The sequence below is a fragment of the Streptomyces flavidovirens DSM 40150 genome, from assembly GCF_000429085.1.
GTDB classification, from domain to species: Bacteria; Actinomycetota; Actinomycetes; order Streptomycetales; family Streptomycetaceae; genus Streptomyces; species Streptomyces flavidovirens.
Map to the genome: position 1 here is coordinate 113,985 of NZ_AUBE01000004.1, position 114,686 is coordinate 228,670.

Sequence of the window (114,686 nt, forward strand, 5' to 3'; positions counted from 1 at the left end):
CTGGGCGCTCGTCCCGATGTGGGCGGCCGTCCTGGCGCTCGGACTCTCGTACGGGGCGTACGGCGCCGAGGTCGTGCGCGGCGCCCTGAACTCGGTGGCCCCGGCGCAGCGCGAGGCGGGCGTCGCGCTCAGCTTCACCCCCTGGCAGCGGATGCGGCTGATCCTGCTTCCCCAGGCGGTGCCCGAGATGATCCCGCCCTTCAACAACCTCCTGATCGAGCTGCTCAAGGGCACGGCGCTGGTCTCGCTGCTCGGTGTGGCCGACACGTCGTTCTCCGCGTACCTGGTGCGCCTGGCCACCCAGGAAAGCGTGGAGATCTACTCGGTGACCCTGGTGATCTACTTCGTGATCGCCTTCGTCCTCACCCGCGGCATGCGGGTGCTTGAGCGCAAGACCAAGGCCGGTATCGGGATCACCGCCGGAGCCGCCGGAGCCGGAGGGACGCGATGAACAACTGGGACTGGTCCGCGGTCGCGGACTTCATGCCGGCGTTCTGGGACGGCCTGCTCGTCACGCTCCAGGTTTTGGTGCTCGGCTCGCTTCTCTCGTTCTCGCTCGGCCTGGTCTGGGCGATCGGATACCGGGGGCCGCGGTGGGTGCGCTGGCCGGTGAATCTCTTCACCGAGTTCATCCGCAACACCCCGCTGCTCGTGCAGCTCTTCTTTTTCTTCTTCGTACTGCCGGAGTGGGGCGTGCAGGCCCCGGCGCTGACCACCGGCACGCTCGCGATCGGGCTGCACTACTCGACGTACACCGCGCAGGTCTACCGGGCCGGCATCGACGCCGTTCCGGCCGGTCAGTGGGAGGCGGCGACGGCGCTCAGCCTGCCCGCCTCGCGCACCTGGTTCGCGGTGATCCTGCCGCAGGCGATCCGCCGCATCGTGCCCGCGCTCGGCAACTACGTGATCTCCATGCTGAAGGACACGCCGCTGCTCATGGCCATCGGCGTACTGGAGATGCTCCAGCAGGCCCGGCTGGCGAGCGCGCACAGCTTCCAGTACGCCGAACCGCTGACCGTCGTCGGTGTCGCCTTCATCCTCATCGCCTACCCGGCTTCTCTTCTCATGCGAGCCCTGGAGCGTCGTCTTGTCCGCTGACCCGACCCCCAACGAGCTGATCCGTTTCGACAACGTCACCAAGCGGTTCGGCGACAACACCGTCCTGGACAACCTCTGCTTCTCGGTGCGGACCGGAAAGCACGTGACTCTGATCGGCCCCTCGGGGTCCGGCAAGACCACGATCCTCCGGCTGCTGATGACCCTGGTAAAGCCCGACGAGGGCGTGATCAGGGTGAACGGCGGGCAGCTCTTCCCGGCGGGCGAGAAGGAAGTGCGCCAGGTGCGCAAGAACATCGGCATGGTGTTCCAGCAGTTCAACCTCTTCCCCCACATGAACGTCCTGCGCAATGTCACCGAGGCGCCGGTGCGGGTCCTGGGCATGCCGAAGGACGAGGCCGCGGAGCGCGCCAAGGGCCTGCTGGATCTGGTCGGGCTCAGCGACAAGCACGACGTGAAACCCACCCAGCTCTCCGGCGGTCAGCAGCAGCGGGTCGCCATCGCGCGGGCGCTCGCGATGCGCCCGCAGGTGCTGCTCCTGGACGAGGTGACGTCGGCGCTCGACCCGGAGCTGGTGGCGGGCGTTCTCGACGTACTGCGTGACATCGCCCGTACGACGGACATCACCATGCTCTGCGTCACGCACGAGATGAACTTCGCGCGGGACATCTCGGACGACGTGTTGATGTTCGACGCCGGGCGGGTCATCGAGTCCGGATCTCCGGAAAAGATCTTCACCGATCCGGAGCACGAACGTACTCGCGAATTCCTCGGCGCGGTGCTCTGACCTCTCGATCCATCCGCAAATCGTGACTCTGGCATATGCCACAGCGGCGCGCCCCTGCTTATGCGGCGGGGCGCGCCACAATGTCGTCAACACCTGCACTACAAAGGGGTATTGGCGGCTATCGTGGAGTGGATGCAAGCGGTCACAACCTGGTAGGGGGAAACCGTGGCGCTGAAGCCGGAGCCGACCACACCGTTCCATTCGGTGCAGTACGCCCTGCGTGTGCTGGAGACGGTCTCCAGGCACGGGAGCGGGGTGACCGACGTGCAGATCGCCCGCGAGACCGGACTCCCGACCGCCCACCTCGCCTCCCTGCTGCTGATGCTGCGCCGCGAGGGGTACGTCGAGCAGGTGACGGACGGCGCGTATGTCGTCGGTGACTCACTCGTCCTTCTCGGGTCGGGCTCCACCCGGCGCGAGGCACTCCAGGCCAAGCTGCAGCAGACCCTCGACCAGCTCCGCGACACGGTGGGCGCGGCGATCTACCTCAGCCGTTACATCGACGGTGAGATCAAGGTCACGCAGGTCGCCGAGGGGCCGCGTACACCCAAGGTCAACGAGTGGGTGGACTTCAGGTCGGCGGCCCACGCGAGCGCGATCGGCAAGTGCCTGCTCACCCAGCTCGACCAGAACGGCCGCCGCGACCACCTGTCCCGGCACAGGACCGCCCGGCTCACCTCGAAGACGATCACCAACGAGCGGGTCCTCTTCTCCACACTGGACAGCCAGCCGCCCACGGTGCCGGTCCTCGACCTCCAGGAGTACGCGGTGGGCACGGTCTGCGCGGCCGTGCCGCTCACGGCCGGCTCCTCGATGGGCTGCCTGGCCCTGTCCCTGCCGGTGGAACACGCCCACCGCCTGCGCGCGGCGGCGGACAGCCTGAACCGCAGGGCCGCGCCGGTGGCGCTCTCGCTGGCCTTGTGACGACGGTCACTGAGCGTGGTGCGGGGCACCCCTGCGGACCAGGTACTATTGACGAGTCAAGCGCCGCTAGCTCAGTTGGTTAGAGCAGCTGACTCTTAATCAGCGGGTCCGGGGTTCGAGTCCCTGGCGGCGCACAGCGAGGCAATCGCCTGACCTGGGCGCCCTTCCTTCGGGAGGGGCGCCCATTGGCGTTTCTGGGCCTCGGGACCGGCCAGAACGGATCGCCTTCACCCGCGGGGGCTTTCACATAGCTATGCGGCAAACGTCATCTTTACGGTCATTGTTACAGCCCTGACGCCGCCCTTGCGAACGCCGTTGCGGTATCAGTCCTCTTCCCCGTCGTCGCTTTCGCTGATGCTCACCGAGTTGCTCGGGGAGGCGCTGTTGGCGTCGCTGGCTGAGGCGCTCATCGAGTTGCTGCCCGTGGGGCTGCCGGAATCGGTGTTGCTTACAGAGTTGCTCGCTGAGTCACCGTCGACCATGGGGGCCGCCAGAGGCTCCGCGGCCAGCGTGGTCGGCTGGACCTCGCTGAGCACGATGGGGGCGGCCACGGAAGCCGGTACGGCGATGGCGAGCATGACTCCGGCGAGCGCTGATGATCCCGCGATCTTCCATCCATGCGGTCCCATGATGGTTCTCCTCTCGCCGTTTACTCCAGTCTGCGCCGTTGCGCCCAAGGTGGCCAACTCGGCTCAGGGGGCCAGCAGGTACTCGGCCCGCCGCACCAGGCGGTCGGTCAGCTCGGGCCACTGCGCGTCCAGTGCACGGAAGGGGCCGGTGGCCAGCCCGACCAGGACCACGGCCGTGCGGAGCACGAGTTCCTGGGGGTCGACGCGGGTTTCGAACCGCGCTCGCAACTGAGCGGCGAACGCCTCCGTGCGGGTGCGTGCCGATGGCTGCTGGGCGCGGGCGATCTGGTCGAGGTGAGCCAGCAGCATGGCGTAGTCGTCGGCCTGTACGCCACGGCCGGCGCGATCGACATCCAGCAGGCCGGTCACCACGTCGGTCGTCAGGAGCTGGGCGGGGTGCAGGTCGCCATGGACCGTCGCGGTCGGCTCGGACGGGAGAGTCTGGGCCGCGGCCACGATACGAGCCAGTGCGCCGGTCAGTCCGGGACGCAGTGCCGCGACGGTGCGGGCGTTGCGTTCGACGCTCTGCGCCGCGCCGATCGCTTGAGTGGTGAGTGGCACCCGCGCGACACGGTCGCAGAGGGACAGGATCGAGTCCGGGCGGGGCAAGGGCGCCTCGGTGAGCATCAGTTGTTCCTTCAACGTCCTTCCCGGCGCCGCGGGCAGAGCGACGATGCCCAGCGCCGGAGACCAGCCGAGGGCGGGCGGGACAGGCAACTGCGCGGCGAAGGCCGTCTGGGTCGCGTGCAGAGCTTCGCCCGTGGCCGGACGTACGACCTTGAGGAACAGACGCTGGCGATCCACCCGCGCCTCCACAACGGCCCGCCGTTCCGCCCGGTAGGAGCGGATCGCCAGCACGGGCCTGCCCGCGACGGCGCCGAAGACGTCCAGTACTTCGCGCACGCGGTCGGGGTCCATCGCCGCGGGCAGGCCGGGCAGGAACGGATCGTACGGGAAGCGCCAGAGCGCCACCCGGATGGGACCGCGCTCCAGGACGAGCGTGCCCTGCGGCGCGTCCCCCGTCACGGTCCTGGCGATCAGCGTCCAGGTGACCGGCTGTCCGCCCCCGGCGTCGGCGTCGGTCTCGGCCGGGCGGTCGACCCGGCACTCGTAATGGACGAGCAGCTTCCGGCCCGGTCGGTAGCTCGCCTGAACCGGGCGGTACGCCAGCAGCCGAGCCCCGGCTCGCTCCACGACTGCCCTGAGCATCGGCCCGGCGTCGTCACCCAGCAGGGTCGCGGCGGCGGGAAGCGCCGGGTCTTCCGGCATGAAACAGCTCATATCGACACGAGGGTAGAGCACACCACCCTCAGCAGCAGCCGTCGCGGCGCATCTGGTCCCCGGCCGTCGCCCAGCCGCCGGACGTGGCGGCCGTCGCACGGGTGGCCGGCCTCGGTCAGTGGTACGTACGAGCCGGGCTCCCGCGCCCACCGCACCGGGTCCCCGCAACGACGGCGGCCCCCGCGAGGGCCGCCGCGCTGAGCCACAGCGGGAATTCCGGCGAGTTGCCGGGCAGCACGGCGACGTGCGGCTCGGCTCCCCGTGGCGCCGGAGGTTGGCTGACCAGACGTCAGAAGCGGACGTCGGAGCAGGCGTAGAAGGCGTTCGTCGTGTCCGCGACGTTCCAGACCGCCAGGATGATGTGCCGCCCGGTCTTCGCGGCCGGAACCGTGCCCTGGTGGGTCAGGGTGGACGGCGGTTGCTGGCCGCCGTACGGGACGGTCAGGAACGGCTGCGATTCCAGGGCCGCGCGGGTGAGCGGCTTGCCGGCGTCCCAGCCGTTCTTGGTGATGTAGTACCTGAAGTCGCTGGTCGCGTGCCTGGCGGTGAACTGCCAGCGGAAGCCGTAGCCCTGGCCCGCGGTGAGCTTGGTGGCGGGCCAGGCTCCGCCGCGGGGGTCGTCGAGCTGGGCGAACTGGCTGTTGCCGCCGGCGCAGATCTTGCCGTCGGCCGGACCGGAGGTGGGGAATCCCTTCGGCCCTTCGACGCTCTGCGGTTCCCATTGGATGTTGCCGCAGCCGGTCACTGTGCCGTTGGCACAGAGTTTCTGACGGCTGATGGGTGAGTCGGTGTAGCCGTGACTGCTCGCGCTGCCGGTGCCCAGAAGGGACACCCCGGCTATCGCGAGGCCGACGACGGCCGCACCTGTCTTTATTCGCATGCTTCGCTCCTGAACGTGGGGGCAGTTCTGTGAGCTGTGCTGCGCGCGCATTGTGCGGTCTAGACCAAGTCTCAATGTATTAACGCCAGTTGGCTGTGTCCATATCAAAGACGTGTCTGAAAACAAAGACGTGTTCAGACCAATCGCGGACCTGTCACCGACCGTCCCCACGGCCCGTGTAGAACGCCACCGTCAGATCCTTCACGAGCGCCTTGCGCTCGTAGTCGTCCAGCTCGACGAGCCCGCGCGAGGTCAGCCGCGTCACCGTGTCGTCCACCGCGTCCACCACCGACGACAGCACACTGTCCCGGTGCTGCGCGTCGAGCGCCGCGACCCGCCTGCGCCGCATCGCCGCCGCCACCTCGGGGGCGTACTCGATCCGCGTCGGCTGCGCCGAGAAGACGTCGATACCCACCGGCGCCGCCTCCGCCGCCAGCATCCCGGTCAGCGCGCCACCGACCGCCTCCGCGTCGCGCAGCGTCGGCGCGGTGTCGTGGAACGCGTCGGCCGGCAACTGTGACAGCACCCGCGCCATCGCCGCCTCCACCTGCTCACGCAGGTACTGGACGTGGTCCTCGACGGCGAGCACCGCCCGCGCCGTGTCCCTGATCCGCCACACCACGAGCACCACGACCCGCAGCGCGACGCCGTTCGCGTCCACAGCCTCCATCGGCTCGCTGCGCCAGTGCCGCAGCCGTACGTCGACCCGGCGGCGCAGCAGCAGCGGGCTCACCCACACCAGGCCGCTGCGCCGCACGGTGCCCCGGTAGTCGCCGAACAGCGAGAGCACCCACGCGTATCCGACCCGCCCCCGGGCCAGACCGCCGAAGGCGAACAGCACGACCGTCACCAGGACGGCCAGCACCGCCCAGGTCCCGAGCGGGATTCCGTCGTACGGGCGAAGGGGCAGCCCGAGCAGTACGGCGGCTGGCCGGGGCACCGCCCCCGTCCACCACACCAGCGCCGCGCCCGCCACGAGCGCCCCCGCCCCCACGACGACCCCGCACCAGCCGGGCAGCGCGGGGCCCGGCCGCTCCGAGAGGCACGGGTCGGCGGGCGCAGCGGGCCGGGGAGCGGTCCGTACCCGCGCGGGCGCCGGGTCAAGCGCTTCCGGGGCAGGCCGCGGGGCGGCGGCACGGCCGTCGATACGCGGCTGCTCGCCGGTGCCCTTCCTGCGGCTGATCACCGAGGCGCCCGGCGGCAGCGTCAGCGCGCCCGGTCCGTGGTCGTCGCGGAACAGCAGATGCACCGGGATCTCGACGGTGGACTCGTTCCTGATGACGGGGGCCCGCGGCGCGGACTCGGTGTCCGGCAGTCCGGGAGCCGCCGGTGCGGTGGAGCCGTCCGGCTCCGAGGTCTCTGAAGTCGTGGTGCTCATCGTTCCTCCGTCATGCCGTCATGCGAAGAGCCGCCGCCAGGTCTGCGGGCCTGGGTAGCCGTCGGCCGCCGCGCCGCGCCAGCCCTGCGCGCGCTGGAACGCCTCGACGTTGCGCCGGTCCGCCTCGGTCCAGCGGGGTCCCGGCCCCGCCACGTAGTGCTTGCCGTAGCCCTTCTTCACCAGTTGTCTGCCGAGCTTCTCGACGTACTCGTTCGACTGGCCGGGCCTGAAGTACTGCCGGCCGGGGAACGCGGTGACGCCGACCGTGGCCCCCGTACCGCTGCCACTGCCGCCGCTGTCCGCCGGCGGGATGTCGTTGCCCTGGTTCTGCACCAGCAGCCGCCAGGTGTGCGGCCCCGGCAGTCCGTCGGCCTCCGCGCCGCGCCAGCCCTGGGCGCGCTGGAACGCCTCGGTGGCGCGCCGGTCGGCCTCGCCCCAGGCGGGCCCGGGGCCCACGCTGTAGAACCGCTTGCCGCCTCGGGCGACGAGCATCTTGCCGAGCTGGGTGACGTACCTGTTGTTCGCGCCCGGCCCGAAGTACTTCGCGCCCGGATAGGCCGTTGTGGTGGAACCGCCGCCGGCCGCGCCGTCGGCGATTCCGTTGTAGCGGTAGCCGACATAGCGCGAGGAGTTGTTCCAGTAGGCGTACGGGGTGGCCTGCATGCGGGTGTGCGGGCGGGTCTGCTCGTACGCGATGTAGTGGGTGCGCGCGGAGTCGGTCCAGCCGCCGAAGATCGTGACGTGCGAGCCCTTGTTCGGATCGGCCGGATTGTGGAAGAGGAGGATGTCGCCGGGCTCGAGCTGGTCCTTCGGCGTCTGCGTGCCGAACTGGGCCAGGCTCCCCGTCCATTCGTTGCCGTCGAGGTTCCAGGCCATCGAGACGTAGCCCGAGCAGTCCTGCCGGTACCCGTCGCTCCAGTACTTCTCCATGCTGTACGGGACCTTGGCGTCCACCCAGCGCTTGGCCCGGCTGATGATCTCGGCCCTGGTGATGAACCGCAGAGCCGGCCGCGCGGCCGTCGGAGTCGCGTGCGCGGTCTGGCCGTCCTGGCCCGGCCGCCCGCCGTGCAGCGGGCCGGGCCCGCCCTGCGGGGTGTCCGGGTCGTGGTCGGCTCCCGTACGGGCGGGCGCGTGCCCGGGGCCGGCGGCGCCCGCCGCGCCGGCCGCGCCGCCGCCGAGGACCACACCGGCGGCGGTGGCGAGCACCAGCGCGCGGCGGGCCCCGTGGGCGGCCGGGTGGCCGCCGGCCGCGACCGACAGGCCGAGGGCGGCGGCCCGGCGCTCCTGGGCGCAGCCCGGACAGCCACAGTCGGCCGCGGGCTCGTACTCCTCGAAAACCGGCATCGTCATGCGGTTCCACTCCCGTGGGGTTTTTTGGCGCGTCTGCACGGGTGACAGTGTTTCAACTGTCCGGACATAACGCATGTTGACGGTCCAAATGATAACCAAACGGACAGTACGCGGTGTGGCCGGTCCGGAGCACCCGCGACGGTCGGGTAAAGTTCTCGGAGTCAGACAGGCGCCGCTAGCTCAGTTGGTTAGAGCAGCTGACTCTTAATCAGCGGGTCCGGGGTTCGAGTCCCTGGCGGCGCACACGACGTCGAAGCCCTCTCACCGAGCGTGAGGGGGCTTCGGTGATTTCCGGACAGCTCACACCCCTGTCGCGCCCGTGAGGCAACCCCACCGAACCCATGTCGCAGGTGGTCCTCAAAGCCCGCGTATGACCGGTAAACACCTTGTTTCGCCCTTGCGATCAAGGCGGGGGTCATAGACCCTGTCCTGGAGCCATTGGCTCCCATGGGCCAGGCGGTTTCGGCGAGTTGGGGGCAGCCGACAGCCGGGGGGCTGACGGCGCACAGGGGGCGGGGGCCCCGTTCATGAACAGATCCCGGGGCGGGCATCATGCAACCGGAAGGTTGTCGTCCCATGTCTGAAGGGATGACAGCAGGACACCTGTGCGTCCGGGATGGTCGAGGGGGACCGGCACCGGGCGAAGAGACCGACGAACACACGCAGCCAGCATGCGTGCGGGGGGATGACCAATGACGTCGACGCCGACCGGCGCCCGGCACAACAACGACCCTTCCCGGACGGCGCAGCTTCGGGTACCCCCGCAGCTGCGGACCGGCGGGTCGCGCATACGAGCGAAGAAACCGCTGCCGAGGTACGACTACGAGCACTACAGCCGCCTCGCCGGGCCGCTGACCCAGCCCGACCCGGCCAAGCCGTACACCGTGCAGTACCGCTCGCTGCTCTCGCAGGAGCCGCACCGCATCCGCGCCGCCCTGCTGCTGTGCGCCGCGCCGCTGCTGTCGCTGGGGCTGTTCGTCTGGCTGATGCAGCCGGAGCACTGGACCGAGCGCGACCCGAACCTCAAGAACGACACGCTGCTGATCCTCGACATCGTCATGCTGGTCTCGATCGGACTGATCGAGCTCTTCCGCACGATGAACGTGCTGTCGAACGCGCACGCGACCCTGGTCGCCCGCGACCCCGTCCCCGTCGTGCCCGAGACCGGCACCCGCGTCGCCTTCCTCACCTCCTTCGTGCCCGGCAAGGAGCCGCTGGAGATGGTGACGAAGACTCTGGAGGCGGCCGTCAGGATCCGCCACCGCGGCCTGATGCACGTATGGCTCCTCGACGAGGGCAACGACCCGGCGGTCAGGGAGGTCTGCGAGCGCCTCGGCGTGCACCACTTCTCCCGCAAGGGCGTCGCGAAGTGGAACCAGGCCAAGGGCCCGCACCGCGCCAAGACCAAGCACGGCAACTACAACGCCTGGCTCGACGCGCACGGCGACAACTACGACTTCTTCGCCTCCGTCGACACCGACCACGTGCCGCTGCCCAACTACCTGGAGCGGATGCTCGGCTACTTCCGCGACCCCGACATCGGCTTCGTCATCGGGCCGCAGGTGTACGGCAACTACGACACCTTCGTCACCAAGGCCGCCGAGTCGCAGCAGTTCCTCTTCCACGCCCTGATCCAGCGCGCGGGCAACCGCTACGGCGCTCCGATGTTCGTCGGCACGTCCAACGCCGTACGCATCAGTGCGCTCAAGCAGATCGGCGGCCTGTACGACTCGATCACCGAGGACATGGCGACGGGCTTCGAGATCCACCGCGCCACGAACCCGGTCACCGGCAGGAAGTGGCGCTCCGTCTACACGCCCGACGTGCTGGCCGTCGGCGAGGGACCGACCGCCTGGACCGACTTCTTCACCCAGCAGCTTCGCTGGTCGCGCGGTACGTACGAGACGATCCTCAAGCAGTACTGGAGGGGCTACGGCTCGCTGCCCGCGGGCAAGCTCTTCAACTACACGATGATGATCATCTTCTATCCGATGTCCGCCATGAACTGGATCCTCGCGGCGCTCAGCTGCGCGCTGTTCCTTGGCATGGGTGCCTCGGGTGTGCAGATCGACCCGGCCATCTGGATGATGCTGTACGGCAACGCCTCGGCGCTCCAGATCGGCCTCTACATCTGGAACCGCCGCCACAACGTCTCGCCGCACGAGCCCGAGGGCTCCGGCGGCCTGGCCGGCATGGTGATGTCCGCCCTCTCGGCGCCGATCTACGCGCGCTCCCTCATGGACGCCGTACTGCGCCGCAAGTCCGGCTTCGTCGTGACGCCCAAGGGCGACTCCTCCAGCCCGGACACCCTCTTCGGCACCTTCCGTATCCACCTGTTCTTCATCCTGGTCTTCGGCGGGTCCCTCGTCTCCTCGTTCTTCTTCGGCCACAACCACCCCGCGATGATCACCTGGGCCACGCTCGCCCTGCTGATCACGGCGGCGCCGATCTTCGCCTGGCGCTGGTCCATGCGCCAGGCGAAGAAGAACAAGAAGAATCCGGACCGGCACGGGCCGCCGCCGAGCCAGTCGGAGCCTCCGGCCGGTCCCCCGCCGGAGGCCCACTCACCTCAGCCGAAGCCCACCTGGGCCGCTTCCGACCAGACCATGCAGATCGCCCTTGGGGGACGTAAGAAATGAACTACCGTCCGAGCCGCCGCACCCGCCGCCTGGCGATAACGGGTGCGGTGGTGCTCGCTCTGGCGGGGATGAACGGGCCCGCGCTCTACCGCTTCGGCTCGGAGCAGTACCACGACTACAAGATCAACCGGCCCGAGTACAAGGCGGAGAACGGCCACTGGGACTTCCTCGACGTCCCGTCCGAGTTCCGCATCAACACGATCCACGCCGCGCTGCTGCACACCGGCAAGGTGCTGCTGATCGCGGGCTCGGGCAACAACCAGAAGAACTTCGACGCCAAGAAGTTCGAGTCGGTGCTGTGGGACCCGAAGACCAACACGTACAAGAAGATCCCGACGCCCAAGGACATGTTCTGCGCCGGGCACACCCAGCTTCCCGACGGGAAGCTGCTCGTGGCGGGCGGCACCAAGCGGTACGAGAAGCTCGAAGGTGACGTCACCAAGGCCGGCGGCCTGATGATCGTCCACAACGAGGACCCGGACGCCCCCAAGACGCTGCCCGCGGGCACGATCTTCACGGGCAAGAAGAACGGCAAGACGTACGTCTCCAAGGACCCGGTCCTGGTGGAGAAGGCCAAGAAGATCTTCGACAAGCAGACCGGCCGGTTCCTGCGCACCGAGGCGGGGCTCGGCCGGATCTACGTCGAGGCCAAGGTGTCCGGCAAGAAGTACGAGTCCGGCACCGAGGACAACTACCGGGTCCACGGCCTGTCGGGCGCCGACGCCAGGAACGTGTACGGCATCGCCCAGAAACTCGCCCTCGACAAGAAGGACTTCCAGGGCATCAAGGACGCCTACGAGTTCGACCCGGTGGCGGAGAAGTACATCACCGTCGACCCGATGAACGAGGCCCGCTGGTACCCGACGCTCACCACGCTGGAGGACGGCAAGGTCCTGTCGCTGTCCGGCCTGGACGAGATCGGCCAGATCGTCCCCGGCAAGGATGAGATTTACGACCCCGTCACGAAGAAGTGGGAGTACACCGGGGTCATCCGGAAGTTCCCGACGTACCCCGCCATCTTCCTGATGAACAACGGCAAGCTCTTCTACTCCGGCTCCAACGCCGGGTACGGGCCCGCCGACGAGGGCCGTGAGCCGGGCATCTGGGACCTGAAGACCAACAAGTTCAAGAAGATCCCCGGCCTCAGCGACCCGGACATGATGGAGACCTCCGCGACCGTGCGGCTGCCTCCCGCCCAGGACGAGAAGTACATGGTCATCGGCGGCGGCGGGGTCGGCGAGTCGGAGAAGTCCAGCGAGAAGTCGCGCCTCGTCGACCTCAAGGAGCCGAACCCGCGCTTCGAGGACGGCGACTCGCTCGACGAGGGCACCCGCTACCCGAGCGCGTCCCTCATGCCCGACGACACCGTCCTGATCACCGGCGGCTCCAGCGACTACCGCGGGCGCGGCGGCTCGGACATCCTCCAGGCGCGGCTGTACGACGCCAAGACCGGCACGTACCGCCGGGTGGCCGACCCGGCCGTGGGCCGCAACTACCACTCGGGCTCGCTGCTGCTCCCGGACGGGCGCGTCATGATCTTCGGATCCGACTCGCTGTACTCCGACAAGGCCAACACCCGGCCCGGCGTCTTCGAACAGCGCATCGAGATCTACACGCCGCCGTACCTCTTCCGGGACGCGCGGCCGAAGCTCACCGGCGGCCCGAAGACGATCAAACGCGGGGGTACGGCGACCTTCAAGTCGGCGCACGCCGCGTCCGTCAAGGATGCCAAGTTGATGCGTCCCAGCGCTGTCACTCATGTCACCGACGTCGACCAGCGCACGGTCGCGCTGGAGATGAAGAAGACGAAGGACGGCATCTCGGTCACCGTGCCGAAGAACCGGGCGCTGGTCCCGTCCGGTTACTACATGCTGTTCGTGACGGACGATCAGGGCACGCCGTCCGAGGGGGTCTGGATCGAGGTGCCGTAAACCCTGGACAGTAAGGGAGGGCTGCCCCCGCCGGGCGGCCCTCCCTTCCTGTCCTGCGGCGCGAGAGCTACTTCGCGTTGCGGGCCAGTTCGAGCGCGTACTCCTCGTACCACTCGCCCGCCTTCGGGCCGCCCTTGCAGTCACCGTCCGACTCACCGGGACGCTTGATCCACAGGAACGCGTCGACCAGGTCGTCACCGGTCTTGGTGGTCGGCTTCTCACCGAGCGCGCGGCCCGGCGGGTTGCACCAGTTCTCCGCGGGGTCGCCCCCGGTGTACGGGCCGTTGCCGTTGCGGCTGGTGTCGATCACGAAGGGCTTGTTGCCGACCTTCGCCGAGAGCTTCTTGCCGAAGTCCTTGCTGACCTCGGTGGTCTGGAAGTTGGAGACGTTCACCGAGAAGCCGTCCGCCTTCGCGATCCCCGCCCGCTGAAGCGGCTCGAACAGCGAATCGGGCGACTTCCAGCCCGCGTTGCCGGCGTCCAGGTACACCTTGGCCTTCGGCTGCTGCTTGAGCCGCTCGATGGCCCCCTTGAGGAGGTCGTACCGCTCCTCGTGGAACTCCTCGGGCGTGCACCCGTCGACCAGGTGCAGCAACGCGTCCGGCTCCAGGATCACGGTCGCCGGGCGGTCGCCGATGCCCTTGGCGATCTCGTCGACCCACGCACGGTACGCGTTGCCGTCGGCCGCGCCGCCCTTCGAGAACTGCCCGCAGTCGCGGTGCGGGATGTTGTAAAGGACCAGCAGCGCGTCACGGTCGGCCTTCTCCGCCGCCTCCGTGTACCCCTTGGCCTGCGCCTCGGCGTTCTCCGGAAGAATCCACTCGGCGGCCGGCTGCTCGGCGATCTTCCTGATCAGCGCGGCCTTCTCCTCGTCGCCTTCCCTGGCGTACGCCGCGGCCTGCTTGGCGGCGCTGCCCTCCGGATTGACCCAGTACGGGTCGCTGCCCTTCGGCTGCTGCTTCAGCGGCGGCTGGTTCGTCTCCTCGCCCCCCTCACCACCGGACGAGGTGCAGCCCGTCAGCAGCAGCGCGGCTCCCACAGCCCCCACCGCGGCCAACCGGACACCCTTGCGCCTACGGCCGCTGTAACTGCCGTACATCCACTCCCCCTTGGCCGTACTCACGATGCACTGAAAAACTGAGAACACGAGGACCCCCCGGCCCCTCTCCCCGGACACATCCGGTCGAAACCATCCTGACACACCGGTCCGGAGCAAGGGGCGCACCGGCGATGGCCTGTTGACAGTGCTCAGCCAGGCTGGGACTCTCCGCAAGACAACTCCACACACATCGAGGCGACGGTGGACAGGAACCCGGTGCGAAGCCGGGACGGTCCCGCCACTGTGACCGTACGAGAGCCCAAGGCCCCCGTACGGAAGTCAGGAACTGACCCGTCGTCCTCCTGCATTGGGGCGTGGAAACCCCAGAAGGAGGCACACCGGTATGTCACTGCACACTGCGCAGCACACCGACACCGCGGCGGTCGAGTCCGCCACGACCACCACCCGCGACTGGCTGATCATGGCCGCCGCGGCGATCATCGCCGTGATCGCGCTCTACGCGGTCTTCATGGACAACGGCACAGTCGTCTCCGCGACGGGCGACTACCTGCACGAGTTCTCGCACGACGGCCGGCACCTCTTCGGTGCCCCCTGCCACTGATCGGGGCCGTCGCACCATGTCAACACCTGTACTGCCCCTGCTCGGACGCGGGCTCGCGGCGGGCGGGGTGGCCGGCCTTGCCGCCGGTCTCTTCTCCCTGCTCCTCGCAGAGCCCCTGATGGACCGCGCGATCCGGCTCGAAGAGGCACGCTCCGCCGCCGAAGATCACTCGCACGGGGCCGCCGCCACGGCCGTCCAGCACCACGAGGAACTGTTCTCCCGGTCCACCCAGCACTTCGGCCTGGTCGTCACGGCGGTCGTGGCGGGGCTGGCGCTGGGCGTGCTCTTCGCCCTCGCGTACGCCCTGGTGCACCGCCGTACGGGCCTCGGCGAACGGCCGTGGCCCCGCGCCCTGGCCTTCGGCGCGGCCGCCTTCGTGGCGGTCTCGCTGCTGCCGGGACTGCGCTACCCCGCCAACCCGCCGGGTGTCGGCGACTCCGGCACCGTCGCCAACCGCCAGTCGCTGTGGCTGGCCGCCGTCGTGATCGGCGTCCTCGGCATGGTGCTGGCCTGGCAGGTGTACGTACGCCTCGCGGACCGGTCGGTTCCGGTGCGCCACGTCGCGGTGGCCGTCACGGCGGTCGCCACGCTCGCGGTGCTCTTCGCACTGCCGGGCAACCCGGACGAGGTCCCGGTGGCGGCGACGCTGCTGTGGGACTTCCGCATGCTGTCGCTGGCTTCGCACGCGGTGCTGTGGGCGGTGTTCGCGGGGGTCTTCGGGGCGCTGGGGCTGCGGGCCGAGGCGCGCACGGCTCCGGCCGCGGCGCCGGTGGCGGCGTAACGGCGTAACGGCGTCCGGTCAGCCCTTGCCCGTACCCGTACCCGTGCCCGTCAGGTAGGCCGAGACCACGACGTTCGCCGTGTACGTGCGGGCCTTCTTGTCGTACGTGCCCCCGCAGGTGATCAGGCGCAGTTCCGCCCGGTCGCTTTCGCGGGGGCCGTACACCTTCCTCGGGTCGAAGCGTTCACGCGTGAAGACCTGGATGTCGTCGATGGTGAATTCCAGGCGTTCGCCGCCGGCCCCCGTCACCCGGATCTTCTCGCCGGGGCGCGCGGCGCTCAGCCCGTAGAAGACGGCCGGTCTGCTCTCGGTGTCGACATGGCCGACGAACAGGGCGACTCCCGGAGCACCCGGCAGGGCCCCTTCCCCGTACCAGCCGACCTTCGAGGACTGGTGGTACGGCGGCGGATCGACGGCGCCCCACCGGTCGAGCCCACGGCGCACGACGGGCGCCGTGATGCCCAGGGAGCGCACGTCGAGGTGGTGCGGCGTCGCGCCGTCGACGGGTGGGTGCGCGGGAGGCAGCGGCGCTCCCAGCGGACGGCCGACAGCGGCCACGTCTCCGGTGGTCGGCGCCGAGCTGCCGCCGGGGCCTTCGGTCACCTCGCGGCCCCACAGCCACAGCCCGAGCAGCAGCACCGCCCACGCGACACCGGTCAGCAGCCGCCCACCGCCGCTGCCACCGCCGCCGTCGGCGGGACGGTCCTCGGCGGACATGTCAGTCCGAGTCCGTACGACGGCGGCGTACGCTCCGGTACGCCACGGCGACGGCCGCCACGCCTGCCAGTACCAGGCCGATCACGGTGTGCGGCGTTCCGGGCCCGCCCTCGTCGACCGCAGCGACTTCGGCCGTACCGCCGCCGCCCGCGTGCACGGGTGCGACGGGCGTCGCGTGGTGGGTCGGGTGGTGCGTGGGCTCGTGGTGGTGGACGACCGTGACCGTGCCGCTCGCCCGGCCGCCGTCCTTGCACTTCACCCGGATCTCGTAGTCCCCGGCCTCGGCGTCCGAGCGGATGCGGGCCTCGGCGAAGAGGTCGCCGCGGTCCGCCGCCGGGCTGAAGTGGGCGGGCGACGAGAAGGCGTCGGACGTACCGGTGGCGTGTCTGCCCCCGCACACGTCGACCCGCAGATCCACCTCCCCGCCCGGAGCGATCGTGGACGGGGTGACGACGACCCGGCCCCCGGCCTCGTTGCCGGCGTGGGCGGCGGCTGCGGGCGCAAGGACCGCCGCGGCCGCCACGCCGGCACAGAGAGCAAGTTGCAGTGAGCGCATAGTGAACCTCCTGGTACTACGAAGATTCACCGGTACGGCCGGTTTCCGCATCTCCAGGGGCCCGCCACTGCGCCGTACGGACCCCTGGAGCGATCACCGACCCATCACCGACCGGTCAGACGCGGTCGACGAGATCCGCGATCGAATCGACGATCTTCGAGGGCCGGAACGGGTAGCGGTCGACGTCCGCGGGCCCCGTCAGACCGGTCAGGACCAGGAACGTCTCCATACCCGCCTCAAGGCCCGCCAGCACATCCGTGTCCATCCGGTCGCCGATCATCGCACTGGTCTCGGAGTGCGCGCCGATCGCGTTGAGCCCGGTCCGCATCATGAGCGGGTTGGGCTTGCCGGCGAAGTACGGGTCCTTGCCGGTCGCCTTCGTGATGAGCGCGGCGACGGCGCCGGTGGCGGGCAGCGGGCCCTCGCGGCTCGGGCCGGTCTCGTCGGGGTTGGTGCAGATGAAACGCGCGCCGGCGTTGATGAGCCGGATGGCCTTGGTGAGCGCCTCGAAGCTGTACGTACGCGTTTCGCCCAGCACCACGTAGTCCGGGTCGTGGTCGGTCAGGACGTAACCGATGTCGTGCAGCGCGGTGGTCAGTCCCGCCTCGCCGATGACGTACGCCGTGCCGCCGGGCCGCTGGTCGTCGAGGAACTGCGCGGTGGCGAGCGCCGAGGTCCAGATGTTCTCGACCGGCACGTCCAGGCCCATGCGGAAGAGGCGGGCGTGGAGGTCGCGGGCGGTGTAGATCGAGTTGTTCGTCAGCACCAGGAAGGGCCTGCCCGACTCGCGGAGCCGCTTGATGAAGGCATCGGCTCCGGGGATGGGCGTTCCCTCGTGGATGAGGACACCGTCCATGTCGGTGAGCCATGATTCGATCGGCTTGCGCTCTGCCATGTGCCGGACTCCTGCCGTACGCAAAAAAACGCTGGGGCGCCCGGACCACACCGTCCGGGCGCCCCCAGCCTAATCAGGCTGCCGTGATCTTGACCCCGTCGATCACCCAGTACCAGTTGTTGCTGCCGGTGTAACGGAAACGGAAGCTGACGCTGGTGGCCCCGGAAGGGACGTTCAAGGTCAGCGACTGGGGCTGCGAGATGACGTCCGAGGTGTACGACGTGACCGCGACCGGAGTCCCGCCGTTCCAGGAGGCGAGGATCTGGGCGCTCTGACTGCCCTCCTGGCGGTAGAAGGTGGTGAAGTCGAGCTTCACGGTGGCTTTGCCGCCGACGGCGTACGCCGGGGTGACGAGCGTCGAGTCGTACGTACCGGAGAAGGCCTTGTCCGCCCACTCGTCGGAGTCCGCGACGGCGAAGACGCCGCGCGCTCGGACGTTGAGCTCGCGGGACTGGTCGCGCTGGGTCCTGGACCAGAACTCGTCGGTGGCGAAGGACCAGCCGCGCCACTCGGTCATGCCGCCCGTGCCCATGGCGTTGTTGATGACGGACCAGCCGCTGGGCGCGGTGTGCGTGAAGCCGAGGACACCGGCCGGGATGCCGGTCTCGTCGACGCGGGCGGAGAGGGAGGTCTGCAGGGCGTCGAAGGGGTCGGTGGAACGCTCCTGGACGGGCTTGCCGTCCAGACCCCAGGCGGGGTCGGGCGTGATCCCGAGCTGCTTGAAGACGGTGGCGGCGACATCGACGAGGCGGGTGTCGACGGGCCGGGCGCCGGCCGCGATGCCGGGACCCCGGGCGAGGATGAACGTACGGCGTTCCTCGATGGCGCTTCCGCCGTGGCCGCCCGCGTCGGTGTGGCCGTGGTCGGTGGTGACGATGACGGTCCAGCGCTCGGAGGCGTACGTCGGGCGTGCCTTGATGGCGGCGAGGAGCCGGCCGACGTAACCGTCCTGTACGTCAATGGCTTCGAGGTATTTCGGGCTGGCGGCGCCGGAGTTGTGGCCGACGATGTCGGTGTTGCCGAAGTAGACGAAGAGGACGTCGGGGTTCTGGTAGCGCAGGACCGACTCGGTCTCGGTGGCGATGGTGGCGTCGTGGCCGGTGTAGCCGTCGGCGTCACCGTCGAGTACGAGCTTGGCGTCGGCGCCGGGGGTGACCGTGCCCTGGGTGTCCAGGGGCTTCCAGTCGACGGCGGCGTACGTGGAGAGGCCGGGGCGGACCTGGGCGAGGCGGGCGAGGAAGCCGGGGTACTTGGCGTAGTTCTTGCCGGTGAAGGAGTTGTCCCGCACGCCGTGCTTGTCGGGCCAGACTCCGGTGGAGATGGTCGACCAGCCGGGGCCGGACGAGGTGGCCGCCATCGGGTTGGCGTACAGCAGCGAAGTGCCGTACGTGCCGTTCGCCATCAGGGACTTGAGGTGCGGGGCCTTGGCAGCAGTGATTCTGTCGTGGCGCAGGCCGTCCATGCCGATCACGAGCACCTTGTCGAGGCTGGTGCCGTTGGGGAGGGTGGGCGCGGCCGCGGCGGGAGTAGCGGTGAGCGATCCGGTGGCGGCGACGGCGGCTGCTGCTGTGCCGGCGGCGAGGACGGAACGTCTGGGTATACCTCGGGACATGTGATCCTCCAAGGAAAAACACGGGGGTCCGGACCAGACCCGTTACCTTCGCGTGATGACGGAGGCCGGTCCAGACCCTCGCAGCCAAGCTTGGCCGAATGGTTACTGATCAGCTTCCAGTTGCCGACTTCCAGGCGTCGACGTAGTCGTCGAGGTTGGCGCCGATGTCGTTCCAGTCCGGCTCGAAGACATCAACTCCCTTGAGCAGCTGGGTGAGTTCGGTCGCGTTGACGCCCGTGCCCTTGATGTCCGAGCGGGCCGGGAAGCCGCCGCCGACATCGCTCACCTGTTGCTGCGCGCCCTCGGCGAGCATGAAGTCGAGGAGCTTCTTGCCGTTCTCGGTGTGCGGAGCCTTGTTGACCAGTCCGGCGGCATACGGCAGCGCGAAGGTGGTGGGCTTGCCGCCCTCCTTCGCCGGGAACCAGATGCCCAGGTTCGGCATGGACTTGGACTGCGCGAAGTTCATCTGTACGTCGCCGTTGGCGACCAGGATCTCGCCCTTGTCGACCTTCGGCGCGAGCTTGGAGGTGGAGGAGGACGGGCCGACGTTGTTGGCCTGGAGCTTCTTCAGGTACTCCATCGCCGGCTCCTTGCCGCCGAAGTCGTGCATGGCCTTGATGACGACGGCGGTGCCGTCACCCGCGACTCCGGGCGTGGAGTACTGGAGCTTGTCCTTGAAGAAAGGATCGAGCAGATCCTCCCAAGTCGTGGGCGCGTCGGCGCCCTTGAGCTCCTTGGTGTTCCGGATGAACCCGAAGTAGTTGTTGACTACGGAGGTCCACTTGCCGTCGGCCGCCTTGTTCGCTGCGGCGACCTTGTCGGCGCCCCGGGGCGCGTACTTCTGGAGCAGCCCTTTGGCGTCCGCCTGCTGGATGAAGGGCGGGAGGGTGACGATGACGTCGGCCTGGGTGTTGGACTTCTCGCGAACGGCGCGCTGCACCATCTCGCCGGAGCCGCCCTCGACGTACTTGACCTTGATGCCGGTCTTCTTCTCGAAGTCCTTGAAGACCTGGTCGTACCAGCCGTCGCCGTTCTCGCCCTTGAGGCCGTCGGCGCTGTAGACGGTGACGGTCTTCTCGTCGGAGGCGGCGGAGGCGCCACCGCAGGCGGACAGGGAGGCGGCGAGGACGAGGCTGCCGGTGACGGCGGTGACCGGCTTGATGGGGTTACGGGCCATGACGTTTCGCATCTCCTTCAGGAGGGTCGTGTCAGCCAGGAGGGTCGTGTCAGCGGAAGGAAGCTCTGGTACGGATACGGGAGACCGCGAGCAGGACGAGCAGCGTCGTACCCATGAGGACTACGGCGACTGCCGAGCCGGTGAAGAGGGAGCCGCGGTCGGTGGCGGTGAAGATCTGGACCGGGAGCGGCATCCAGTCGGGTGGGTAGAGCATCATCGTGGCGCTCAGCTCGCCCATGGACAGGGCGAAGCAGAGCCCGGCGGCCGCGTTGAGCGACGGCAGCAGGAGCGGGAGCTTCACCTTCCACAGGACGTACGAGGGGCGGGCACCGAGGGATGCGGCTGCCTGCTCGTACACCGGGTCCAGACGCAGGATGGCGGCCGAAACCGACTGGTAGGCGAACGCCGTGACGAGAACGGTGTGCGCGAGGATCACGATCCAGCGCGTTCCGTTGAGCAGCATGGGCGGCTGCGAGAACGCGACGAGGACGGCGAGGCCGACGACCACGGACGGCACCGCGACGGGCAGCATGAACAGCGCGTCGAGCACCCGCTTTCCGTTCTTCTTGAGCGCGGCGGCGGCGAGGGCCGCCCAGGACCCGGCCGTCAGGGCGAGCAGGCTGGCCGCGAGGGCGGTGACCAGGCTGGTGGTGAGGGCCTGCAGAGACTCTCCGCGTACGGCGGAGGTGTAGTGCCCGGCGGTCGGTCCCGAGGGGAAGGCGCCGGACCAGTTGGTGGCGAAGGACGCGGCGAGGATGACGAGGAGGGGGAGGGCGAAGAGGGGAACGAAGAGGACGAGGAAGAGCGCCCGGGCCGCCCACTTTCCCGTACGGCTATGCACCAACACGACGGCTCACCACCCGGTAAAGGCTGTAGAGGCCCACGGAAATCGCGATGTTGACGACGGCGACGACGCAGGCGGCGGGGTAGTCGGATTCGAGGATCGCCTTGCTGTAGACGAGCATCGGCAGGGTTGTGACGCCCTTGGCTCCCGTGAAGAGCACGATCCCGAACTCGTTCAGGCACATGACGAGGACGAGGCTGCCGCCGGCCGCGAGGGCGGGGAGCGCCTCGGGGAGGATCACCTGCCGGATGATCCGTGCGGGCTTCGCACCCAGCGACGAGGCCACTTCCAACTGCGCGGTGTCGAGCTGGGAGAAGGCGGCGAGCAGGGGCCGCATCACGAAGGGCGTGAAGTACGTGATCTCGGCGAGGAGTACGCCCCAGGGTGTGGTGAGGAAGTGGAAGGGCCCTTCGGCCGCGCCCGTGACGTCTGTCCAGACACCGTTGGCCATCCCGACGGTGCCGTAGATGAACAGCAGCGCGAGGGTGATGAGGAAGGACGGAAAGGACAGAAAGACATCGATGAACTTCGCGACCGCTTTGCCGCCGGGGAAGGGCACGAAGGCGATGACGAGGGCGAGTACGAACCCGAGGACGAGACACCCGACGGTCGCCCCGACGGCCAGCCATACAGTGGTGGACAGCGCTTCACGGAACGCCTCGGAGGCGAAGACCTCGGCGTAGGGCTCGACGGAGGGCTCGACGGAGGTGCCGCCCTCGTCGGGCGAGAAGGACTGCTGGACGACGAGGCCGAGCGGGTAGAGGAAGCCGAGCGCGAGCACGGCCACGGGCGGAAGTGCCCAGATCCAGCGGGGGGCGGCGCGGGGCGACTTGGCAGCGGGTCGGCCGGGGCGATGCGGCTCGGCAGCCGACCGGGCGGGGCGGTGGCCGACGGGCCGGCCGGCGGGCGCGGCGCCGCTGGGCCGCTCCGGGTGGTGACCGGCGGGCCGGCCGGCGGGCGCGGCTGCGACGGGCCGGTCAGGTCCGTGGTCGGCACGCACACCACCGCCGGGAGCAGCGGGGCGGTTGGCCGTGCCTGGTTCGGGCCGGTCGACGGGCCGGTTCTCGCGCCCAGCGCCGGGCGCGGGACCGGGGGTCGCGGGCCGGGCGTCGGCACCTGCCGCGGTCCCCGACGGCGTGGTGCCGCCCACGAGGGTACCCGCGCCTTCTCCGCCATCCGCACGAGTGGTACGGATGCGTACCCCCGCACGACCGGAGGCTGGGCGGCGGCCCGCAGGCAACGGATTCGCGTCAGCCATCGGACACCCCCGCCCCCAGCAGCACCGCGTCCTCAGCGGCGAAGTGCACGGTGACCTCCTCCCCCAGCTCCGGAGTCGCCCGCAACTCACGCAGGTCCGCCTTGAGGCGGTGACCGCCCACATCGACGTACAGCCGGTGCGTGGCACCACGCCACTGCACCTCCGTGACGGTGCCGCGCAAAGCGTTCGGCCCCTCGCCGAGCCCGACGAGATGCGGGCGTACGCACAAGGTGGCTGTCGCCCCACTCGTCGCACCCCCGGTGGCGACGTTCAGCGACGTACCGGCAAAGGAGACAACCCCCGCGCCCTCCCCACCGACCGTGACCGGCAGCAGATTCGCGTTGCCGACGAACGAAGCCGTGAACTCGGTCGTCGGCCTGCGGTAGAGCTGCTGCGGCGTACCGCAGTCCTGGAGCCGCGCCTTGTCCATGACGGCGATACGGTCCGCGAGGGTCAGCGCCTCGACCTGGTCATGGGTGACGTACAGGATCGAGACGTCGGGCAACTCCCGGTGCAGCCGCGCCAGTTCGGCCAGCATCCCGGACCTGAGCTGCGCGTCGAGCGCCGACAGCGGCTCGTCGAGAAGCAGCACGCCGGGCCGGATGGCGAGCGCGCGGGCGATCGCGACGCGCTGCTGCTGCCCGCCGGACAGCTCGCGCGGATAGCGCTTGGCGTACGACGCCATGCCGGTCATGTCCAGCGCCTCGGCGACCCGCCCGGGGATCTCGTCCTTGACGGCCTTCTGCGCCTTCAGCCCGAAGGCGACGTTGTCCTCGACGCGCAGGTGCGGGAAGAGCGCGTACTGCTGGACGACCATGCCGATGCCGCGCCGGTACGGCGGCAGCCGTGTGACGTCGCGCTCCCCGATGAAGACCCGCCCCGAGACGGGCTGCACAAACCCCGCGACAGCGCGCAGGGCGGTGGTCTTGCCGGACCCCGAGGGACCGAGCAGGGCCATGACCTCACCCGGTTCGACGGTCAGGTCGAGGGAGTCGAGCACGGTGTTCCCGCCGTACGCCACCGAAACGTTGTCGAAGCGGATGCCGCTGGTCATCAGCCCTCCCTCGCCGGCAGGCCGGCCAGCAGACCGGGCAACTCCCCGACGGAGCCGAGGACGTGCGTGGCACCGTGCGCGAGCAACTGCTCCCGGCCGTGCGCGCCGGTCAGGACGCCCGCGACGACGCCGGCGCCGGAGCGGACGCCGCTGAGCATGTCGTACGACGTGTCGCCGGCGACCGCGATCTCCCGCACCCCGTCGGCGGCCCCCGTGCGCAGCAGCGCGGCGAGCACCATGTCCGGGTACGGGCGGCCGCGGCCCCCCGCGTCGGCCGGGCAGAGCGTCAGTTCGACGAGCCCCTGCCAGCCGAGCGCGTCGAGGATCGCGTCCTGTGTGACGCGGGCGAACCCGGTGGTCAGGACCACGCGTCGGCCGTCGGCACGCAGCTTCTCGATGGTCTCGCGGGCGCCGGGGACGGGCGCGATGTGCCCGGCGTCGACGAGGCTGCCGTACGCCTCCTCGAAGGCGGCGTTGGCCCGCTGGGCCATGCCTTCGTCCCCGAAGAGGTGCCGGAAGACGGAGATCTTGGACTCGCCCATGGTGGCGCGTACGTAGGCGAGCTTCGCGGCGTGATCGTCGGATCCCGGCTCGACACCGAGGCGCTGGGCGGCGGCGGAGAAGGCCTGCTCGACGAGTCCGCCGTCGGCGACGGTGGTGCCGGCCATGTCGAGGACGACGAGCTTTACGGTGTGCGTGTCATTCATGTGTGTGTTGTTCATGTGCGTGTCACCAGCCCAGTTCGTTGGCGGTCGTTTCGGCGATGGCCGGCGAGCAGGTCATGCCGCGACCGCCGGGCCCGGTCACCAGCCACACGCCGTCGCGCACCTGCTGACGGTGTACGACGCGTCTCGTGTCGGTGCACTGCGCGTAAACGCCCGCCCAGCGGTGCCGGATCTTGGGGAGCGGGCGGCCGAGGAAGGACTCGGCGACCCGGGCGACGTGCTCGTACGGCTCCTCGACGACGTCGAAGGCGAAGGGGTGCTCGTACTCGTGGGTGTCGCCGATGGTCAGTCCGCCGTCGCGGCGCTGGACCATGAGCAGTTGCATCTTGTGCGCGGCGGCGGTCGGCTCCTGGGCCTGGGCGGCGTTCAGGGCGTCGAGGGCGGCGCTCGCGTACGCGGGGTAGTAACGGAAGCTGTCGGCGTCGGCGACGGAGGTGGTGAGGGCCTCACCGAGGGGCTCGGTCTGCATCATCTGGAGGCGGACACGGCGTACGGGGAGGTCGGGAACGAGCTCCTTGACGAGCCCGCCGAGCCAGGCGCCCGTACAGAGGATGACCGCGTCGCCGGTGTGTACGTCGCCGTGGTCGTCGCGGACGGCGTTCCGCCCCACGACCTCGCGGACTTCGCGCCCGCCGAGGAAGGTGTAGCGGCCGGACTCCAACAGCGCTTGCTTGAGGGCGAGTTGGGCAGTGCGCGGCTCGACGGCGGCGTCGCGCTCGCACCACAGTGCGGCTTCGAAGGCACCGCGCAGGGCGGGGTTGACGGCGCGGGCCTCGTCGGCGGTCAGCAGCTTGTAGCCGCGGGCGGCCGCGTCGGGGCGGTTCAGTGCGGCCTCGGCGACGGCCAGCTCCAGGTCGTTGCGTACGGGGGTCAGCGAGCCGATGGCCCGGAAGCCCAGCTCGGGAATGCGGGCCCCGATGCCCTCCCACAGCTCGCGGGCGCGCAGGGCCGTCTCCAGCTCCTCACCGCCCGCGCGACCGCTGACCCATATCTGACCGAAGTTGCGGAGGCTGGCCCCGCGGGCTTGCGTCTCGCGCTCGATCTGGACGACCTCGTGGCCGCGTTCCACTGCGTGCCAGGCGTGCATGGTTCCTACGACGCCGGCTCCTACGACTATGACTCTCACGGCGGCCACGCTCCTTGCGGCGAGTGGCCCGTTCGAATCCGCCCGGCAACGACGCGGTGAACAGCCCCCCAAGGATGGCCTAGACCCGTTACCTTTCCGTGATATAGCGCCGAGGCCGGACACCTCGATGAGGAGCCCGTTCTCGCCCTCGGCGGGGGGCTCCTCCCCAACTGCGCTAACCAGTCCCTTACTGGTCCCGCCCGCCGAGCCGCACCGTGAAGCTGAAGCGGTCCCCCCGGAAGAGCGTCCGGACCCTCTCCAGTGGCCGTCCCTCCACGTCCCGTGACAGCCGGTGGATCAGCAGCATGGGAAGCGCCGGCGGCGTACCGATGAGCACCGCCTCGCGAGGAGTCGCAAGGACCGTCTCGATCCGCTCGTCGGCGTCGCCGAAGGACACCCCGACGTGATCGTGAAGGTAGGAGTAGAAGGACGAGTCCGGCTCGAAGTCGGCGTCCAGGCGCGGGACGCGAGAAACGGCGACGTACGTACTCTCCAGCCCCACCCGCTCGTCGTCCGCGAGGAGCACCCGCTCCAGGTGCCAGACCGGATCACCCACCTCCACCCCCACATCGGCCGCCAGGGCCGCGGGGCACGGGAAGCGGTCGAGCCCAATGAGATTACGGCCGGGCCGCCGGTTCTGGCGGCGTACGCCCTCGGTATAGCTGGCCAGGGCGAGCGGCTGTTCCAGCTTCGGCCCCGCCACGACCGTGCCGCGTCCCTGCCGGCGCAGGCGCCCCTCCATGAGCAGCTCGCGCAGCGCCTGGCGTACGGTCTCGCGGGAGACTTCGTACCGTACGGCGAGATCCCGCTCGGTCGGCAGCAGCCCGCCCTCGCCCAGCTCTCCGATTAGGGCGGCGATTCGGGCTTTGACGGCGTAGTACTTGGGAACACGGCCATGCTCCGGGATGCCGGAGCGGATCGGCGCTCCAGGGTCCTGGTCGTGCGTCGCGTACGGGTAGTCCTTCGGGTAGTCCACGCAGTGGATGTTCGCAGACGATGTTGAAGGCTCCCCCGCGAGCGGCGCGCGACGGTGGCCGGACCAGCTCGCCGCCCGGCGCCCGCCGCCTGCCGCCCGGCGCCCGGCGACGGGCGACGGGCGACGGGCGACGGGCGACGGGCGACAGAGGCGCGCTCACTCGCGACGCTGCGGTGCGCGGAGGCGCCGGGAGCCGGCGACGAGTGCTCCGCCCGCGAGGAGCAGCGCGCCGGCGGTGGCGCCGAGGGCGAGCAGCGGACCGGGGTCGCGGCCCGTCATGGCGAGCGCGTGGGGGTGCTCGCGGATGCGCGGCGTACCGTCGTCGAGGGTGATGTCGGGCGCGGGATCGTGCTCAGGGGCCGGGGACCGGTCGGGGTCGGGGTCACGGTCGGTGTCGGTGTCGGTGTCGGTGTCGGTGTCATGGCCTGTGTCTCGGTCACCGCCTCGGCCCGTGATGGTGAAGCGGTAGTCGTTCGACTCGCCGACCCACTCGCCGTCGTCGCGCTGCCGCTGCACGACGGCGGCGTTGGCGACGGCGCGAGCGGGGGCGGTGTCGGAGTCGAAGGCGAGCCGCACCTTGACGGTGACGGTGCGGTCGGCGGCGACGGTGAAGCCGGGGAAACCGCCGTCGAAAACGCCGATGTGCTCATCCTCGTCAGTGGTGTGGAAGGGTACGTCGATCCACCGCCCGGCACCGTCCTGGAACTCCAACTCCACCTGCCCCGAGTCCAGTTCACGCTCGCGGTCCATGAGGACGATGACCGGGTGGATGTTGCGGCAGCTCTTGCCGGTGGTGTTGGTCAGCTCCAGCGACCATTCGCCCGCCGCCCCGCCCGCGCGGTAGGTGTCAGGGCCGCCGCGCAGGCGGGTGGTGATGGGGAAGTCGGACGAGGCCGGGTCGCCGCAGGAGGGGCGCTCGTCCGGGGCGGCGCGGAAGGGCTCGGCGAAATGCGCGGCGCCCTCATCGGCATGGGCATGGGCAGCGACGGCCCCGGAAGAAGCCAGGGCGGCTGCCGTAACTCCGAGGGCGAGGGCAATGCGCAGTCGCATGAGAAGCCTTTGCAGGTCGGGGTCACCCGGTCATCGTCCGTGACCCTGCCACCCCCGCACGACGGCCCCTCGTACGCCACACCCCAGTACGTTCATATGACCACGACGAATCCCCCCAACGGCCCACTGCCGACCGCTCACGCTCCGTTCCCTCCACTGGGGAACGCGACGTTCGCATGACCGAAAACCGGCGCCAGGACGAGCTGCGCCGCCCCGTCGGCAACGGCGCGCCCGTCGCCACCCGCCGCGGCCACCGGCACCGCGGGCCCGCTGCCCTCGCGCCGGGCGAGCTCGGCCAGCACCGCCCCCACACCCCGTACGAACACGTCCTCTTCCGCGGCCACGACCCGGCCGCCGAGCAGCACCCGGTCGATGTCCAGCAGCCCGACGAGGTTGGCGGCCCCGGTCCCGAGGAGCCGCGCGGCCCGCGCGATGTCGCCGCGGGCGACGGCGGCGAGGCAGAGCGCCTCGATGCAGCCGCGACCACCGCAGGAACAGGGCGGCCCGTCCATCTGGAGGGTCTGGTGCCCGAACTCCCCCGCTCCGGTGCGCGCCCCGCGATAGAGCGCCCCGCCGAGCACGAGTCCGGCACCGAGCCCGGTACCGAGGTGGAGGTACGCGAAGGACCCGCCGGCGGGGCGGGCCCGCAGTGCGAGCCCGAGCGCGGCGGCGTTCGTGTCCTTGTCCAGCACCACGGGCAGCCCGAGCCGCTCGCTCAGCACGTCCCGCAGCGCGAACCCGTCCCACTGCGGGAACCCCGTCACGCGATGCAGCACCCCCCGCCCGTGATCGAGCGGCCCGGGCGCGGCGACCCCCACTCCGAGCAGCCTCTGCCGCCCCGACGGCCCGGGCGGGGGAAAGCCCAGCGCGGCGACCTCGCGGGACGCCGCCTCCAGCACCACCTCCGCACCCGCGCCCAGGTCCAGCGGCGCCCGCCGCGTCGCGACCGTCGTGCCCGCCAGGTCCACCAGGACCGCCGTCAGCTCGTCACGGTCCAGGTGCAGCCCGACCGCGTACCCGGCGTCCGGGACCAGCCGCAGCACCGTCCGGGGCTTGCCGCCCGTCGACGGGCGGTGGCCGGCCTCCGCCGCCAGGCCCTCTGCCCGCAGTCGCGCGGTGATCTTGCTGACGGCCTGCGGCGTGAGGCCGGTGCGCTCGGCGAGCTCCAGGCGGCTGATGCCGGCCTCGCCCGCCGTACGCAGCAGGTCGAGGACGAGGGCGGCGTTGTGGTTGCGCAGCGCCGGCAGGTTCGCGCCTGTATTGCTCCTGTTCACGGACCCATTGTCCACCGCGCTTGCACTTTGGCAACAGCGTTGTTTAAGTGGAAGCCATGACCACGACTGGCACCGGCACCGCCAACGGCACCGAAACCCGCGCCCCCCACGCCCCCTTGCGCGTCGGGCTCGTGGGCTACGGCCTCGCGGGCTCCGTCTTCCACGCCCCCCTCATCGCCGCGACCGAGGGTTTCACCCTCGATACGGTCGTCACCTCGAACCCCGAGCGGCAGGAGCAGGCCCGCGCCGAGTTCCCCGGCGTCCGGCTCGCGGCCTCCCCCGACGAGCTGTGGACGCGCGCGGACGAACTCGACCTGATCGTGATCGCGTCCCCCAACAAGACGCACGTCCCGATCGCCACCGCGGCCCTCAAGGCGGGCCTGCCGGTCGTCGTGGACAAGCCCGTCGCCGGCACCGCCGCCGAGGCGCGCGAACTCGCCGCGCTCGCGGAAGACCGCGGCCTGCTCCTCTCCGTCTTCCAGAACCGCCGCTGGGACAACGACTTCCTCACTCTCCAGCGGCTGATCGCCTCCGGTGAGCTCGGCGACGTACAGCGCTTCGAGTCACGTTTCGAGCGGTGGCGCCCGCAGATCAAGGGCGGCTGGCGGGAGTCGGGCGACCCGGCGGAGATCGGCGGGCTGCTGTACGACCTGGGCAGCCACGTCGTCGACCAGGCGCTGGTGCTCTTCGGCCCGGCGGTGCGGGTGTACGCCGAGTCCGATGTACGCCGCCCCGGCGCGGAGGCGGACGACGACACGTTCATCGCGATCACGCACGCGAACGGCGTCCGCTCGCACCTGTACGTGAGCGCCACCACCGCGCAGCTCGGCCCGCGCTTTCGCGTGCTGGGCTCGCGCGCGGGCTACGTGAAGTACGGCCTCGACCCGCAGGAGGGCGCGCTGCGCGAGGGCAAGCGGCCCGCGGCGGACGGGCACTGGGGCGAGGAACCGGAGGCGGCGTGGGGCCGCATCGGCGCGGGCGAGTCCCCGGCGACGGGCGGCGGCAGCCCGGTCCCGACGCTGCCGGGCGACTACCCGGCGTACTACGCGGCCGTCGCCGCCGCCGTGCGGGCGGGCACCGCTCCGCCGGTCACCGCCGCGCAGGCGGCCGCGGCACTGGACGTACTGGAGGCGGCGCGCCGCTCGGCCCGCGAGGGCGTAACGGTGGAGGTCCGGTCATGACATCTACGAGCCCGGGCCGACCGAGCGCCGAACTGCCGAGCGCCGGCCAGCTGAGCGCCGAACTGCCCACCGGGCCGCCCGCCTCGCGGCCCACGTTGCCGCCCACCTCGCGGCACACCGAACAGCCCACTGAACAGCCCGCTGAACTGCTCACCGAACTGCTCACCGAGCTGATCGCCCAGGAACGCCGCCTGATCCTCCCCCGTTTCACCCACGAGGACGCGTGGGCGCTCGGCAGCCTCCTGGTCGGGCTCGCACGCGAGCGTGACGCCCCGGTGGCGATCGACATCCGGCGCGGCGCGCAGCAGCTCTTCCACTGCGCGCTGCCGGGGTCGAGCGCGGACAACGACGCGTGGATCGACCGCAAGCGCCGGGTCGTGGAGCGGTACGGCGAGAGCTCATACCTGGTCGGCACGCGTTTCCGCGCCAAGGGCACGACGTTCGAGGAGTCGTCGCGCCTGGACCCGGACGTGTACGCAGCGCACGGTGGCGCGTTCCCGATCGCGGTGGAGGGCGCGGGCGTAATCGGCACGGTAACGGTCTCCGGCCTCCCCCAGGCGCAGGACCACGCACTGGTGGTGGAGGCGCTGGAGCAATTCCGGTCCTGAGGGAGGGGCGCGGAGCCGGCGGGGCTTCTGCCTGGGCGGGGCCCGGCCGGGTCCTGCGCAGTTCCGGTCGTGAGGGAGGGCTGGGGCCCGAGCGAGGCGGCTTGCCTGGGCGGGGCCCGGCCGGTCCTGGCGAGGGCCCGGTGACGGCTCGGCGGGGCCCGGCGGGGGCCCGGCGGGAGCCACCATGGCGGGAGCCCGGCGGCAGCCCGGCGGGGGGCCTGGCGGCAGCCCGGCGGGAGCCCGGTGGCAGCCGGTGGGGCCCGGCAGGGCCTCTTCCCCACCCCGCCCCTTCCCGGCCGTGACACTTTGCGGCTCCGCCGCATGGGGGCAAACCTCAGCCCCCCGGACACCCCCCCCGGCGTGTCCTCCGGGCGGTGTCCGCAAACGCCGGACGGGCTGGATTTCTGCCGCAGCGTGGGCTGGATGGTTGCCGACCGGGCGGGCCGAGTTTTGCGGCCAGGGCCGCAAAACTCGCCCCTGCCCGGTACGTCCAGCCCCTCCGGCGTTTGAGGAGCGGGGTCTGGGGCGGAGCCCCAGTTCGGGAAGGGGCGGGGTGGGGAAAGAAAGGCTTGGCCCGGCGCCAGCACCCCCGGCCACCGCTTCGACGCCCCCCGCCGGGAGGCGACTACGCGTCCTTCAGCTCCTGCCGCTGCCGCCCCAGCCCCTCCACCTCAAGCTCCACCACATCCCCCGACCGCAGATACGGCTTCGGCTCCGCCTGCCCCATGGCCACACCGGCCGGCGTCCCCGTGTTGATCACGTCACCCGGATACAGCGTCATGAACTGGCTGACGTACTGCACCACTTCACCCACCGGGAAGATCTGCTCAGCGGTAGTGCCGTCCTGCTTCAGCTCACCGTTCACCCACAGCTTCAGACCCAGCACCTGCGGATCCGGCACCTCGTCCGCCGTCACCAGCCACGGACCCAACGGGTTGAACGTCTCGCAGTTCTTGCCCTTGTCCCACGTGCCGCCGCGCTCGATCTGGAATTCGCGCTCGGAGACGTCGTGCGCGACCGCGTACCCCGCGACATGCGCGAGCCCCTCCTCGGCCGAGTCCAGGTAGCGGGCGGTACGGCCGATGACCACGGCCAGCTCGACCTCCCAGTCGGTCTTCGTGCTGCCGCGCGGTACGAGAACCGTGTCGTCGGGACCGACGACCGTGTCCGGAGCCTTGAAGAAGATGATCGGCTCGGCAGGTATCGCCGCCCCCGTTTCGGCCGCGTGATCGTGATAATTCAGCCCAATACACACGATCTTGCCGATACGCGCGAGCGGCGGTCCGACCCGCAGCGTCCCGGCCGCATCGTCGATCACCGGCAGCTCACCGCCCGCCGCAGCCGCACGAACCCGGCCCAGCGCCGCCTCGTCGGCGAGCAGGTCGCCGTCGATGTCGGTGACGAGACCGGACAGATCCCGCAGCTTCCCGTCCTGGTCGAGCAGTGCCGGACGTTCGGCACCCACCGTTCCCACACGCAGCAGCTTCAAGGTCAGTCTCCTCTGGTCGAGAGTCGCGTTCGGCCCCGGCCGATGGGTGCGGCCATCGGAGGATTGGCCGATCCTCCAAGGTCGAGGTCCAGTCCGCAAGACCCCGTTCACGGACTGGACCCTTACCGGGCGGTAGCCACGGCGCCCCCACCAGCCGGTATGTCCCGGTACAGCCACGCCCGCTCCACCGCGCTCCACGTCGTACTGGTGACGACGTACAGCGCGGCGGCCAACGGCACCACCGCCACCGTGATGAGCGTGGCGAAGGACATCAGCGGCATCACCTTCGTCATCGCCCCCATCGCCCCCATCGCCCCGGCGCCCGGCAACTGCGCCCCGTCCGGGCCCGCGACCGGCATACCGGGGGACGCCGCCATCTGCTGCTTCGTACGCCGGTAAGTGAACGTGGCCACCGCCGCGACGACCGCGAACAGCGCGACGTACAGCAGCCCCTGCGCCCCGACCACCCCGCCGTCCGCCAGTGCGTCGGTCCAGCGGTCGCCCAGCGGGCTGGCGAAGAGGGTGTGGGTGAGGAGTTCGTTCGGTTCGCCTCCGATCTGCTGGTTCGAGAAGAGGTGGTACATCAGGAAGAACGCCGGCAGCTGGAACAGGCTGGGCAGGCAGCCCGACAGCGGCGAGACCTTCTCCTTGGCATGCAGTTCCAAGATCGCCTTTTGCAGGCGCTCCGGGTTCTTGCCGTGCTTCTTGCGCAGCTCGGCGATCTGCGGCGCGAGCTTGGTGCAGGCCTTCTGGCCCCGGGCCGTCGCCCGCGACAGGGGATGGATGGCGAGTCGTACGCACGCCGTGAACAGGACGATCGCGGCGGCTGCGGCAGAGGCGTGGAAGAACGGTTCGAGCAGGTCCGCGAGGCGTGCGACCAGGCTGGCGAAGACGGACATGGTGAGCCCTCCGAGGGTCTCGTCGTGCCGGAAGAGAGACAAATCGGCATGACGACCCACGCGAAGTACGTACGCGAGGCACGCACGCGATGCAGGTAAGTGCACGTACGCGAGCAGCGGCTCAACGGCGTCGGAAAGCGGCGCGCCCTATGCGGTGGTCGTCACAGGACGACGACACCCGGCGCCCGGGGCCTGGTCCGCCCCCGCGCATCAGGATCACGCTGCGGCAGAAACGCGGTGCGTTTCTCCCGGTCCCGTATCGCCGTACGCACCCGCGTGCGGGGCACGGCGGGAACGGAACGCGCCGCGACGAGCGCGCAGGCGGTGAGGGCGGAACCGGCCGCCGCGGTGGCGGCGAGCGCGACGGCGGCGGAGAAGCTGCCGTTCTCGACAAGGAGGACTTCGGTCACCAGGAAGAGGACAAGACCGACCGTGCGCAACAACCGCGCCGAACAACTGATCATGGTCCCCCCTCTCAGTGACTCAGTAACCCACCGGCACATCGACCGGTTCTCCGACGATGCTAATGCCCGGCACTGACAACGCCCCCTGCCGGTCCCCTCACCCCCGCCGGACCCGAGGCAAGAGCAAGGGCAAGAACCTGCACACCGGGCTGCGAGTCAGAATCCCGCGGCCCGTAATGACTGACGCACAACGCGACCACCAAGTTCCCCGCGAGCGCCACCTGCGAGGCAACGCCGCCGCGACCCCGGTCACCCCACCGCCCAGATCGACATGAATCGACCTAATCGACCTAATCGACCACGAAAACGACTGCCCCGACGTCAGCGAACTTCCAGAGGGCGTCACCGTCGCCGGCGCGCACGCGGATCCCGCCCGTCCGAACACCGGGGGCGGGCTCCGGCGACGAGCCGTCGACGGCATTGGAGAAGGCGATGGAAACGCCGGAGTTCGTGGAGAAGTAGACGACGTTCTCGATCTTCACCCCGTCAGACCCCGTCCCTTCGGGCCGCCGGAAGGAGACCAGGTGGGACCCCTTCACCGGACTCACCGATCCGGGCCAGACACTGAAAGAGCGACGGGAAAGGTTACTGGCATCGACCAGCCAGACCCTTTTCTGCCCGAGCGAATAAACAATGCGCCTGCCGTCGCCCGAATTCACCGGCACCTCAGCCCGAGGCGGCTTGCGCGGCGGAGTGGACCGGCGCGTTTCCGGCGACGGCGCCGCGGTGGGCCGCGACGCGAAGGGCGCCGCGCCCGGCGGCTTCGAGCGACCGGCCTGCACGGCCAGCACGGTGACGACCGCGAGGGCCGCCACGGTCAGTGCGGCAACCCAGGCCCACGAGGGCAGCCGGCGGACATGCACGCGCGCGATTCTCCTCAACTCCCGTGCCGAAAAGGGGCAATTCGATCATTGCCCGGCACGAGCCCGGCCCTACCCAGAACGTCCGATCATCGTACTCCCACCAGGTACGTTCCCCCAGGCCGCAGCGGCCCGCCACAGTCCACAACGGGGCCAGTCCCCAGCGCGGCCATCCGAGCCCTGGGGGAACTACCGGGGCCGCATCGCCGCCAGCTTCCCCCACACCACCAGCCGGTACTTGGACGTGTACTCGGGCGTACACGTCGTCAGCGTCAGGTAGTACCCGGGCTCCCCGTACCCGGCTCCCGTACGGACGTTGCTCCTGGGCACCTTCGCGATCACCCCGACATCGCGCGCGGAGGTCTGCGCGAGCCCCTTGTCGACGACGTACGTAAAGACGGCTTCCCTCGTCTCGACCTCTACCTCGTCCCCGGCCCGCAGCCGGTTGATGTAGCGGAACGGCTCGCCGTGCGTGTTGCGATGCCCCGCGAGCGCGAAGTTGCCGGCCCCGCCGGGCTGCGCCGTCTGCGGGTAGTGCCCGACGTACCCCTTGTCGAGTACGCCGCCCTTGCTGACGCCCTGCGCGACGGGCGCGGTGACGCCGAGGCGCGGGATGCGGAGGATGGCGTACGCCTGATCCCAGCGGGGGCCCGACGGCTTACGGTCGCCGCCGCGCGGCCGGGGCGTACCGGCGCCTCCACCCGCCGCACCGGAACCAGGCGCCTCACCCACCTCCCCGCCACCGGACGCCCCGCCACCGGGCACCTCCGCCGCCGGCGCCGAGGGCGCGGGGCCACCCTCCCCCTCCCCCCACTCCCTCTCCAGCGCCTGCACTTTCCGCTCGGCGCCGTCGCGGGCCTGCCGGTTGGTCCACCACAGCTGATGTACGACGAGGAGCAGCACGACGACCCCGAGCGTCACCGCGGCCTCAGCACTCACCCACAACCCGCACACAGCCACCGCACGCCCTCGCGAAGCGCCCCGCACCACCACCGGGACCCGCCTGCGCCCGCGCTTCTGCCCGCGCCTCCGCTCCCGCTCCCGCACGGCGGGCACGATAGGCGGTACGCCGACAACTCTCCAGAGTCGCGCCCATCGCGTCCGCCTCCCATCGCTCCGCGCTCTCTCACCTACACCCCGTACAGCAGTACGGTGTGGACCATGCGCCCCGACACGTCTGCCGATCACGCCGATCACACCGCCGAAGCCGAGCGCCTGCTGCGTACCGCGGCGCAGTATCCCGAGGACAAGGAGCCGCTGTACCTCCAGGCCGCGGCCCACCTGGAGCTGGCGGGCGACCGCGCCCGCGCGGCCACGCTGTACGACCACCTCCTGGCGAAGTCTCCGGACAACCCACCGCTCGTGAAGGCCCTGAAGGCGGCCAACCTGTGGGAGTACGGCCACGAGGCGGAGGCCCGCGCGATCATCGACGGCATCCGCGCCGCGGCCCCGCGCGAGGCGGCGCCGTGGGAGATCATCGCCGAGGCCCTGGAAACCCACGACGAACTCCAGGCGTCCCACGACGCGTTCACGACCGCGCTGACCCTCCTCACCGAACCGTCGGAGGAGATCCCGTACACGTCGCACTCACTCCTGACCGGCCGCCACCGCGTACGCCGCATGCTGGGCCTGCCGCACGACGAGTGGGACGCGCTGGCGGACACCGTCAACGCCGGCCCCATCACCCTGGACGAGCTGCACGACCCGAAGCGGCTGTGGTCGCTGGGCTCGGACAACCCGACGGAGCTCCGCGCCGAGATCGCCCGCCTGCGCGCCGAGCTGGGCACGTACCGCACCGCGCTCTCCCGCCCGTTCCCGGTGGCGATGCTGCACTGGCCGGAGGACGAGCTGCGCGAACTCCTGACGGCGTACCCCGCCCTCACGACGGACTACCCGACGTACGAGGCCCACCTCGCCGCGGTCGAGTCAGCCCTACGGGACCTGTCCGCAGCGGGCGCCCGCCACCTCGGCATCGTAAGAGGAACAGTCCCCTCGTACGAGGCGTTCGCCGCATCGGAGTCAGCCTCCCCCGCAGACGCGTCACTCCTCCCCCAGTACGCCACAACCCTCGCAGCCCGAGGCCGAGCAACAACATGGCCCCCACCCCGCAACGCCCCATGCTGGTGCGGCTCGAACACCCCATACCGCAACTGCCACGGGGGCCCCACCCAGCCATGAGTGCCAAGATTCCAGGTGCGGTTCCTTCCTCCGCTGGCGTCTCCGCCCGTATGAGCCGCCAAGTATCCCGCGACACTGCCTGTGAGATCGCCGTGCGTAAGCTCCTCCACGCGGAAGGCCTGCGGTATCGACTGAACGTCCCGGTCCCCGGTATGCCTCGGCGCACGATCGACATCGCCTTCAGCCGGGCCAAGATCGCAGTGTTCCTGGATGGCTGTTTCTGGCATGGCTGCCCGCTGCACGCGACCCAGCCGAAAGCCAATGCCGAATGGTGGCGCGCCAAGCTTGACAAGAACATGGCGCGCGACCGTGAGACCACGGACCATCTCGAAGCTCACGGGTGGACAGTCCTACGTTTCTGGGAGCATGAGAATCCGGAAACCGTCGCGAGGACAGTAACTCATGCGCGAGAAAATGCGACGCACACGGGCCCGCCAAAGAGCCGTCGACCATAGGGTGCCCGGCTCGACCGCGACACCTTCCTCATGCCTCCTAGCGAGGCGATGGCGATACGTCTGTGAAAGAGTCGTCTGCCTTCAAACCCCGCCGACTTGGAGAAGCATGCCCGCCCCCTTCCTCAGCTCTCTTTGCGGATATCGTGAGGGACGCCCAAACACGTCGGACAAGAACGACAAGGGGTCCATCGAGCTCGGCACAATCTTCTACGAGAAGATAGGGATTTCGCCCCACGCGACGCCCCCCGTCAAGGCCGTGGGAAATCTTATGGCAGAGCTGATGTCGACCGACCTTCAGGAATCTTTTCAGGTCGACGCTCCCCACCTTGTAGTTGAACCCGAGAGATCATTTACGAGCTTTGAGCAGTTCTCACATCTGAACGCCGCGCGAGAGCTCCGAGGCGACATGGCCGCTGGGGTCGTACGTACAGTCAACGCCATCCGCAATTTTTCCAGGATGACGGGAGTGGAACAGAGCCTCCAGCACCAGCTCAACGAACACCTGGACAACCTTCAGGACGAGGTGAGGTCAACCGAAGATCGCCGTCGCGAGCTTCTTGATCTCCTGGGAGAAGAGTCACTCCTCAAACTGGACATCACGGTCTCAAGAGAGATGTCCAACCCGACGAATCCGTCGTCAAGCCTGCAGCATCTGGTAGCAGGCCTGTCTCTGAAGTGGACGCTTCGAACCGATCGCGCTCAGGACTGTCGCAGCCAAGGCTCAAAGATGGCCGCACTCCGACGGGGACGCATGCCACACTTTGCGGCCGTCACGATGGAGCCACGCCCAGCGATGCTCGCCCTGCTCGGCCGCGGCTCCGGCGACATCGACTGCGTCTACCACCTCCACCTCCCAGCGCTCGCCGCAGCCATCGACGAATACTGCTCAGGCACCCAGAGCAAGGCCCGCCAGGGGATCCGTGACAATTTCAAGCGTCTTCGCGATCAACGTAGAGTCCGCGACTACGACGAACTGCGGGACTACGTTGCAACACTCTGAGACCATCGCTCCGCACGCCCCCGCCGGCGAGGCGCATCGAGCCGCGAGCCGCCTGGCTTCTCCAGCCCCGCCCACACCTCTTCACCCGCCAACCACGTGACCATCAGGGACAGCTGTCAGTCCCTCCGATTAACCTGTCCGGTATGGCTAAGCGCATCTCCATGATCGACCTGTTCGCAGGCTGCGGCGGCATGACTTCCGGTTTCGTCGCAGCAAAAGGGTACAAACCGGTCATGGCGGTCGAATGGGACCTTCATGCCGCGGCCACCTATGCGGCCAACTTCGGCGAGTCCCATATGCGCTGGGGCGACATTGCAGAGATCAAGAATCACGAGATCCCCCAGGCTGACGTGATCATTGGCGGCCCCCCCTGCCAGGGCTTCTCCAATCTCGGCACTCGAGATGTCAACGATCCACGCAACACGCTATGGAAGGAGTACATCCGCTTTGTCCGTCACGCGCGACCCAAGGTCTTCGTCATCGAGAACGTTGATCGCTTCCTCAAGTCCTCGGAATTCGCCCTGCTCCAGGCCGAGGTAGGCAACGGGGGCCTCCTAGAGGGATACCAACTAACTCACGGCCACCTGATGGCGGCAGACTACGGCGCACCTCAGCGTCGCAAGCGAACCATTGTCATTGGATCCCGCATCGGGAGAATCCCCCTCCCGGAACCGACTCACGGCCAGGGCAATCCGATTGGATTGAAGAGTTGGCGGACAGTTCGCGATGCATTCAGTGGTAAGACTCTGGCCGACAAACCAAGTACCACCAGCCTGCCCGATTCAAAGGCGACGTTCTTCGGCAAGAACGTCCCGGGCACTTTCAAGAGCGAAGACCTCCACATCGGACGCACCCCGACAGACCTTTCTCTGCTGCGGTATGCACACATCCCGCCGGGAGGTGGGCGTTTCAATCTGCCGGAAGAGTTGCTGCCCAACTGCTGGAAGAAGAAGGCAACAGGAACAACCGACGTGATGGGTAGAATGCAGTGGAATGAGCCGTCACTTACTATTCGAACGGAATTCTACAAGCCGGAAAAGGGGCAGTATCTCCACCCACAGTGGGAGCATGGACCGGACGGCTACCGGGTAGACCGTCCGATCACACATCGGGAAGCAGCGCTCCTTCAGACGTTTCCTGACAGCTTCCAGTGGTGTGGCACGAAGATTCAGATTGCCAAGCAAATCGGCAATGCTGTGCCACCTGTCCTCGCCGAGGCGATTGCCCGGCAGATCAAGCCGTACCTTGTATAGGCTCAATAGCGGATCGAAGGAGCCGGGTGTCTAGGCTCGCCCGGCTCCGCAACCACGTAGCTCTCATCACCAATCGACACCTGAGGCCTGTCGGTTACTCCTGGTGCGGGCACGATCCTAGCGGCTGCCCAGGTACCTTTCTCTGGCACTGGAAGTTTCAACGCCCCGGCAATACGAGGACTTTCATTCTGATGCCCCAGAATGATCACACCCTCCGGAGCCAGACGAATGCGCGCATCTCGCACTCTTTTCGGTGCGTCCAACTGCTTGGCTGCCGTCACAACGGCGTTACGGTCAATGATGCGCCCGTGAACTTGTCTGAAAAGCTGATCCACCCGATTCTGCCCAGCAGATACATTCTCCAAGGCGTTGCGAGTAACGTCATCGAGATTCAGTAGGAGATTCTTGCGCAACTTCCCCTGCCTGAAGAGCCACGTAATCGCACCACGCCCCGCTGCAGAGATGTTGCGCTTGTGGTCTTGGTTACCACCCTGGGTCAATATCTCTTCACGTATGCGGACCAACCCCACAGTGAACACGGAATCTCGGTCATTCGCAGCCATAAGTAGGCAGAGGTGCCCCGTCGCCTCACGCGGGATCATCCACTTTCCGTCGAGCGAGAACTTTGCATCCACATCTACACCGGAAACCCGGTAATCCATTTTCTCACCACGGGCGAGACCAAAGGCCGCCCGACAGACAATCTCAACCTTGGTTCCAAGGTATGTCTTCTCCGTCTTCTCCAAAACGTTCACGTCGTAACGCCCAGTTCGCTGACCATCCATTACCTCATCGAGCGATTGCCGGAAGACTGCGGAGAAGCGCTCTTCCAAGTCCGGGTGATCGGTGAACCACGCCGCGACGCGCTCGACGTCACCACCTCTGGAGGGGTGCACCCCCCTCCCTGCACGCTCCGCTTCGCGTGGGCCAGGAACCTCGAACAGGGCATCGTCTGCTGACATGTAGCCACGATACGTTCAAGTCGCATGCCCTTCCAGGCCAGAACGGACACCGGCACTCTCATGACTCTCGGGCTTGGAGTTGATGGTCGTGCGACACCAAATCCTTTGTGGCGAACCCACATTGGCCCGTCGGCCCGGTCGGACTGTTGCAGAACCAGTCAGGGGCTGGCGGATGTACGAGAGTTGCGTAGCAACCCGCACCCGGCGCAGCGCATCCAGTACGATATCTGCCCCTCCGGGGGCGCGGCTTCGCACAGGCAGACCGGCGCGGACGCATCGGCGAGAAGCAGATGCACGCCGACATCCGGCAGCAAGTCCAGCTTGTCGACCGCAAGCCTGGCCGACTGAAAGCTGGCAAGGCCGGTCAAGTCGATGTCCGCAGCGCTTATCCGCCTGACGCGCTCGGCTTTCGGCTCACCTTCCATCCGTATCCCCCTCAGCTCAGATCCAGTGTGATCCCAAGCCCCATCCATGACTTCGTCGGGACGGAGCGGTGGCACGGAGCCAGTGGAGAAGACCAGCGATCAGATCCGCGGAAGTCTCTTCGGTGACCTCGAGGCTGAGCAGTGAGGTGCCGATTGCGCGGCGCCTCAGCGTCTCTGTAAAGCGCTAGCACCGCCCTCGATCGTCGCGGGTCACTCAGATGCCCGTTAGTCCACAGGGCAATAGGCCCAGGCGCTGGACCTCAGCGCCTCAACCGCACTCCTGAATCAGGCTTCCGAGGAGCTTTGATGGATCACGTCGGCACCCAATGGATCAAGTCGTCCTACAGCGGCGGAAGCGGGACCGAGTGCGTCGAGGTGGCGGGGCTTGAGGGGTGTGCCGCGTATGCCGCCGTGCGGGATTCGAAGGTGCCTGATGGGGGGCGTATCGCCGTGTCGCGCGGGGCGTGGGTGGGGTTTGTTCGGGCCGTGCGGGGTGGGGAGTTCGCGGCGCGCTAGCGTCGCTGGGCGTCGTCGGCGAGCAGGCGAACGGGCTGACCGGGCTGAACACGCGCGTCAGCGCCGTCAGCCTGGTCAGCCCGTCAGTCCGTCAGTCCGTCAGTCCGCGATTCGGCTGGGTCGGCTAGCGGTTGTGGTGGTTGAGGGTGGCGAGGAGGAGGTTTGGGTTCTTCATGGTGAAGAAGGCGGCGCTGGGGACGTAGACCGTCTTGCCGCGTACTGCCACTGAGGTGGGGTTCGACAGGCCGTCCTTTGCGGTGAGGACGACCGAGTGGGTGCCGTTGGGGCGTACCAGGGTCACCTTGTTTTCAGTGAGCAGGGCGGCCAGGATCGTGTCGTCACGGCCGGTGAAGGCGAAGTCGTCGATGCCCGTCAGGCCGGTGGCCCTGGTCTGGATGGGGCCTGCGGACCCGTTCTTCTTCACTGGGATGCGCAGCAGCAGGCCCTTGTCGAAGTTGGTCACCCATACGGCGTCGTCGCGCAGCTGAAGGCCGTTGGCGCCGACCATCCCGGTCGGCGGGGCGGAACGGTCGAGCTTGCTGCCCGTGGCCCATGCCTTCGGCTTGACGCAGTCGTGGCCCGCGGCGGCCTTTGCCGGGACGCGCCATACAGTGCCGCGCACCGAGTCGGTGGCGTACAGCACGCCGCGGCGCTCGTCGAGCGCGAGGCCGTTGGGGAAGCCGTTCTTCGGCAGGCAGGCGATCTGCTTGAGCGTGTGGTCCTTGGGGCTGATGCGCCAGATGCCCGTCAGCTTCGTTCCGGTCGCGTAGTTGACGTACAGCGTGCCGTCGTGCGCCCGCGCGATGCCGGTGGTGACCGCGACCTCTGCGATGGGGGTGTTCGGGTTCGCCACAGCGGGGAGCTCGGCGATGACGCGCGGCTCGTGGTGCGGGGAGAGGCGGGCGACCTGGCGGGCGAAGGCGAACGTCACATTGGCCGAGCCGTCGGGTTCGAGCGCGATGCTCTCCGGCGTCTGGCCTGCCTCGAAGTCGAAGTGCTCGACAACACGCGGGTCGGTCAGTGTCGGCTCGACGGCTGACGTGGGCACCGACGCGAGCGCCGCGAGGGCGACTGCGGCCGTGGCGATTGCGGCCAGGCGTGGGAAGCGGGGCATGGGGCTCCTCCGGATTGCGCGGGGGTGCGAGGGGGGTGAGGGGGTGCGAGGGGCGCTGGTGCCCAGGGAAACATGACGGTGTGTCACTTTGGGTGTTGCCGGGCCCCTGCGGGCTCAGGGATCGCCCGCGTGGCCGACACTGCGGGGGGCCCGTCCCTCCCCGTCGGTCGGAGCGGGCACACTCTTTCATCACAAACGGATGTCGATTCTTCACATCGCCTCGGTGTGACGGACACCACTGAGATCGTCTGCCTCCTCAGCTCGTACGCGATTACTTGGGGGGCCCATGGCGGTCAGAGGGATATCTGTGCGTGGCGCGTCTGCGGCGGGGGTGGCGCTTCTCGCCGTCGCGCTCGTGGGGTGCGGTGGGGACGCCAGTGGGGACACGGATGACGGCGGCAAGGTGGTTGCCGCTTCCGCCGGCGCTTCCGAGAAGGCCACCCCGTCGGAGCCAGAGCCCAAAGCGGAGCTTGAGCTCGTCGACGACGAGGAGAGCGCCGACGCCGCCGAGCCGGTCGTAGTAAAGGTCCTCGACAACGACACCGTCGTGCCTGCCTCGGGTGGGAAGGCGCGGGCTGTGGAAGCTGAGCTGGAGGCGGAGGAGTTCACTCTCGCCGTCGATGTCCAGCCTGCGCACGGCAGCGTGAAGGTCTACGGGACCTCCATCGTCTACACGTCCACCGGCGGCTACGGCGGCGAGGACGAGTTCACGTACCGGCTCGACGTGAAAGGCGTGAAGGGCACGACGCCGAAGCTCAGCGATACCGCCGTCGTACGCATCACGGTGACGAGGCCTGCGCCCAAGGTCACGCCGAAAGCGACGCAGACGCCGAAGCCCAGGAAGGCTACGAAGCCGAAGACGGTCGCCCCGCCGCCGGTGTACTACGAGAACTGCGACGCCGCCCGCGCCGCCGGCGCCGCCCCTGTCCGCAGTGGCGACCCAGGCTACGGGCGTCACCTCGACCGGGACGGTGACGGGGTCGGGTGCGAGCCGTACAACGGGTCGAGTGGTGGGGGCGGCAGTACAACTTCCGGCGGGTCCGGCGGCGGATCCGGTAGCGGGGGCGGTGGCGCGGGTGCGGGTGCGTCGTACGCCAACTGTGACGCCGTACGCGCCGCCGGTGCCGCTCCGATTCGCGTGGGCGACCCCGGTTACGGGCGTCACCTCGACCGGGACGGGGATGGAGTGGCCTGCGAATAGCCACTGCCGTCGTGTTCGGGCGGCCGGCGTCGGCAGGGTGTCATGCCGACGCCGTCGGCGCCGTTGAGCAGGCGTGGCCGTCCGTACGTACTACCGGTCACCCCCCCACAGGTGGGCGCGTGACCGGCGACAGGCGGTCACGCGCCCAGTGCGTGCGTGCGTGTGGCGGGACGGTGGGCCTGGTGGTGTGCTGCGGCCCGCCGGTGTACGGCAGGAGCCGGCGGCCGTCCGAGGAAGGCCGCCGGCTGCTGGTTGGGAGTGGGTGTGGTTAGAAGACGCTTACCCGGTACGCGCTCAGAGCCTCAGTCACCGGCTGGAAGAACGTCGTACCGCCCGAGGAGCAGTTGCCGCTTCCGCCCGAGGTCAGGCCCAGCGCCGTGCTGTCCGAGAACATCGAGCCGCCGCTGTCGCCCGGCTCGGCGCAGACGTTGGTCTGGATCATGCCGTAGACGACATCGCCGTTGCCGTAGTTGACGGTCGCGTTGAGGCCGGTGACCGTTCCGCCGCGCAGGCCGGTGGTGCTGCCGCTGCGCTGGACGGACTGGCCGACGTAGGCGTTGCCGGCGCCGGTGATGTCGCGGTAGCTGCCGTTGTAGAGGTAGACCCGGCCGTCCGCGGCGGAGGCGTTGGAGTGGCGGATGATGCCGTAGTCGTTGTTCGGGAAGCTGGAGCCGGTGGTGGAGCCGAGCACCGTGGTCCTGCCGGAGTTGGTGTACCAGGTGCCGGTGCCGTTGGTGCAGTGGCCGGCGGTGAGTGCGTAGTACGTCGATCCGCTCCGGACGTTGAAGCCGAGGGAGCAGCGGCCGCTGCCGCTGTAGATGGCCTGGCCGCCCGCGATGAGCTTGTTGAACTTGCCGGGCGTGCGCTTGATCTCCAGGGCGTCGGCCTGTGCGCCCGCCGCCTTCTTGATCTTGGCTATCTCGGCAGCCGAGACGGTGTCGTCCGCCGTGACGACGAGCTTGCCCGACGCCTTGTCCGTGTACCACGCGGTACCGGGCACGTCCGCGCCGAGCACGGCGTCGCCCGTCTTTGCGAGCTGGGCGGTGGTCGCCCGGGCGCCGTCGCCGGATTCGGCAGAGGCGATCGGGGTGGCAAGCGCGGAGACGGTCAGCAGAGTCGATGCGACGGCGATCAGCCGTGCACGTCTCGCGACGCCGCCGAGGGGAGACAGGCGCTTGAAGTTCACTACATCCTCCGGTGGGGGATCCCAGGGGCCCGCTGGGTGGGCGGGCCCGTCAGCACGCCGATGCGGGACGACCATCCGTAGCGGTCATGACCCTGCCAACGACGTGGTAGGAATCCTGGGGTGCTGTTGAGTCGTCAACAAGAGCGTCTTTCAGCCGCTCAACACGCGCCCACCAGCGGCGTGTCCGATGCGACAGCGCGGAGCCCGCGACGGCCGTCGCGGGCGGCGGGAACCACGGTGGCGCGACCGGCCGGAGCGGAGGCGCGGCTCGGGTCGTTCGGCCGTGCCGCGCATGTTTGCTGACCCTCCGTCAGCTACCTCGCCGTTCAGGAGCGCCGGAGCACTCCGTGCCCGCACCCACGGGTCCTGCAAACGGAGCGCGAGATGCCACTTCCGCTGATCAGGGCCGCCCGGACCGGACGATTCGCTATCGGACGGCCCCGCGCAGGCGCCCCCGCACACGCGGACCCGCACCCACCTCTGCGTGCCGCCGAAGTCCGTAGCTATTGCACTGACGCCCCTCCGGCCCCTAGCGGCTCACCGACCGCTCTCCGCCCCACCGCACGCCCGCCGAACCCTCTGCCACAGGACCGCTCCGCCGCCCCCGCCCACGGGCGGCGCACCGCGCCCGTGCAGCGTTATGCGCCGATCCCTACTGTTCGTACGCCGGGTACGCCTGTCCGGTTCTGGTCAGTGGCGCAGCCGGCCGTGGCTCTCCCGGCCCCCTCAAAGGCGACCGGAACGCCCTCAAGCACGCCCCAGTAGCGCTCCCCCGTACCGGAACAACACGCCGTTGAACGCCACGCCCCTCCCGCCCGTACTACTCACCAAGCCCCCCACAGGCCGGGCGCGTGACCGACGACAGGCGGTCGCGCGCCCGGTGCGTACGCCTCGCCCCCCAGCGGCGCGCACGCCTCGCACCCCCAGCGGCTCGCTCAACCGCCCACCGCATGCGACACCGTGTAAATCAGCAGCCCCGCCAGCGCCCCCACCACCGTGCCGTTGATCCTGATGAACTGCAGGTCCCGGCCGATGTGCGCCTCGATCTTCTTCGACGTGTGCTCCGCGTCCCAGCCCGCCACCGTGTCGCTGATCAGCGAAGTGATCTCGTTGCGGTACGTCGTCACCACGTACACCGCCGCGCCCTCCAGCCATCCCTCCAGCTTCCCCTGGAGCCGCTCCTCCGTCGCCAGCCGCGTGCCCAGGGAGATGAGCGAGGCCCGTACCCGCAGGCGCAGTTCGCTCTGCTCGTCCTCCGCCGCCGAAATGATCATCGTGCGTACGGACGCCCACGCCGAGGCGATCACGTCCTGGACCTCGCCCCGCCCCAGGATCTCCGACTTCAGCCGCTCCACCCTCGCCCGCGTGTCCGCGTCCGACTGGAGGTCCGACGCGAAGTCCGTCAGGAAGCGGTCGATCGCGCCGCGCGCCGGGTGGTCCGGCTCGTCGCGCATCTCGGAGATGAAGCGCAGCAGCTCCTTGTAGACGCGGTCGCCGACCTTCCGGTCGACGAAACGCGGCGTCCAGCCCGGCGCCCCGCCCTCGATCGCCTCCATCACCGCATCCACATGGCGCACCAGCCACTCATACGCGCGCACGCAGATCAGGTCCACCGCGCGGTCGTGCGCGCCGTCCGCGACGACGTTCTCCAGCGCCTTGCCGATGCCCGGCGCGATCTCCGCCGCGTCCGCCCGCCGCGTGATCGCCTCGCCCACGACCGCCTGCACGTCGGAATCGCGCAGCACGGTCAGCGCGCCGCGCAGGGCCGTGGACAGCTCCTCCGTCACCCGGTCGGCGTGGTCCGGCTCCGCCAGCCAGGCGCCGACGCGGGAGCCGATGCCGATGGCGCGCAGGCGGGTGCGTACGACGTCCTCGGAGAGGAAGTTCTCGCCGACGAAGGAGCCGAGCGTCGTGCCCAGCTGGTCCTTCTTCGTCGGGATGATCGCGGTGTGCGGGATGGGCAGGCCCATCGGGCGCTTGAAGAGAGCCGTTACGGCGAACCAGTCCGCCAGCGCGCCGACCATGCCCGCCTCGGCCGCCGCCGCGACGTACGCCGGCCAGCCGCCGACGCCCGACCGCTCCGCCCAGGTGGCGAGGACGTAGATCAGCGCGACCAGGACCAGCAGCCCGGTGGCCGTCGCCTTCATGCGGCGTACGCCCTGGCGCTTCTCCTCGTCGGCGGCGCTGTACGCGAAGGGCGGGAGCGGGGCGGCCGAGGGGCCGGGAACCTCCTTGTCGTACATGTCGTCAGTTCCCGTCGTCTTGCGATCCATCCGCTCCACCCGTCCGCCCGTCCGCCTCGTACGCACCATCTCGTACCTGATTTTCCCTACCTGACCTACTCGTGGAACGCACGGCGAGTTCCCGACGTCTACCAGGGCGGTGCAATGGCGCATCATGGAGTGAGTTCGAACGGAGCCTCGGGCTCCCTGCGCCCGAGGAGATACACCGAGCATGACCAAGCGCAACGGTTATGCCTTGCTCGCCGCGCTCGCCGCGGTGGTGGTCCTCATCTCGGGGGCCATATTCGCCGGAGCGACGCTCGGCGGTCACGGTTCTGACGACGACACACAGGCCCGTCCCCGTACGCCGCTGCGTTCCGCGGCCCCCGCCACCTCCGCCTCCTGGATCGGCACCTGGTCCACCGCGCCCGCCTTCGCCGAGCCGGGCACGGAACAAGGCTTCCCCGGCCGTTCGCTTCGTAACGTCGTGCACACCAGCATCGGCGGCACCAGCGCCCGCATCACCCTCTCCAACCTCTTCGGCGTACAGCCGCTGCACATCACGCACGCCTCGATCGCCGTCGCCGCCACCCCCGGCGCCCCGACCGCCGCGCACGGCACGATGCGCCGCCTGCACTTCGGCGGCTCGCCCTCGGTCGTGGTCCCGCCGGGCGGACAGGTCGTCAGCGACCCGGCCCCGCTGAATGTGCCGTACGACGCGGACCTGCTGGTCACCACCTACTCCCCCACGCCCAGCGGCCCGGTGACGCACCACCCGCGGGCCCGCCAGACGTCGTACGTCGCGGAAGGCGACCGCACGGAGGACCCGCTCGGGGACGCCTACACCGGGCAGACGCCGTACTGGCGCTACCTCACCGGCGTCGACGTCCTGAGCGGCAAGGCCGAGGGCGCCGTCGTCGTCATCGGCGACTCGATCACCGACGGCGTCACCTCCACGGCCGGCGCCAACCGCCGCTGGACGGACGTCCTCGCCGACCGTCTCGACGGGCGCTACGGCGTCCTCAACGCGGGCATCAGCGGGAACCGGCTGCTGAGCGACGGTACGGGGCCCAGCGGCCTCGCCCGCTTCGACCGTGACGTGCTCTCACGCTCCGGCGTGAAGGCAGCGGTCGTCGTCCTCGGCATCAACGACATCCTGCGGCCGCCGCACGAGCTCGACGCGGCCCGCATCACGGCGGGCCTCGAACAGCTCGCACGCCAGGCGCGGGCGCGCGGCCTGCGGGTCGTCGGCTCGACGATCATGCCGTTCGAGGGGACGCGAGCCCATACGCCGCAGCTCGAAGCGGTGCGGGACCGTGTCAACGAGGCGATCCGTACGCGCGGCATCTTCGACGCGGTCGTGGACTTCGACCAGGCGCTGCGCGACCCGTACGCCCCGGACCGGCTCCTTCCGGCGTACGACTCGGGCGACCACCTGCACCCGAGCGACGAGGGCTACCGGCGCATGGGTACGGCGTTCGACCTCGCCTCCCTGAACCGGAGCGCGGACGCCGCAGGGGTGTAAGCGGGTACTGCGGCGAGGCTGTGGCCGGGACGTGGTCAGCCGAGCTCTTTGCGGGCGGCTTCCGCCTTCTTCGCCAGCTTCTCCTGCTTGCGCGCCTCCTTGAGCCGCTGCTTCTCCGCGCGGGTGATCTTGCGTTCGACGCCCACCCCGCCCAGCAGCGCGAACCCGGTGATGGTCACGCGCGGCGAGTCCGGTGCCACCTGCTCCGGTGACTGCGTCGTCAGGTCGCCGAAGCCGCCCAGGAAACCGACGCCCTTGACGGTCACGTCCAGGCCCGGCGGCACCGTGACCCCGATGCCGCCCATGACCGTGAAGCAGCGGATCACCGTGTCGCGGTCCTCGAAGCGCGCCTCGCGCAGGTCGATCTCGCCGCCGCCCATCATCGCGAACGCCGTGAACCTGCGGCCCACCGTCCACGTGCCCTTGCGGCCGAAGCCGCCCCAGAAGGCGAATGCGCCCCTCGACGTGGCGGGCCCGCCGACCCGCCCCGCCCAGGAGGCCGGCGTACCGGAGGAGGACGAGAAGACAGGCGCCGCAGCCGGGCCGCCCGTGCCCGGTACCGGCAGGTCGCGGACCAACGGCTCCAGCTCGCCGTGCGTACGCGCCTTGTAGGCGGCGTCGAGGCGCTGGTCGAACTCCTCCATGTCCAGCCGCCCCTCGGCGACCGCGTCGCGCAGCACCTCGGCGACCCGATCACGCTCGGCATCGGAGGCGCGCATTTCCGGAAGTCCACTGGTCATACCGACCAGACTAGTCAACTGGCGCGCCCGGTCCCAGGGTTCACGGGGAGCGATCAGAGCGCCGAGCGGTCCGCGTACATCTTCGCGATGACCGCCTCGATGTCCTGCTCCCGCACCGACAGGTCCACCAGCGGATACCGCTGCGCCACCGCCGCCACCAGCGGCGCCGCCGACACCGACGCCGGGAACGCAAGCCACTGCCGCGGCCCCTCCACCTTCACCACCCGCGCCCCCGCCACCTCGACCGGCGGCAGCTCGCGCTCCAGGTCCACCACCAGCGTCCGCTCGCTCTCGCCCACCTCGTGCAGGCCCGCCAGCGCGCCGTCGTACACCAGCCGCCCGTGGTCGATGACCATCACGCGCTTGCACAGTTGCTCGATGTCGGTCAGATCGTGCGTCGTCAGCAGGACCGTCGTGCCGCGCTCCGTGTTCAAGTCCCGCAGGAAGTCCCGAACCTTGGCCTTGGAGATCACATCCAGGCCGATCGTCGGCTCGTCGAGATACAGCACCTCGGGATCGTGCAGCAGCGCCGCCGCGATGTCGCCCCGCATCCGCTGCCCCAGCGACAGCTGCCGTACCGGTACGTCCAGCAGCTCGCCCAGGTCGAGGAGTTCGACGCAGCGCGCCATGTTCACTTTGAAGCGGTCGTCCGGGATCCGGTACATCCGGTGCATCAGCCGGTACGAGTCGCGCAGCGGCAGGTCCCACCACAGCGTCGTACGCTGCCCGAACACCACTCCGATGTGCCGCGCGAGCCGGGTCCGCTCCCGCGCCGGATCGATGCCCGCGACCCGCACGCGGCCGGCGCTCGGCGTGAGGATGCCGGTGAGCATCTTGATGGTGGTGGACTTGCCGGCCCCGTTCGGCCCGATGTAGCCGACCATCTCGCCGCGCGGCACCGAGAAACTGATCGCGTCGACCGCCCGCACCCGCGTCTTCTCGCGCCGCAGCCGGCCCGTCTTCCTGCGTACGTCGAAAACCTTCTCGACGCCGTCCAGTTGAATGAAGTCACTTTCCATCCGGCATCAGCTCCCCGTGCTGCGATACGAACGAAGGCCCATCCGCCACGCCGCCCCGGCCAGCGGACAGCACACCCCCGCCACCAGCGGCGGCAGGAAGGCGAGCCAGAACGGCAGGTCCAGGGGGTACGGGCGGCCCAGCACGTACAGCGCCGGCAGCCAGTTGACGAAGGCCAGCGGCAGCACGAACGTCACCCCGCGCACGAGGTCCTTCGCGAAGACCGTCGGCGGGTACTGGAGAAGCGTGACGCCGCCGTACGTGAAGGAGTTCTGCACCTGCGAGGCGTCCTGCGCCCAGAACTGGAACGCCGCCCCCGCCACGAAGACCGACGCGAAGATCACCGCCCCGCTCAGGATCATCATCGGCACCATGAGCACCTTCAGCGGCGTCCACTCGATGTCCAGCACCACCAGCGCGTACCCGAGCACCAGCAGCCCCTGCGTGATCCGGCCCAGCCTGCGCAGCGCGAAGCGGTCGGCCGCGATCTGCGCGAGGACCGGGACCGGGCGTACCAGCAAGGTGTCCAGCGTGCCGTCGCGCACCCGGCTGCCCAGCCGGTCCATCGACCCCATGACCAGATCGGAGAGGCCGAAGGCCGCGCCCGCTGTGCCGTAGAGGAAGGCCACCTCGGGCAGGGTGTAGCCGCCGAGCGCGTCCACGTGGGAGAACATCAGCAGGATGCCGACGAAGTCGAGGCCGGTCGCGGCGAAGTTCCCGAAGACCGCCATCGCGAAGGACGCGCGGTACGCCATCGTCGAGCGGATCCACATCGCCGCGATCATCCGGTACGCCCGGACTCCGGCCCGCACCTGCCCGGCGGCCCCGAGCGCCTCACCCACCTCGGCCCTCTCGGCCACCCGCAGCGTCTCCGCCGCCTCAGCCGCCCCCACTGTCTCAGCCGCCTCCGTCGCCTCAGCCACCCTGGACCACCACCCTGCGCGTCGCCACGGACTGGAGCAGCCGCCCGGCCGTCAGCAGCAGCGCCGCCCAGCCGAGCTGGAAGCCGTACGCCCGGACCAGACCCCAGCCCGTGTGCTTGCCGAGGAAGACGTCGGCCGGGATCTGGAGCAGCGCCGACCAGGGCAGCGCCTGCGCGAGTGTGCCGAGGCCACCGGGGAAGACGGTGAGCGGCAGCACCATCCCGGAGAAGAAGAGGCCGACGAGCCAAGTGATTTGCGCCACACCCGCCCCGTCGAGCAGCCAGAACGCCGACAGCGCCACGAGGAACCGGATCGCGAAACTGACGACGACACCGAGCGCGACGGCGACCAGGAAGGCGACCCACACGAACGGGTCGGCGGGCAACGCCAGATCGAAGGCGAGCGCGCCGACCGCCATCGGGACGACGCCGCGCCCGAGGAGGTGGAAGGCGGCCCGCCCCAGGTCGCCCGCCAGCCAGAAGAGCTGGAGGTCGGCGGGGCGGCAGAGGTCGATCGCGATGTCGCCGGTGCGGATCCGCTCCATCAGCTCGGACTCCAGGCCGCCGCCCATCAAGGCAGCGGTCATCAGCAGCGCCTGCCCGAGCCACACGTAGGTGAGGGCCTGCGACAGGTCGTACCCGCCGAGCTGCGGACGCTCGTCCCACAGGGCCGTGAAGGTGTACGCCAGGATGAAGCCGAAGACGGTGTTGGTGAACACCCCGGCCGCCGTCGCCACCCGGTACGTCGCGTGCCGCCGGAAACCCCCGGCCGCGACGACCGCGTATAACCGCACGCCGACCCCCCTCGATTCGACCAAAGCCCCAAAACGCCCGACCCTAGCCCAATGGGGTCAGCCGCCGCAGGCATTTTGGAACGGCGCTTCGAGGGCAGGACTCGGAGTGCGTGCACTATGGGCGTACCAGACGAATCGCCCGATACGACACCGTTATGCCGGAGAGAGAACCTCTGGCCGCGCCCAGGGAGTCTCCACCAGCATGAGCGACGAGCCACAGCAGCCCCAGGGGTGGGCGCCCCGGGACCCCTCCGACCCCACGGCCGACGCGGGGCCGCAGGCCGGGAAGAAGAAGACCGGCAAGGCCGGCAAGCGTGACGAGAACGGCAAGAAGATCCGCCCCGGGCGCACCGGCCTGCGCCGGCTGGTCCCGACCTGGCGGATGCTCCTCGGTACGTTCCTGCTGCTGGCGCTGCTCCTGATCGGCGCGTTCTTCGCGGGTTACACGCTCGTCAAGATCCCGGCGGCCAACAGCGCCGCCACCTCGCAGAGCAACGTCTACCTCTACGCCGACGGCTCCCAGCTCGCCCGCGACGGCGAGGTCAACCGCGAGAACGTGAAGCTCGCCCAGATCCCGAAGTCCGTCCAGCGCGCCGTACTGGCCGCCGAGGACCGCGACTTCTACTCCGAGCGGGCCGTCGACCCCCAGGCCATGCTCCGCGCCGGCTGGAACACCCTCACCGGCAAGGGCAAGCAGTCCGGCTCGACGATCACCCAGCAGTACGTCAAGAACTACTACCTCGCCCAGGAACAGACGGTCACCCGCAAGGTGAAGGAGTTCTTCATCGCGATCAAGCTGGATCGTGAGGAGAGCAAGAACGACATCTTCGAGGGGTACTTGAACACCAGCTACTTCGGCCGCAACGCGTACGGCATCCAGGCCGCCGCCCAGGCGTACTACGGCAAGGACATCGACGAGGTCACCACCACCGAGGGCGCCTACCTCGCGTCCCTCCTCAACGCCCCCAGCGCGTACGACGTCACCACTCACCCCGAGAACAAGTCCTCGGCCCTGGGCCGCTGGAACTACGTACTCGACGGCATGGTGAAGGAGAACTGGCTGAGTCCCGCCGACCGCGCCGCGGCGAAGTTCCCCGCGCCGCACGAGGCGAAGCCGGCCTCCGGGCTCTCCGGGCAGCGCGGCTACCTCGTGCAGGCCGTCGAGGACTACCTCACCAACAACAGGATCCTTGACGAGGACACGCTCGCGACCGGCGGCTACCGCATCACCACGACCCTGGAGAAGCCGAAGCAGGACGCCTTCGCCAAGGCCGTCGACGACAAGGTGATGTCGCGGACGAGCAAGGACCGCAAGGCCGACCGCAACGTGCGCGTCGGCGGCGCCTCCATCGACCCGGCGACCGGCAAGGTCGTCGCGATGTACGGCGGCATCGACTACACGAAGCAGTACGTCAACAACGCGACGCGCCGTGACTACCAGGTCGGCTCCACCTTCAAGCCGTTCGTCTTCACCTCGGCCGTCGAGAACGGCTCCACCACCCAGGACGGCGTGCAGATCACCCCGAACACCATGTACGACGGCACGAACAAGCGGATGGTGGAAGGCCCCAACGGGCCGACGGGGTACGCCCCGGAGAACGAGGACCAGCGCTCGTACGGCCCGGTGACCGTGCGTACCGCCACGGACAAGTCCGTCAACGCGGTGTACGCGCAGATGGCACAGGACGTCGGCCCGGCCAAGGTCAAGGACACCGCCGTCGCCCTCGGCATCCCGGAGCACACCCCGAGCCTCGACGCGTACCCGTCGATCGCGCTCGGCGTCGCCACCGCCAGCGTCCTCGACATGACGGAGGCGTACGCGACGCTCGCCAACCACGGCAAGCACGGCACGTACACGATCGTCGAGAAGATCACCAAGAACGGCCAGACCGTCCCCCTCCCCCAGGCGGCGGACGCCGGTTCCGGTTCCGGGCAGGGAGTCTCGCGCGAGGCGGCCGACACCACGACGTCGATCCTCAGGAGCGTCGTCGACGGCGGTACGGGCACGGCGGCCCAGTCCGCGGGCCGTCCCGCGGCGGGCAAGACCGGCACGGCCGAGGAGGACAAGGCCGCCTGGTTCGCCGGCTACACGCCGGACCTGGCGACGGTCGTCGCCGTGATGGGCCAGGACCCGGAAACCGGCGTACAGAAGCCGCTGTACGGAGCGCTCGGCCTGCCGCGCGTCAACGGCGGCGGGGCGCCCGCCGAGGTCTGGGGCCAGTTCACGGCCGCGGCGCTCAAGGACCAGCCGGTGCGGGACTTCGACCTGGAGACGGCGGCCGGCTCGGACGAGTCGGCCCCGCCGCCGTCCGAGGACGAACCGGACACCGGTGAGTCCGGGGGTTCCGGGGAACCGCCGTCGAGCGACAGCCCCGACGACCCGGCGCAGAGCCCGACGACCGGCGGCCAGGACGCGGGCGGCACCTCGGACACGGGCGGGACGGGCGCGACCGACGGCGGTACGACGGACACCGGCGGCACGGACGGCGGGGCCGACACCGGTGGCACGGGCGGGACGGATGGTGCGACCGACACCGGCGGCGCGGACGGCGGGACCGACACCGGCGGCGCGACCGACGGCGGAGCGACCGACACCGGCGGCACGGGCGGCACGGACGGCGGGGCGGACACGGGCGGCGCCACCGGCCGACCGGGCGGCGGCGCACCGAACGGCTCCCGCAGCCGCGCCTGACGTACTGCCTTCCGTACCGAACCCGCTAGGGCGTGTTGCGAAAGTGTGTGCGGTGGCGGATGTGTCGTAGTACTCCTGGAGAGTCTCGGAGTCAGGTCTGTTCTCGCTTGGAGTCGTCGATGGCCGTTCGTCGTGTCGTGCCCAACATCCAGTCAGAGGCTGTACAGGAGAGCCGGGAGTTCTATGGCCTGTTGGGCTTCGAGGAGGTCATGAACCATGGCTGGATCATGACGCTCGCCTCCCCGTCCGCTCCGGCGGCGCAAGTCAGCGTTATGACCAGCGACAAGACCGCCCCGGTCACCCCCGACATGAGCGTCGAAGTGGACGACGTGGACGCGGCCTATGCGGTCATGCGGGACAGCGGCGCGGAGATCGTTCACCCCTTGCAGGACGAGGAGTGGGGCGTGCGGCGGTTCTTCGTCCGCGATCCCAGCGGCCGAGTGGTCAACGTGCTGGGCCACCGCTGACACCGTCCCCGCACGACCTAGGAAGGTGCTGGTCACAGCCACTCGTTGATGGCCGCGACCAGCACGGTCGCTTCGTAGCGGACCGCGAGCTTGTCATACCGCGTGGCCACAGCCCGGTGGCGCTTGAGCCGATTGATGCCGCATTCGACCGCGTGCCGCTCGCGGTAGTCGATCTTGTCGAACTTCGGTGGGCGACCGCCGCGAGAGCCGCGCTTCTTGCGGTTGCGGGCCTGGTCGGTCTTGTCCGGGATGGTGCAGCGGATACCGCGCCGACGCAGGTAGGCGCGGTTCTTGCGGGAGGCGTACGCCTTGTCGGCCCGCACGCGGTCGGGGCGGACGCGTGGCCGGCCCGGTCCGGTGCGGGGCACGCGGATCTTCTCCTGTACGAGTTCGAACTGCGGCGAGTCGCCGCGCTGTCCTGCCGTGACCACGATCGACATGGGCTTCTGACCTTGCTCAGCAGCCAGGTGCAGCTTGGTGGTGAACCCGCCGCGGGAGCGTCCGAGTCCGTGATCGGGGGGCTCGTCAAAGACACCGCCCGGTGGTTCCTTCTGCAGGCCACCCTGCTTGCGGGCCCCGGCTGCATGCTGATGGGCGCGGCACACCGTGGAGTCGACGCTCAGGTCCCACGTGATCGCACCCTTCCCGTCGGCCAGGCACTGGAGCCGGGTGAGGATCCGGTGCCAGGTGCCGTCCCGCTGCCAGCGACGGAACAAGTCGTAGATCCGGCCCCACGGCCCGTACTCGACGGGCACGTCCCGCCACGGAACACCGGTCCGGACCCGGAACCGTATGCCGTCGATCAACTGCCGTCGAGGCCAGACGGGCGGCCGCCCCACCTTCGTCCCCTTCGGCAACAACGGCTCCAACACCACCCACTGCTCGTCCGTGAGATCTCCCCGACCCATGAACCGTGATCATTCACAGCTCAAGATCCACTTTCGATACACGCCCTAGTGCCCCGAAGTCGCCTTCAGCCCCACGACGGCGACCAGCAGCAGACACACGAAGAAGATCCGGGCGGCGGTCGCCGGCTCACCGAGCACGACCATGCCGAGCACCGCCGCACCGGCCGCGCCGATACCGACCCACACGCCGTACGCCGTACCGATGGGCAGCGTCTTGGCGGCGTGCGACAGCAGCAGCATGCTCGCGACGATTCCCGCGCCCGTGAACACACTGGGCCAAAGGCGCGTGAAACCGTCGGTGTACTTCATCCCGATCGACCAGCCGACTTCGAGCAGACCGGCGACAACAAGCAGAACCCAGGCCATGACGGGCACCTCCGAAACGAAACGCGGAATCAACGGGGGTGCGTCGTCTTTGCGTCAAACCCGGTACGGCGCGTCTCGTCGGGGGTGCTTCCAACCTAGCAAATGGGCAGCGAAAGGGGCCGGTGACCCTGATCACCGGGTCACCGGCCCGCTCGCGAACAGCTTCCGCCGCTGACGGCTTGTGCCTACAAGGCTTGTGCCTACAAGGCTTGACCTACAAGGCTTGCGCCTACAGGTACAGGCCGGTCGAGTCCTCCGAGACCCGCTCCGAGGCCACCGCGTGCAGATCCCGCTCCCGCATGAGTACGTACGGGATGCCGCGCACCTCGACCTCGGCCCGGTCCTCGGGGTCGTACAGCACCCGGTCGCCCGGCTCCACGGTCCGTACGTTCTGGCCGACCGCGACCACCTCGGCCCAGGCCAGCCGCTTGCCGACCGCGGCGGTCGCCGGAATCAGGATGCCGCCGCCCGAGCGGCGCTCGCCCTCGGGGCTGTCCGACCTGACCAGCACCCGGTCGTGCAGCATCCGGATGGGCAGCTTGTCGTGCGTGGTGTTCTCGCTCACGCCCCCGAACCTACCTGTCCTTGACCCCGCGCCCGCCACCGGCCGCAGGGTCAGCCGCGCCTGCGACGCGCCGACAGCGCGAGCAGGCCCACCAGCCCCACGGCCACCAGCGCTACCGGAACGATCCGCTCCAGACGCGGTGAGCCGTCCTCGTCCACGAACTGCGCCTTCACGTCCGACACCGTCCGGTTCACCGCGACGAACGCCCGGCCCGCGGTCTGGTCCACGCTCGCCGCGACCCTGGCCTTCGCGTCACCGACCATCGTCTTCGGGTGCAGCCGCACCCCGATCTCGTCGAGCGTTACGGCCAGCTTGTCACGCCGGCTCTTGATGTCCGCCTCGATCTGCGCAGGGGTCCTGGCATCCGACACTGCGCTGCCTCCGTGAGTGGTCGTGGGCCGAATCCGGTAGTCCTTCATCGACAGTCTGTCAGCTCGGCCCGTCCCCTACCCCACGGCACCCCCATTACCCTCGGGTCCGTACGGCCGTACTTTCCCCGCACGAGACTTTCCCCGCACGAGACCTTCCCGCACGAGGAGACCGACACCCGATGAGCGAGCGACTCCAGCCCGGCGACACCGCCCCCGACTTCACCCTGCCCAACGCCGACGGAACCGAGGTCTCCCTCTCCTCGTACAAGGGCCGCAAGGTCATCGTCTACTTCTACCCGGCCGCCCTGACGCCCGGCTGCACCAAGCAGGCCTGCGACTTCACCGACAACCTGGAGCTGCTGGCCGGGGCCGGATACGACGTCGTGGGCGTCTCCCCCGACAAGCCGGAGAAGCTCGCGAAGTTCCGCGAGAAGGAGGACCTCAGGGTCACGCTGGTCGGTGACCCGTCCAAGGAGGTCCTGACGGCGTACGGCGCCTTCGGCGAGAAGAAGCTGTACGGCAAGACGGTGACCGGCGTGATCCGCTCGACGGTCGTCGTGGACGAGGACGGCAAGGTGGAGCGGGCGCTCTACAACGTGAAGGCGACCGGCCACGTGGCGAAGATCATCAAGGACCTGGGCATCTGAACCTGGATCCGAACCGGGGCACGTCGGCCCCCCGTGCATTGTGACCAAGGTCCCGGAACAGGGGACCTTGGTTTGCGGCACTAAATAAAAGGCAGAGGTTCCACTTGGACTTTGGAAACGCGTCCGAGGAAAGGAACCTGCCATGGCGGCCACCGGCCCCGGCCCCGACCACGTGGCCGACCCCCAAGCGATCAAGCGCCATCACACGCTCTTCCGCGCCGCCAGGAGACGGAAGAACCCGCCGCTGCGCCGCTCCGACATCACCGTCACGGACGAAGCGGCGGTCAAGCGGGCGGTCAAGGCGGCCTCGCTCGGCAACGCCATGGAGTGGTTCGACTTCGGCATCTACAGCTACCTGGCGGTGACGATCGGCCACGTCTTCTTCCCGCCCGGGAACGACACGGCCCAGCTCCTCTCCTCCTTCGCGACCTTCGCCGTGGCCTTCCTGGTGCGGCCCATCGGTGGCATGGTCTTCGGCCCGATGGGCGACCGGCTGGGCCGCAAGAAGGTCCTCGCCCTCACGATGATTTTGATGGCGATCGGTACGTTCGCCATCGGCCTGATCCCGTCGTACGCCACGATCGGCTTCTGGGCGCCGGTGTTGCTGATCTTCTTCCGGCTGGTGCAGGGCTTCTCGACGGGCGGTGAGTACGGCGGCGCGTCGACGTTCATCGCGGAGTACGCCCCCGACAAGCGCCGTGGCTTCTTCGGCAGCTTCCTGGAATTCGGCACCCTGGCGGGCTACACCGGCGCGGCCGGGCTCGTCACGGTCCTGACGGCCTGGCTCGGCTCCGACGCCATGGAGGCGTGGGGCTGGCGCGTCCCGTTCCTGGTCGCGGGCCCGCTCGGCCTGGTCGGCCTCTACCTGCGACTGCGACTGGACGAGACCCCCGCCTTCCAGAAGCTGGAGAGCGAGAACGCCCGCGCGTCCGAGGCCGCCGACACGGTGGAGACCACCGCCAAGGGCGACCTCGCGAACATCTTCCGGCAGTACTGGCCGACGCTGATTCTGTGCATAGCCCTGGTGGGCGCGTACAACGTCACCGACTACATGCTGCTGTCGTACATGCCGACGTACCTCTCGGACGAGCTCGGCTACAGCGAGACGCACGGCCTGCTGATCCTGCTGGGCGTCATGGTCTGCCTGATGGCGGTGATCAACCAGGCCGGCCGCCTGAACGACCACTTCGGCCGCAAGCCGCTGCTGATGGCGGGCATGCTCGGCTTCTTCTTCCTCTCCCTCCCGTCCTTCCTCCTGATCAAGCAGGGCAGCATCCCGGCCATCGCCGCCGGCATGCTCATGCTGGGCCTGTCTCTCGTCTGCCTGCTGGGCACGATGTCTGCGGCGCTCCCGGCCCTGTTCCCGACGCACGTGAGGTACGGCTCCCTGTCGGTCGGCTACAACCTCTCCGCGTCCCTCTTCGGCGGCACGACGCCACTGGTCATCACGGGCCTCATCAGCATCACCGGCAACGACCTCATGCCGGCGTACTACTCGATGGCGGCAGCACTCATCGGCATCATCGCGGTGGCGTGCATGAAGGAAACGGCGAAGCAGCCACTGACGGGCTCACCCCCGTCGGTGGAAACGAAGGAAGAGGCGGCGGAACTGGTGGCGGCGCAGACACCGGCGCCGAGGTTCTGACGCGGCGCCAGGGGCGGCCAGGGGGACTGCTTCAGGGGGCCCGGCCGCCCCGAGCGCTCAAGGGCCCCTTGTGCCAGAGGTCTTGACAACCCGATTGGTCTGAACCATTTTAACGACCAACAACAAACGGTGGCCACCGTCCCTGCGTCTCCTCCCCACTCCCCCACCGGAGGCAGTAAGTGGACCGCCCAGCGTTTCCCCTCATAGCTCTCACCGCCGCCACGCTCCTCACCGCCGGTCTGGCCGCCGCCCCCGCCGGCCAGGCCGCGGCCCGTGCCGCCACCGCCGACGTGAACGTCGCCAAGAACGCCGGCTTCGAGTCCGGGCTCAGCAACTGGGCCTGTTCCGCCGGCAGCGGCGCCACCGTTTCCTCCCCCGCCCACGGTGGCGCCGCTGCCCTCAAAGCCACCCCCGGCGGGCAGGACAACGCCCGCTGCTCGCAGACCGTCACCGTCAAGCCCGGTGCTACGTACACCCTCAGCGCCTGGGTGCAGGGCGGGTACGCGTACCTCGGGGCCAGCGGCACCGGCACCACCGACGTCTCCACCTGGACGCCCGACTCGTCCGGCTGGAAGCAGCTGACCACCAGCTTCAAGGCCGGCGCCGCCACCACCTCGGTGACGGTCTACACCCACGGCTGGTACGGCCAGAGCGCCTACTACGCCGACGACGTATCCGTCTTCGGCCCCGACGGCGCCGGGGGCACCGACCCCGAACCCGGCATCCCCGCCACCCCGGCCGGGCTCACCGTCGGCGCCACGACGTCGTCGTCCGTCGCCCTCTCCTGGTCCGGAGTCAGCGGGGCGACCGGGTACAACGTCTACCGCGGCGGTACGAAGGTCCAGTCCGTGACCGGGACTTCGGCGACCGTTTCGGGGCTGGCGGCGGACACGGCGTACGACTTCCAGATCACCGCCACCAGCTCCGCCGGCGAGTCACCCAAGTCGGCGTCCGTCAGCGGCCGGACGGCGCCCGGCGGCGGCGATCCCGGCCCCGGCCCCGCTGTGCCCAAGCACGCGCTGACCGGCTACTGGCAGAACTTCAACAACGGCGCGACCGTCCAGAAACTCCGTGACGTGCAGGCGCAGTACGACATCATCGCCGTCTCCTTCGCCGACTCGACCGCCACGCCCGGCCAGATCGTCTTCAACCTCGACCCGGCCGTCGGGTACGCGAGCGTCGCCGGCTTCAAGGCCGACATCGCGGCGAAGAAGGCCGCCGGGAAGTCCGTGATCATCTCGGTCGGCGGCGAGAAGGGCAACGTCACCATCAACAGTGACGCCTCCGCGACCGCCTTCGCCAACAGCGCGTACGCCCTGATGCAGGAGTACGGCTTCAACGGCGTCGACATCGACCTCGAACACGGCATCAACTCGGCGTATCTCACCAAGGCGCTGCGCCAGCTCTCCGCCAGGGCGGGCTCCGGACTCGTGCTCACCATGGCGCCGCAGACCATCGACATGCAGTCCACCGGCAGCGAGTACTTCAAGACGGCGCTCGCGGTGAAGGACATCCTGACCGTCGTCAACATGCAGTACTACAACAGCGGTTCCATGCTGGGCTGCGACGGCAAGGTGTACGCGCAGGGGTCCGTCGACTTCCTCACCGCGCTCGCCTGCATCCAACTGGAGGGCGGTCTGGCCCCGAGCCAGGTCGGCATCGGCGTACCGGCGTCCACGCGGGGCGCGGGCAGCGGTTACGTCGCACCGTCCCTCGTGAACAACGCCCTGGACTGCCTGACGCGCGGCACCAACTGCGGGTCGTTCAAGCCCGCCAGGACCTATCCCGGTCTGCGCGGTGCCATGACCTGGTCCACGAACTGGGACGCGACGGCCGGCAACGCCTGGTCGAACGCGGTGGGACCGCACGTGCACAACCTGCCGTAGTCACGACGGGCTCCGTGCGGCGCCGCCACTTCACGCTCCTCGCGGCGGCGCTGCCGAAGCTCTTACCAGGGCAGTTCCCTCACCTGCTGCACGCACAGCACGATGAACAGCAGGCCCGCCGCCACCAGCATCGTGTTGCTGAGCGCGCCGTTGCGCCATTCGGCGGGCGTACGCGAGGAGTTGAGCAGCCACACCAGCGTCAGCGCCAGGAACGGCATGAAGAACGCGCCGAGCACGCCGTACACCACGACCAGACCGAACGGCTGGTCCAGCCACAGCAGCGCCATCGGCGGGAACGTCAGCCACAGCAGGTACGCCCGGAACGGCAGCGAGCGTTCCTTCACGCCGGCCGCGACCTCCTCCACCGTGCCGACGTCGACCGGGGCACCCTTGCGGTCGCGCTGGAGGCGCTCGACGAAGTCGGCGAACATCAGGCTCACGCCGTGCCATACGCCGATGAGGGACGAGAAGGACGTGGCGAAGAAGCCGACGAGGAAGAGCTTCGCCGTCACCGCGCCGTACCGGTCCTCCAGGATTTCGCCGAGGTCGATCAGGCCGCGGTCGCCCTTGGTGAGGGCGAGCTGGGAGGAGTGCAGCAGCTCGGCGCCGACGATCAGCATCGCGACGACGAAGATGCCGGTGGTGATGTACGCGACGCGGTTGTCGAGGCGCATCACCTTCATCCAGCCGGTGTTGGTCCAGCCCTTGGCGTTCACCCAGTAGCCGTACGCCGCCATGGTGATCGTGCCGCCGACGCCGCCGATCAGGCCGAGGGTGTAGAGGAGCGAGCCGTCCGGGAGGACGGGGACCAGGCCGGCGATGGACGCGCCGACGTCGGGGCCGACGCGCAGGGCGACGTACACGACGACCACGAACATCACGCCGATCAGGACCGTCATGACCTTCTCGAAGACGGCGTACTGGTTGAACCAGACGAAGACCAGGCCGATCAGGCCCATGGCGATCGCCCACGTCTTGAGGCCCGGCCCGTCGGGGAAGAGCGCGACGATCGGGAGGGCGGAGGACGACATGGCGGTCGCGCCGTAGACGAAGCCCCAGATCACGACGTAGATCGCGAAGTAGACGGTGGTCCACTGGCCGAGGCTGCGCCAGCCCTCGAAGAGGGTGCGGCCGGTGGCGAGGTGCCAGCGGCCGGCGGCCTCGGCCAGCGAGATCTTGACGACGCAGCCGATGACGGCGGCCCACATCAGCGTGTAGCCGAACTTGCTGCCCGCGATCAGCGTCGCGACGAGGTCACCGGCTCCGACACCGGTCGCGGCGACGACGATGCCGGGGCCGATGTACTTCCAACTGGACTTGCGCGGCTGGGTGACTGCCTCTCCCGTGCCGCTCTCTGTCGTTCCTGCCATCGCCGGCATCCTCCCGCTCGTCCCCGTAGGTAATCGAGATCACCAAAGCGGGATGAGGGGTGCTCGCGCAAGGGGTACGGCACGGCGGGCCGTATGGCCGAAGCTCGCCCTTGACGGGGTCATGCCATGCACACACCATATGCCCGAACGCCGAACCGAACACCCGCACGACATGCGTCGCACACCCCCCACACTCCCCACCCAGGAGACAGCATGCGACTTCGCATACGCGGAAGAGGGTCCGCCAAGTCCGCCACCCTCGCGGGCCTCGCGGCCCTCGTGGCCCTCGCCGTGGCAGCGCCGCTCACCGCGAGCGCGACCACGACAGGGGAGCGGCCCGCGCCCGCCGCCACCGCGGAAGAAGTGATCAGGCAGTACGAGATCCACGGCCCGGCCACCGCCGCCGCCCGTACCGCCGTCGCGGCCACCGGAGTCTCGGTGGACGAGGCCGACGACCACTCGGTCGTCGTCAGCGCCAACGCCGCGCAGCTCAAGCGGCTGAAAGCGCTCGGCTACGCGCCGAAGGCACTGCCGGGACCGCCCGCCCGTACCAACGGACTGGCCGTCGAGCCGCTGGACTTCCCGCCCGCCGACTCGCGCTATCACAACTACGCCGAGATGAACGCGGAGATCAACCAGCGCCTCCAGCAGTACCCGAACCTCATGAGCAAGCGCGTCATCGGCAAGTCGTACCAGGGCCGTGACCTCATCGCCATCAAGATCAGCGACAACGTGGCGACCGACGAGAACGAGCCCGAGGTCCTCTTCACCCACCACCAGCACGCCCGCGAGCACCTGACCGTCGAGATGGCGCTCTACCTGCTGCGCGAGCTGGGCGCGGGCTACGGCTCGGACTCCCGCATCACCAACGTCGTGAACAACCGCGAGATCTGGATCGTGCCGGACCTCAACCCGGACGGCGGCGAGTACGACATCGCCTCCGGCTCGTACCGCAGCTGGCGCAAGAACCGGCAGCCCAACGCCGGTTCGTCGTCCGTCGGTACGGACATGAACCGCAACTGGAACTTCAAGTGGGGCTGCTGCGGCGGCTCCTCCGGCTCGTACGGCTCCGAGACGTACCGCGGCTCGGCCCCCGAGTCCGCCCCCGAGGTGAAGGTCGTCGCCGACTTCGTCCGCTCCCGCGTCGTGGGCGGCAAGCAGCAGATCAAGACGGGTATCGACTTCCACACGTACAGCGAACTGGTGCTGTGGCCGTACGGCTACACGTACAACGACACAGCCCCAGGTCTGACTCGGGACGACCGTGACGCCTTCGCGACGGTGGGCCGCAAGATGGCGGCGAGCAACGGCTACACGCCGCAGCAGTCGAGCGACCTCTACATCACCGACGGGTCGATCGACGACTACCTGTGGGGCGCGCACAAGATCTTCGGCTACACCTTCGAGATGTACCCGCGCGGCTCCAGTGGCGGCGGTTTCTACCCGCCCGACGAGGTGATCGAGCGCGAGACCAGCCGCAACCGGGACGCGGTGCTGCAACTGCTGGAGAACTCCGACTGCATGTACCGGTCCATCGGCAAGGAGCAGCAGTACTGCGGTTAGGGGCGGCCGTCCGAGGTGGCTGAAGGGGATCCGTCACGGGCTCCCTTCAGCCACGTTCAGTGGCCTCGGCCCGCCAGGTAGTGGCCCAGCACCGGGGCGAGTTGCGCGAGCCACTCGTGGAGCTTGCCCTGGTTGCGGGCCGCGACCACGCCCTCGTAGAACCGGCCGTCGGGCAGGACGACAGCGACCATGAGGACCCCGCCGCCGGGGCCCGGCTTGTAGTGGACGGTCTGGATGTCGCGCCAGGGGAAGTCGATGGTGGCGCCGTCGCGTTCGAGCGAGACGCCTTCGGCGTCGACCACCACCGCGTTACGCCGGTCCGCCGCCAGGAAGTCGGGGCCCGCGGGCACCGGCGGCCCGTGGAAGGGCATCGGTGGCGCCGTCACAGGCGCGGGGGCGAAAGCCGGCGGCGGCGGGCCGAAGCCCTGCTGCGGCTGAGGGTGGTACTGCGGCTGGGGGTCCACTGGGGTCGGCCTCCTCGGCTTCGTCTCCGGGGCCCAGTATCGCCGACCGGCGACAGGGCGCTCCGGGACGGACGGGTCCCGGAGCGCCCTCTGGTCGTACCGTACGGCTTGGTCAGCGAATCGCCAGGCTCAGGATCGCCGCGACCGCGAAACCGGCCACCGACAGGACCGACTCCAGCACCGTCCAGGACTTCAGCGTGTCCCGCTCCGAGATGCCGAAGTACTTGGCGACGATCCAGAAACCGCCGTCGTTGACGTGCGAGGCGAAGATGGAACCGGCCGAGATGGCCATGATGACCAGGGCCAGGAAGGCCTGCGAGTGGTCGCCGTTCTCGACGAGCGGGAGCACGATGCCGGCCGTGGTGACGATCGCGACCGTCGCCGAACCCTGCGCGACGCGCAGCACGAGCGAGATGAGGTACGCGAGGACGATGACCGGCAGGCCCACGTCGTTGAAGGTGTCGGACAGCGCCTGAGCGACGCCGCTCGCCTTCAGTACGGCGCCGAATACGCCGCCCGCGCCGACGACCAGCAGGATGTTGCCGACAGGCTTGAGGGACGAAGTCGACACCTGCTCAAGGGATTTGCGCGACCAGCCGCGACGGATGCCGAGCAGGTAGTACGCCATCAGCAGCGCGATCGTCAGCGCGACGAAGGGGTTGCCGAAGAACTCGATGACCGAGCGGAGAATGGAGCGGTCCAGGGCGATCGAGGAGAACGTCGCCGCGAGGATCAGGACCAGCGGCGTACCGATGATGGTCAGGACCGTCGCGAGCGAGACGGGCTGCTCCTGCGGTGGCCGGCCCGCGGCGGTCTGCTCGGCGATGACGGCGGCCTTGGCGTCCTCGGCGGCCTCGACCATGTCGTGCGGGACCTCGACGAAGACACGCTTGCCGATCCAGGCGGCGTACGCCCAGGCCGCGAGCACGGCGGGGATGCCGCAGAGGATGCCCAGGAGGATGACCCAGCCGAGAGAGACGTGGAAGAGGCCGGCGGCGGCGACCGGCCCCGGGTGCGGGGGCAGGAACGCGTGGGTCATGGAGAGGCCGGCGAGCAGCGGCATCGCGTACAGCAGGATCGACTTGCCGGAGCGCTTGGCGGCGGCGTACACGATCGGCGCGAGGACGAAGATGCCGACGTCGAAGAAGACCGGGATACCGAAGACGAGGCCGGTGAGGCCCATGGCGAGCGGGGCGCGCTTCTCGCCGAAGAGGCCCAGGAGGCGGGCGGACAACACCTCCGCGCCGCCGCTGACTTCGAGTATCGCGCCGAGCATCGTGCCGAGGCCGATGATGATCGCGACGTGGCCGAGGATGCCGCCCATGCCGGATTCGATGACGGAGACGACGGCCGACTTCTGGACCGTACCGAAGAGTTCGGTGACGGAGAGGCCGGCGCCGAGGCCGACGGTGATGGAGACGGTGAGCAGGGCGACGAACGGCTGGAGCCTGACCTTGATGATCAGGAGGAGGAGCAGGGCGATGCCGAGGGTCGCGACGGTCAGCAGGCCCGCCGTGCCGTCGATGAGGGTGAGGAGACCGCCGGTGTGGGGTGGGGTCTCCGCGGGAGCGGGGGCGGGGGCAGTGGCGGCGAGCGGCATGAGGAGGACCTCGTCATTCCATGGGGCTTTCGGGGCAGGGGGTATCGCGGCGCGGCGCCCGGGCGGTGGGCGCCGCGCCGTGACGGCGTACGGAGTGCGGGAGGGGGGAGAAGGCGGTGCGCGTCGGCTCAGCCGAGGACGGCGAGCGCGTCGATCTCGATGAGGAGGCCGGCCGGGAGACCGACGTAGACGGTCGTACGGGCGGCGGGGGCCTCCTTGAGGCCCTGCTCCTCGAAGTACTGGTTGTAGATCTCGTTCATCTCGGCGAAGTGGCCGGTGTCGGTGAGGTAGACGCGCATCATCATGACGTCGTCCCAGCTCGCGCCGCCCTCCTCCAGGATCGCCTTGACGTTGGCGAAGGTCTGGAGGGTCTGCTCGCGCAGGGTCGGGCCGGCGGGGGTGGGCGCCTGACCCTCGACGGCCGGCAGGAAGCCGACCTGGCCCGCGACCTGGAGGATGTTGCCCTTGCGTACGCCGTGGGAGAACTTGGCGGGCGGGGCGGTGTGGGTGGACGGGGTGATCGCGGTCTTCTCGACGCTGCTGCTCATGCGCGTGCTTCCTTCGGGGAGGTGTTGCCTGAGTACTCCCTGCTGATGGCGTCGGCCGTGCGGCGCACCAGCGGCAGGAGGGCGAGGAGTTCCTCGGCGGTGACGACGACGTTCGGCGCGGACACCGACATGGCGGCGACGACCCGGCCGTCGGCCCCGCGGATGGGGGCGCCGACGCAGTTGATGGACTCCTCGTGGCCGCCGAGGTCGGTGGCCCAGCCCTGTTCGCGTACGAGCGCCAGCTCCTTGAGGAAGGCCGCGGCGTTCGGCGTCGAACGGGACGTGTAGGTGGGGTAGTCGAGCTTCTCCGCGATGGTGCGGCGCTCCGCTTCGGGGAGGTCGGCGAGCAGCAGTTTCGCGACGGCGGCGACGGTGATCGCGACGGGCTTGCCGATGCGCGAGTACATACGGACCGGGTAGCGGCTCTCGACCTTGTCGATGTAGAGGACCTCGACCTCGGTCTCCTCGTACACCGCGAGGTGGACGGTGTGCCCGCACTCGTTGTTGAGGGCGGCGAGGTGGGGGTGCGCGATCTCGCGTACGTCGAGGTTCTCGACGGCCTCCTGGGCGAGTGCGAAGAGGCGGGCGCCGAGGCGGTAGCGCTGGTCCTGCTGCCGGTAGACGAGGCCGTGCTCGTGGAGTGTGCGCAGGAGGCGCAGCGCGGTGGACTTGTGGACGCCGAGGCGTTCGGCGACCTGGCCGAGGTCGGCCGGTCCCTGCGCGAGCAGCGGCAGGATGCTCAGCGCGCGGTCGACGGTCTGGCTCATGGCGTACGTACCTCCTGGTCGGCGGCTCCCTGTGCTTTCGCCGGCTCTGCTGCTTCGGTCGCTTCGGTCGCTTCGGTCCAGCCGGGGCCGAGACGAAGTCTCCCCCAGGCGTCGGAGTCGAGGGCGGCGAGGCGGTCGGCGTGCGCGCGGGACGGCGGCGTACCGAGGTCGCCGGGGACGGTGAGGGCGGCGGCGGCCATGAGGTGACCGTGCCGGATCCGGTCGCGTACGGGCAGACCCCGCAGGGTCGCGGAGAGGAACCCGGCGGCGAAGGCGTCCCCGGCGCCGACGGGGGCGACGACGTCGACACGGAGGGCGGGGACGGTGGTGACGGTGTCGCGCGCCCCGAAGTCGCGGGTGAAGGCCGTGGCGCCTGCCGCGCCCTGCTTGACGACCAGGACGTCCGGTTCGGGCAGGGTGCGGCGGATCGCCTCCGCGCCCCGGACGCCCCAGGCCGTCCGCGCCTCGTCCTCGCCGACGAAGACCAGGTCCGCGCCGCGCGCGAGGTCGAGCAGGACGCGGGGGCCCTTGGCCTCCCGTCCCTCGCGCCACAGGTGCGCGCGGTGGTTCACGTCGAAGGAGACCAGGGGGCGGCCGGGGCGGCGGGCGGTCAGCGTGCGCATCAGGGCCAGGCAGTCGGCCGACAGCGCTGCTGTGATCCCCGACAGGTGCAGTACGCGGCCGGCGGCCAGCTCGTCGAGCGGCATGTTCCGGGGGGACATGGCGGAGGCCGCCGATCCGGCGCGGTAGTAGACGACCTCGAAGCCGTCGGCGTCGCGGTCGGCCGCCGTACGGAAGTAGATGCCGGTGGGGCGGTGCGGGTCGCGCTGGACGGCGGAGGTGTCGACGCCGTACGCGGCGACGGCGTCGACGAGGTGGTCGCCGAAGCCGTCGGCGCCGACCCGGCCCACCCACCGCGTGCGGTGCCCGGCGGCGGCGAGGGCGCAGGCGACGTTGGACTCGGCGCCGCCGATGCCTCGGCCGAAGGAGGGTACGTCGGCGAGGCGGCCGGGCCGGGAGGGCAGGAACGTCACCATGGACTCGCCGAGGCAGACCACCTCCACCGCTGCTGCTGCTTCGTCCGCGGGCGCGGTCACGATCGGACTCCTCACCACTGACTCACCATTGATGACTCACCATTGACTCGCCACTGCTCACCATTGACCCTGCATCGGCTCGGATGTTAGACAGCGTCCAGCGATATGCGCAATGGTCGTTGCATATGCTGCAACACGACGTACCAGGAGACTCCCATGGTCACAGGCAACCCGGTCGGACGACTCGCGGACGAACGCGTGGACCACCGCTTCAAGGCGCTCCCGCCCGACGCCGAAGGGCTGACCGTCGGAGAACTCGCAGCCGAGCGCCGCAACCTCTTCACCGGCGGGTTCACCACCCCCGTGCTCGCGCTGTCCGCCGAGTCGGTGGAGCACAACCTCGCGCTCCTGGAGACGTACGCCGAGCGCCACGGCCTCGCCTTCGCGCCGCACGGCAAGACGTCCATGGCGCCGCAGCTCTTCGCGCGCCAGTTGGAGCGCGGCGCGTGGGGCATCACCGCCGCCGTGCCGCACCAGGCGCGCGTGTACCGGGCGTACGGCATCCAGCGGATCTTCCTCGCCAACGAGGTCGTCGACGCGGCCGCCCTGCGCTGGCTGGCCGCCGAACTGGACGCCGACCCCGGCTTCAGCCTCATCTGTTACGTCGACTCCGTGCGCGGAGTGCAGCTCATGGACGAGGCGCTCCGGGCGGCCTGCGCCTCGCGCCCGCTGGACGTCGTCGTCGAACTCGGCGCGGGTGAGGGGGCCCGTACCGGCGCCCGGACGGCCGCCGACTGCGCGGCGGTCGCGGACGCGGTGGCGGCCACGACGACGCTGCGCCTGGTGGGTGTGGCCGGGTACGAGGGCGAGGTGCCGCAGGCGGACGGGGACAAGGTCCGCGCGTGGGTGCGCGAACTGGTCGCCCTGGCGGCCGACTTCGACAAGGCGGGCCGGTTCGCCTCCTCTTCGGAGATCGTGATCAGCGCGGGGGGCAGCGCGTGGTTCGACGCGGTGGCGGAGATGTTCGCGGAGATTCCCGCACTCTCGCTGCCGGTGCTCAAGCTGCTGCGTTCCGGCGCGTACGTCTCGCACGACGACGGCCACTACCGCCACCTCACCCCCTTCAACCGGGTCCCGGACGAGGGCGCGCTCCAGCCCGCGTTCCGCCTCTGGGCGCAGGTCGTCTCCCGTCCCACGCCCGAGCAGGCCTTCGTCAACGCGGGCAAGCGCGACGCGGCGTACGACCTGGATCTGCCGGTGGCGCAGGTGGTACGGGACGCGGGGACGGGCGAGGTGCGGCCGGCGGCCGGCATCACGGTGACCGGTCTGTCGGACCAGCACGGCTGGGTGCGTACGGAGCCGGGGGCGGACCTGAAGGTCGGCGACTGGCTCGGCCTCGGGCTGTCCCACCCGTGCACGTCCTTCGACAAGTGGCAGCTTATTCCTCTGGCCGAGGCGGACGGCACGGTCACGGACTACATCCGCACGTTCTTCTAGCCCTGGCGGCGGGCGCCGGTGGCCAGTGCCCGCGAGGGTGTTCCGGGACTCCGCCCCGGCCCCCGCTCCTCAGACGCGGGAGGGGCTGGATGGTCCCGCCCACCCCCGCAGCCGGCAGCCGGCAGCCGCTCAGAGAGGCGAACAGCCATGGACCTCGTCATTCGTGACGCCCGCGTCATCGACGGCACCGGCGGTGCCTCCTACCGCGCCGACGTCGGCCTGGACGGCGGCCGCATCGCCGCGATCCGGCGGGAGGGTGACGGCGGGCCACGGCTCGGCGCGCGCCGCACGCTGCACGCGCACGGCCTGGCCCTCTCCCCCGGCTTCATCGACATGCACGCGCACAGCGACCTCGCCCTGCTCCGCGACCCCGACCACAGCGCCAAGGCCGCCCAGGGCGTCACCCTCGAAGTCCTCGGCCAGGACGGCCTGTCGTACGCGCCGGTCGACGACCGCACGCTGAGCGAGGTGCGCAGGGCCATCACCGGCTGGAACGGCGGTGCGCCCGGTGACACGGCCATCGACTTCGACTGGCGGACCGTCGGCGAGTACCTCGACCGGCTCGACCGCCAGGGCATCGCCGTCAATGCCGCGTACCTCGTCCCGCAGGGCACCGTCCGCATGTACGTGACCGGCTGGGACGACCGCCCCGCGACCCCCGCCGAGCTCACCCGCATGAAGCAACTCGTCGCCGAGGGCATGGAGCAGGGCGCCGTCGGCATGTCGTCGGGCCTGACCTACACCCCCGGCATGTACGCCGACGACGCCGAACTCACCGAGCTGTGCCGCGTGGTGGCGCGGTACGACGGCTACTACTGCCCGCATCACCGCTCGTACGGCGCCGGAGCCCTCGCGGCGTACGAGGAGATGGTGACCCTCAGCCGCAACGCCGGCTGCGCGCTGCATCTCGCCCACGCCACCATGAACTTCGGGGTCAACAAGGGCAAGGCGCCCGATCTCCTCTCCCTCCTCGACAAGGCGCTCGACGAGGGCGCGGACATCTCCCTCGACACCTACCCCTACACGCCCGGCTGCACGACGCTCGTCGCCATGCTGCCGAGCTGGGCGAGCGAGGGCGGCCCGGAGGCTAACCTCACCCGCCTCCGCAACGACGAGAGCGCCGAGAAGATCCGCCACCACATGGAGGTCGTCGGCGCGGACGGCTGCCACGGCGTCCCCATCGAGTGGGACACGATCGAGATCTCGGGTGTCAGCGACCCCGGCCTGGCGAGCTGCGTGGGCAAGACGATCGCCGAGTCAGCCGCTCAGCGCGGCGAGGCCCCCTGGGTCACCGCCCGGCGTCTGCTGATCAACGACAACCTCGGCTCGACGATCCTTCAGCACGTCGGCCACGAGGAGAACGTCCGCGCGATCATGCGCCACCGCGTGCACACCGGCGGCAGCGACGGCATCCTCCAGGGCTACAAGCCGCACCCGCGCGCGTACGGAACCTTCCCCCACTACCTGGGCCATTACGCCCGCGACCTGGGCGTCCTCTCCCTGGAGGAGTGCGTCGCGCACCTCACTTCGCGCCCCGCCGCCCGCCTGCGACTGCCCGACCGGGGACTCGTACGGGAGGGCTACCGCGCCGACCTCGTCCTCTTCGACCCGGACACGGTCGCGGCGGGCTCGACGTTCGAGGCCCCACGCACGCTGCCGGTGGGCATACCGCACGTGCTCGTCGACGGCCGGTTCGTGATCGAGGACGGGAGGCGGACGGACGTCCTCGCGGGCCGCTCGGTGCGGCGTACAGTCTGAGGAGGCGTCTGCGAAACCGAATGCGGCGGACCGGCTACCGCGCCGGGGTCGTCCTCTTCGCCCCGTCGGCGGACGCCGTCGTCGACGGCAGGCCGAGGGACGCGGGCGGTCGTCGTACGGGCCCGCCCGCCGGCCCGGCGGTACGCCTGAGCCCCGCCGCCGGTGACGACGGCTCAGCGCGCCGCTCCCGCCACAGCGTTGCCGCGCCCAGCACGCACACGCCGCCCGCGAGGCAGAAGCCGTACCACGGGGTGCTGCCACTGGGATGGGTCTCGTAGACCAGGGCTGCGGACAGCACGGCCAGGACGCGGCCGAGCCTGCCGTTCCAGGCGGTGGCGGAGATCGCCGCCATGCCCCAGAGGAAGTACCACGGCTGCACCATCGGGGAGAGCGCGACCAGGGCCAGCAGGGCGACGCCCAGGGCGTGGACCGGGTGCAGGGGCGGGGCGCCGCGCCAGGGGCGCACCCTGCGGAAGGTCGCCAGGGCGGCGTAACCGATCGCGGCGAGTGCGAGGACCAGGCCGAGCGTCTGGAACGCCCGCTTGACCGGCTGCGGGTCCCAGCCGAACAGCAGGTGCGTCAGCTCGCCGGCGCCCAGGCCGATGTCGCTGGACGCGGACAGGGCGGTGTGGATGGTCCCGGCGACGCTCTGCGTCCGCAGCCACCCGAAGCCGGTGCCGCTGAGCAGGGTGGCGGCCACGGCGACCGCCCCGGCCACCAGAGCCGGGACGGCGAACGCCTTGACGACGCGCCGGGGGAGCGGGCCGGTGGTCCGGCGTACGACAAGGGCGCCGATGAAGAGCAGGGCGACGGCGGCCGGCGACTTGACCATCATCGCCAGGGCGACGACCGCGCTGCCGAGGACCCAGCGGCCGCCCAGCGCGCACACCACGCCCATCAGCATGAGGGCGATCATCAGGCCGTCGTTGTGCATGCCGCCCACGACGTGGATCAGCAGCAGCGGATTGAGCGCCCCCAGCCAGAGCGCGCCGGTCTCACTGGCGCCGTGGGCGCGGGCGATGCGGAGTGTCGCCCAGACGGTCAGGGCGAGTGCGGCGAGCGCGATGAGCCGCATCCCGAGCACGGCGGGGACGATGTGGCCGCCCGTGGCCAGCACCACCCACTTCGCCAGGACGAGGAAGACGGGCCCGTACGGGGCCGGGGTGTCGGTCCACTGTCTGCCGGTGCTCGCCGCGGCGTCGGCTCCCAGCTCGTCGGGGCCGAGCACCGAGGGGCCGGACGTATAGACGTCGTGGCCTTCGACGACCATCGCGCCCTGGGCTATGTAGCTGTACACGTCGGCGCTGTGCAGCGGTGGGGCCAGTACCAGGGGCGCCGCCCACCAGACCAGCGTGACCAGCGTTTCGCGCACCCCGCCCGCCGCGCTCAGGGCGATCAGCCGCCCGTACCGCCACCAGGACACCACCAGGAGGGTCAGGCCCAGGTACGCCAGGACAGCGGCCGCCACGGTCGTCGCGGACCCGTGGGGAACCCATATCCCCCACGGGTCGCGAGCCGGCAGCCGCCCGGCGGCGATGCCGCCCACGGCTGCCGCGACCGATCCGACGGCACCCAGCCGGCGGTACCCGACAGCGCTCAGCGTCCCCATGACCGGTCAACTTATCCGAGTGGTGTGAACGCCGGGTGGCCGCAGCCCTGCGCGCACCGGACCGCTACGGCTTGGGCAGCCTGCAGCCCTTCCGGTCCAGATCGATCTTGCTGTCGTGGGCGACGCAGCGCACGATCCCGTACGTCTGCTGCGCGTAGCGGGCTCCGTGGCGGACGGTCACGTTGCCGCGCCGGTCGACCTCACAGGGGTTGTTGAGGGTGCAGCGCTCGCCGTCCTCATTGGACGTGTTGTTCACGGCTACGACCTTGCCCGTCCTGGTGTCGATCACGGGTGAGCCGGACGTACCGCCGATGGTCTGGCAGGCGTCGGAGGAGGTGTAGCGGACTGAGTCCTTCCAGGTCCACACGCCCTCCTTCAGCCGGTACGCGAAGCCGTCCACGCCGCAGCTGTAGATCTTCTTCCAGTAACCGGAGACGACCTTGACCGACCTGTTCTTCACCGGGTGGGTGGCGTTGAGTTCCAGTGCCTTGATGCCGTACTGGCTGCGGATCTGCGCATAGGTACTGGTGAGTTCGTACAGCGAGACGTCCGTGTCGGTCATCGTCGCGTACGCGATCTTGCTCGCCTTGAGTGTCCCCGCCGGGCCGCCCTCGGCGTCGAGCAGGGTGAAGGTACGGGTCGACGGCCGGTCGACGATCACTTCGCCCGCGCCAAGGAAGCCCGTCTCCAGGCAGTGCCCGTTGGACATCACGAGCGCCGGGTCGTCCGGCTGCGAGTGCGGCATGCGCACCACGGATCCGGAGCAGTTGCTGAGCGCCACAGTCCCGGCGAAGTCGACGACGACAGGCTTGGACTTGGACTTGGCACCGGACTTGGCACCGGACGCGGATTCGGAGGCCGCGACCGCCGGGGCGGTGACCGCCGGTGCCGCGACCGCCGGGGCGGTGACCGCCGGTGCCGCGACCGCCGGTGCGGTGCCTGCCCCGAGGAGCGCTGACGCGAGCAGCGCGCCAACCAGACGCTTCTTCATACGGGTCCCCCTCCAACGACGATTTTTGTCATGGGCATTCTTGGGGGACGCGCAGGTGCCGAGCAAGGGGTTTCGACATGCCGCCGCGCTCCGGAGCGGCGCCGGGCAGCCGCTCCGGAGCGTCCAACGCGCTTACGGCTTGGGCAGGTTGCAGCCGGGGCGGGTCAGGTCGAGCTTGTTGCCGACGCCGATGCAAGGGACGAAACCGTACGTCTGCTGGCCGTAGTTGATGCCCTTGCGCACGGTCACGTTGCCGCTCTCGTCCACCTCGCAGGGGTTGTTGTCCGTGCAGCGCGCGCCGTCCTCGTTACCGGTGTTGTTCACGGCGACGACCTTGCCGGTGGCCGTGTCGATCACGGGAGAGCCCGAGGTGCCGCCGATGGTCTTGCACGCGGAGGTGTAGCGGACCGAGTCCTTCCAGGTCCAGGCGCCCTCCTTCAGCCGGTACGCGAACCCGTCGATGGCGCAGCTGTAGATCCGCTTCCAGTAGCCGGAGACGACCTTGATGGAGGTGCCCTGCACCGGGCGCGTGGCGCTCAGTTGCAGAGCGTCGATGCCGTGTGCGGTCTTGATCTGGGCGTAGGTGCTGGTGAGTTGATACAGCGAGGCATCGGTGTCGGTCATCGTCGCGTACGCGATCTTGCTCGCCCTGAGCGTCGCCACCTTGGCGCCCGTGGAGTTGAGCAGGCTGAAGGTACGGGAGGACGGCTGGTTGACTACGACCTGCCCCGGAGCCGGGAAGCCGCTCTCCAGGCAGTGCCCGTTGGAGAGTACGAGCGCCGGGTCGCCCGGCTGCGAGTCGGGCGTACGCACAACAGAGCCGGAACAGTTGCTGAGCGCCACCGTTCCGGCGAAGTCGACGGCCTTGACCGCTGGTTGGACCTGCTGGGGGCTGCTGCGAGTCTCCGCGGCCGCCGGCGCCGCTCCCGCTCCGAAGAGCAGCAGGGCGAAGAGCGTGCCGACGAGAGGCTTCTTCATGTGGGGGGTCCCCTCTTGAACGACATGGGTGACCGGAGTGCGACCACTCCGGTTTTGTCATGCGCATTGTCGATGGGATCCCACATGCCGGACAAGAGCGCGATCAGGACCGATCCGGGCCGCCGCGCCGCCTGCCGCCGCGACCAGCCTTGCGGGCGCACGGGCCACGGAGCCCGGCCCGCCTGCGGCGCAGGTCAGGGACGGGGCGGACCCGGTCGTCGGCCCACGTGGCCAAAAACACGAAGCGGGTCTTGTTATGCGCCCGTAAGGTGACTGTTATGCAGGTGATCCAGTCGACGAAGCTCGCCAACGTCTGTTACGAAATCCGCGGCCCCGTTCTTGAGGAGGCGATGCGGCTCGAAGCGGCGGGTCACCGCATCCTCAAGCTCAACACCGGCAACCCGGCGGCGTTCGGCTTCGAGTGCCCGCCCGAGATCCTGGAGGACATCCTCCGGAATCTCGCGGGTGCGCATGGTTACGGCGACGCGAAGGGCCTGCTCGCGGCGCGCCGCGCGGTCATGCAGCACTACCAGACCAAGGGCATCGACCTCGACGTGGAGGACATCTACCTCGGCAACGGCGTCTCCGAGCTGATCCAGATGTCGATGCAGGCACTGCTCGACGACGGCGACGAGGTGCTCGTACCGGCGCCGGACTATCCGCTGTGGACCGCGTCCGTCTCGCTGGCGGGCGGCACGGCCGTGCACTACCGCTGCGACGAGCAGGCCGACTGGATGCCGGACCTCACCGACATCGAGCGCAAGATCACGGACCGCACCAAGGCCATCGTCATCATCAACCCGAACAATCCGACGGGTGCGGTGTACGACGACGAGATGCTGCGCGGCCTCACCGAGATCGCCCGCCGGCACAACCTGGTCGTCTGCTCCGACGAGATCTACGACCGGATCCTGTACGACGGCGCCACGCACACCCCGACCGCCACCATCGCGCCCGACCTGCTCACCCTCACCTTCAACGGCCTGTCGAAGAACTACCGCGTCGCCGGCTACCGCAGCGGCTGGCTGGCGGTCTGCGGCCCGAAGGCACATGCCTCGTCGTACATCGAGGGGCTCACGATCCTCGCCAACATGCGCCTGTGCGCCAACATGCCGTCGCAGCACGCGGTGGCGACGGCGCTCGGCGGCCGGCAGTCGATCGAGGACCTGGTGCTGCCGGGTGGCCGGATCCTGGAGCAGCGGAACACGGCGTACGAGCTGCTCACGCAGATTCCGGGCGTCACCTGCGTGAAGCCCAAGGGCGCGCTGTACCTCTTCCCGCGCCTCGACCCCAAGGTCTACAAGATCAAGGACGACCGTGAGCTGGTCCTCGATCTACTGCGGGCCGAGAAGATCATGGTCGTGCACGGTACGGGCTTCAACTGGCCGGAGCCCGACCACTTCCGCATCGTGACGCTCCCGGCGGTGGAAGAGCTGGCGGACGCGGTGACGCGTATCGGCACTTTCCTGGACGGATACGGACAGCCATAGGCAAGCGCGAACCACGCCGGAGCGCACCGGATCACACCGGATCACGCCGGGACTTCACCGCGACTCGGCTCAACTTTAGACAGAATCTAATGTAGGCTGGTCTCCTGACCCTGGCAGGAGGCCATCCCCATGTACGAGCCGATCCGCAACAAGTCGGTCCACCGCATGGCCGCCGACCGGGCCGACTTCCCGCACCGTTCGCGCGAGGAGGAGCTGGACATCCAGCTCGCCGGACACCTGGCGGCGCTCCTCGCGGTCACCGACGAGCTGGGTCTCGGCGCGGCGGCCGACCGTATCGCCACTCAGGTCGCCCGGCTGCGCAGCGCCCCGCCGGCCCGGCACGCCGGCCTCACGCACGCGGCCCCGATCGCACTCCACCGCCGCGCGCACGAGCTCGCGGGCCGCGCGCTGGTGGTGGCCGCCTCGCGCGCCGACACGGCGGTCGCGATCCTCGCCGCCGAGCGCATGGACGCCCACGCGGCCGCGCTCGAAGAACTCCGCCTCGTCGGAGCCCACTGACGGGCCCCGGCCCGCGTGCCGCTGCGGCGCACGGGCCGGGTGCCACTGATTCACCCGCACGAAGAACAGCCCCCGAAGCCGTGAGGGGGCTTCGGGGGCTGTACCGCGGCGGGCCGGTGACCCCACAGGTCAGGGCGGATGTCAGGAAGGCCCGGCGCGGAGCTCAGTTCAGCAGGGGCAGTTGAGCCCGGTGCCGGGAATCAGCCCAGGCGCTCGACGAGCGCGCGGTACTCGTCCCACAGCTCCTTCGGGGTGTGGTCGCCGAAGGTGTTGAGGTGCTCGGGGACCAGGGCGGCCTCCTCGCGCCAGACCTCCTTGTCGACCGTGAGCAGGAAGTCCAGCTCCTCCTCGGAGAGGTCCAGGCCCTTGGTGTCCAGGGAGCCCTTGGCCGGCAGGATGCCGATGGGGGTCTCGACGCCCTCGGCCTTGCCCTCCAGGCGCTCGACGATCCACTTGAGCACGCGGCTGTTCTCGCCGAAGCCGGGCCACACGAACTTGCCCTCGTCGTTCTTGCGGAACCAGTTGACGTAGTAGATCTTCGGGAGCTTCGCCGGGTCCTTGTCGGCGCCGACCTTGACCCAGTGGCCCATGTAGTCGCCCATGTTGTAGCCGCAGAACGGCAGCATGGCGAACGGGTCGCGGCGCAGCTCGCCGACCTTGCCCTCGGCGGCGGCGGTCTTCTCCGAGGCGACGTTCGCGCCGAGGAAGACACCGTGCTGCCAGTTGAAGGACTCGGTCACCAGCGGCACGGCGGTGGCGCGGCGGCCACCGAAGAGGATCGCCGAGATCGGTACGCCCTTGGGGTCCTCCCACTCGGGCGCGATGATCGGGCACTGCCCGGCCGGAACGGTGAAGCGGGCGTTGGGGTGGGCGGCGGGGGTGCCGGACTCCGGGGTCCAGTCGTTGCCTTTCCAGTCCGTGAGGTGCGCGGGCGCCTCCTCGGTCATGCCCTCCCACCACACGTCGCCGTCGTCCGTCAGCGCGACGTTCGTGAAGACGGAGTTGCCCCACATGGTCTTCATGGCGTTGGCGTTGGTGTGCTCACCGGTGCCGGGCGCGACGCCGAAGAAACCGGCCTCGGGGTTGATCGCGTACAACTGGCCGTCCTCGCCGAACCGCATCCAGGCGATGTCGTCGCCGATGGTCTCGACGGTCCAGCCGGAGATCGTGGGCTCCAGCATGGCGAGGTTGGTCTTGCCGCAGGCGGACGGGAACGCGGCGGCGACGTACTTCGGCTCGCCCTTCGGCGGCGTCAGCTTGAGGATGAGCATGTGCTCGGCCAGCCAGCCCTCGTCGCGCGCCATGACGGACGCGATGCGCAGGGCGTAGCACTTCTTGCCGAGCAGGGCGTTGCCGCCGTAACCCGAGCCGTAGGACCAGATCTCGCGGTCCTCGGGGAAGTGCGAGATGTACTTCGTGGAGTTGCACGGCCACGGCACGTCGGCCTCGCCCTCGGCGAGCGGGGCGCCGAGGGTGTGGACGGCCTTGACGAAGAAGCCGTCGGTGCCGAGCTCGTCGAGGACGGCCTGGCCCATCCGGGTCATGGTGCGCATCGAGACGGCGACGTACGCCGAGTCGGTGATCTCGACACCGATGGCGGACAGCGGCGAGCCGAGCGGGCCCATGCAGAACGGCACGACGTACATGGTGCGGCCGCGCATCGAGCCGCGGAAAATGCCCTTCTCGCCGGCGAAGATCTCGCGCATCTCGGCGGGGGCTTTCCAGTGGTTCGTCGGGCCCGCGTCCTCCTCCTTCTCGGAGCAGATGAAGGTGCGGTCCTCCACGCGGGCGACGTCGCTCGGGTCGGAAGCGGCGTAGTAGGAGTTCGGGCGCTTGACCGGGTCCAGCTTCTTGAACGTCCCCTTGGCGACGAGTTCCCCGGCGAGCCGCTCGTACTCGGCCTCCGAGCCGTCACACCAGACGACCTGGTCCGGCTCGGTGAGGGCTGCGATCTCGTCGACCCAGGAGATCAGCTCCTGGTGGTTCGTCGGAAGGGTGGTGGGAGCCGCGTTCTCGCGCGCCACGGTTGCTCCTAAGTGAGGGTGTTTTTAGGTGTATGCCCCGTGGGGGCTGCGACCCGGACGCTTGACGACGTTGTTTCGTTGGCGCTCATCCGGTGCCGACCGCACTCATTTGATGATCCGCGCCGCGCGCCCATATGTCCAGGGGACCTCTCACGTGAGCATCGCCACTCCCGCCACCCCTACCTGGTCGTAACCTACGGTGGCGTAGCTAGGATTGCGCGCATGACCTCCGCCGAGTCCGATCAGCTGACGAACCCAGACGGCCCCGGAGAGGGGCCGGTCGAAATCGATCTGCCGACCCCGGTCAAACCGAAGCTGCGCGGCTGGCTCCACGCCGGGATGTTCCCCGCCGTGGTCGTCGCCGGTCTGACGCTCATCGCCCTCGCGGACTCCACCCGCGCCCGGGTGGCCTGCGGGATCTACGTCCTGACCGCCTGCCTGCTCTTCGGCATCAGCGCGGTCTACCACCGCGGCACCTGGGGGCCGCGCGGTGAGGCCGTACTGCGCAGACTCGACCACGCCAACATCTTCCTGATCATCGCCGGTACCTACACCCCTCTCACGATGCTCCTGCTGCCCGACTCCACGGGCCGCACTCTGCTGTGGGCGGTCTGGGCGGCGGCCCTGGCGGGCATCGCCTTCCGGGTGTTCTGGGTGGGCGCCCCGCGCTGGCTGTACACCCCCTGTTACATCGCGATGGGCTGGGCCGCGGTCTTCTTCCTCCCCGACTTCATGCGCGCCGGCGGCGTCGCCGTACTGGTCCTGGTCATCACCGGCGGGCTGCTCTACAGCGCCGGAGGCGTGATCTACGCCCTCAAGCGCCCCAACCCGTCGCCGCGGTGGTTCGGGTTCCACGAGGTGTTCCACTCACTGACCCTGGCCGCCTTCATCGCGCACTACGTAGGCATCTCGCTGGTCGCGTATTCGGCCTGACGGCCCGCGCCCGCCCAGTCCCCTCACCGGCTCCACCCGCAGTGGCCGTGGCCTCGACGCCGCGGCCACCTGCCATGCCACGACCGCGACCGCCGCCAGCACCACCCCGAGCACGGCGACCCCGCCGCCCACCAGGAAACCCGCGACGCACAGCGCCGCCACGACAACGGCCAGCCCGTTGATGATTCCCCGCATCCCGGCTGCCCCCCTTCCGTACCGGCGTCCGCACCCTGCACGCGTCCGCACATCCATCCGTTTTCACAGACCGTTTATTTACCCCACACACATCGTGACATGCCCCACTGACAGTCGTCCGGCGGCGGCCGGAGACCCCGGCGGCCATGCCCGACAATGGCGGGCATGGCCGCCGACACCCCCCACCCCCTCGCCGACACCGCGCCGCCCCGCCGCCCGGGCCTGCGCGAGCGCAAGAAGCTCAAGACCCGGATCGCGATCCGCACCGCGGCCTACCGGCTGATCGCCGAGCAGGGGTACGAGGCCACCACCGTCGAGCAGATCGCCGAGGCCGCCGAGGTCTCGCCGTCGACCGTCTTCCGTTACTTCCCGGCCAAGGAAGACATCGTCATCACCGACGAGTACGACCCGCTGATGGAATCCGCCCTGCGCGCCCGCCCGGCCGACGAGCCGCTCGTCGAGTCCCTGCGCACCGTGGTGACCCAGGCCCTGCGGCACTCCCTCGCCCACGAGCCCGAGGAGATGCTGCTGCGTTCGAAGCTGCTGACCGAAGTACCGGCCGTACGCGCGCGCATGATGGAGAGCATGTCCGTCACCGGGCGCAAGCTGTGCGAGGTCGTGGCCGAGCGGACCGGGCGGCGCGCGGACGAGCTCGAAGTGCGGGTCGTCTCGATGGGTTTCGTCGCCGCCCTGATGGAGACCACCGTGTACTGGGCCGAGCACGGCAGGCAGGACGACCTGCTCACCCTCGTCGACCGCACGCTGGACACCCTCAACGACGGCTTCCGGCTGTGATGAAGCCGGGCGACGGTCCCTGAAAACCGGCGGCCCGGACCACCTGACGCCGAAGTCTTCCTCGCCGCACGCCTTGCCGTCCTTGTCGTGGTCCGGTCCAGGCTGTGCCGGTCACGCCGCACGTCCAGCAGTACGCCGTACCCACTGACCGTGCCGTACGCGTGGTCGCAGCCGTCGTACCCCGCGCGCCGGGAACCGAGCCAGGCCCTAGCGGACCGCCTCGCCCAGTCGCTCCCGGAGCACCGCCGGGTCGCTGGTCGGCGCATCGCACACGAAGTGCCGGCACACGTACGCGCCGGGCCCCCGGTCCGCCAGCAGCGGGAACTCGTCGCTGCCCACTTCACCCACCGCGACCACCGCCCCCGGAGCCCCGCTCAGCAACGCCACCCGGTGCAGTTCCTTCGTCAGCGGATCGTCGCCCGCGCCCACCACCGCCACCTCGCGCGGCCCGTCCAGCGCCGCCTCGGCGACCGCGAGACCCCACCCGATGAACCGCGGCGCACGCGGCCCGAGCGTCTTCACGACACCCAACGCCCTCTCCGCCGCGCTCCGGTGCGCCTCCGACCCGGTATGCGCGGCGTACGAAAGCAGCGCACCCGCCGCCGCCGTCCACCCCGAAGGCGTCGCGTTGTCCGTCGGGTCCTGCGGCCGCCGGATCAGCGTCTCGGCGTCGTGAGCCGTGTCGTACAACGTCCCGTCCTCACTCACGAACTGGTCGAGGACGATGTCCAGCAGGAACCCGGCGAACTCCAGCCAGACACCCTCCCCCGACACCGCCGCGAGCGCGAGGAACCCTTCCGCCACATCGGCGTAGTCCTCCAGCACCCCCGCGTTGGCCCCGGCCTTCCCGTCCTTGGACGTACGGGCGAGCCGCGCCCCTTCATCCATGTGCACCCGCACCAGCAGATCGGCGGCCTCGGTCGCCCGCTCCACCAGATCCGGCCGGTCGAAGTACGCCCCGGTCTCGGCCAGCGCGGCGATCGCCAGCCCGTTCCAGGCGGCCACGATCTTGTCGTCCCGCCCGGGACGCTCCCGCCCGCCGCGCGCCGCGAGCAGCCGCGCCCGGACATCGGCCACCCGCGCCGCGTCGGCCACGCCCTCGCCCACCGGGAGCTGGAGCACGGACGCGCCCTCCTCGAACGTCCCCTCCTCCGTCACCCCGAAGAGCCGGGCGGCGAAGTCCGCGTCCTGCTCACCGAGCACCTCACGGAGCTGCTCGGGCGTCCATACGTAGTACGCGCCCTCGACATGTCTGCCCGTGCCGTCGTCGCTGTCCGCATCGAGCGCTGAGGCGAATCCGCCTTCGCGTGTCCGCAGTTCGCTCACCAGGAAGTCCGCGGTCTCCAGCGCCACCCGCCGGGCGAGCTCCGATCCGGTGGCCCGCCACAGATGGGCGTACACCCGGCACAGCAGCGCGTTGTCGTACAGCATCTTCTCGAAGTGCGGCACGACCCATTGGCGGTCCACCGAATACCGCGCGAAGCCACCGGCGAGCTGGTCGTAGATCCCGCCGCGCGCCATCGCTTCACAGGTGTCGGCGGCCATGTGCAGGGCGCCCTCGGACCCCGTACGCGCGTAATGCCGCAGCAGGAACTCCAACACCATGGACGGCGGGAACTTCGGCGCCCCGCCGAATCCGGCGCGCGTGGCGTCGTAATCCCGCGTCAGCGCGAGCAGCGCCTGCGCGAGCTCCTCCTCCCCCGGCAGCTCGGGAGCCCCGTACGCGAGCGAGCGCTCACTCAGATCCCGCACGATCTTCCCGGCGACCTCCGCCACCTCGTCCCGCCGATCGGTCCAGGCGGCGCTGACCCCCTGCAGAACCTGCCGGAACGACGGCATGCCGTGCCGGGGCTCGGGCGGGAAGTACGTCCCGAAGTAGAAGGGCGCGGCGTCGGCGGTCAGGAACACGGTCATGGGCCAGCCACCCTGCCCGGTGGCGGCCTGCACGGCCTCCATATAAACGGCGTCCACGTCCGGCCGCTCCTCGCGGTCGACCTTGACGTTGACGAAGTGCTCGTTGAGGTACGCGGCGGTCGGCTCGTCCTCGAAAGATTCGTGAGCCATGACGTGGCACCAGTGGCAGCTGCTGTATCCCACGCTGAGCAGCACGGGCACACCGCGCCTTCGGGCCTCCTCGAACGCGCCGGCCGACCAGGGCCACCAGTCGACGGGGTTGTCGGCGTGCTGGAGGAGGTAGGGGGATGTCTCATGGGCCAGTCGGTTCGGCATACCTCCATCCTGCACGACCCCTCCCCGATAGCCGGACTCTCTCGCGCTGACGCGCGTCAAGCAGGACACTTGTCCCGCGAATCATCGCGGCGGAGGGGGACGCACATGCGGGACAGCCACCGGGCCGAGGCGGAGCGGCTGTTGGTACGGGCCGTCGAGGAACAGGCGCGGCGGTCGGGCGGGCGGGTCGACGCCCATGCCCTGCTGGTGCGGGGGCGGGCCGCGCTGGAGGAGATGGCGGCCGCGGCGCAGGAGGAGTACGCCGCGTACGTCCACGCGCTGGACGAGGCGCGGGCCGGGCGGGAGTCGCTGGCGGAACGGTTCGGCAGTGCGGATCTCTCGACCCCCGCGCTGGTCACGGCCGTTGCCGCGCTGGCCGCCTTCGGCGCGGACATGGCCCTCGGTACGGACGCCGGCACCGCGCTGGCCGCCGGGGCCGTCGTCGCGGTCGCCGGTGCGGCCGCCACCGTCGCCAAGGTCACCGCCTCGCACTGGCCCGCCGCTCACCGCAGGGCCGGGGCGCTGGCGCAGCCCGGTGGGCCCGAGCAACTGAGGCTGCAGTGGCTGACGGCGCTGGAGGTGCGGGGGATACGGCCGTTCCTGGACCAGCAGCATGTGCTGCTGGCCGCGCCCCGTGGGCGTACGGGTACGGCGAAGAAAACCACCGTCGTCGGGCAGTTGCGCGGGGCCGACCGCAGCCAGGCGGCGCGCAGACGGTCCGTACTGGAGCAGTCCTTCGGGCATCTGCCGGAGCCGGACGGGCCGTTCGCGGGGCGGCGGGGCGCGATGGGGCAGATCGCGCAGTGGGTGCACCCGGCGCGGGCGAGCACCGAGACGCGGCCGACGGTCGTGGTGCTGCACGGCACGCCGGGTTCGGGGCGTACGACGCTGGCCGTGCGGGCGGTGCATCACCTCAGGGACCAGTTCCGGGGCGCGTGCGTGGTGGATCTGCGCGGCGACACGACCGGCGAGGCGCCCCTTTCCACGCGGGAGGCGCTGCTGCACCTGCTCAACCGGCTCGGCGCGCCGCGCGAACAGCTCCTCTTCCGGGAACGGTCCTCGCAGGAACAGCAGCTGCGCCGACTGACGGAGCTGTACCACCAGCATCTGACGGGGCTGCCGGTGACGGTGGTGCTCGACGACGCGTCGGACGCGGCGCAGGTGCGCACGCTCGTGCCCGAGCGTTCGGACAGTCTGGTGCTGGTGACGGCCCGCGAGCCGCTCGATCTGCCCGCCGACATCCCGGCGTGGGTGCACCAGCTGCCGGTGGAGGCGCTGGATTCCGCGGGCGCGGAGGAGCTGCTGCGGGAGGTGGCGGAGGAGAAGGAGGGGCCGTACGACGCGGAGGCGGCCGACGAGATCGCCGAGCTGTGCGGCGGGCTGCCGTTGGCGCTGCGCGTCGCGGGGTCCTCGCTGGGCGCGCGCACGCCGCGTGCGCTGGCGGCGGATCTCGCCGCGTACGGTCCCGTCGGTCCGGTGGAGCGGGCGCTGTGGCTGCGCTACAGCGACCAGCCGGACGCGGCCCGCCGCCTGCTGCGCCGCCTCGCGCTCGCCGGCCGGGCGAGCCTGGGCGCGGCAGCGGCGGCGGCGCTGCTGGCCACCGACGAGCACGAGGCGCAGCGGCTGCTGGCCGCGCTGTCGCGGGCCGGCCTCATCGACCACGTCCGGGGCAGCCGCTACCGCCTGCACGATCTCGTACGGGCCTTCGCGCACGCGCGGCTGCTCGACGAGGAGGAACCGGCGGACCGGGCGGCGGCGCAGGAGCGGCTGATCCGCAACTACGGCGAGCTCGCCGACTCGGTGATCCGCCTGGTCGACGGCAAGAACTCGACCAGGGCCGACCACTTCGGGGCCCACGGTTTCACTTCCCTCGACGCGGCCCTGCGCTGGCTGGACGACGAGTCGAGCTTCATCACGGCGGCTTTGCGGCAGGCGGACGGGGTCGACCAGCAGGCCTTGCTGAACCTGCTGGGCGCGCTGTGCGACTACTGCCTGCTGCGCGGTGACCTCTATCGGCTGGGCGAGATCAGCGAGCTGGCGCAGGCCGTCGACCAGGGCCTGCTGGTCCGCTCGGTCCAGTGGCGTACGGGCATCGCGGCCCGCCAGCTCGGTGAGCTGGACAAGGCCCGTACGACGCTCTCCTCGGTCGTCGATCTGTACTTCGAGGCGCAGAACGAGGCCGGCGCCGCCCGCGCCCTGTGTTCGCTGGGCATCACACTCCACCACCAGGGCAACCTGCGGGAGGCCGCGGCGAAACTGGGCGAGGCGCTCGCGCTCCAGGCGTCGGACGGGCTGGCCGCCGACCGCGCGTGGACGCTGCACGCGCTGGCCGCGGTGGAACGCGACCGGGCGAACCTCGCCGACGCGGTCAGCCACCTCGACACCGCCCTCACCCTCCACCGCGCGAGCGAGAGCCTGCACGGGCAGGCGTGGGCGCACTTCCAGCTCGGCCAGGTGTACCTGCGGATGGGCGACGTACCGCGTGCCGAGGTGCAGCTGAGCGAGGCGCTGGAGCTGTACGGGCGTACCCGCGACGGCCGCGGCGAGGCGTGGGCCCTGACGCAGCTCGGCCGCGCGCGCCTGGTGGACGGCGACCCGGCCCCGGCCGTCGACCAGCTACGCCAGGCCCTGTCCCGCCACCGCGAGGCGGAGGACGCGCGCGGCGAGGCGTGGACGCTGTACTACCTCGGGCAGGCGCTGGAGGAGAGCGGCGACGCCGACCAGGCGGTGCGGGAACTGGAGCGGGCGCGCGGAATGTTCTCGCGGATGCGGGACGTGTACGGGCTGGCCTGCGCACGCCACCACTCGGGCCGCGTCACGCGCGACCAGCGCGCGGCCCAGACGGGCAATCTCCGCAACTCGGGCTTCGCGCGCCAGCTCCTGGTCGACGCGCGCGCCGACTTCCACCGCATCGGGGTCGCGCACGGCGAGGCGTGGACGTGCCTGGAACTGGCGATCGTGGACGCGGGCAACAACCGCCCGGCGCCGGCGCTGGAGCTGTGCGACGAGGCGGTGCGCCTCTTCACGTCGTACGACGACCAGCGCGGCGCGGACTGGGCGCGCTTCCTGCGCTGCACGCTGCTGCCGTTCGCTTCACCGGGCGGCTCGGAGGTCGGCACGGCGGTGGCCCAGGAGGAACTCGCCCAGTTGCTCCGCGCACCCCACCCGACACGCGACGGCAAGCTGGAGGACTGCGCGGAGGCGTACGGCCTGGTCCTGGAGCGCGGCGTAGACCTGGCGGAAGGCTGGCAGGCCTGGCGCCTGGCCATGGTCCCGAACCGGCATGCACGGGAGGTGATGGGGGTGCCGGTGGGGGCGGGGCGGGGGTGAGTAGGGGCGCGGGCACGGGCGTCGTGTGGGCGCGGGTGCGGTGTGGGGGCCGCGCGGGTGCGGTGTGGACGCGGTACGGGCCCGATGCAGGCGCGGGCGCGGTACCGGCCCGGTGCGGGCGCGGCACGGGCTCGGTGCAGGTGCGGGCGGGGCACGGGCTCGGTGCAGGTGGTACCGGCCCGGCACAAGCGCGGGCACGGCACGGGCTCGGTGCAAGCGCGGGCGCGGTACAGGCGCGGGCCCGGTACAGGCGCGGGCCCGGTACAGGCGCGGGCCCGGTACAGGCGCGGGCCCGGTACAGGCGCGGGCCCGGTACAGGCCCGGCACGGGCCCGGGCACCGCACGGGCTCGGTGCAGGCGCGAGCCCGGTGTAGGCGCGGGTGCCTGCGGCGCTTTCCTCTGCCCGCGCCTTCCCGAGCTGGGGCTCCGCCCCAGACCCGCTCCTCCTCAAACGCCGGAGGGGCTGAAAGTTGCCCAGGGGCATCCCTCCAGCCCGTCCGGCGTTTGAGGACACGCCCGTAGGGCGTCCGGGGGGCTGGGGGCTTGCCCCCAGTTCGGGAAGGGGCGGGGTGGGGAACAAGCCCCGCAGGGCCCGCGCTCCGCCCCGCCCCGCACCGCACCCGGACCCGGACCTACGCTTCCTTCGGTCGCTCCCCCGCGGGGTCCCCCGAAGCCGGCGCCGCAGCCGAGCCGGAAGCAGGCGCGGGGACGGACGCCGACGCCAGCGCCTTCTCCCCCTCCGCCGCCGGATCCGGCGCCTCCTCGAAGTTGACCTTCCCCATGTGCCGGTTCATCGACTTCATGAGCATCCACACGCCGACGGCAAGCGCCGCGAACACCAGGAACCCGAGAACACCCGGAGTCACCTTGTTCTTGTCGAACTTGTCCGCAGCGAGCGGCACGAACTGCGTCATTGCCAGGGTTACGTTCACATCAGGCATTGTCGCGGATGCCCGCAAACAGGTCGCTCTCGGGGAGGGACGTATCGACGAGCGACTTCGCCAGCTCGTACTCCTCCGTCGGCCAGACCTCCCGCTGGACGTCCATCGGGACGCGGAACCAGCCGCCGTCGGGGTCGATCTGCGTGGCGTGCGCGATGAGCGCCTTGTCGCGGATCTCGTAGAAGTCCGCGCACGGAATGTACGTGGTCAGCGTCCGCTCGTCGCGCTGGAACTCCTTCCACCGCTCCAGCCACTCGCCGTACGGCGACTCCATGCCGCGCTCCAGGAGCGCCTCGTGGAGCGCGACGGTGCGCGGCCGGTTGAAGCCCTGGTTGTAGTAGAGCTTCTGCGGCTGGTACGCCGGGCCGAACTCCGCCTCCGGGAACTTCTCGGTGTCCGCCGCCCCGTCGAAAGCCACCATCGTGATCTTGTGGGTCATGATGTGGTCGGGGTGCGGGTAGCCGCCGTTCTCGTCGTACGTCGTGATGACCTGCGGACGGAACGAACGGATCGACTTCACCAGCCGGCCCGCCGCCACCTCCACATCCTCCAGCGCGAAGCACCCCTGCGGCAGCGGCGGCAGCGGGTCACCCTCGGGAAGACCCGAGTCGACGAAGCCGAGCCACTCCTGGCGGACGCCCAGGATCTCGCGGGCCTCGTCCATCTCCTTCTTGCGGACCTCGTGGATGTGCTCCTCGATGTACTTGTCGCCCTGGAGCTTCGGATTGAGGATGGAACCGCGCTCGCCCCCCGTGCAGGTCACGACCAGCACGTCCACCCCCTCGGACACATACTTGGCCATGGTCGCCGCACCCTTGCTCGACTCGTCGTCGGGGTGGGCGTGAACGGCCATCAGTCGCAGCTGCTCAGTCAAGACTCGATCCTCAGTGATTCGGCGCAATAAGCGGCTTCTATAGTGACCGAATCGGGGGTCGGAAAATTCCGGAGTTCCGGATCCAGGAGGAACGATCATGAGCGCGGTGCGTCAGGACCTTCCCGAGGGCCGCTACGGCCGCTCGGCGGACGAGCGCGCGGACCGCAAGCTCAAGATCGTGGGCGCAGTGCTGGGTGCCGCGCTTCTCGCCATGACGGCCTGGTTCGGTTACGACTACATCGACGGCCAGCGGATCAGCGCCGAGCTGATCAAGTTCGACACGGTGTCGGACTCCGAGGTCAGGGTTCACCTCGAAGTACGCAAGAAGGCGGACGCGACCGGCACGTGCACGCTGCGCTCGCTCTCCGAGGACGGCGCCGAAGTGGGCCGCAGGGACGTCCGTATCGACAAGCCGGGGATCGACCGCATCGACGAGATCTACACGGTCCGTACGACGGCCAGGGCGACGAGCACTGAGCTGACAGGCTGCACGGCAGACGGCGGTTCCACCGGCTGACCTGCGGTGATCCCGGTCCGGCAGTTTTCCTCCTCCCCCTTTTCCGCCTGAATTGTTAGGCTCGTGGTTTCGCCCGGCCCTGGAGGCACATCCTTCTGGGTAGGGCGATGCTTGCTTTGTATTCCAAGTACCGACGAGGAGCACCTGTGACCCAGACCAGCGAGAGCGTCACCTGGCTGACCCAGGAGGCGTACGACCAGCTCAAGGCCGAGCTGGAGTACCTGTCGGGTCCCGCACGCACGGAGATCGCCGGCAAGATCGCGGCTGCCCGCGAGGAGGGGGACCTGCGGGAGAACGGCGGGTACCACGCCGCCAAGGAGGAGCAGGGCAAGCAGGAGCTCCGGGTGCGCCAGCTGACCCAGCTCCTGGAGAACGCGAAGGTCGGTGAGGCCCCCACGACCAGCGGCGTCGTGGCCCCCGGCATGGTCGTCACGATCGCCTTCGACGGCGACGAGGACGACACGATGACGTTCCTGCTCGCCTCCCGCGAGTACGCCAGCGCCGACATCGAGACCTACTCGCCGCAGTCCCCGCTGGGCACCGGCGTGATGGGCAAGAAGGCCGGCGAGGACGCGCAGTACGAGCTGCCGAACGGCAACAAGGCCTCGGTGAAGATCCTCGAAGCCACGCCGTACCAGGGCTGAGCCACCCACCGGACCGGCCGCCTCGCCCAGTAGATACGTGAGAAGCCCCTGACCGGGGAGTAAACCGGTCAGGGGCTTCGTCGCGCGTCGTAGGCGGGGTCAGATCGAGGCCGAGCGGTACTTGCGTACTGCCAGGGTCCTGAAGACCACGATGATCAGGGCCGACCAGAGCAGCGAGGCCAGGACCGGGTGCTGCATGGGCCAGGCGTCGGACTGGACGACGCCCGGGTTGCCGAAGAGTTCGCGGCAGGCCTGCACGGTGGCGCTGAAGGGGTTCCACTCGGCGACCGGGCGGATCCAGGAGGCCATCATCGTCGGGTCCACGAACGCGTTCGAGACGAAGGTGACGGGGAACAGCCAGATCAGGCCGCCCGACGTGGCCGCTTCGGGGGTACGGACCGACAGGCCGATCAGCGCGCCGATCCAGGAGAACGCGTACCCCAGGAACAGCAGGAGGGCGAACGCACCGAGCGCCTTGAAGATGCCCTCGTGGACGCGCCAGCCCACCAGCAGGCCGACGACGGCCAGCACCACGACCGTCAGCGCCGTCTGCACCAGGTCGGCGAGGGTGCGGCCGGTGAGGACCGCGCCGCGCGCCATGGGCAGGGAGCGGAAGCGGTCGACGAGGCCCTTGTGCATGTCGTCCGCGATGCCCGCGCCCGCGCCGGCCGTGGCGAAGGTGACGGTCTGGGCGAAGATGCCCGCCATCAGGAATTCGCGGTACCGCTCCGGGTCGAGGCTGCCGCCGATGCTCATGGAGCCGCCGAAGACGTAACTGAAGAGGACCACGAACATCACGGGCTGGATCAGCCCGAAGATGACCATTTCGGGGATCCGGGCCATGCGGATCAGATTCCGCTTGGCGATGACCAGTGAGTCGGTGACCGACTGGGAGATTCCGCCGCGCGGCTGCGGGGCACGGGTGCTGGGTGCGGTGTCCGTTACGGCGCTCACTTGGCAGCCTCCGCTTCTTCCTCCGCGGCCTCGGCCGCGTGACCCGTCAGGGAGATGAAGACGTCGTCGAGGGTGGGTCTGCGCAGCCCGATGTCGTCGATCTCGACCCCGCGGATGTCCAGCTCGCGGATGACCTCGGCGAGCAGCTTGGCGCCTCCGGTGACCGGGACCGTGATCTTGCGGGTGTGCCGCTCGGTCTTGCTCGCGCCCTTGCCGAAGGCGCGCAGCACCTCGTCGGCGGCGGTGAGGTACTCGGGGTCGTGCACGACGACCTCGATGCGTTCGCCGCCGGTCTGTGCCTTGAGCTGGTCGGAGCTGCCGCGCGCGATGACGCGGCCGTGGTCGATGACGCAGATGTCGTGGGCCAGGTGGTCGGCCTCTTCGAGGTACTGGGTGGTGAGCAGCAGCGTCGTACCGCCCGCTACCAGTTCCTGGATGACCTCCCACAGCTGCTGGCGGTTTCGCGGGTCGAGTCCGGTGGTCGGCTCGTCCATGAACATCACGGGCGGGCTGACCACCAGCGCGGCGGCGAGGTCGAGGCGCCTGCGCATGCCGCCGGAGTACGTCTTGGCCGTACGGTCGGCGGCGTCGGCGAGGTTGAAGCGCTCCAGCAGTTCGTCCGCGCGGGCCTTCGACGCCTTCGCGGACATCTGGTAGAGCCTGCCGACCATCTGGAGGTTCTCGCGCCCGGTGAGGTACTCGTCTACGGCGGCGAACTGGCCGGACAGGCCTATGGACCGGCGTACTTCGTTGGGGTGCTTGAGGACGTCGATGCCGGCGACGACCGCCTTGCCGCTGTCGGGCTGGAGCAGTGTGGTCAGCACGCGCACGGCGGTGGTCTTCCCTGCCCCGTTCGGGCCGAGGAGGCCGAGGACCGTGCCTTCCGGCACATCGAGGTCGACACCGTCGAGAGCCTTTACGTCGCCGAAGGTTTTCACCAGGCCTTCGGCGTGGATGGCGCCTGGCATATGGGTCCCCCATTAAGTTTTCGGGCGATTTCCTACGCGCATATTAGGTTTGTCGGTCTTGCCCCGCCCGATGGAGCGGCAGGGGCGCGCGCACACGAGTTCCCACCGTAACGCGATACATCGCGTCCCCGCGAGGTGTTTTACGAAGGGGCCCGGCCCTCAGGACATCACCGTGTATCCCGCTTCCCGCAGCGCCGACTGGACCTCCGCGCAGTGCTCGGGGCCCTTCGTCTCCAGGTGCAACTCCACCTCGACCTCCGTGAGTCCGAGCCGCGGATCGGTCCGTACGTGACCCACGTCGAGGACGTTGGCGTCGACCACGGACAGCACCCCCAGCATTGCCGCCAGTGCGCCCGGACGGTCGGTCAGCCGCAGCCGCAGCGACAGGTAGCGGCCCGCCGCCGCCATGCCGTGCCGCAGGATGCGCTGCATCAGCAGCGGATCGACGTTGCCGCCCGACAGGACCGCGACCACCGGACCCTCGAACGACTCCGGCTTGCTCAGCAGCGCCGCGACCGGGCTCGCACCGGCCGGCTCGACGACCATCTTGGCCCGCTCCAGGCACAGCAGCAGCGCACTCGACAACTCGTCCTCGGTGACCGTGACGACACCGTCGAGCAGGTGATTGATGACCGCGAAAGGTACGTCGCCGGGCCGCCCCACCTTGATGCCGTCCGCCATCGTCTGCCGCGTGTCGACCGACACCGGCCGCCCGGCCGCCAGCGACGGCGGATAGCACGCCGCGTTCGCCGCCTGCACGCCGATGATCCGCACGTCGGGGCGCAGCGCCTTGACCGCGATCGCGATCCCGGCGGCCAGCCCGCCGCCGCCCACCCCGACGACGATCGTCCGCACCTCCGGGCACTGCTCCAGGATCTCCAGACCCAGCGTGCCCTGGCCCGCGACGATGTCGGGGTGGTCGAAGGGGTGGATGAAGGCCGCGCCCGTCCGGTCGGCGTACTCCTGTGCGGCGGCCAGCGCCTCGTCGACCACCTGACCGTGCATGCGCACCTCGGCGCCGTACTCCCGCGTCGCCGCGACCTTCGGCAGGGGCGCCCCGACCGGCATGAAGACCGTGGACCGTACGCCGAGGAGGGTCGAGGCGAGGGCGACGCCCTGGGCGTGGTTGCCGGCGCTGGCGGCGACGACGCCGGCCGCGCGCTGCTCCGGGGACAGTCCGGCGATCCGTACATACGCGCCGCGCAGCTTGAACGAACCGGTCCGCTGGAGGTTCTCGCACTTCAGGTGGACCGGGGACCCGACCAGCTGCGACAGATGCCGGCTGCCTTCCATCGCCGTGGTCCTGACCACCCCGGAGAGCATCTTCTGCGCCCCGCGTATGTCGTCGAGGATGACGTTGCGGAAGGGATCGGTCGTACGGAAGCTCATGACCGCAAGTCTGGCAGCTCAGCGGCCGGGCGGCCGCCGGGGGCGGGGCTTGCGACCGTTTCGCGCAGCGCCGGTACGCACCCGCTGCCACCCGCGTACTCTGTCCCCCACCAAACCGACCACCGCACGAAGAGAGCCCCCAGCCATGCCCACTTCCCAGGACATGACGACTGATCCGGACACCGGCCTCCTCGATGCCCTCCAGCACCAGGTGGCCGTCTTCGCCCGCCGCGCCGAGCAGACCAGGCTCGGCGGCGTGGGCCAGGTCCGCAACTCCATGGACCGCGCGGCCTATCTGCTGCTCAACCGGCTCGACCAGGAAGGCCCGATGGGCGTCAAGGCGCTGGCCGCGGGCATGGGGATCGACTCGTCGACCGTGACCAGGCAGGTCGCGCCGCTCGTCGACACGGGCCTCGTCAAGCGCACGTCGCACCCGGAGGACGGCCGCGCGGTCGTGCTCCAGCTTTCGCCGCGCGGCCAGGCGCGGCTCGACGAGGTGCGTTCGTCGCGGCGCGAACTGATGGCGCAGGTGACGGACGGCTGGACCGAGGAGGAGCGCGACGCGTTCTGCACGCTCCTCACGCGCTTCAATTCCGCGCTGTCGGCCCGGCAGGGTGCGGCCGTGGCGGAGGGCGGCACCGAGGCCGGCGCGGAGGGGGCGGCCACCGGCTCAGAGGCGCCTCCGGCCTCTTGACCCCGGGCGGGTTCCTGGCCTGATATGAGGGCGTGCGAGAGCGGCAGGCGGTTCGGCATCGCCGCAGAGCCCGTGAGTTCGAGGCGTTCGTCGCGGGCGCGGCAGGACGGCTGCTGCATGCCGCGACGCTGCTGACGGCGGAGCCGCCGGACGACAACGCACGGGCGCGGCAACTGCTGACGGCCGCGCTCGCCCGTACGTACGCGGACTGGGAACGGCTGCGCGGCGAGGACCCGTACGACCACACCCGCCAGGAGCTCGCCGCCCGCTTCGCCCGCACCACGTGGCGCTACCACCAGCACGGCCGGCTCTGCTCGCCTCACCACCGCGAACCCGTCGCCGGGGGCGGGGGCGGGTTGCTGGAGCGGCTGACGCCGCAGGAGCGGCTGGTCCTGGTCCTGCGCCTGTACGAGGGCGTCGCCGAGGAGCAGACCGCGGCGCAGCTCGGGCTCCCGGCGGAGCGGGTCAGGGCGATCTGTACGCGCGCGACAGCCGCGATGCGCAGTACGCCGCCCGCCCCGGCGGCGGAGGTGACGGCGCCGTGAGCCTCCCCGACCGCAAGCAGGACGAGGTGCGGCGGATGCTGGAGGGGCCGCACCCGCCGGTCCCCGCCGACCTGGGCCCGCGCGCCGCCGAGCGCGGGGCGCGACTGCTGCGCCGCCGGGTGCTGGCGCGGCGGCTGATGTGGCTGCTGCTGGGGCTGGCGGTGGTGACGTTCACGGTGTGGGCCCTGGTGGAGCAGCCGTGGGTGGCACCGCCGTCGGAGGTCGCGCCGCCGCTGGAGGCCTGGTAGGCCTGCACGCCCTCCGCCTCGCCCGATTTAGGCTGGAATCGGAGACAACCGCGCAGTACGAGCCGAGGAGGCCGGTCACTGTGACCAGAAAAGTCGCCGACTGCCGGAAGACCCCCAGCGTGAGCAACTGCACCCTCAGGATCGCCGGCGAGGAAGAGGAAGTCGTACGGGCGGCCACCGAGCACGCGGTATCCGTCCACGAACACCAGGACACCCCGGAACTGCGCCAGATGGTCAGGGACTCCCTGGAGGACGAGCAGCCCGGCATCTGAGCCGGCTGAGCCGAACCCGCCCGGAGCGCCGCCCGGGCGGGCACCTTCGTCCCGGCCGGGGTCAGCCCAGCATCTGCTTCAGGTCGGCCAGCAGGTCGTCGCCCGACTCGATGCCGACCGACAGCCGCACCAGGTCCGCCGGAACCTCCAGCGCGGACCCCGCCGCCGACGCGTGCGTCATCCGCCCCGGATGCTCGATCAGCGACTCCACACCCCCCAGCGACTCACCCAGCGTGAAGAGCCGTGCCCGGTTGCAGACCTCGACCGCCGCCTCCTCGCCGCCCTCGACGCGGAACGACACCATCCCGCCGAACGCCTTCATCTGCTTGGCCGCGGTCTCGTGACCGGGGTGCTCCGGCAGCCCCGGGTAAAGGACCCGGGTGACGCGCGGGTGCCGCGTCAGCATGTCCGCGACACGCGTGGCGTTCTCGCTGTGGCGGTCCATCCGCACCGCGAGCGTCTTGATGCCGCGCAGCACGAGCCACGCGTCGAAGGGCCCGGCGACCGCGCCCATCGCGTTCTGGTGGTACGTCAGCTCCTCGCCCAGTGCCGCGTCGTTGACGATCAGCGCGCCGCCGACGACGTCCGAGTGCCCGCCCATGTACTTCGTCGTCGAGTGCACGACGACATCGGCGCCGAGCGCGAGCGGCTGCTGGAGGTAGGGGCTCGCGAAGGTGTTGTCGACGACCAGGCGTACGCCGGCCGCGCGCGCGACGCCCGCGAGCGCCTGGATGTCGCTGATGCCGAGGAGCGGGTTCGAGGGGGTCTCGACCCAGATCACCTTGGTCCTCGGGGTCAGGGCCGCCCGTACCGCCGCCGGGTCGGAGGAGTCCGCGACCGAGAAGTCGACACCCCACCGCGAGACGACCTTGGCGAAGAGCCGGAAGGTGCCGCCGTAGGCGTCGTTCGGGATGACCACGTGGTCGCCGGGGCTCAGCAGGGTCCGCAGCAGGCAGTCCTCCGCCGCCAGGCCCGACGCGAAGGCCAGCCCGAGGCTGCCGCCTTCCAGCGCCGCCAGGTTCTCCTCCAGGGCGGTGCGGGTCGGGTTGGCGCTGCGGCTGTACTCGTAGCCGCCGCGCAGTCCGCCCACGCCGTCCTGCTTGTACGTGGACACCTGATAGATCGGCGGTACGACCGCGCCCGTGAGGGGGTCCGCGGTGTTTCCGGCGTGGATCGCAAGGGTCTCGAAGCTGTGCTGGTCGCTCATGGGAAACGAGCGTAGTTCGTCGGCGCCCGGGTCCCCGCGCGGTCCGGGACAATGGAGCCATGGAGATTCTCTGGTTCCTGATCGCTCTGTGCATGCTGGCGGCGGTCATCGGCCCTGTCGTACTGCGCCGGCGCGCCGGCGGCATCCGCCTGGTCGCGCCCGGCTCCCCCGACGCCGCCGACCCGGCCGACTACGGCTTCGTACGCCAGGAGCTGCTCGACGTCCGGATGCCCGGCCCGGACCAGGACCTGGAAGACGTACTCGAAGTGGTGCAGCGCTCGCAGGACTGGCGGGCCGCCGCGCAGTTGCTGGCGGGGACGCCCAAGGAGGGCGAGGTGCGGTGGCAGCGCGTGCAGGCGTTCGCCGGGGCGGCGTCGCTGGAGCTGGCGCAGCGGCCCGGCGAGGGCGGGCGCTGGCTGCGGGCCTGGCGCGCGGAGTCGCCGAAGGACGCGGGCGGCGCGCAGGTGCATGCGGAGTTCCTGGTGCAGCAGGCGTGGCGTACGTCGACGCCCGGCACGGACGACTTCCGGATCATCCTGGAGGAGGCCCGCACGGTGTGCGGCGAAGCGGCGCTGCTGGCGCCGGGCGACCCCGTTCCGTACATCACCGAGCTGGCGGTCGCGCGCGGACTGGCCTACCCCGAGCCGGAGTTCGACCAGTTGTGGGCGAAGATCCTGGACCGCGCGCCGGACCACATGGGCGCGCACCTCGCCGCCCTGAGCTACCACAGCGAGAAGTGGCACGGTTCGCGTGAGGCCGCCGACGCCTTCGCGGCCGCGGCCGCCGCCCGCGCGCCGCAGGGCTCGCTGCTCGCCGCGCTGCCCCTGTTCGCGGTGTACGAGCACCTGCCCGAGGTCAATCTGGTGCGCGGTTTCTACCAGAGCGCGGTGGTGACGAGGGCGATGGAGGGCGCGCTGTACGCGGTGCACGCCGCGCGCCCCGACGACCCGATGCTGGCGCACGTACGCCACCTCCTGATCCTCTTCCTCGTACGCGCCGAACGCTGGTCCGAGGCGATGAACCAGCTTCGGCACGTGGACGGTCACGTCGGCGCGCTGCCGTGGACGCACGGCCCGGACCCGGCGGCGGACTACGCGGTGTACCGGGCGCTGGCGGTCGCCGGCTACGAGGCGAACGGCGGCAGCCCGGCGACGCTGCCGGGCTGAGGCCTGCCGGGGGGCATCCGCACGCACCGCGCCGTACCACTCAACCGACCAAACCAAAGGCGCAGGTCTGGCCTCAGTGGAATCCTCCGCCCCCTCCCCGCGTTGTCCCTAGGCGCAGACCGTCCAGGAGGAGATCCGCATGATGTTCGGCCGTACCCCCCAGCTCCCCACCCCGGAGCAGGCCCTGAAGGGCCGCTCGACCCCCGAGTTCGAGGTCCCTTCCCGGCACACGGTCCTAGGCAATCCTCTCCTGGGCCCGTACCCCGAGGGTCTGGAGATCGCCGACTTCGGCATGGGCTGTTTCTGGGGCGCGGAACGCAAGTTCTGGCAGACGGAGGGCGTCTGGACGACGCTCGTCGGCTACCAGGGCGGCTACACCGAGAACCCGGCGTACGAGGAGGCCTGCTCGGGCCTGACGGGACACACGGAGGCGGTCCGCGTCGTCTTCGACCCGTCGGCCGTTTCGTACGAGCAGTTGCTCAAGGTCTTCTGGGAGAACCACAACCCGACCCAGGGCTTCCGCCAGGGCAACGACGTGGGCACGCAGTACCGCTCGGCGATCTACACCCACTCCCCCGCCCAGGCGGCGGCCGCGGAGGCGTCCCGCGAGGCGTACCAGAAGGTCCTGACGGACTCCGGCCACGGAACGATCACCACAGAGATCCTCCCGGCGGACACCCGCCCCTTCTGGCCGGCGGAGCCGTACCACCAGCAGTACCTCGACAAGAACCCGGCGGGCTACTGCGGCATCGGCGGGACGGGCGTGAGCTGCCCCATCGGCGTGGCCAAGGCAAACGGCTGAGCCCAGACTTTCGGGCGGGGCACGGGGGGGGCCGCCCATGGCGTGTTCTGGCAACCCGCTTCAGCACTTCGGAATGGGACTAACCCAGCACTTGGTGAAGCCCAACGCCTCTCCAACCCCACCAGTCCCACCCGTAACGCTTCCTCGCATCACGGGACCGTTTCGACCCAAACAGCTCGGGTGCGTTCGGAATGGCGGTGTCGCACCAGCGGCCGTTCCCGCACCCGCTGAACCAGGGGCCGCGCCACCCCTAGAGCCCACGCGCCCCACCCACCGGACCCGCCGCCCGGCAGCGGCGAGCCGCCACTCCCCAAGCCGTCCCGTGGGCTCCCCCCGGGGGCCGCCCCCCACAAGCATTGCGGCGGAGGTCCGGCGGTCAAGGGTTAAGCGAAGCGCAATCGCCGCAGGCGACGCGACGCAGGAGCGCCCTTTACCGCCGGACCTCCGGCGCCAACCTTGGCAAAGGCGGCCCCTACCCCAGACGCAACCAACGCCCCCGGCCACCGCGAAGCCCCGCTCCCCGTCACCCCGCGCTCCCTCCCGCTCCCCACGTTCCGCATCATCCGGCGCAGGACCTTGACCGTCGTGGCGTAGTCCGTGTCGTCGATGCCTGCGTGGATTCTGGCGCGCAGGGCCGGGACGTGGCCCTTGATCCGGGCATGAGCCGCCTCTCCCGCCTCGGTGATCGTCAGACGGCCGGTGTCGTCCCGGCTGAGGAAGCGGCGTACGACCAGGTCCTCGGTGTCCGGTACGAGGTCGTCCTGCGGCGCGAGGTAGTCCCGCATCGCTCCGGTCAGTTCCTCGACGGTACGGCCCGCACCGTCCTCGGACAGGTCGTTGACGGAAAGGTGGCGCAGCGTCCAGTACTGGGGCTGGGAAAGACCGAGCTGCGCCAGCTCTCCGCGTATGAACGCAAGGACTTCCGTGTGCGCCACATGTGTCCAGTAAGCAATCGGTTGCTGAGCCAGTTCGGCATCGGAGAGCGACTCGGATGAGGTCTCGGAGGACGTCTCGGGGAGTTCCTTGGAGCGTGTCATAGCCGCATCCTCAGGTTGGTGGTCTAACGGGCAGCCCCGAAGCTATGACCTCAACTCCACTTGAGGTCAACGGACAGCAGCGACCCTCGGGGGGAGACCTGAACGACGCCGGAGCCGACGCAGTCGACGGAGTCCTCGACCCCCTGGCCGCCGCGAAATGCCTCCTCCCCTACGCCGCTCCCGCGCCCTCCCTCTCACCCTGGCCTCGGTCGTCGGTATCGCCGCGGCCGCCGCCGGGGCGCTTCTCGCCGCCGGGCTGCTCGCCCTCGCCGTGCCCGGCCACCCCGAAGAGTCCGGCGCGCCCGCCACGGTCTGTAACGTCCTGGGCGCGACCGGCGTGACAGCGGCGGGGGCCGCCCTCCTGGGGACACGACTGAGCCGGTTGCCGATGACGGTGTACGGAGGGGCGGTATATCTGGCCGCTCCGCGCCAGCCCGGCGGCGCCGCCGCCGTGTGGGCGTGGTCGATGCAGCCGGGACCGCAGGTCGCCGCCTTGGTGGTGGCGGGTGTGGCGTTCGTAGCGGGAGTGGGGCTCTACGTACGCCGCAGGGCGCGCCCCGAAGGTCGCCCGCACGACCACCGGCGTTCCGCTCCTAACCGCGCGGGGTTCCACGCCACGCCCGACCGGCAGCTCCCGCACCACGTCCCACCTGCGCTGCCCCCAGCGATCTGGCCAGAAAGCGCCCCGCCCCACCCCCGCCACATAAACCAAACGGTTTGTCCCCGCCCTCCCCGCGACGCCAGGATTGCCGCGAAGCAGCAACACGGAAAGAACCCTTCCCGGAGGTTTCCCATGGCCATGCAGGCTCCGTACGCCATCACCCTCGACCGGCGCGAGGGCCCGTACGGCGAAGTCGTTCTGCGGGAGCGCGGAGAGCACTTCGAGATCATCGCCAACGGCTGCTTCCTGATGGACACCTCCGACGGCCGCTCGGAGCGCCTCCTCGTCGACGCCGCCCTGAACGCACTCGACACACCTCAGGACGCACACGACGCGCGCGACACACCCCACAACACCCTCGACACCTCCCCCTCCCTCCTCATCGGCGGCCTCGGTGTCGGCTTCTCGCTCGCCCACGCCGCCGCGCAGTCCCGCTGGGGTCGGATCGTGGTCGTCGAACGTGAGCAGGCAATCATCGACTGGCACCGCGCGGGCCCGCTGGCGCGGATCTCGGGCGACGCGCTCACGGATCCGCGATGCGAGATCATTCACACCGATCTCGTGGATTACGTCCGCGAAAACCAGATCGGGACCCTTGGTACGTACCAGGACACCTACGACGCCCTCTGCCTCGATATCGACAATGGACCGGACTGGACCGTCACCGACGACAACGCCAATCTCTACTCCCCGCAGGGACTTGCGGGGTGCATGAGACGGCTGAGACCAGGGGGAATCCTCGCCGTCTGGTCGGCCAAACCGTCCCCCGCTTTCGAGGACGCGTTGCGGAATGCCGGATTCAACTTGGTTCGGACTGAAGAGATCCAAGTTGCCCGAGGCGTTCCTGACGTGGTCCATCTCGGGGTTCGCCCTGCGTAGCCGGGACCGTCTCAGTGCATCTACTCTGCTGCCTTACACGTGGGATCTAGCAGAGAACTCCCAGGGGCGGGGCAATGGAGCAGACACACACCAGCCACAACGGCCTCGCGGCCACTCCGGGCGCTCAGCGCCGGGTGCTGGTCGTCGAGGACGACGCGACCATCGTCGACGCCATTGCCGCGCGACTTCGCGCCGAGGGCTTCCAGGTGCAGACGGCTGCCGACGGCCCCGCGGCGGTCGACGCCGCCGAGGCGTGGCAGCCCGACCTGATGGTTCTCGACATCATGCTGCCGGGCTTCGACGGGCTGGAAGTCTGCCGGCGCGTGCAGGCACAGCGGCCGGTACCGGTTCTGATGCTCACAGCGCGTGACGACGAGACCGACATGCTCGTGGGCCTCGGGGTCGGCGCCGACGACTACATGACCAAGCCGTTCTCCATGCGCGAGCTCGCGGCGCGGGTCCATGTCCTCCTGCGCCGCGTCGAGCGGGCGACCCTCGCCGCCTCGACCCCGCGCAGCGGCATCCTGCGCCTCGGCGAGCTGGAGATCGACCACGCGCAGCGCCGCGTGCGGGTGCGCGGTGACGACGTACACCTGACGCCGACCGAGTTCGACCTGCTGGTGTGCCTGGCGAACACGCCGCGCGCCGTGCTCTCGCGCGAGCAGCTGCTCGCCGAGGTGTGGGACTGGGCGGACGCGTCGGGCACCAGGACCGTCGACAGCCACATCAAGGCGCTGCGCCGCAAGATCGGCGCGGAGCGGATCCGTACGGTGCACGGCGTGGGGTACGCACTGGAGACTCCCCCCGCATGACCAGGCCGGGGAGCCGGAACGGGAACGGGAACAGGAGCCAAAGCGCTCACAGCAACGGCAACGGCAACGGCAACGGCAACGGCAACGGCAACAAGTTGCGCCCCTTCTCGATCAAGACCAAGCTCGGCACGCTCGTCGTCGTCTCCGTCTTCATCACCACCGGTCTGATCCTGGTGGCGCTCCGCACCAAGACGGAGCTGCGCTTCATCACGGTCTTCTCGGTCATCGCCTCGATGCTGATCACCCAGTTCGTGGCGCACAGTCTGACCTCCCCCCTCGACGAGATGACGACCGTCGCGAGATCCATCGCGCACGGCGACTACACCCGGCGGGTAGGCGGCGCCGGCCGCCGCGACGAGCTGGGTGACCTGGCGGCCACGATCAACCGCATGGCGGACGATCTGGAGGCCGTGGACCGGCACCGCAAGGAATTGGTCGCCAACGTCTCGCACGAGCTCAGAACCCCCATCGCGGGGCTGAGAGCGGTACTGGAGAACGTCGTGGACGGGGTGTCCGCCGCGGACCCCGAGACGATGCGTACGGCGCTCAAACAGACCGAGCGCCTCGGCCGGCTGGTCGAGACGCTGCTCGACCTCTCCCGCCTCGACAACGGCGTCGTACCGCTGAAGGCGCACCGCTTCGAGGTCTGGCCGTACCTCTCGGGCGTGCTCAAGGAGGCGAACGTCATCGCCTCCCAGCGCGGGCTCGCCTCCGGCTCCGGCAGTCATACGCGTACCGACGTACATCTGCACCTGGACGTCTCACCGCCCGAGCTGACCGCGCACGCGGACATCGAGCGGCTGCACCAGGTCGTCGCCAACCTCCTCGACAACGCGGTCAAGCACAGCCCCCCGCACGGCCGTGTCACCGTGCGCGCCCGGCGCGGCCCGCAGCCGGAGAGCCTGGACCTGGAGGTCCTGGACGAGGGGCCGGGCATACCCGAGTCCGAATGGCACCGGGTCTTCGAGCGTTTCAACCGGGGCAGCCTGCCCGCCCCGCACGGTCCCGGCAGCGACGGCGGTACGGGCCTCGGCCTCGCGATCGCCCGCTGGGCGGTCGATCTGCACGGCGGACGGATCGGCGTGGCCGAATCCGCGCGCGGCTGCCGAATCCAAGTCACTCTTCCGGGGAAGCCCGCTACTCGTCAGTTGACGTAGGGTCGAACCGGAAGCACACGTTCTGCGTGTCTCCCTTGGGGGGTACGGTCCAAAGTGGGCCGTAACCACGGTCCGTCCTACCCGGACCACAGCGGACCACACCGGAACCCCGCTTGTTTCCCGCCATTCCAGGCGCCGAAACCAGCGCTCCGATGTGACTTACGCGACGGAAGGCCCGCCCGGCCTGCACCTCTCGGCCGGGGAGGCGTAGCCTTTATTTCCGCTGTCCATCACCTTGCGAAGCGGAAGAGGGCGGTTAACGCCGTGTCGTCTCAGTCCCCCAGTAGCCCGAGCGTCTCGACCGACCAAGACGGGCAAGGGAAGAACCCTGCCGCTGCCTTCGGTCCCAATGAGTGGCTCGTCGACGAGATCTACCAGCAGTACCTCCAGGACCCGAATTCGGTCGACCGCGCCTGGTGGGACTTCTTCGCCGACTACAAGCCCGGTTCCACCCCGGCGGCGGAGAAGACCGCCACCGAAGCCGAAGATGCGGTCCAGGCCGCCACTCCGGCACCTGCCACACCCGCCACACCTGCCACACCCCCCGCCGCGCCCGCCACCCCGGCGACGCCCGCGGCCACCCAGCCGGCCTCCGCCGCGCCTGCCGCACCCGCTGCGGCAAAGCCCGCGGCCCAGGCCCCAGCCCAGGCCCAGGCCCAGGCCCCCACGCAGGCTGCTCCCGCAGCCCCGGCCACCAAGCCCGCCTCCGCCCCCGCACCGGCCGCCGCACAGCAGGCCGGCGCGAAGGCGAAGACCGAGTCCAAGACCGAGGCCAAGGCTCAGCCCGCCACCGAGGCCGCGCCCAAGACCGATGCCAAGGCCCAGCCCGCGACCGATGCCAAGGCCCAGCCCGCCACCGAGGCCCCCGAAGGCCCCGAGTACGTGACGCTGCGCGGCCCCTCCGCGGCCGTCGCCAAGAACATGAACGCCTCACTCGAACTGCCCACGGCCACGTCCGTGCGCGCCGTCCCGGTGAAGCTGCTGTTCGACAACCGCATCGTCATCAACAACCACCTCAAGCGCGCCCGCGGCGGGAAGGTCTCCTTCACGCACCTCATCGGGTTCGCGATGGTGCAGGCCCTCAAGGCCATGCCGTCGATGAACTACTCCTTCGCGGAGAAGGACGGCAAGCCGACCCTGGTCAAGCCCCCGCACGTCAACCTGGGCCTGGCCATCGACCTGGTCAAGCCCAACGGTGACCGCCAGCTCGTCGTCGCGGCCATCAAGAAGGCCGAGACGCTCAACTTCTTCGAGTTCTGGCAGGCGTACGAGGACATCGTCCGCCGCGCCCGCGCGAACAAGCTGACGATGGACGACTTCACCGGCGTCACCGCGTCGCTGACGAACCCCGGCGGCATCGGCACCGTCCACTCCGTGCCCCGCCTGATGCCCGGACAGGGCCTCATCATGGGCGTCGGCGCGATGGACTACCCGGCCGAGTTCCAGGGCACCTCGCAGGACACCCTGAACAAGCTGGGCATCTCCAAGGTCATGACCCTGACCTCGACGTACGACCACCGGGTCATCCAGGGCGCCGCCTCCGGCGAGTTCCTGCGGATCCTCGCCAACCTGCTCCTCGGCGAGAACGGCTTCTACGACGACATCTTCGAGGCCCTGCGGATCCCGTACGAGCCGGTCCGCTGGCTCAAGGACATCGACGTCTCGCACGACGACGACGTCACCAAGGCCGCCCGCGTCTTCGAGCTGATCCACTCCTACCGGGTCCGCGGCCACGTCATGGCCGACACCGACCCGCTGGAGTACAAGCAGCGCAAGCACCCCGACCTGGACATCAACGAGCACGGCCTCACGCTCTGGGACCTGGAGCGCGAGTTCGCCGTCGGCGGTTTCGCCGGCAAGTCGATGATGAAGCTGCGCGACATCCTCGGTGTTCTGCGCGACTCGTACGTCCGGACCGTCGGCGTCGAGTTCATGCACATCCAGGACCCGAAGCAGCGCAAGTGGATCCAGGACCGCGTGGAGCGCCCGCACGCCAAGCCGGAGCGCGAGGAGCAGCTGCGCATCCTGCGCCGCCTGAACGCCGCCGAGGCGTTCGAGACGTTCCTGCAGACGAAGTACGTCGGCCAGAAGCGCTTCTCCCTGGAGGGCGGCGAGTCCGTCATCCCGCTGCTCGACGCGGTCATCGACTCCGCCGCCGAGTCGCGCCTGGACGAGGTCGTCATCGGCATGGCCCACCGCGGCCGCCTGAACGTCCTGGCGAACATCGTCGGCAAGTCGTACGCGCAGATCTTCCGGGAGTTCGAGGGAAACCTCGACCCGAAGTCGATGCACGGCTCCGGCGACGTGAAGTACCACCTGGGCGCCGAGGGCACCTTCACCGGTCTCGACGGCGAGCAGATCAAGGTCTCGCTCGTCGCGAACCCCTCGCACCTGGAGGCGGTCGACCCGGTCCTGGAGGGTGTCGCCCGCGCCAAGCAGGACGTCATCAACAAGGGCGGTACGGACTTCACGGTCCTGCCCGTCGCGCTCCACGGTGACGCGGCCTTCGCCGGCCAGGGCGTCGTGGCCGAGACGCTGAACATGTCGCAGCTTCGGGGCTACCGCACCGGCGGCACGGTCCACATCGTCATCAACAACCAGGTCGGGTTCACGGCGGCGCCGGAGTCCTCCCGCTCCTCGATGTACGCGACCGACGTGGCCCGCATGATCGAGGCGCCGATCTTCCACGTGAACGGCGACGACCCGGAGGCCGTGGTCCGCGTCGCGCGGCTCGCCTTCGAGTTCCGCCAGTCCTTCAACAAGGACGTCGTGATCGACCTCATCTGCTACCGCCGCCGCGGTCACAACGAGGGCGACAACCCGCAGTTCACCAACCCGCAGATGGTGACGCTGATCGACAAGAAGCGCTCGGTGCGCAAGCTCTACACCGAGTCGCTCATCGGTCGCGGCGACATCACGCTGGAAGAGGCCGAGCAGGCGCTCCAGGACTTCCAGGGCCAGCTGGAGAAGGTCTTCGCGGAGGTCCGCGAGGCCACCTCCGCCCCGGCTCCCGCCCACACCCCGGAGGTCCAGGCCGAGTTCCCGGTGGCCGTCGCCACGGCGGTCTCCCAGGAGGTCGTCAAGCGGATCGCCGAGTCCCAGGTCAACATCCCCGACCGGATCACCGTCCACCCCCGCCTGATGCCGCAGATGCAGCGCCGCGCGGCCTCGGTGGAGGACGGCACGATCGACTGGGGCATGGGCGAGACCCTCGCCATCGGCTCGCTGCTGATGGAGGGCGTCCCGGTCCGGCTGTCCGGCCAGGACACCCGCCGCGGTACGTTCGGCCAGCGCCACGCGGTGCTCGTCGACCAGAACACCGGCGAGGACTACACCCCGCTCCAGTACCTCTCCGAGGACCAGGCCCGCTTCAACGTCTACGACTCGCTGCTCTCCGAGTACGCGTGCATGGGCTTCGAGTACGGCTACTCGCTCGCCCGGCCCGAGTCGCTGGTCATGTGGGAGGCCCAGTTCGGTGACTTCGTCAACGGCGCGCAGACCGTCGTCGACGAGTTCATCTCCTCGGCCGAGCAGAAGTGGGGCCAGACGTCCGGCGTCACGCTCCTGCTGCCGCACGGTTACGAGGGCCAGGGCCCGGACCACTCGTCGGCCCGTCCCGAGCGCTTCCTCCAGATGTGCGCGCAGGACAACATGACGGTCGCCATGCCGACCCTGCCGTCGAACTACTTCCACCTGCTGCGCTGGCAGGTCCACAACCCGCACCACAAGCCGCTCATCGTCTTCACCCCGAAGTCGATGCTGCGTCTGAAGGCGGCGGCGTCGAAGGCGGAGGAGTTCACCACCGGCGGCTTCCGCCCGGTGATCGGCGACACCGCCATGGACCCGGCGGCCGTCCGCAAGGTCGTCTTCTGCGCCGGCAAGGTCTACTACGACCTGGAGGCCGAGCGTCAGAAGCGCGGCAACACGGACACGGCGATCATCCGTCTGGAGCGCCTGTACCCGCTGCCGGGCAAGGAGCTCCAGCAGGAGATCGCGAAGTACCCGAACGCCGAGAAGTACCTGTGGGCGCAGGAGGAGCCGGCGAACCAGGGTGCGTGGCCGTTCATCGCGCTCAACCTGATCGACCACCTCGACCTGGCGGTCGGCGCCGACATCCCGCACGGCGAGCGTCTGCGGCGCATCTCGCGCCCGCACGGCTCGTCGCCGGCGGTCGGCTCGGCCAAGCGCCACCAGGCGGAGCAGCAGCAGCTGCTGAACGAGGTCTTCGAGGCCTGATCAGCCGCCGGTCAGCCGCCGGTCAGCCGCCTGACCGGTTCGGCTCGTACGACGCCCGCAGGGCCCGGCACCGCAGCGATGCGGTGCCGGGCCCTGCGGCGTACGGCGGAAGAAGCGGCCGCCTCAGCCCAGGTACGCCTCGAAGTCCCAGTACGGGCGGTTGCGCTGGCGTGCGGAGAGGGTGTGCGGGTGCTGGGCGCCGAGGGTGCGGGTCAGCGTCAGCAGGGCGTCCGCCTCGACCTTGTCGGCCTCCTCGTGTTCCCGCAGGGCCCGCAGGTCACAGGCGAGCGCGGTCTGGCAGGAGAGGGTGAGCGGGTGTTCGTCGCCGAGCACCTGGCGTGACCTGCGCAGCGTGTCGCGGCTGAGGTCGGCGGCGTCCGCGACCCTGCCGTTGAAGTTGCGGCCGCCCGAGGCGTTGAGGGCGCAGCCCAGGACCCAGGGATGGTCGGCCCCGAGGGTGGCGGTCAGGCCCGCGAGCGCGGACTCGAACATGGACATGGCCTCGCTCCGGTCGCCGGCCGCCTGCATCACCAGGCCGGTGTTGGCGAGCATGCCGGTCGCCACGGGGTGGGCGGGTCCGAGCAGTGCCCGGTATCCGGCCTCCGCCTCGGCGATCAGGTCCTTGGCCCTGGCCAGGTCGCCGTGCTCGCGCTGGTAGTTTCCGTAGTCGTTGATGAACGACAGGGTGGTGTAGTGGGTCCGGCCCTGCACCTGCTCCATCTGTTCCATCAGGCTGTCCATCAGCATGCCCACGTCCTGCGGGAAGCCGCCTTCGCGCCGCCGGGCGAGCGCGAGCTGCTTGCGCGCGGAGAGGGTCTGCGGGTGCAGCGGGCCGAGGATCTGCACATGGAGCCGTACGACCGGCTCCTGGCGGGCCACGGCGTCGCGGTACAGGCCGAGCAGCCGCAGACCGTGGGCGATGGCGTTGCCGGAGTTGAGGGTCGTGATGTGCCGGGCGCGCAGTACGCTCTCGCGGCGGCTGAGAGTCTCCTGGTCGAGTTCGTACGCTTCCCGGTAGCGCCCCAGCAGGCGCAGCCCGACACCGAGGTTGTGCCGTGCGCTGAGGGAGATCAGCTCGTTTCCGCCGAGCAGCCGTTCCGCGTCCTGAAGCACCTGCCGCTGGAGCTCCAGCGCTTCGTCGTACCGGCCCAGGCGGCGCAGGCTTCCGGCCAGACCGCTGTTGACGCTGAGTTCGCCGAGTTCGTCACGCGGCTGTGCTCCCCGCAGCCGGTCGCGCAGGGCGCGCCCCAGCTCGTACGCCTCACGGTTGCTGCCCGCGGCGAGCAGGAGGTTTGTCTGCTGCGTCGTCAGGTCGATCATCTGCTGGTCCAGCGGATCCATGAACGTCGTCCAGTAGTTCCGGATCTTCTCCGCGAGCCGCGTGCCGGCCGTGAACTCGCCGCTGCGCACGCAGTAGCGCAGGCAGTTCAGTACGACGGCCTGGACCCGGCTGTTGCGGCTGCTGAGCGCGCCGGACGGTTCCAGGTGGGGCAGCAGCTCGGCGTACTGGGGCCATTGCCTGCTGTCGAGCGGGTTGCCGGGGTCGGCCTCGGCCAGCAGGGTGCGTACGGCCTTGCGGTGGGCGTCGCGGTGCTCGTCGTTGGTGAGCCGGGACACGATGTCGTGGACGAGCCGGTGCATGTGCACCGTCTCCTGGTGCGGCCCCATCTCGGTGTTGACCGGGCCCCGGCTCTCGCGGGTGAGCACCGAGTAGTTGACGAGGGTGTCCAGGGCGCGGGTCCAGGCGGGCAGGTCGGTGCTCATCCACCGCAGGTCCTCGGGCAGGTCGGCCTGTGGATAGGCGCGGGCGAGTCCGAGCGGGATGCGGCCGGGGGCGAAGGACGCGCACAGGCTGAGGACTTCGACCGCTTGCGGCTGCGTGCGGCGCAGCCGGTTGATGAGGATCGACCAGGAGGTGAGCGAGGAGTGCGGGAAGCCGTCCCCCACGGGCTCGTCGACGGCGGAAAGCCGGCCCTCACGGACCATGCGCAGGTATTCCGGAACCTCCATCCGGGACTCGCCGAGCCAGGACGCCGCCTGGACGAGCGGCAGCGGTACGTCGCTGAACTCGGCGGCGACCTCGTCGGCCTGCGCGGAGGTGATGTGCGGGGCGCGGCGCATCAGGTAGGCGGTGGACTCGGCGCGGTCGAAGGAGGGCACTTCGAGTACGTCGGTGTGGTCGCCCCAGCCCCGGTTGCGGGAGGTGACGATGGTGTGTCCGGGGCCGTGCGGCAGCAGGACGTTCGCGCCCTCGGTGTCGTCCCAGCCGTCGAAGATGACGAGCCAGCGGCTGTACGGTTCACCGCGTCGCAGCGCGTCGCGCACGGCACGGATGCGCTCGCCTGGTTCGCTGCCGCTGTGCAGGCCCAGTTCGGCGGCGAGTTCGCCGAAGCGGTCGCGCTGGATGTTGCGGTCGTCGGAGTTGACCCACCAGATGACGTCGTAGTCGGTGCTGAAACGGTGGGCGTACTCGGCAGCGATCTGGGTCTTGCCGATGCCGGACATGCCGAGGAGGGTGCAGGCGGAGTTGCCGCGTTCGGCTTCCGTCAGGCGTGACTGGAGCTCGGTGAGGAGATCGTCGCGGCCGGTGAACCGGCCGTTCCGGCGCGGGACCTCGCCCCAGATCTCGGGGGGTGTGTTCGGGAAACGGGAGCTGATGGCCGGGGAGCGGCGGCCCGCGCCGCGCCGGTACTCGATGCCGAGCCGGCCCAGGAGCCGCTCCTCGGCCTCCTCCTCACCGGTGCCCCACAGGCTGACGGGTTCGAGTACCGCGGTGGCGGGCGGCAACTGGCGGTTGGTGAGGTTGACGGCGGCGAACCGTTCGGCCTGGTCCGCCACGTACCCCCGCAGGACGTCGTTCCACTCGCCCGGGGCCCGCGGCCCCAGCTCGAAGAACCAGTCGTTGAGGACGAGCAGGACCCGGCCGGTCGACAGCAGGAGGTCACCGAGCGCCTCCTCCAGCGGCACCTCGCGCGGCGGGTCCCAGCGCTGGAGAGTGACCCGGTGGCCGTGTGCTTCCAGGCGCTGCGCGATCCAGTTGGCCCACGGCCGGTGATATCCGGGGAAGACCACGAGGAAATGCTCGGGCCCGTTCTGGCCGCCACGGTCCCCCGCCGCACCGGTCCCGCCCGACCGCCGCTGATCCACCATCTGTACGTCTCCCTGTCTCGCGCTGCTGTCCCGCGCTCTGTCGCGCGCCCGCTCGACCAAGCGTCACGGTCGCTTGACACAGTGTCACCCAAAGGCCGCCGGCGACGCGCCGAGGCTCGCGTAATGCTCTTTCATGCCTCCGGTGAACTGCCGTCCTTCGCTGGTCAGTTCATCGGACTCCTGAAGTATGGACAAGGCTTCCGCGACCTGTTCGCGATGCTGCGCGAACTGTTCCCCGGCCCGCCGGCGCCAGGCCTCCGGGGCGGCGGGTCCGGTCGCGGCGCGCCGCCACAGGTCGGTCAGCGCCAGGTGGGCGTAGGCGCCCTGCAGTACGCCCGCCACCGGCCGCGGGTCGGGCCGCCAGCCGACCCGGTGCAGCCCTTCGCCGCCCGGCCGGTACAGCGGTACGCGCTCGTGGAGCGCGGCCATTTTGGTGTGGTGGGTCTCGTGGACCAGTACCTCGGCGAACTCGCCGGCCCCGGCCGGCAGAGACGTCAGCACACCGCCCGGCGCGGACCGCAGGGTGGCACTCATCGGGTGCCGCCCGTCGTACGCCGCCGTGGTCACGGGGGCGAGTGGCACGAGGACGCGCTGCATGGCCCGGATCTCGGCGGCCCGCCCGGGGTCGGTTCCCTCGATCAGCGCGAGGGCCTGCCGCCACCGGCGTGCCCAGGGCTCGCGGGCGACTGTGGCCCGGTCCGCCGCGTGCATGGCGACGGCACCGATGCCACGGGGCGGCACCCGGTAGGGGTTGAGATCGTCGAGTACGGCGTTACCGCCGTCCAGGACACGCAGCCCCGACCAGCCGGGCCCGCCGCCCACAGTCCGGCCGCCGGTGGACCGCAGCAGGAGTGCGCGGGCCGGGCCGCCGCCGCCGGTGATGCGTACGGTGCGTCCGCGGGCGTGCAGTTCGGCCCGGTGCGAGGGGCAGCGCAGGGCGCCGAGTCCCGGCAGGGAGAGCAGCCCGGCGGGCGCGTCGAGGGTGACGCGCAGGTCGCATCCCGCCCGCAGGGCGGCGGTGGCGGCGATGGAGCCGAAGTACGCCAGGTGCCGGTCGAGGGCGGGCCCCTCGGGCGCGGTGAGCGCTCCGGCCAGCCAGGCGCCGGTCAGCGGATAGTCGAGGACGTCACGGACCGGGGCGGGATCGCGTCGTTCCGCGTACTCCAGCAACTGCCAGTGCCGGGCGAAGCGTTCACGCGCTGCCGGGGAGGCGCCGGTGCGCTGCCGGTCGAGGCGGGCCAGCAGGGACTTGAGCAGGAGGAGCCGCCGGGCGTGCAGCCCGGACCGTAACGCGGTGGTGCAGGCGGCATCGGGCCGGGTGCGGGCCAGCCGGGCGAGGAGGGCTGCCGGAAGGGGAGCCGGGGTCATCGCGGCCCCCCGGTGACGGCCTTTCCGCCGTGGCGGCCGTGACCGGTTGGCCGTGCCATCCATCTGACCGGAAAGTGCCGTCGCCCGGCGTCAGGTCGGGTCCGACTCCGACCACCAGGCCTCGGCGAGTTCCCAGGGCCGGTCCAGCACCCGGTGGACCGCCTCGGTAAGGCCCGGATCGTCCATGGTGCGTAAAGTCCGCAGGTCAAGCTCTGTGAGGTCGGGCACGGCCGGTGGCCGGCCGGCGTCCCGTTCCTGGCCGGCAACCACGGTGTTCCTGTGCGACACGCCCGACTCCCTCCTGCCGGCACCCGTCCCGCACGGCCGCAGCGGCTGCCCAGTTCTTCCCGACACCGGGGAAACAGAAACATGTTCGACTTCACTCCGGTCAACCGGTCCTCACCCCGGTGAACGGCCATCCGGGGGGCGCCAGTTGCCGCCGGTCCGCCTCGCTCACCGGCTGATCGCCGGCCCGGACCTCCGCTCCCCGGCCCGCCTCCGCGAGCCGTCGCAGCCGCTCCTGCGGCGCCGCCGCCTCGCGCCAGTCCACCTCGACGAGGGACGCGATCAGCCGCTGCCAGCGCTCGTGCGCCCGCTCGAAAGCCCGGCGTGCGGCTCCGGTGCGGCCCATGAACTCCAGCACGCAGCCCTGGGCGTATGCGGCCCGTACCGCCGTGACCGAGCCCGGCCGGTCCCCGTGCGCGCCGTCGGCGTCGCGCTGCGCGCTCTCGTACGCCTGGAGGGCGTCCGACAGCAGCGTCGCGGCCGACACATGGGCGAGTTCGAACCGCACCCGGCCGAGCGCCAGCCACGCCTGCGCCCGTACGCCGGGGTCCGTCAGCCGCTTCGCGGCCTCCTCCAGCAGGTGGCGGCCCTCGTAGAGGTCGGGGAGGAAGCCGATCCGCTGGAAGCGGAGCGCCAGCGCGCTGCCGAGCAGCAGGTGAAGTGTGCTGCGGGACGGTGAGCGGGCGGGCATCCCGGCGAGCGCTTCGCGCAGGACGCTCTCCGCCCGGCCCACGGTGTCCTCGCCGGCCGCCTCTGGTTCGGCGGCGGCGCGGTGCAGCAGTGACTCGCCCCATTCGGTGAGCAGTTCGCAGCGACGGGCGCTGTCGGGCGGTGCGAGGCCGGAGGCGCTCTCGTACGCGCGGTCGGCGGCCGTGTGGTCGTCCGCCGCGTCGTGCAGGCGGGCCTGGGCGGTGAGGCAGCGCAGGCGCAGGGCCGGGTCTTCGCCGGCGGCCTGTTCGGCGCGGGCCAGGACGTCGGCGGTGCCGGCGTGCGGGGCGCCGGCGGCGCGCAGGGCGTCGGCGAGGTCGAGGAGGGCGGGGCAGCGGTGGCTGTCGGGGGCGTCTTCGGCGTCCAGCAGGTCACATCCCGTGCGGAGTTCACGTACCGCCTCTTCGGCCCGCCGCTGCGCGAGCAGCAACCGCCCCCGGCGCAGGTGCAGGGCCCTGCGGGACGCGGCGGGCCAGGCGGAGGCGTCGCCCGCGAGCGTGTCCAGGCCCGCGGCGAGGTGCTGTGGGTCGCGCGTCTCCCGCCACAGGGCGTGGTGCGCGGCGGCGAGTTCCAGGCAGGCGTCGGCCCGGTCCCGGGTGCCCTGCGGAGCGCGGTCGCGGGCTTCGGCGAGGGTGCGGGCCGCGCGCAGGAGCAGTTCGCGGCTCCGCTCGGTGCCCCGGACCACCGGAGCGCCCGCTTCCGCGAGCAGGACCCGCCCGAGCACCAGCCCGGCCCGCGCCGCCCCGGCCTCACCCGTGCCGGCTCCATCGGCGACCTGGCCGCCATCGCGCAGTGCGGCCTCCGCGCGTTCGCGGGCCCGGCGGAGCAGGGACGGGTCGGCCTGGGAGCGCCACTGGCCCAGGAGGCGCTCGGCCTCGGCCAGCGGTACGGGGGTGATGAGGTCGGGCTGGTAGAAGCGGAGCACACGGGCGGGGATCTCGGCGAACAGCTCCGGCTCGGCGCCGGGCCCGTCGTCCTCCCCGTCCGCGCCCTGATCCCACGGGAGATCGGGAGCCGTCCGGTCGCCGCGCTCGGACAGCCTGGCGGCCGCGAGCGCCGAGAAGTTACGGGCCCCCTTGCCGAAGTGGCGTTCGACGTACGAGGAGCAGTGCTTGAGCACCAGCGCCGCCGCGTCCTGCCCCAGCGAGTTCAGCAACAGCTCCTGCACGCCGTCCGCGTAGACGTAACACGGCGTGGAGTCCGGTCCCGGCAACTGCCTGAGCAGGCCGCCGAGCAGTACCTCGGCAAGCTCCATCGGGCCGGTGTCGGGCAGCATCGCCCGCTGTACGAGCTGCATCACGGGCAGGGTGAGGGGCGCCGCCGCGAGGTGGACGGCGAGGCGGACACCGCCGGGCGAGGCGTTCGCCCGGAAGGCGCGCAGAAGTTCGTCGGCGCCGCGGTCGTGCGGCACGGGGGACGGCGGGACGGGCGGGACGAGTTCCCGGCCGGCGGGCGCGGCGTCGGTCCAGGCCGCCCAGCCGCGCACCGTACTGCCGCCGTGGTCGGACAGCAGCCGCGCCCAGGACGCGAACGCCTCGGGTGTGGGCGGGAGTACGGGCACGGGGCGGGCCGTCGCCTCCAGCGGGTCCCACGGCTCGTCGTCGGGAACGAAGGCCGTACGCCCGCCGGCGCCCGCCGCCCGCACCAGAAGACCGGGCTCGGCGGGCAGTGCGGTACGGGCCCACAGGCGGGGCGGCAGCGGCTGTACGACGGCCAGCGGTGAGCTGCGCGGCCACTGGTGGATGAGCCGCTGCGCACGGCCCTGCTGCCACAGCGGGCCGACGCAGTCGCTGACGACGAGAGTGAGCCTGCGGCCCGTCGGGTCGTGGAACTGGTCGGCGGGGCGCGTCCTGGTGTGCCCGCCCGGCCCGGTCGTGGTGCCGATGAGGGGCGCGCCGCCGTCCTCGGCGTCGTACAGCTGATGGACCTGCACGTCCCGGAAGACCCCGGACTGCTGGCAGGCCTGCCGCAGCTCCTCGACCATGCGCTCCCAGACGGCCATCGCGGGCCCGGTGTCCATGAGCAGTTGGATGTCCACGCGGCGGCGCTCGGAGGGACGCAGCACGGGGCACAGGACGCCGGACATGGCGCTGCGCTCGGCCGTGGCGTCCTCGTCGAGCCGTCCGTCGGCGGCGGGGCGCGCGGCGGCGGTGTAGTGGCGCAGGGGCCGCAGGGCGCGTTGCAGGCTGAGCAGTCCGGGCAGCGCGGCGGCCGCCGGCGCGCGTACGGGAAAGGCGGCGGCGGCGCTCGGGGAGCCTTCCGTCCGCCGCGTTCCCCGGCTGCCGGGCGCGTAGAGCGGTACGGGGCGGGAGGCCGGGGACAGGCCGGGGGCGCCGGTCTCGGGTGCGTCGGCGCC

Annotated in this window: 100 protein-coding genes, 2 tRNA genes, 1 pseudogene and 2 riboswitches (2 of these 105 cut by a window edge); of the genes and pseudogenes, 44 read left to right on the forward strand and 59 right to left on the reverse strand. The window is 70.3% G+C overall.

The window, feature by feature from the left end:
- From ehuC to G412_RS0107865, 5 genes are all read left to right on the forward strand, one after another.
- Positions 1-451: the 3' portion of an ectoine/hydroxyectoine ABC transporter permease subunit EhuC gene (ehuC, locus tag G412_RS33625; RefSeq protein ID WP_051338201.1), read on the forward strand. 233 nt of this gene lie to the left of the window's left edge; the window shows 451 of its 684 coding nt (coding positions 234-684); its start codon lies off the left edge, out of view; the stop codon is at positions 449-451.
- Positions 448-1,098: an ectoine/hydroxyectoine ABC transporter permease subunit EhuD gene (gene ehuD / locus G412_RS0107850; RefSeq protein WP_028811605.1), complete on the forward strand. Its 651-nt coding sequence runs from the start codon at positions 448-450 to the stop codon at positions 1,096-1,098. Before ehuC ends, ehuD begins: the two co-directional genes overlap by 4 nt.
- Positions 1,088-1,843, forward strand: coding sequence for an ectoine/hydroxyectoine ABC transporter ATP-binding protein EhuA (ehuA, locus tag G412_RS0107855; protein WP_028811606.1), 756 nt, complete (start codon positions 1,088-1,090; stop codon positions 1,841-1,843). The genes ehuD and ehuA overlap by 11 nt, the downstream gene beginning before the upstream one ends.
- A gap of 165 nt (positions 1,844-2,008) precedes the next feature.
- Complete coding sequence (locus tag G412_RS0107860) at positions 2,009-2,767, forward strand: IclR family transcriptional regulator (protein WP_028811607.1); 759 nt, start codon at positions 2,009-2,011, stop codon at positions 2,765-2,767.
- A 60-nt stretch (positions 2,768-2,827) separates the two neighbouring features.
- Positions 2,828-2,901: transfer RNA gene (locus G412_RS0107865), tRNA-Lys, on the forward strand.
- Between the two features lie 189 nt (positions 2,902-3,090).
- Here G412_RS0107865 and G412_RS0107870 read toward each other — a convergent pair.
- The 5 genes and pseudogenes from G412_RS0107870 to G412_RS0107890 all read right to left on the reverse strand — a co-directional run bounded on the left by G412_RS0107870 (position 3,091) and on the right by G412_RS0107890 (position 8,285).
- Positions 3,091-3,396, reverse strand: coding sequence for a hypothetical protein (locus tag G412_RS0107870; protein WP_037648056.1), 306 nt, complete (start codon positions 3,394-3,396; stop codon positions 3,091-3,093).
- 63 nt (positions 3,397-3,459) lie between these two features.
- Positions 3,460-4,665, reverse strand: coding sequence for a phosphotransferase (locus G412_RS0107875; RefSeq protein ID WP_028811609.1), 1,206 nt, complete (start codon positions 4,663-4,665; stop codon positions 3,460-3,462).
- A gap of 301 nt (positions 4,666-4,966) precedes the next feature.
- A complete protein-coding gene (locus tag G412_RS0107880; protein ID WP_028811610.1) occupies positions 4,967-5,557 on the reverse strand; it encodes a lytic polysaccharide monooxygenase auxiliary activity family 9 protein in 591 nt (196 codons plus the stop codon).
- Positions 5,558-5,711: 154 nt separating this feature from the next.
- Positions 5,712-6,911, reverse strand: a pseudogene (locus tag G412_RS0107885) (SPFH domain-containing protein); the annotation flags it as partial.
- Positions 6,912-6,953: 42 nt separating this feature from the next.
- Positions 6,954-8,285, reverse strand: coding sequence for a peptidoglycan-binding protein (locus G412_RS0107890; RefSeq protein ID WP_028811612.1), 1,332 nt, complete (start codon positions 8,283-8,285; stop codon positions 6,954-6,956).
- Between the two features lie 169 nt (positions 8,286-8,454).
- On the opposite strand from G412_RS0107890, the gene G412_RS0107895 reads away from it, so the two are divergent.
- The 3 genes from G412_RS0107895 (at position 8,455) to glxA (ending at position 12,855) form a co-directional block, all read left to right on the forward strand.
- Positions 8,455-8,528, forward strand: a tRNA-Lys gene (locus G412_RS0107895).
- Positions 8,529-8,977: 449 nt separating this feature from the next.
- Positions 8,978-10,924 carry a glycosyltransferase family 2 protein gene (locus G412_RS0107900; RefSeq protein WP_028811613.1) on the forward strand — a complete coding sequence of 649 codons (1,947 nt, stop codon included), beginning with the start codon at positions 8,978-8,980 and terminating at the stop codon, positions 10,922-10,924.
- Positions 10,921-12,855: a radical copper oxidase GlxA gene (glxA, locus tag G412_RS0107905; RefSeq protein ID WP_028811614.1), complete on the forward strand. Its 1,935-nt coding sequence runs from the start codon at positions 10,921-10,923 to the stop codon at positions 12,853-12,855. Before G412_RS0107900 ends, glxA begins: the two co-directional genes overlap by 4 nt.
- 67 nt (positions 12,856-12,922) lie before the next feature.
- Here glxA and G412_RS0107910 read toward each other — a convergent pair whose 3' ends face one another.
- Positions 12,923-13,954: a glycoside hydrolase family 6 protein gene (locus G412_RS0107910; RefSeq protein WP_028811615.1), complete on the reverse strand. Its 1,032-nt coding sequence runs from the start codon at positions 13,952-13,954 to the stop codon at positions 12,923-12,925.
- A gap of 142 nt (positions 13,955-14,096) precedes the next feature.
- Positions 14,097-14,263: riboswitch (cobalamin riboswitch) on the forward strand.
- A 34-nt stretch (positions 14,264-14,297) separates the two neighbouring features.
- On the opposite strand from G412_RS0107910, the gene G412_RS0107915 reads away from it, so the two are divergent.
- Together G412_RS0107915 and G412_RS0107920 are read left to right on the forward strand one after the other, a co-directional pair.
- Positions 14,298-14,516 carry a CbtB domain-containing protein gene (locus G412_RS0107915; protein WP_028811616.1) on the forward strand — a complete coding sequence of 73 codons (219 nt, stop codon included), beginning with the start codon at positions 14,298-14,300 and terminating at the stop codon, positions 14,514-14,516.
- A gap of 16 nt (positions 14,517-14,532) precedes the next feature.
- Entirely contained in the window at positions 14,533-15,297 is a 765-nt protein-coding gene (locus tag G412_RS0107920; RefSeq protein ID WP_028811617.1) for a CbtA family protein, read from the forward strand.
- An 18-nt stretch (positions 15,298-15,315) separates the two neighbouring features.
- Here the strand turns inward: G412_RS0107920 and G412_RS0107925 are convergent, their stop codons facing one another.
- The 13 genes from G412_RS0107925 to G412_RS0107985 all read right to left on the reverse strand — a co-directional run bounded on the left by G412_RS0107925 (position 15,316) and on the right by G412_RS0107985 (position 28,561).
- Positions 15,316-16,014 carry a class F sortase gene (locus G412_RS0107925; RefSeq protein WP_028811618.1) on the reverse strand — a complete coding sequence of 233 codons (699 nt, stop codon included), beginning with the start codon at positions 16,012-16,014 and terminating at the stop codon, positions 15,316-15,318.
- A gap of 1 nt (position 16,015) precedes the next feature.
- Positions 16,016-16,570, reverse strand: a complete 555-nt coding sequence (locus G412_RS0107930) for a hypothetical protein (RefSeq protein WP_028811619.1) — start codon at positions 16,568-16,570, stop codon at positions 16,016-16,018.
- Positions 16,571-16,685: 115 nt separating this feature from the next.
- On the reverse strand, positions 16,686-17,465 hold the full coding sequence (locus G412_RS0107935) for an HAD-IIA family hydrolase (protein WP_028811620.1): 780 nt from the start codon (positions 17,463-17,465) through the stop codon (positions 16,686-16,688).
- Between the two features lie 73 nt (positions 17,466-17,538).
- Entirely contained in the window at positions 17,539-19,077 is a 1,539-nt protein-coding gene (locus G412_RS0107940) for an alkaline phosphatase family protein (protein ID WP_028811621.1), read from the reverse strand.
- A 109-nt stretch (positions 19,078-19,186) separates the two neighbouring features.
- Positions 19,187-20,254, reverse strand: coding sequence for a 2-aminoethylphosphonate ABC transporter substrate-binding protein (locus G412_RS0107945; protein WP_028811622.1), 1,068 nt, complete (start codon positions 20,252-20,254; stop codon positions 19,187-19,189).
- Between the two features lie 49 nt (positions 20,255-20,303).
- The gene (locus G412_RS0107950) at positions 20,304-21,101 is read right to left on the reverse strand and encodes an ABC transporter permease (protein ID WP_028811623.1); all 798 of its coding nucleotides are present in this window, start codon (positions 21,099-21,101) and stop codon (positions 20,304-20,306) included.
- Positions 21,088-22,098: a 2-aminoethylphosphonate ABC transporter permease subunit gene (locus G412_RS0107955; protein WP_078606874.1), complete on the reverse strand. Its 1,011-nt coding sequence runs from the start codon at positions 22,096-22,098 to the stop codon at positions 21,088-21,090. The genes G412_RS0107950 and G412_RS0107955 overlap by 14 nt, the downstream gene beginning before the upstream one ends.
- Before the next feature lie 250 nt (positions 22,099-22,348).
- Complete coding sequence (locus tag G412_RS0107960) at positions 22,349-23,410, reverse strand: ABC transporter ATP-binding protein (protein WP_028811625.1); 1,062 nt, start codon at positions 23,408-23,410, stop codon at positions 22,349-22,351.
- A complete protein-coding gene (locus tag G412_RS0107965) occupies positions 23,410-24,117 on the reverse strand; it encodes a phosphonatase-like hydrolase (RefSeq protein ID WP_028811626.1) in 708 nt (235 codons plus the stop codon). The genes G412_RS0107960 and G412_RS0107965 overlap by 1 nt, the downstream gene beginning before the upstream one ends.
- Positions 24,118-24,139: 22 nt before the next feature.
- Positions 24,140-25,261 carry a TIGR03364 family FAD-dependent oxidoreductase gene (locus G412_RS0107970; RefSeq protein ID WP_028811627.1) on the reverse strand — a complete coding sequence of 374 codons (1,122 nt, stop codon included), beginning with the start codon at positions 25,259-25,261 and terminating at the stop codon, positions 24,140-24,142.
- A 187-nt stretch (positions 25,262-25,448) separates the two neighbouring features.
- A complete protein-coding gene (locus G412_RS0107975; RefSeq protein WP_028811628.1) occupies positions 25,449-26,237 on the reverse strand; it encodes a GntR family transcriptional regulator in 789 nt (262 codons plus the stop codon).
- 156 nt (positions 26,238-26,393) lie between these two features.
- Positions 26,394-27,287 (reverse strand): hypothetical protein, encoded by an 894-nt coding sequence (locus G412_RS39575; RefSeq protein WP_028811629.1) that lies wholly within the window; start codon positions 27,285-27,287, stop codon positions 26,394-26,396.
- A gap of 137 nt (positions 27,288-27,424) precedes the next feature.
- A complete protein-coding gene (locus tag G412_RS0107985; RefSeq protein ID WP_028811630.1) occupies positions 27,425-28,561 on the reverse strand; it encodes an ROK family transcriptional regulator in 1,137 nt (378 codons plus the stop codon).
- A 56-nt stretch (positions 28,562-28,617) separates the two neighbouring features.
- Between G412_RS0107985 and G412_RS0107990 the strand changes: the two genes are divergently transcribed.
- Both G412_RS0107990 and G412_RS0107995 read left to right on the forward strand, forming a co-directional pair.
- Entirely contained in the window at positions 28,618-29,742 is a 1,125-nt protein-coding gene (locus G412_RS0107990) for a Gfo/Idh/MocA family oxidoreductase (RefSeq protein WP_051338202.1), read from the forward strand.
- Positions 29,743-29,888: 146 nt separating this feature from the next.
- Positions 29,889-30,350 (forward strand): heme-degrading domain-containing protein, encoded by a 462-nt coding sequence (locus G412_RS0107995; protein ID WP_028811632.1) that lies wholly within the window; start codon positions 29,889-29,891, stop codon positions 30,348-30,350.
- A gap of 625 nt (positions 30,351-30,975) precedes the next feature.
- Here the strand turns inward: G412_RS0107995 and G412_RS0108000 are convergent.
- The 5 genes from G412_RS0108000 to G412_RS0108020 form a co-directional block, all read right to left on the reverse strand.
- Complete coding sequence (locus G412_RS0108000) at positions 30,976-31,839, reverse strand: fumarylacetoacetate hydrolase family protein (RefSeq protein ID WP_028811633.1); 864 nt, start codon at positions 31,837-31,839, stop codon at positions 30,976-30,978.
- A 122-nt stretch (positions 31,840-31,961) separates the two neighbouring features.
- Positions 31,962-32,738, reverse strand: a complete 777-nt coding sequence (locus G412_RS0108005) for a YidC/Oxa1 family membrane protein insertase (protein ID WP_028811634.1) — start codon at positions 32,736-32,738, stop codon at positions 31,962-31,964.
- Positions 32,739-32,899: 161 nt separating this feature from the next.
- Positions 32,900-33,202 (reverse strand): DUF6412 domain-containing protein, encoded by a 303-nt coding sequence (locus tag G412_RS0108010; RefSeq protein ID WP_037648064.1) that lies wholly within the window; start codon positions 33,200-33,202, stop codon positions 32,900-32,902.
- A 290-nt stretch (positions 33,203-33,492) separates the two neighbouring features.
- Entirely contained in the window at positions 33,493-34,065 is a 573-nt protein-coding gene (locus tag G412_RS0108015; RefSeq protein ID WP_244282880.1) for a hypothetical protein, read from the reverse strand.
- Between the two features lie 186 nt (positions 34,066-34,251).
- Positions 34,252-35,007, reverse strand: a complete 756-nt coding sequence (locus G412_RS0108020; RefSeq protein WP_341860549.1) for a class E sortase — start codon at positions 35,005-35,007, stop codon at positions 34,252-34,254.
- Between the two features lie 216 nt (positions 35,008-35,223).
- On the opposite strand from G412_RS0108020, the gene G412_RS0108025 reads away from it, so the two are divergent.
- The 4 genes from G412_RS0108025 (at position 35,224) to G412_RS37795 (ending at position 38,948) form a co-directional block, all read left to right on the forward strand.
- On the forward strand, positions 35,224-36,240 hold the full coding sequence (locus G412_RS0108025; RefSeq protein ID WP_028811638.1) for an SEC-C domain-containing protein: 1,017 nt from the start codon (positions 35,224-35,226) through the stop codon (positions 36,238-36,240).
- Positions 36,237-36,695: a very short patch repair endonuclease gene (locus G412_RS37790; protein WP_244282881.1), complete on the forward strand. Its 459-nt coding sequence runs from the start codon at positions 36,237-36,239 to the stop codon at positions 36,693-36,695. Before G412_RS0108025 ends, G412_RS37790 begins: the two co-directional genes overlap by 4 nt.
- Before the next feature lie 106 nt (positions 36,696-36,801).
- A complete protein-coding gene (locus tag G412_RS40740; protein ID WP_244282882.1) occupies positions 36,802-37,695 on the forward strand; it encodes an NgoMIV family type II restriction endonuclease in 894 nt (297 codons plus the stop codon).
- A gap of 143 nt (positions 37,696-37,838) precedes the next feature.
- Complete coding sequence (locus tag G412_RS37795; RefSeq protein WP_078606852.1) at positions 37,839-38,948, forward strand: DNA cytosine methyltransferase; 1,110 nt, start codon at positions 37,839-37,841, stop codon at positions 38,946-38,948.
- A gap of 2 nt (positions 38,949-38,950) precedes the next feature.
- On the opposite strand, the gene G412_RS37800 is transcribed toward G412_RS37795, so the two are convergent.
- A complete protein-coding gene (locus G412_RS37800; RefSeq protein ID WP_078606853.1) occupies positions 38,951-39,910 on the reverse strand; it encodes a NaeI family type II restriction endonuclease in 960 nt (319 codons plus the stop codon).
- 158 nt (positions 39,911-40,068) lie between these two features.
- Positions 40,069-40,335, reverse strand: coding sequence for a hypothetical protein (locus G412_RS0108035; RefSeq protein WP_028811640.1), 267 nt, complete (start codon positions 40,333-40,335; stop codon positions 40,069-40,071).
- Between the two features lie 306 nt (positions 40,336-40,641).
- Between G412_RS0108035 and G412_RS0108040 the strand changes: the two genes are divergently transcribed.
- On the forward strand, positions 40,642-40,851 hold the full coding sequence (locus tag G412_RS0108040; protein ID WP_037648067.1) for a DUF397 domain-containing protein: 210 nt from the start codon (positions 40,642-40,644) through the stop codon (positions 40,849-40,851).
- A 124-nt stretch (positions 40,852-40,975) separates the two neighbouring features.
- Here the strand turns inward: G412_RS0108040 and G412_RS0108045 are convergent, their stop codons facing one another.
- Positions 40,976-41,965, reverse strand: a complete 990-nt coding sequence (locus G412_RS0108045; protein WP_028811642.1) for an NHL repeat-containing protein — start codon at positions 41,963-41,965, stop codon at positions 40,976-40,978.
- A 307-nt stretch (positions 41,966-42,272) separates the two neighbouring features.
- On the opposite strand from G412_RS0108045, the gene G412_RS0108050 reads away from it, so the two are divergent.
- Positions 42,273-43,166, forward strand: a complete 894-nt coding sequence (locus tag G412_RS0108050; RefSeq protein ID WP_244282883.1) for an excalibur calcium-binding domain-containing protein — start codon at positions 42,273-42,275, stop codon at positions 43,164-43,166.
- Positions 43,167-43,434: 268 nt separating this feature from the next.
- On the opposite strand, the gene G412_RS0108055 is transcribed toward G412_RS0108050, so the two are convergent.
- Together G412_RS0108055 and G412_RS0108060 are read right to left on the reverse strand one after the other, a co-directional pair.
- A complete protein-coding gene (locus tag G412_RS0108055; RefSeq protein ID WP_028811644.1) occupies positions 43,435-44,352 on the reverse strand; it encodes a S1 family peptidase in 918 nt (305 codons plus the stop codon).
- A 935-nt stretch (positions 44,353-45,287) separates the two neighbouring features.
- A complete protein-coding gene (locus G412_RS0108060) occupies positions 45,288-46,595 on the reverse strand; it encodes a DUF445 domain-containing protein (RefSeq protein WP_244282889.1) in 1,308 nt (435 codons plus the stop codon).
- A gap of 211 nt (positions 46,596-46,806) precedes the next feature.
- On the opposite strand from G412_RS0108060, the gene G412_RS0108065 reads away from it, so the two are divergent.
- Positions 46,807-48,099: an SGNH/GDSL hydrolase family protein gene (locus G412_RS0108065; protein ID WP_028811646.1), complete on the forward strand. Its 1,293-nt coding sequence runs from the start codon at positions 46,807-46,809 to the stop codon at positions 48,097-48,099.
- 35 nt (positions 48,100-48,134) lie between these two features.
- On the opposite strand, the gene G412_RS0108070 is transcribed toward G412_RS0108065, so the two are convergent.
- Genes G412_RS0108070 through G412_RS0108085 form a run of 4 tightly spaced genes read right to left on the reverse strand, consistent with a single transcriptional unit; the run spans position 48,135 to position 51,572 of the window.
- A complete protein-coding gene (locus G412_RS0108070; protein WP_037648071.1) occupies positions 48,135-48,839 on the reverse strand; it encodes a DUF1707 SHOCT-like domain-containing protein in 705 nt (234 codons plus the stop codon).
- Positions 48,840-48,892: 53 nt separating this feature from the next.
- Positions 48,893-49,858: an ABC transporter ATP-binding protein gene (locus tag G412_RS0108075; protein ID WP_028811648.1), complete on the reverse strand. Its 966-nt coding sequence runs from the start codon at positions 49,856-49,858 to the stop codon at positions 48,893-48,895.
- 6 nt (positions 49,859-49,864) lie between these two features.
- Entirely contained in the window at positions 49,865-50,716 is an 852-nt protein-coding gene (locus tag G412_RS0108080; protein ID WP_051338220.1) for an ABC transporter permease, read from the reverse strand.
- A 55-nt stretch (positions 50,717-50,771) separates the two neighbouring features.
- Complete coding sequence (locus G412_RS0108085) at positions 50,772-51,572, reverse strand: ABC transporter permease (protein ID WP_028811650.1); 801 nt, start codon at positions 51,570-51,572, stop codon at positions 50,772-50,774.
- Between the two features lie 202 nt (positions 51,573-51,774).
- Here G412_RS0108085 and G412_RS0108090 point away from each other — a divergent pair, with 202 nt between their 5' ends.
- Entirely contained in the window at positions 51,775-54,264 is a 2,490-nt protein-coding gene (locus G412_RS0108090; RefSeq protein ID WP_028811651.1) for a transglycosylase domain-containing protein, read from the forward strand.
- A 119-nt stretch (positions 54,265-54,383) separates the two neighbouring features.
- On the forward strand, positions 54,384-54,731 hold the full coding sequence (locus G412_RS0108095) for a VOC family protein (protein ID WP_028811652.1): 348 nt from the start codon (positions 54,384-54,386) through the stop codon (positions 54,729-54,731).
- A gap of 32 nt (positions 54,732-54,763) precedes the next feature.
- Here G412_RS0108095 and G412_RS0108100 read toward each other — a convergent pair whose 3' ends face one another.
- The 4 genes from G412_RS0108100 to G412_RS0108115 form a co-directional block, all read right to left on the reverse strand.
- Positions 54,764-55,639, reverse strand: coding sequence for an IS5 family transposase (locus G412_RS0108100; RefSeq protein WP_028811653.1), 876 nt, complete (start codon positions 55,637-55,639; stop codon positions 54,764-54,766).
- A gap of 45 nt (positions 55,640-55,684) precedes the next feature.
- Positions 55,685-56,005, reverse strand: a complete 321-nt coding sequence (locus G412_RS0108105) for a DMT family transporter (RefSeq protein WP_028811654.1) — start codon at positions 56,003-56,005, stop codon at positions 55,685-55,687.
- 37 nt (positions 56,006-56,042) lie between these two features.
- A riboswitch (guanidine-III (ykkC-III) riboswitch) is annotated at positions 56,043-56,111 on the reverse strand.
- Positions 56,112-56,234: 123 nt separating this feature from the next.
- The gene (locus G412_RS0108110) at positions 56,235-56,570 is read right to left on the reverse strand and encodes a GroES family chaperonin (protein WP_028811655.1); all 336 of its coding nucleotides are present in this window, start codon (positions 56,568-56,570) and stop codon (positions 56,235-56,237) included.
- Between the two features lie 50 nt (positions 56,571-56,620).
- Complete coding sequence (locus tag G412_RS0108115; RefSeq protein WP_028811656.1) at positions 56,621-56,941, reverse strand: DUF3618 domain-containing protein; 321 nt, start codon at positions 56,939-56,941, stop codon at positions 56,621-56,623.
- Between the two features lie 179 nt (positions 56,942-57,120).
- Here G412_RS0108115 and bcp point away from each other — a divergent pair, with 179 nt between their 5' ends.
- The 3 genes from bcp to G412_RS0108130 all read left to right on the forward strand — a co-directional run bounded on the left by bcp (position 57,121) and on the right by G412_RS0108130 (position 61,119).
- A complete protein-coding gene (gene bcp / locus G412_RS0108120) occupies positions 57,121-57,588 on the forward strand; it encodes a thioredoxin-dependent thiol peroxidase (protein ID WP_028811657.1) in 468 nt (155 codons plus the stop codon).
- 142 nt (positions 57,589-57,730) lie between these two features.
- Positions 57,731-59,233: a glycine betaine/L-proline transporter ProP gene (gene proP, locus G412_RS0108125; RefSeq protein WP_028811658.1), complete on the forward strand. Its 1,503-nt coding sequence runs from the start codon at positions 57,731-57,733 to the stop codon at positions 59,231-59,233.
- Positions 59,234-59,472: 239 nt separating this feature from the next.
- The gene (locus G412_RS0108130; RefSeq protein WP_037648159.1) at positions 59,473-61,119 is read left to right on the forward strand and encodes a chitinase; all 1,647 of its coding nucleotides are present in this window, start codon (positions 59,473-59,475) and stop codon (positions 61,117-61,119) included.
- Between the two features lie 62 nt (positions 61,120-61,181).
- Here G412_RS0108130 and G412_RS0108135 read toward each other — a convergent pair whose 3' ends face one another.
- Positions 61,182-62,498 (reverse strand): Nramp family divalent metal transporter, encoded by a 1,317-nt coding sequence (locus tag G412_RS0108135; RefSeq protein ID WP_028811660.1) that lies wholly within the window; start codon positions 62,496-62,498, stop codon positions 61,182-61,184.
- A 204-nt stretch (positions 62,499-62,702) separates the two neighbouring features.
- Between G412_RS0108135 and G412_RS0108140 the strand changes: the two genes are divergently transcribed.
- A complete protein-coding gene (locus G412_RS0108140) occupies positions 62,703-64,052 on the forward strand; it encodes a M14 family metallopeptidase (protein WP_028811661.1) in 1,350 nt (449 codons plus the stop codon).
- Between the two features lie 56 nt (positions 64,053-64,108).
- On the opposite strand, the gene G412_RS0108145 is transcribed toward G412_RS0108140, so the two are convergent.
- The 5 genes from G412_RS0108145 to G412_RS33630 form a co-directional block, all read right to left on the reverse strand.
- Entirely contained in the window at positions 64,109-64,516 is a 408-nt protein-coding gene (locus tag G412_RS0108145) for a hypothetical protein (RefSeq protein ID WP_028811662.1), read from the reverse strand.
- 112 nt (positions 64,517-64,628) lie between these two features.
- The gene (locus G412_RS0108150; protein WP_028811663.1) at positions 64,629-66,116 is read right to left on the reverse strand and encodes a GntP family permease; all 1,488 of its coding nucleotides are present in this window, start codon (positions 66,114-66,116) and stop codon (positions 64,629-64,631) included.
- Between the two features lie 128 nt (positions 66,117-66,244).
- On the reverse strand, positions 66,245-66,664 hold the full coding sequence (locus tag G412_RS0108155) for a RidA family protein (RefSeq protein ID WP_028811664.1): 420 nt from the start codon (positions 66,662-66,664) through the stop codon (positions 66,245-66,247).
- Positions 66,661-67,431 carry an IclR family transcriptional regulator gene (locus G412_RS41360; protein WP_028811665.1) on the reverse strand — a complete coding sequence of 257 codons (771 nt, stop codon included), beginning with the start codon at positions 67,429-67,431 and terminating at the stop codon, positions 66,661-66,663. The genes G412_RS0108155 and G412_RS41360 overlap by 4 nt, the downstream gene beginning before the upstream one ends.
- Positions 67,428-68,528 (reverse strand): sugar kinase, encoded by a 1,101-nt coding sequence (locus G412_RS33630; protein WP_051338205.1) that lies wholly within the window; start codon positions 68,526-68,528, stop codon positions 67,428-67,430. Before G412_RS33630 ends, G412_RS41360 begins: the two co-directional genes overlap by 4 nt.
- Positions 68,529-68,684: 156 nt before the next feature.
- Between G412_RS33630 and G412_RS0108170 the strand changes: the two genes are divergently transcribed.
- Together G412_RS0108170 and G412_RS0108175 are read left to right on the forward strand one after the other, a co-directional pair.
- A complete protein-coding gene (locus G412_RS0108170) occupies positions 68,685-69,965 on the forward strand; it encodes an alanine racemase (RefSeq protein ID WP_028811666.1) in 1,281 nt (426 codons plus the stop codon).
- Between the two features lie 147 nt (positions 69,966-70,112).
- Complete coding sequence (locus tag G412_RS0108175; protein WP_028811667.1) at positions 70,113-71,723, forward strand: N-acyl-D-amino-acid deacylase family protein; 1,611 nt, start codon at positions 70,113-70,115, stop codon at positions 71,721-71,723.
- Positions 71,724-71,757: 34 nt separating this feature from the next.
- On the opposite strand, the gene mptB is transcribed toward G412_RS0108175, so the two are convergent.
- The 3 genes from mptB to G412_RS0108190 all read right to left on the reverse strand — a co-directional run bounded on the left by mptB (position 71,758) and on the right by G412_RS0108190 (position 75,301).
- Positions 71,758-73,332 carry a polyprenol phosphomannose-dependent alpha 1,6 mannosyltransferase MptB gene (mptB, locus tag G412_RS33635; RefSeq protein ID WP_078606855.1) on the reverse strand — a complete coding sequence of 525 codons (1,575 nt, stop codon included), beginning with the start codon at positions 73,330-73,332 and terminating at the stop codon, positions 71,758-71,760.
- A gap of 64 nt (positions 73,333-73,396) precedes the next feature.
- Positions 73,397-74,323 carry a trypsin-like serine peptidase gene (locus tag G412_RS0108185; protein ID WP_028811668.1) on the reverse strand — a complete coding sequence of 309 codons (927 nt, stop codon included), beginning with the start codon at positions 74,321-74,323 and terminating at the stop codon, positions 73,397-73,399.
- Positions 74,324-74,455: 132 nt separating this feature from the next.
- Entirely contained in the window at positions 74,456-75,301 is an 846-nt protein-coding gene (locus G412_RS0108190) for a S1 family peptidase (protein WP_028811669.1), read from the reverse strand.
- Positions 75,302-75,579: 278 nt separating this feature from the next.
- On the opposite strand from G412_RS0108190, the gene G412_RS0108195 reads away from it, so the two are divergent.
- Positions 75,580-76,791, forward strand: a complete 1,212-nt coding sequence (locus G412_RS0108195) for a pyridoxal phosphate-dependent aminotransferase (protein WP_028811670.1) — start codon at positions 75,580-75,582, stop codon at positions 76,789-76,791.
- Between the two features lie 129 nt (positions 76,792-76,920).
- Entirely contained in the window at positions 76,921-77,310 is a 390-nt protein-coding gene (locus G412_RS0108200) for an SCO4983 family protein (protein WP_028811671.1), read from the forward strand.
- A 200-nt stretch (positions 77,311-77,510) separates the two neighbouring features.
- Here the strand turns inward: G412_RS0108200 and G412_RS0108205 are convergent, their stop codons facing one another.
- Positions 77,511-79,334 (reverse strand): phosphoenolpyruvate carboxykinase (GTP), encoded by a 1,824-nt coding sequence (locus tag G412_RS0108205; RefSeq protein WP_028811672.1) that lies wholly within the window; start codon positions 79,332-79,334, stop codon positions 77,511-77,513.
- 222 nt (positions 79,335-79,556) lie between these two features.
- On the opposite strand from G412_RS0108205, the gene trhA reads away from it, so the two are divergent.
- Complete coding sequence (gene trhA / locus G412_RS0108210; protein WP_037648076.1) at positions 79,557-80,267, forward strand: PAQR family membrane homeostasis protein TrhA; 711 nt, start codon at positions 79,557-79,559, stop codon at positions 80,265-80,267.
- Positions 80,268-80,627: 360 nt separating this feature from the next.
- Positions 80,628-81,257: a TetR/AcrR family transcriptional regulator gene (locus G412_RS0108215; RefSeq protein ID WP_106964048.1), complete on the forward strand. Its 630-nt coding sequence runs from the start codon at positions 80,628-80,630 to the stop codon at positions 81,255-81,257.
- A 207-nt stretch (positions 81,258-81,464) separates the two neighbouring features.
- Here the strand turns inward: G412_RS0108215 and G412_RS0108220 are convergent, their stop codons facing one another.
- Positions 81,465-83,486, reverse strand: a complete 2,022-nt coding sequence (locus G412_RS0108220; protein ID WP_028811675.1) for a thioredoxin domain-containing protein — start codon at positions 83,484-83,486, stop codon at positions 81,465-81,467.
- 105 nt (positions 83,487-83,591) lie between these two features.
- Here G412_RS0108220 and G412_RS0108225 point away from each other — a divergent pair, with 105 nt between their 5' ends.
- Positions 83,592-86,816 carry a tetratricopeptide repeat protein gene (locus tag G412_RS0108225; RefSeq protein ID WP_028811676.1) on the forward strand — a complete coding sequence of 1,075 codons (3,225 nt, stop codon included), beginning with the start codon at positions 83,592-83,594 and terminating at the stop codon, positions 86,814-86,816.
- A gap of 632 nt (positions 86,817-87,448) precedes the next feature.
- Here G412_RS0108225 and G412_RS0108230 read toward each other — a convergent pair.
- Together G412_RS0108230 and mca are read right to left on the reverse strand one after the other, a co-directional pair.
- Positions 87,449-87,757, reverse strand: a complete 309-nt coding sequence (locus tag G412_RS0108230; protein ID WP_028811677.1) for a hypothetical protein — start codon at positions 87,755-87,757, stop codon at positions 87,449-87,451.
- Positions 87,750-88,631, reverse strand: a complete 882-nt coding sequence (gene mca / locus G412_RS0108235) for a mycothiol conjugate amidase Mca (RefSeq protein WP_028811678.1) — start codon at positions 88,629-88,631, stop codon at positions 87,750-87,752. The genes G412_RS0108230 and mca overlap by 8 nt, the downstream gene beginning before the upstream one ends.
- Positions 88,632-88,728: 97 nt before the next feature.
- Here mca and G412_RS0108240 point away from each other — a divergent pair, with 97 nt between their 5' ends.
- On the forward strand, positions 88,729-89,148 hold the full coding sequence (locus tag G412_RS0108240; RefSeq protein WP_028811679.1) for a DUF4307 domain-containing protein: 420 nt from the start codon (positions 88,729-88,731) through the stop codon (positions 89,146-89,148).
- A 146-nt stretch (positions 89,149-89,294) separates the two neighbouring features.
- The gene (gene greA, locus G412_RS0108245) at positions 89,295-89,792 is read left to right on the forward strand and encodes a transcription elongation factor GreA (RefSeq protein WP_028811680.1); all 498 of its coding nucleotides are present in this window, start codon (positions 89,295-89,297) and stop codon (positions 89,790-89,792) included.
- 99 nt (positions 89,793-89,891) lie between these two features.
- On the opposite strand, the gene G412_RS0108250 is transcribed toward greA, so the two are convergent.
- The 3 genes from G412_RS0108250 to ilvA form a co-directional block, all read right to left on the reverse strand.
- Positions 89,892-90,746, reverse strand: coding sequence for an ABC transporter permease (locus G412_RS0108250; RefSeq protein WP_028811681.1), 855 nt, complete (start codon positions 90,744-90,746; stop codon positions 89,892-89,894).
- Entirely contained in the window at positions 90,743-91,714 is a 972-nt protein-coding gene (locus G412_RS0108255) for a daunorubicin resistance protein DrrA family ABC transporter ATP-binding protein (protein WP_028811682.1), read from the reverse strand. Before G412_RS0108255 ends, G412_RS0108250 begins: the two co-directional genes overlap by 4 nt.
- A gap of 159 nt (positions 91,715-91,873) precedes the next feature.
- Positions 91,874-93,103 carry a threonine ammonia-lyase gene (gene ilvA, locus G412_RS0108260; RefSeq protein WP_028811683.1) on the reverse strand — a complete coding sequence of 410 codons (1,230 nt, stop codon included), beginning with the start codon at positions 93,101-93,103 and terminating at the stop codon, positions 91,874-91,876.
- A gap of 145 nt (positions 93,104-93,248) precedes the next feature.
- On the opposite strand from ilvA, the gene G412_RS0108265 reads away from it, so the two are divergent.
- From G412_RS0108265 to G412_RS0108280, 4 genes are all read left to right on the forward strand, one after another.
- On the forward strand, positions 93,249-93,797 hold the full coding sequence (locus tag G412_RS0108265) for a MarR family winged helix-turn-helix transcriptional regulator (protein WP_028811684.1): 549 nt from the start codon (positions 93,249-93,251) through the stop codon (positions 93,795-93,797).
- A gap of 32 nt (positions 93,798-93,829) precedes the next feature.
- A complete protein-coding gene (locus G412_RS0108270; protein ID WP_028811685.1) occupies positions 93,830-94,342 on the forward strand; it encodes a sigma factor-like helix-turn-helix DNA-binding protein in 513 nt (170 codons plus the stop codon).
- Positions 94,339-94,590 (forward strand): hypothetical protein, encoded by a 252-nt coding sequence (locus G412_RS0108275; protein ID WP_028811686.1) that lies wholly within the window; start codon positions 94,339-94,341, stop codon positions 94,588-94,590. The genes G412_RS0108270 and G412_RS0108275 overlap by 4 nt, the downstream gene beginning before the upstream one ends.
- 80 nt (positions 94,591-94,670) lie before the next feature.
- Complete coding sequence (locus G412_RS0108280) at positions 94,671-94,862, forward strand: DUF1059 domain-containing protein (RefSeq protein ID WP_028811687.1); 192 nt, start codon at positions 94,671-94,673, stop codon at positions 94,860-94,862.
- 61 nt (positions 94,863-94,923) lie between these two features.
- Here the strand turns inward: G412_RS0108280 and G412_RS0108285 are convergent, their stop codons facing one another.
- Positions 94,924-96,069, reverse strand: coding sequence for a cystathionine gamma-synthase (locus G412_RS0108285; protein ID WP_028811688.1), 1,146 nt, complete (start codon positions 96,067-96,069; stop codon positions 94,924-94,926).
- A 59-nt stretch (positions 96,070-96,128) separates the two neighbouring features.
- Here G412_RS0108285 and G412_RS0108290 point away from each other — a divergent pair, with 59 nt between their 5' ends.
- The gene (locus tag G412_RS0108290) at positions 96,129-97,235 is read left to right on the forward strand and encodes a hypothetical protein (RefSeq protein WP_028811689.1); all 1,107 of its coding nucleotides are present in this window, start codon (positions 96,129-96,131) and stop codon (positions 97,233-97,235) included.
- 139 nt (positions 97,236-97,374) lie between these two features.
- Positions 97,375-98,037, forward strand: coding sequence for a peptide-methionine (S)-S-oxide reductase MsrA (msrA, locus tag G412_RS0108295; RefSeq protein WP_425274453.1), 663 nt, complete (start codon positions 97,375-97,377; stop codon positions 98,035-98,037).
- Between the two features lie 383 nt (positions 98,038-98,420).
- Here the strand turns inward: msrA and G412_RS33640 are convergent, their stop codons facing one another.
- Positions 98,421-99,074: a MarR family winged helix-turn-helix transcriptional regulator gene (locus tag G412_RS33640; protein ID WP_341860540.1), complete on the reverse strand. Its 654-nt coding sequence runs from the start codon at positions 99,072-99,074 to the stop codon at positions 98,421-98,423.
- A 793-nt stretch (positions 99,075-99,867) separates the two neighbouring features.
- On the opposite strand from G412_RS33640, the gene G412_RS0108310 reads away from it, so the two are divergent.
- From G412_RS0108310 to G412_RS0108325, 4 genes are all read left to right on the forward strand, one after another.
- Positions 99,868-100,614 carry a spermidine synthase family protein gene (locus G412_RS0108310; protein WP_028811691.1) on the forward strand — a complete coding sequence of 249 codons (747 nt, stop codon included), beginning with the start codon at positions 99,868-99,870 and terminating at the stop codon, positions 100,612-100,614.
- Positions 100,615-100,688: 74 nt separating this feature from the next.
- Positions 100,689-101,426: a response regulator transcription factor gene (locus tag G412_RS0108315; protein WP_028811692.1), complete on the forward strand. Its 738-nt coding sequence runs from the start codon at positions 100,689-100,691 to the stop codon at positions 101,424-101,426.
- Between the two features lie 95 nt (positions 101,427-101,521).
- On the forward strand, positions 101,522-102,583 hold the full coding sequence (locus G412_RS0108320; RefSeq protein ID WP_028811693.1) for a HAMP domain-containing sensor histidine kinase: 1,062 nt from the start codon (positions 101,522-101,524) through the stop codon (positions 102,581-102,583).
- A gap of 264 nt (positions 102,584-102,847) precedes the next feature.
- Positions 102,848-106,819 (forward strand): multifunctional oxoglutarate decarboxylase/oxoglutarate dehydrogenase thiamine pyrophosphate-binding subunit/dihydrolipoyllysine-residue succinyltransferase subunit, encoded by a 3,972-nt coding sequence (locus G412_RS0108325; RefSeq protein ID WP_028811694.1) that lies wholly within the window; start codon positions 102,848-102,850, stop codon positions 106,817-106,819.
- A gap of 123 nt (positions 106,820-106,942) precedes the next feature.
- On the opposite strand, the gene fxsT is transcribed toward G412_RS0108325, so the two are convergent.
- The 4 genes from fxsT to G412_RS0108345 all read right to left on the reverse strand — a co-directional run.
- A complete protein-coding gene (gene fxsT, locus G412_RS0108330; RefSeq protein WP_028811695.1) occupies positions 106,943-109,969 on the reverse strand; it encodes an FxSxx-COOH system tetratricopeptide repeat protein in 3,027 nt (1,008 codons plus the stop codon).
- Positions 109,970-110,053: 84 nt separating this feature from the next.
- Positions 110,054-111,337, reverse strand: a complete 1,284-nt coding sequence (locus G412_RS33645; protein WP_051338206.1) for an HEXXH motif domain-containing protein — start codon at positions 111,335-111,337, stop codon at positions 110,054-110,056.
- Positions 111,338-111,427: 90 nt separating this feature from the next.
- Positions 111,428-111,625, reverse strand: a complete 198-nt coding sequence (gene fxsA / locus G412_RS33650) for an FxSxx-COOH cyclophane-containing RiPP peptide (protein WP_037648081.1) — start codon at positions 111,623-111,625, stop codon at positions 111,428-111,430.
- A 100-nt stretch (positions 111,626-111,725) separates the two neighbouring features.
- A protein-coding gene (locus G412_RS0108345) for an SAV_2336 N-terminal domain-related protein (RefSeq protein ID WP_028811696.1) crosses the window boundary here: on the reverse strand, positions 111,726-114,686 show its 3' portion. The gene runs 219 nt beyond the window's last position; only the last 2,961 of its 3,180 coding nucleotides appear in the window; its start codon lies beyond the right edge, outside the window; the stop codon is at positions 111,726-111,728.

Excerpts from the sequence above, each read along its gene's own strand:
- G412_RS0108255 (WP_028811682.1), bottom strand. The coding sequence starts at position 91,714 with ATGCCAGGCGCCATCCACGCCGAAGGCCTGGTGAAAACCTTCGGCGAC.
- G412_RS0107935 (WP_028811620.1), bottom strand. The coding sequence starts at position 17,465 with ATGGCAGAGCGCAAGCCGATCGAATCATGGCTCACCGACATGGACGGT.
- G412_RS0108265 (WP_028811684.1), top strand. The coding sequence starts at position 93,249 with ATGCCCACTTCCCAGGACATGACGACTGATCCGGACACCGGCCTCCTC.
- G412_RS0108225 (WP_028811676.1), top strand. The coding sequence starts at position 83,592 with ATGCGGGACAGCCACCGGGCCGAGGCGGAGCGGCTGTTGGTACGGGCC.
- G412_RS0108105 (WP_028811654.1), bottom strand. The coding sequence starts at position 56,005 with ATGGCCTGGGTTCTGCTTGTTGTCGCCGGTCTGCTCGAAGTCGGCTGG.
- G412_RS0108190 (WP_028811669.1), bottom strand. The coding sequence starts at position 75,301 with ATGAAGAAGCCTCTCGTCGGCACGCTCTTCGCCCTGCTGCTCTTCGGA.
- G412_RS0108010 (WP_037648064.1), bottom strand. The coding sequence starts at position 33,202 with ATGATCAGTTGTTCGGCGCGGTTGTTGCGCACGGTCGGTCTTGTCCTC.
- G412_RS0107990 (WP_051338202.1), top strand. The coding sequence starts at position 28,618 with ATGACCACGACTGGCACCGGCACCGCCAACGGCACCGAAACCCGCGCC.
- G412_RS0107910 (WP_028811615.1), bottom strand. The coding sequence starts at position 13,954 with ATGTACGGCAGTTACAGCGGCCGTAGGCGCAAGGGTGTCCGGTTGGCC.
- G412_RS0107930 (WP_028811619.1), bottom strand. The coding sequence starts at position 16,570 with ATGCGCTCACTGCAACTTGCTCTCTGTGCCGGCGTGGCGGCCGCGGCG.
- G412_RS0108230 (WP_028811677.1), bottom strand. The coding sequence starts at position 87,757 with ATGCCTGATGTGAACGTAACCCTGGCAATGACGCAGTTCGTGCCGCTC.
- G412_RS0108100 (WP_028811653.1), bottom strand. The coding sequence starts at position 55,639 with ATGGGTCGGGGAGATCTCACGGACGAGCAGTGGGTGGTGTTGGAGCCG.
- G412_RS0108035 (WP_028811640.1), bottom strand. The coding sequence starts at position 40,335 with ATGGAAGGTGAGCCGAAAGCCGAGCGCGTCAGGCGGATAAGCGCTGCG.
- mptB (WP_078606855.1), bottom strand. The coding sequence starts at position 73,332 with ATGGGGACGCTGAGCGCTGTCGGGTACCGCCGGCTGGGTGCCGTCGGA.
- G412_RS0108025 (WP_028811638.1), top strand. The coding sequence starts at position 35,224 with ATGCGCCCCGACACGTCTGCCGATCACGCCGATCACACCGCCGAAGCC.
- G412_RS0107940 (WP_028811621.1), bottom strand. The coding sequence starts at position 19,077 with ATGTCCCGAGGTATACCCAGACGTTCCGTCCTCGCCGCCGGCACAGCA.
- proP (WP_028811658.1), top strand. The coding sequence starts at position 57,731 with ATGGCGGCCACCGGCCCCGGCCCCGACCACGTGGCCGACCCCCAAGCG.
- G412_RS0107875 (WP_028811609.1), bottom strand. The coding sequence starts at position 4,665 with ATGCCGGAAGACCCGGCGCTTCCCGCCGCCGCGACCCTGCTGGGTGAC.
- G412_RS0107880 (WP_028811610.1), bottom strand. The coding sequence starts at position 5,557 with ATGCGAATAAAGACAGGTGCGGCCGTCGTCGGCCTCGCGATAGCCGGG.
- G412_RS0108095 (WP_028811652.1), top strand. The coding sequence starts at position 54,384 with ATGGCCGTTCGTCGTGTCGTGCCCAACATCCAGTCAGAGGCTGTACAG.
- G412_RS37790 (WP_244282881.1), top strand. The coding sequence starts at position 36,237 with ATGAGTGCCAAGATTCCAGGTGCGGTTCCTTCCTCCGCTGGCGTCTCC.
- G412_RS0107965 (WP_028811626.1), bottom strand. The coding sequence starts at position 24,117 with ATGAATGACACGCACACCGTAAAGCTCGTCGTCCTCGACATGGCCGGC.
- G412_RS0107890 (WP_028811612.1), bottom strand. The coding sequence starts at position 8,285 with ATGACGATGCCGGTTTTCGAGGAGTACGAGCCCGCGGCCGACTGTGGC.
- glxA (WP_028811614.1), top strand. The coding sequence starts at position 10,921 with ATGAACTACCGTCCGAGCCGCCGCACCCGCCGCCTGGCGATAACGGGT.
- G412_RS0108005 (WP_028811634.1), bottom strand. The coding sequence starts at position 32,738 with ATGTCCGTCTTCGCCAGCCTGGTCGCACGCCTCGCGGACCTGCTCGAA.
- G412_RS0107945 (WP_028811622.1), bottom strand. The coding sequence starts at position 20,254 with ATGGCCCGTAACCCCATCAAGCCGGTCACCGCCGTCACCGGCAGCCTC.
- G412_RS0107925 (WP_028811618.1), bottom strand. The coding sequence starts at position 16,014 with ATGTCCGCCGAGGACCGTCCCGCCGACGGCGGCGGTGGCAGCGGCGGT.
- msrA (WP_425274453.1), top strand. The coding sequence starts at position 97,375 with ATGATGTTCGGCCGTACCCCCCAGCTCCCCACCCCGGAGCAGGCCCTG.
- G412_RS37800 (WP_078606853.1), bottom strand. The coding sequence starts at position 39,910 with ATGTCAGCAGACGATGCCCTGTTCGAGGTTCCTGGCCCACGCGAAGCG.
- G412_RS33640 (WP_341860540.1), bottom strand. The coding sequence starts at position 99,074 with ATGACACGCTCCAAGGAACTCCCCGAGACGTCCTCCGAGACCTCATCC.
- G412_RS0108140 (WP_028811661.1), top strand. The coding sequence starts at position 62,703 with ATGCGACTTCGCATACGCGGAAGAGGGTCCGCCAAGTCCGCCACCCTC.
- G412_RS0108285 (WP_028811688.1), bottom strand. The coding sequence starts at position 96,069 with ATGAGCGACCAGCACAGCTTCGAGACCCTTGCGATCCACGCCGGAAAC.
- G412_RS0107915 (WP_028811616.1), top strand. The coding sequence starts at position 14,298 with ATGTCACTGCACACTGCGCAGCACACCGACACCGCGGCGGTCGAGTCC.
- G412_RS40740 (WP_244282882.1), top strand. The coding sequence starts at position 36,802 with ATGCCCGCCCCCTTCCTCAGCTCTCTTTGCGGATATCGTGAGGGACGC.
- G412_RS0108200 (WP_028811671.1), top strand. The coding sequence starts at position 76,921 with ATGTACGAGCCGATCCGCAACAAGTCGGTCCACCGCATGGCCGCCGAC.
- trhA (WP_037648076.1), top strand. The coding sequence starts at position 79,557 with ATGACCTCCGCCGAGTCCGATCAGCTGACGAACCCAGACGGCCCCGGA.
- G412_RS0108175 (WP_028811667.1), top strand. The coding sequence starts at position 70,113 with ATGGACCTCGTCATTCGTGACGCCCGCGTCATCGACGGCACCGGCGGT.
- G412_RS0108135 (WP_028811660.1), bottom strand. The coding sequence starts at position 62,498 with ATGCCGGCGATGGCAGGAACGACAGAGAGCGGCACGGGAGAGGCAGTC.
- ilvA (WP_028811683.1), bottom strand. The coding sequence starts at position 93,103 with ATGAGCTTCCGTACGACCGATCCCTTCCGCAACGTCATCCTCGACGAC.
- G412_RS0108220 (WP_028811675.1), bottom strand. The coding sequence starts at position 83,486 with ATGCCGAACCGACTGGCCCATGAGACATCCCCCTACCTCCTCCAGCAC.
- G412_RS0108060 (WP_244282889.1), bottom strand. The coding sequence starts at position 46,595 with ATGTACGACAAGGAGGTTCCCGGCCCCTCGGCCGCCCCGCTCCCGCCC.
- G412_RS0108195 (WP_028811670.1), top strand. The coding sequence starts at position 75,580 with ATGCAGGTGATCCAGTCGACGAAGCTCGCCAACGTCTGTTACGAAATC.
- G412_RS0108170 (WP_028811666.1), top strand. The coding sequence starts at position 68,685 with ATGGTCACAGGCAACCCGGTCGGACGACTCGCGGACGAACGCGTGGAC.
- G412_RS0108310 (WP_028811691.1), top strand. The coding sequence starts at position 99,868 with ATGGCCATGCAGGCTCCGTACGCCATCACCCTCGACCGGCGCGAGGGC.
- G412_RS0108070 (WP_037648071.1), bottom strand. The coding sequence starts at position 48,839 with ATGACCAGTGGACTTCCGGAAATGCGCGCCTCCGATGCCGAGCGTGAT.
- G412_RS0108090 (WP_028811651.1), top strand. The coding sequence starts at position 51,775 with ATGAGCGACGAGCCACAGCAGCCCCAGGGGTGGGCGCCCCGGGACCCC.
- G412_RS0108185 (WP_028811668.1), bottom strand. The coding sequence starts at position 74,323 with ATGAAGAAGCGTCTGGTTGGCGCGCTGCTCGCGTCAGCGCTCCTCGGG.
- G412_RS33645 (WP_051338206.1), bottom strand. The coding sequence starts at position 111,337 with ATGACCCCGGCTCCCCTTCCGGCAGCCCTCCTCGCCCGGCTGGCCCGC.
- G412_RS0107870 (WP_037648056.1), bottom strand. The coding sequence starts at position 3,396 with ATGGGACCGCATGGATGGAAGATCGCGGGATCATCAGCGCTCGCCGGA.
- G412_RS37795 (WP_078606852.1), top strand. The coding sequence starts at position 37,839 with ATGGCTAAGCGCATCTCCATGATCGACCTGTTCGCAGGCTGCGGCGGC.
- bcp (WP_028811657.1), top strand. The coding sequence starts at position 57,121 with ATGAGCGAGCGACTCCAGCCCGGCGACACCGCCCCCGACTTCACCCTG.
- G412_RS0108065 (WP_028811646.1), top strand. The coding sequence starts at position 46,807 with ATGACCAAGCGCAACGGTTATGCCTTGCTCGCCGCGCTCGCCGCGGTG.
- G412_RS0108240 (WP_028811679.1), top strand. The coding sequence starts at position 88,729 with ATGAGCGCGGTGCGTCAGGACCTTCCCGAGGGCCGCTACGGCCGCTCG.
- fxsT (WP_028811695.1), bottom strand. The coding sequence starts at position 109,969 with ATGGTGGATCAGCGGCGGTCGGGCGGGACCGGTGCGGCGGGGGACCGT.
- G412_RS0108215 (WP_106964048.1), top strand. The coding sequence starts at position 80,628 with ATGGCCGCCGACACCCCCCACCCCCTCGCCGACACCGCGCCGCCCCGC.
- G412_RS41360 (WP_028811665.1), bottom strand. The coding sequence starts at position 67,431 with ATGAGCCAGACCGTCGACCGCGCGCTGAGCATCCTGCCGCTGCTCGCG.
- G412_RS0108315 (WP_028811692.1), top strand. The coding sequence starts at position 100,689 with ATGGAGCAGACACACACCAGCCACAACGGCCTCGCGGCCACTCCGGGC.
- G412_RS0108040 (WP_037648067.1), top strand. The coding sequence starts at position 40,642 with ATGGATCACGTCGGCACCCAATGGATCAAGTCGTCCTACAGCGGCGGA.
- ehuD (WP_028811605.1), top strand. The coding sequence starts at position 448 with ATGAACAACTGGGACTGGTCCGCGGTCGCGGACTTCATGCCGGCGTTC.
- G412_RS0107920 (WP_028811617.1), top strand. The coding sequence starts at position 14,533 with ATGTCAACACCTGTACTGCCCCTGCTCGGACGCGGGCTCGCGGCGGGC.
- G412_RS0108155 (WP_028811664.1), bottom strand. The coding sequence starts at position 66,664 with ATGAGCAGCAGCGTCGAGAAGACCGCGATCACCCCGTCCACCCACACC.
- G412_RS39575 (WP_028811629.1), bottom strand. The coding sequence starts at position 27,287 with ATGCGACTGCGCATTGCCCTCGCCCTCGGAGTTACGGCAGCCGCCCTG.
- G412_RS0107900 (WP_028811613.1), top strand. The coding sequence starts at position 8,978 with ATGACGTCGACGCCGACCGGCGCCCGGCACAACAACGACCCTTCCCGG.
- G412_RS0107960 (WP_028811625.1), bottom strand. The coding sequence starts at position 23,410 with ATGACCAGCGGCATCCGCTTCGACAACGTTTCGGTGGCGTACGGCGGG.
- G412_RS0108075 (WP_028811648.1), bottom strand. The coding sequence starts at position 49,858 with ATGGAAAGTGACTTCATTCAACTGGACGGCGTCGAGAAGGTTTTCGAC.
- G412_RS0108150 (WP_028811663.1), bottom strand. The coding sequence starts at position 66,116 with ATGCCGCTCGCCGCCACTGCCCCCGCCCCCGCTCCCGCGGAGACCCCA.
- G412_RS0108290 (WP_028811689.1), top strand. The coding sequence starts at position 96,129 with ATGGAGATTCTCTGGTTCCTGATCGCTCTGTGCATGCTGGCGGCGGTC.
- G412_RS0108045 (WP_028811642.1), bottom strand. The coding sequence starts at position 41,965 with ATGCCCCGCTTCCCACGCCTGGCCGCAATCGCCACGGCCGCAGTCGCC.